This is a genomic window from Candidatus Acidulodesulfobacterium ferriphilum (assembly GCA_004195035.1).
GTDB lineage: Bacteria > SZUA-79 > SZUA-79 > Acidulodesulfobacterales > Acidulodesulfobacteraceae > Acidulodesulfobacterium > Acidulodesulfobacterium ferriphilum.
In genome coordinates, this window is record SGBD01000002.1 from 230,686 (window position 1) to 318,008 (window position 87,323).

Consider the following 87,323-nt stretch of genomic DNA (forward strand, 5'->3'; position numbering starts at 1 on the left):
GGAAGAAATATTATAGCGCGATATAATATCTATCGCGTTATACTCTCCCGCAATTTTTCCATGTTTTAGCCCTATTACGACATGGGGGGAGGATGGAATATTCCTTTCCGACAAGAATTTCAGAGAATTTTCATAATCTGAAACGGTTGCGTTGAGATGATAGACCTTGCGGATAGTATCCTCGTCGCCGATAATATCCAGCATAGCGGAATCTACGCCGGCGCTATAAAGCCCGTCCGCTATCTCTTCCGTAATTAACCCGCAATGCACTATAACCTTGAGATTAAAATCTGATTTTATCCTTTTTATAGCGCCTATATAAGGAAGAATATCTACTATCCCCCTGCTGTTAGAACCGCCGCTTAATAAAAACCCGCTGCCGTTTGACTTATAAATAGAATATGCCCTTTCGTAAAGACTGTCCTCTGTTACGACCGGAGCCATAGATTTTAAAATTTCGGCATTGCAATGCTCGCATTTTAAAGAACATGCCTCGCCCGTAATAGAAAAAGGGGGGAAGGAATCCGACTTGTTATTTTTAAAATCCTCGGTCTCGTAAGCCTTTATGCTTGGGGCATAAAAGTGCATCTCCGAATTAAAATTTGCCTTTCTTATTTTGAATCCTTCTAAGTAGTCCCGGCTAAAATCTTCGTTAAATTCATAAAAACTCATATTTATTTATTATCTCTTTTTACAAATTATATCTTCGTCTTCCAATTTTTTTATATACGATTTAACCGCCTCTTCTCCCGTGGGCAGAGAATTTATATCCGACAATGATTCGGGAAGCGGCTTTAATTTTACTATCCATCCCTTTCCATAAGGATCAATGTTGATGATATGGGAATCTTTTTCCAATTCATGGTTAATATCGACTATTTCTCCTGAAAAAGGCATCGGAAAAGGTCCGACATATTTTCCGCTTTCTATAGTGGCTGCGCTTTTGCCCTTTTTTATAATCTTTCCGACAGCCTTTACATCGGCATAAAGAATCTTGCCTGCTAAAGATTGAGCCGGGTCGGTCATACCAAATGTAAAAGTCCCGTCATCATTTTTTCTGCCCCATACCTGGTTTTCGATATCATAGTATAAATCCTCAGGGATATTGCATTCATTAAAAAGTGCCATTGATATGTCCTCCTACGACTGATATAGATTATTCGCATTTAATTCCGTCGGCTTCTATCTTTTTCTTATATGCATCCACGGCTTCTTTTCCGGTAAGGAGATTTTTTTTATCCGCTTCGGCGTCGGCAGGCTTTATTTTGCAAACCCACCCTTTTCCGTAAGGATCGGTATTAATGGCGGACACATCTTTAACTAAGTCCTCGTTGATGGCAACTATTTCGCCCGAGAATGGAGCGGGAACAGGACCGACATACTTACCGCTTTCGACTGTCGCAACAGACTTTAATTGAGCGATTTTTTGCCCGACCTTTTTTGGAGTAATGTACAGAAGTTTGCCTGCTAAGCTTTGGGCTACGCTTGTCATTCCGATTGTAACCGTGCCGTCAGATTCGATTTTTCCCCATACATGTTTTTCGACGCTGTAATACAAATGCTCGGGAATATCACATCCGTTAAGTTTTGACATAATAAATTTTCCTCCTTATATTTTTAATTTTATAAAATTTAATCTATAATACTATAATTTTTTCTTATTCTCAAGCATATTATATATAAAAAAAACTGCCTGCTTTATTAAATAAAACAGGCAGTTTAATATTTTTTATAAACCGGTGATGCGTAATTTAATTTTTACTAAACAAGCCCCTTAGCTTTCAAAACTTCCATTGGATTAGATATAGGATCGGTTAATTTAAGCTCTTTTGGCGATTTACCCATGCTTAACCCTATCAGCTGCGTGAAATATACGACGGGAAGTTTTGCCTTTTCCCCATGCGCTTTTATAATTTCAGGCTGTTTAATATCCAGCGCCGCCCCACATAAAGGGCACGGCAATGCTAAAACATCGGCGCCCGCCTCTTTGGCGGCAGATAAAATAGCGGCCGATAAAGTTGCCGATAAGGACTCATCCTGCAATGCGTGCGCCCCGCCGCAACATGAAGCGGCAGCCTGAAACTCTACTATTTCAGCCCCTGTGGCTTTCAATAAATCGTCTTGGAAGTGAGGGTTTTCGGAATCGTCTCTTTTGCTTTTATAGCCTGTTTTTGTAATAGTTTTTGGTCTTTCATACAGGCATCCGTAATAAGAAGCGACTTTAAGCCCTTTTAAAGATTTTTTAACGGAGGCTTTAATCTTTTCCGGACCCACTTCGTTATAAAATAATTCAAGAAAATGTCTTACATCTATATCTCCTTCGTAAGTCCCATATCCCACATCTTTAAGGAATTTTATTACGCTGCCCTTTGCATCCGCATTTTCATTCATAGCGGCATTGGTTCTTAGAAGACTGTGATAGCAGCCGTTGCATGGCGTAACTACGGCATCCACATGAAATCTGCCTTTTGCGGAATCCATAACTCTCGCGGGAAGCATATAAGATAATTTTTCGTTCGAACCTTTCGCTTCAAGAGCCCCGCAACAGTTAAAATCGTCCACTTCCAATAAGTCTATGCCAAAGCCTTCCGCAACAATTTTTGTCGATTCATCATATGCCCTTGCCATTCCTTTTAAAGAACAGCCGGGAAAATATCCAATTTTCATTGTAATTCCTCCTTTAACCTTTGGGAAACTTTCTTCCAGTCTTTAATCTTCCCGCCGAATAACTTAATTCTTCCGCTTGTAAGCATCTTAAACCCTAAAGAAAGCTGGTCCGCGCTCATCATATCCTTAAGCCTTCCGGTTTTGGAATAGAAATCCTTTACTATTTTAACTTCATCGATTCTTCCATCCTCGATAACTTCTCCCATAAAGACTTCATCGAAAGCCTCATCGTTTGTAAGTTTTCCAAATACCTTTCTATCCTCGAGGAATTTGGCGATAGCCCTGACGACTTCCTGTGTATTAACGCCTCTCGGACACCTATGCGTGCATCTTTGGCATGAAACGCATTTCCAGACTAAATCTTTATTTTCATTCACTAATATATCGTAATGCCCTCTTCTGACTAAATCGATAAATCTCCTTGGATTAAATTTATCGACAAAATCGGGAAGGGTGCATCCCCCGGTACATGTTCCGCATTGGTAGCATTTAACTATCGTAGAACCTCCGGGCAGCTTCTTAACCTCGTCAAGAAATTCCGTAGTAACATCCTCATATAATATTCTTGACGGCAGAAACTCTTTCCATATACCTGTGAGTTCAACACCATCTATAACCATTTTATCAGTATTTTCTGCCATTATAGACTCCTTATAAATCTTATTTTATTAACATCATCAATCATCAATCATTAATATTAATTCTAAGCATTAATTTTTTAAATTGCTTGCCACTTTTGCCGCAACTGCCGCGCCTTCGACTATACAATTTTCGATGTCCAACGGTCCCTTATCGGCACCCGCAATATATATGCCTGCCTTAGATGATTCGTTGGGACTTAAAAAATCATCCTTCGGAGCAAGAAACCCGTAATCGTTTTGCTTAATGCCCAAAACTTTTGCGGCCTCTATCGTTCCGTCTCCCGCCGCAATTCCTGCCGCAAGAATAATCATATCGACCGAATGTTGTATCGGCCTGTCCATGATGGTTTCTTCCGCCCTTAATGAAAGCTGCTGATTCTTAAGCGTAACTTCCGCGCCTCTGCCTCTGGTGAATATCACTTCGTAATCTTCCATGGCTTTACCGTAAAGTTCCTCCCAGCCCCTTCCGAACATTCTCATATCCATATAATAAACATAAACCTCGGAATCGGGATATTTTTCCTTTATTTCTATTGCCTGCTTTGTGGAAACGACACAGCCTACCCTGCAACAATAAGGGTTGCCTACCTGTTTATCGCGGGAACCGACACACTGAAAGATTGCAATCTTTTTTGGAACCTTGCCGTCTGACGGTCTTTTTAATTCCCCCTTTGTCGGGCCGTTAGGATTAAGCATCTCTTCGACCTCGGAATTTGTGACGACATCCTTAAATCTTCCATAGCCGTATTCCTGCTTTACGATAGGGTCAAAGTGTTCGAATCCTGTAGCCACAACAATCGCCCCAAAAGTCTCCTCGCTTTCGCCCTTAGAATTTTTTATCTTTGCTTTAAATTCAGGAGCGCTGCCTGAAACTGATACTACGCGCGAATGCTTATGCACTTTAATATTCGAATTGCTTTCCACGGCTTTAATAACGGGGTCTATTACATCTCCCGCAGGTCTTAAATCCGGTGCAAGCTTATAATACTTATGCTTTACCACCTGTCCGCCCAAATAATCTTCCTTTTCAACCAAAGAAACATTATAACCCATTCCTGCAAGTTCCGATGCAGCTTTAAGTCCAGTAACTCCTCCGCCGATTACCAAAACAGTTTTCACCTTAAAATACCTCCTTTAATGAATATAATTTTACTTTTTTAAATGTTGTTTTGGGGACGGACTTAAGCCTGTCCCCTTATTCAATAATTTAATATTTATATTTAATTATATGCTATACCCATCTTATCTAAAAGCGGTTCGACGGGCGTTACATGAAAGTTTAAACCTGCTTCTTTAAACGGATGAGCGCCTAAAGCAAGCGCCGCAAGCTGGGAATAGAATACAACCGGGTAATGATAATCTTCTCCGACGGCCTTCTGTATCCATTGCGTTTTATCAAAAGTCGTTCCGCAGCCTGTGCAGTTAACTAATATCATATCGGGATCTACTTCTTGTTTAATGGCTTTCAGCTTAATATTTTGCGCAGACCGTGTAAATTCCCTATTGACAAGAATATGCCTGAAGCCGAAGCCGCAGCACATAAACCATTTTGAATACTCTTCCATTTGAACGCCCAGCGTGGAAGCAAGACCTCCGACAACTATCGGCCTTTTTCCGCCGATAATATCGTCCGATACCTGCTTAAAGAAATGGCATCCGTAATGTTCGACAGCCCTTAATCCTTTAATCCCTTCAAGTCTTTTTGGATCGGCGCTCGCCAGTATCTTATCCCTCAGGGCATATGCAATTTCACTGTCATGAATAATTTCTTCAGGGATAACAAGTTCTCTGCCGAGTTTTGCAAGAACCTTCTTTACGGAATCCCTGAGTTCTTTATTGCCGACAAGAAGATGCCTCATCTCAAGATAGTTGCCGAAACTTGTAACACAGTGTATCGTGAAATTATAGCCTTCTTCATAAGCCCTGTGCCAGTTTCTGGCGGCAACGGACGCTAACTGAACAAGATTACCGAGTCCTGATGCATGATAATTCCAGGCGGTGCAGGAAGTCTGCTGCATATCGTTGTAGTATTTAATTCCAAGCTTATCCCTGTAATAAAAATTCGACCTTGGAACCCCCGGAAGATTGGCGCACTGTCCGCAGCTTTTATGCTGATAATGCATATCTAAAGGAACCCTCTTTTTTATTCCGTACATAACCTCTTCTTCTTTATAAGGACCGATTAGATGGGCAATCTTAATCTCGCCCTCTTCTTCCAATTTTTTCATCTCCGCCCTTATATCATGGACATGGTAATTCATACCTTTCCCATGGTTTATTCCCGTTTTGACATCATTTATTTCATAAGACATAATGCCCTCCAAAATTAACTTAAATTTATTAACTTATCGATTGTCATTCCCGCAAAAGCCGGGATATTTATTTAATTTAATTCAACCTTTATGTTTATTTTATTTTTTGGATGCCTCAAGTTTAGCTTTCTTTTCTTCTATTTTAGCTTCCATTTCTTCCGCCTTGTCCTCCATATCCTCTTGAACGATATCGACTAAAAAGGGGAACACCGTTCCAACCTTCTCGAGCGCTCCGCTTTCTTCCCATATCTTTTGCATTTCGTATATAGTATAATCTTCGGCTGCCCATGCTCTATCTACGACATTCATGCCCGGAAACCCTTCAAAAAGTTCCTCTCTCATCTCCATTTTTTTGGATGACAACTCTATCATTCTGGGACCCCAATCTGGAAATGCATCGGGAGAAAGCATATCGGGAGCTAACTGGTTTCCCCTTGTAAGAACCAATTTTGCAATTCTTGTATAACCTGCAAGCGCTTCCGCCGCAAGACCTTCTCTAACGGCAATCTCTCTCATAGCCATAACGATATCCGCTGCGGAGTTTTCTTTCGGACACCTGTATTTGCAACTGTAGCACTGGGCGCAATTCCAAATTTTGCCCTTCATATACTCTTCTATCGTCTCTTCGTCGCCCTCGATCATCATCTGACAGACTTCACGCGGGGAATAATCATAAAAAGCTGCGGCGGGACAATTAGCCACGCAGGTTCCGCAATTCAAACAACCGTGAAGGGACTCTTTAATACGGAAATCTTTCATAATTTCCTTATAAAAATGCCCCCCCTTGGTGCTTTCAATCTTTTCTGTGATAGGATTTTTGGTTTCTTCACTCATTTAAAATACCTCCTCATATTTATATATTTTAATCAAGTCGCCTCGCAACTTTTAGGGTAAACATATTCTTCTGCTAAAAAGCAGTGCTTTTTAATATCTGCAGAAGAATATATGTCGATCTTTTTGATATTTTATTGATTAATTTTTGACATAATTCCAACATGGTTATTTTTTGCAGAAGCAAAAAATAACCTTCTAAAAATAAAAAACACTACGCGGAAATTTGAATTTTAAACTATGGAAGCGGTACTGCTCACGGACCCGTGCTGCCATCTGTTTCAGGAAAGATATCGTCAGATATTCTTATATCCTTAAAATCCTTTGCGTCTTTGATCTCTTTTATGTCTTTTATTAATTGTCTTATTTTAGAATTTTTTAAATAATACAAAAGCTTATTGTCTTCTCTTTTGTAATCGACCATTGCGGTATTTCTTAAAACGGCTAAATGTTGGGAAATATTAGATTGGGATTTTCCGAGGGCGGAAGATATATCGTTTACGCTGACTTCTTCACCTTCAACAATGCAGAGAATTCCAAGTCTCGTTGGATTGGAAAGCAGCTTAAAAATATAAGCCAATTCCTTGCATTTTCTGTTCAGATTTGTATCGTCGACACAGAATTCTTTTTCCATTTTTCCCATTTTTTAATTACTTAGTGATATAACATATCACAATTATGCGTATATTCTAAATATAGAATATTCTAAAATTCTTGTCAAGCAAAAAAATAAAAAAATGTTCTAATATCAAAAATTATAAGGTTTTATTTTCTGAACCGGCGAGCAGCTTTTTCCAGTCCTTTCCGCTTTTAAGCAGTTCCGAAAAAATATCGTCCACGGGAAATTGGTTATTTTTAATATAATTTTTCCATAAATCTATAAAAAATCTTTTTTTAAGCCTTAAAGAATCGATCGATAACTCTTTAAACTTGTTTAAAAAATCATCGACCCTTGTATCGATTTCATCCGCGTCAAAAATATTCGTCAAAAAATTAAAATTATACAAATCCCTGCCAGAATAATCTTTGCCGCTCAATATAATTTCCTTTGCCCTTTGGACGCCGATTAAAAAACTTAATCTAAGCGCAATAGATGAAGGCGACAACAAGCCGTATTTTGACGAAACATCCGCAAAAACCGTATCTTTAAGGGCGAATCTAAAATCGGCGGACGATACGATATCAAAACCTATTCCGCTTACCGCCCCTTTAACGACGCAGATAACCGGAACGGGGGATTCCTGAATATGTTTTGTCATCCTATTTAAAATAGTTATATAATATCTCGCTCCGTCTTTATCGAGATTTTTGATCTCTTTTACCGCGGGTCCAGTTGCATAAAAATCCGCATTGGAGCTTTTTATCAAAATAGCCTTTAAATCAAGCTCTTTTTCTATATGTTCTTCGAATATTTTAATTAATTCGTTCATCTCCGATATATTAAAGGTGTTTTTATTTCCCAGATCTATATCTATGAGAGCTACACAGCTATTTTTACATTCGAATCTTATCGGCATAATCGACTCCTTTGTAATATTTGTATTAATTTACGCTTTTGTCACTTCCGCGCAGACGGAAAAGTTTCAAAGAAACTTCACGAGTGTCGTCAGACACGAGAGCGAAGCGGTAATCCAGTCCTTTTTAATTTTATAAATTATCGTGAATTTCCTCTTTGTGCCATCTTCTTCCCTCAATCATATAATAAAGAATAGGAATGACGACAAGCGTCAAAGCGGTAGATGCCAGCATTCCGAAAATAAGCGCCCAGGCAAGCCCATTCCAGACAGGGTCGGTTACCAATATTACCGAGCCGAATATAACCGCAAGAGCGGTGATAATAATTGGCCTCGCTCTCATTGCGCCCGCTTCGACCAGCGCATCTTCAATATTATATCCTTCTTTTTTCCTATCGTTAATAAATTCTATCAGCAAAAGTGAGTTTCTTATGACAATCCCCGATAAAGCAATTGCTCCTATCATAGATGTAGCGGTAAAGTATGTCCCTATAACGGCAAAACCGGGCATTATTCCAATCATTTCAAGCGGTATTGCGCCCATAAGTATAACGGGGAGCAAAAATGAACCCGTGTAGCCGACTAAAAGTATGTAAATAAGCAAAATGGCTATCCCCATAGCCGCGCCCAATTGCGCAAAAACCTTAAGCGTAAGATGCCACTCCCCGCCCCATCTTATACTATAACCAGCCGGCAAGGGATGCTTTAAAAAGTGCAGAAATAAATCCAAATTTGCATACATCGGGCTTCTTTTTATAACCTTGCCGTAAACATATACGACAGGTTTTAAGTCCCTTTCATAAATCATGTTGCGCAAATAGCCGTGTTTTATTTTAACCACGGAATTTAAAGGCACTAATCTGTTGGCGTAAGGGGCATAAATCCAGATGCTTGAAAGCGAATTTATATCTGTTTTAAAAGAATCGGGCATCCTTAAATAAATATCTTCCTGATGCAAATGCCCTTTTCTGTGAATTGTTCCAACCGTCATGCCGTTATTCAAAAGATAAACAGACCTTGCAACCTCTTCGGAACTTATGCCGAGCAACGAGGCTTTTCTTCTGCGTATAATTAACATTACCTTTCTTATAGGCTTTTTATAAGAAGAATTTACATCGGTTACGCCCCTTGTCTTTTTCATCGTTGACTCTACAGTCTTGGAAAGCCTTTCCTGTTCCTTATAATTTGATCCGTAAATTTCCGCCACTATTGTTGCTTTTACCGGCGGCCCAGGCGGGCTTTCAAGAACTTTTATAGTTGCGCCGTATTTTTTGCCGATAAGGTGAACCACGGGCAAAATATTTAAAGCAAGCTGATGCGATGATACCGTCCTTTTATCTTTGCTTATTAAATTTACCCTGATTTCCGAAAACCAGCTTGCATTTCTGAAATTAGAACCGCGAAGCAGTCCCGAAAAATCTATTACGGAAGGCGTTCCGACGGTGGCGACATAATTTTTAACCTGTTTTATTCTTTTTAAATAATTTATCACATTAAGCGTAACAAGATTAGTTTTTTCGAAGGAAGAACCGGGCTTGGTATTTATAGTTATCAAAAAGGTATTTGCATTGGCGACGGGAAGCATTTTAAATTTTACTATTTTTAAAACCGGCAGCGCCATTGCGGCAATAAAAAGAAAAATAATTGCCGAAATAAAAATTAACCTTTTCTTCCTGTTCAAAAGCAATGGAGTCAATATTTTACCGTATAAACCCTTTTTAATATCTTTGTTTTCTTTCTTTTTCTCCTTTTTATGAAGAAGCGCCATGCCTTTTTCGTTTGCCATGAGCTTTAAGTAAAACCACGGAACAATCGTAAGAGCGACAAATAACGACACTATCATGGCTATCGGAACATTAAAGGGAATCGGCCTCATGTAAGGGCCCATCATGCCGGTAACAAACAGCATAGGTATAAAAGATGCTATAACCGCTAAAGTTGCGAAGAAATTAGGATTTCCTATCTCATTAACGGCGTCCACGGCATAAGCGGGCAGTATATTCCTCTGCCTTGAAAAAACCCTTTCTATATTATCGATAACGACAATCGCATTATCGACCAAAAGTCCCAGCGAAAGTATCAATGCGAAGAGCGTTATTCTATTAAGCGTTTGATGGAAAATAAAGGCAATTCCGAGAGTTAGAAACAACATTAAAGGAATGGTAAACGCGACTATGAACGCCTCCCGCCAACCCAATATTATCAAAAGGAGGGCTATAACAATCGCTATGCTTATTATTAAATGAAACAATAGCTTATTGACGGCATTGTTTGCCTTTTTTCCGTCATTTCTCGTTATAGTATAATGAACGCCGTTCGGCATGTCGTTTTTAACTATCGAATGAAAATCCCGCAGCACATTATCAACAACGGTAACCGCATTCTTTCCCCTTCTTTTTGCGATTGCGATAGTCACGGCAGGATATATACCTTTGGCGCCGGCTATTATCTTGTCTTTAAAATTAATTTCTCCGTAATACTTGCCAAAACCGATTTCGGATAAAGAATTTAATGGTCTGTAGGAATATTTAACGGCAGCCACATCTTTTAAGTAAACAGGCCTGCCGTTAAAAACGGAAATAATAAAATTTTTAACCGAACTGACACGGTGAAAATATCCCCCCGCCGTCAAAAATGTTTTTTTGTCGTTATTTTGGAGGAAGCCGGCAGGCAAATCGATATTAGTTCCTTTAAGTTCCTGTGCAATCATTAAAGGAGAAACATTATAAGCGGCCATTTCAACCGGGTTAAGATAAACATTTAACTGCTTATATCTTGCCCCGTTTAAAAATGTAACGCCGGTTCCGTGAACGGCATCCAATCTGTCTAATATTCTGCCCGCAACGGCGGTTAAATACCCGCCGCCGTACTTTTTGCTCCACAGGGTAATGTTGAGTATAGGCACATGATTTACATCTATCGGCTTTATAAGGGGTCTCATCGCCCCCTTTGGAATTTCGTTCAGGTTGGAAAAAACCTTATTGTACAAATCGACAAGGCTTTTATCCCTGCTTGCGTTAACGTGAAACTCTACGGTAACGATGGATTGGGAATTCATTGAAATGGAATAGACATGCTTTACGCCGGGAATCTGCCACATTTTCCTTTCGAGCGGCTTAGTGACAAGGTTTTTAACCTGATCGGCGCTGGCTCCCGGAAACCTGACGATAACATTTGCGGCAGGAACTATAATCTGGGGGTTATACTGCCTCGGCGTAAAAAGTATCGCAATAATACCGAATCCGATACTGAATAAAATCAATAAAACCGTTATCTTGTTTTCTATAAAAAATTCGGTAATTTTAGCGCTAAAGTTTTTGTTCATCTTGATTATTATAGCTCCTTGCGTAAATTGTGTTTTCTATCGGCAAATTAAAATCTATCGATGCGTTGAATATTCGGGGTTAACATAGCCGAAGGCGGAGATTTTGCTTAAACCCGATGTAATTACGGTTAAATCAGGACTTAGCCCGTTTAAAGCTATAATATAATTTTTTTTATAAATCGGACCCTTTTTAATAGGCTGAAACATAACTTCCCCCTCGTTATTTGCAATATATACGCCCCAAATCCCGAGCCTTTTCAACACGGCCGCTTTCGGAATAATCATGGCTTTTCTTTTGCCTATCTTAAATCTTGCGACGCCGTACATGCCGGGAAGCATGTCATGCTTTTCCGGCCGGTTAATCTTAATCCTTACCGTAACGGAATGAGAATAAGGATTGGCGGATTTGACGACGGATATTACCGTCCCGCTGGCTGTTTTATTAACAGAATTAATGTCTAATTTAACCCTTTCGTTTGCCTTGATAATACGGTAATATTTAACATCGACATCCGTTTTGAATTCTAATCTATTTACGGCTTGTATCATCAAGAGTATCTGCCCCGGAGAGGCAAGGTCTCCCAAAAAAACCTTTTTTTGAGTTATAACCCCGTTTATCGGGGAGTAAATGTTTTTATAATTTAAGTAGCTTAAGGCGGCGTTTAAATCGGCCTTTGCAACCTTATATTGCATAAATGCGTTATCATATGCCTGCCTCGAAACGGAATTTTCTTTATAAAGCCTTTTCATTCTGCCGTAAGTCTTTTGAGCGTTTAAAAATCCCGCTTTAGCGGCATAATACTTCGACCTGATCTCGGGAGCGCTCAACTTTAAAAGTAGCTGTCCCCTTTCCACGCTTTGTCCTAAATGTATATTTTCATATACGACATATCCCATTATATGGGCGGAGATAACGGTATTATTTAAAGAAACTACATTTCCGGGGGATTTTAAATATTTGCCTATTATTTTATAAGAGGTTTTAACGGCATGGACATTCACTCTTTGAGGCATCTTTTGAATAAACGAGGGTTTCTTTGCGCATCCGGATATTAATAACGGAATGGATAATAAAATTAAAAGATAAAAAACAAGCCTGAACCTTTTTTTAAGGGCAATAAAATTCAAATTGAAAAAACCTTCCGAATTTTTAATCTTAATTGTCATCGTAAACACTCCGGTAAACGCAAATAATGTTATAATTTATTCCGAATTAATAACTGTCGTATTCTGCTTATGCAATACAAATCATTATAACTCTTCTAATTATATCCGAAAATATGCAATAAAAATATATATGATTATCAATATATTATCATTTCAATATATTTTAAGTCAACAATTTTTAAATTACTTTCACGAAAATATTTACTTTACTTTTTCAAATTAATAATATATTTATTATTTATATCGAATAACATTTTCTTTTAATTTAGTATGGCCGTTAGACCGCGAAACTCATTTTACAATAAACAAATGGAACAAGGAGAATTAATTTTATGTTTAAAACATTAAAATCCAAGCTCTATTTTCTCATGATAGCAGGGTTCATTTTTATTTTATCGATAAATGTATTTTTGATTTACTACGCAGGCGCTTTGAAGCGGGATACCTTAAATATGAATGCCGTTTCCCAGACCGAAGGAGCAATTAAAGACCTCAAGGGAAATCTTTTGCAGATAATATTTCTATCCCGTGAAAAAATGCTCAAAATAAACACGGCTAAATCTAAAAAGGCTAAATCTAAAATCAAAAAATTTTACAATGCAAAAATATTAAAAATAGCAAATGTTTCCAAAAATGAATTTACGAATTTAGGATTTGCTTTAAAAGGTTATACCTCCGGATTTAAAAATGTTAAAGCTAATTCTATTTTTGGAATTAAAAAGACCAATTTACATATGTTTGTCTCTAAAAATACCAGGCTTAACCTTTTAAGCCTGTCCCAAAAATATCATATTTTTCATCCGATAGCCGAAAGGGTTTTAAAATACCCGTTATTGCTCGGCGCCGCAATGAGCCCTGCATATTTTGAAAGCCAGCTTAATCCGATGATAAGCCAAATAGGCAATATACACCGCGCGGCAATGTCGTCGTATTACGGCAAAGTAAAATTTTTAAATATCCTTTTTACCGTCTTTCCCATCCTGTTTTTAATAATACTATTATTTGTGGCAATTTATTTTAAAAAAACCGTAGTGGATACATTAAATATCGCCGTTAATAAAATAAAGCATATCGCCGAAGGCGATTTGACTTCCAAAATAAAGCTGAATGTCCATAGGGAAAGCGAAATCGGCATTCTTGCGGAAAATATAAACAGCTTAGTTGATTCTCTATCCAATAATGTAAAAGGCATTATGAATACATCCGGCCGCCTCGGCTCTCAGTCGGAAGAACTTTCCGCATCTTCAAAAGAATTCGAAAAAACGATACAACAAATGAGAGAAAAGGCATCCATGATTATAGAATCCATTAAACAGATGTCCATAGCCATCGTAGAGGTTGCCAAAAATTCCAACTCTTCCGCCAACAAAGCCTCAGAAACCGAAAAGGTGGTTGAATACGGAACAAAATCCGTTCAGGATGTGGCGACGGAGATGAAAAATATAGAGCGTACCGTAGGAATAGTCTCTAATACCATTACGGAGCTGGGAACTTCGTCAGAAAAGATAGGGGAAATAATCGGTGTAATAAACGACATAGCCGACCAGACTAATCTGCTTGCGCTAAATGCCGCAATCGAAGCCGCTCGCGCTGGAGAACAGGGAAGAGGCTTTGCCGTTGTTGCGGACGAGGTCAGAAAGCTTGCCGAAAGGACGACAAAGGCAACAAAAGAAATTGAATCGATGATATTAAGCATACAGAAAAACACGCACGAGGCTGTTACCTCGATGCAAAAGGGCAGGGAGGAAGTGTCAAAAGGAGCCGAAATTGCTCAAAAATCCGCGGAAGCTATATCCCGTATAAATAATTTAATGAGCAAGCTTAAAGAAATGATTACGCAAATTGCAGCCGCATCGGAAGAGCAGTCTCAGGTCAGCGAAGAAATATCATTATCGTCAGGGGAAATCATTAATTCCCAGGATAGCGCATCAAGCGCTTCTAAACAGGTCATTGCGTCATCCGAAGAGCTTGCCCGCATGGCTACTAATTTATCGGATATGGTAAGCGTTTTTAAGGTTTAGAGCAGTTTCCAGTTTGGGCTTAGGCGAAAATCAGCCGGCAAGATTACCCCTGCTTTGCAAAGTTTATAACATCTATTATAGGTAAGTAAATTGCTAACGCAAGGAAAAGGACCATGCCGAAAATTATGGTTAAAAGAACAGGTTCTATGCTTGCCTGAAGCATACTGAGCTGATGGTCTAAATCTTCGTCGAAGTAATCGGAAACCTTCGCAAGCATTTCGTCTATATGCCCTGTTTCCTCCCCGACGCTCACCATTTGAATTACGATGCTCGAAAATATTTTGGAGTTTTTAAAACTGTTGGAGATGGATTCCCCCTTCGTAACATCTAATTGTATTTCATCTATTTTTTTGGTAAAAAATTTATTGTTTACGGCATTTCTAATGAGTTCGAACGACCTGTTCACCGGCAGCCCGCTCTGAAACAACAGCCCAAAAATCCTTGTAAACTGGCTCATCATAGATTTGTAAAATATACTCCCGAAAATAGGTATTTTCAGCTTGTATTCATCCCACCAAAGCCTTCCGCCTTTAGAGTTTATAAATAACTTTACGGCAATAACCGATGATGCGACCGCCCCGAAAATTATGTACCAGTAATTTACGAAAAAATTCGATATTGCAACCAAAATCCTTGTCTCCAAGGGAAGCGGAACATTAAAACTCTTGTAAAGCATAGCAAATTTCGGTATTACAAATCCGACAAGGATAACTACGGCAATAACAATGGCAGATAATACTATTTTCGGATAGAATGTGGCGCTTCTCACTTTTGATTTAACTGCCATATCCTTTTCCATTAAGAGCGCAAGCCTTACGAGTATGTCATACAAAAGCCCGCTTGTTTCCCCGACCCCTACCATATTGACATAAATTTCCGAAAAAACATTCGGATGCCTTGCCAGACTTTGAGAAAGGGTTTGACCGCTTTCGACATCCTGTTTAACCCCGTTTAAAATAGCTTTAAATTTCCTGTTTCTGGTAAATTCTATTAAGGAATCTAAACTTTTTGTAAGCGGAACTCCTGATTGGTAAAGCGTAGCTAATTGTCTTGAAAAAATAACTACATCCTTTTTGGATACCGTCTGAAGGATTGGGAATATGTCCCCCCAGGAAAAACTCGTTGCCTCTTCCACCTGTATCGGGATAAGCCGTAAATCCTCTATTTGTTTTTCGGCAGAAATAGGCGATGCGGCTTCCAGCCTTCCGACTATGAGTTTTCCCGATTTATCCCTTGCCCTGTAACTGTAAATAGTCATAATTAATTCCTTAATCCTGTGTGAGAAATTATTCAAATACTTCAATATTAAACAATACCTGATTCCCGCTTCGCTCTCGTGCTTTACGGCACTCGTGAAGTTCCAAAGGAACTTCACGAGCACGAAGGAAGGGAGCGAAGCGATAATCCAGAAAATAACATTTCTAATGCAGGACTAAGGTAATTTTATTTTATATATCCTGCGTGGCTTGAAGAACCTCTTCAAGCGTGGTACTGCCGTCTATAACCTTTTTTAATCCCGCTGTCCGCAACGGAACGAATCCTTCCCCGACAGCCTCGCTTCTAATTTGCGCCGAATCTGCCCTTTCGATTATTAACTTTTGAATATTTCTAGTTGGCATTAAAAGTTCCATAATACTAATCCTCCCGTAAAAGCCTGTATCCCTGCACAAATCGCATCCCGCTTCTTTATAAAATGTATAGGCGGCATCGGAAGACAGCCCCAACTCTTTAATAACCGCCGGTTCAGGCGTATAAGGCTTTTTGCATTTATCGCACAACTTTTTAACCAACCTTTGCCCGACTGCCCCTGCAAGCGACGATGAAATTAAAAACGGCTCTATCCTCATATCCAAGAGCCTTGAAATAGCATTAGACGCATCCTGGGTATGAAGCGTAGAAACGACAAAGTGGCCTGTCAGCGCTGCCTGAATCGAAATTCGAGCCGTCTCGTCGTCTCTTATTTCGCCCACTAATATAATATCCGGGTCCTGCCTTAAAACTGCCCTTAAAGCCCCTGTAAAGCTCACGCCGCCTCTAAGATTAGCTTCAATCTGGTTGACATGCCTTATCTTGTATTCAACGGGGTCTTCCACCGTTACTATATTCTTATTTAAGCTGTTAAGTTCCGTAATTACGGAATATGCCGTCGTCGTTTTACCGGAGCCGGTAGGACCGGTTATAAGAAACAGTCCGTATTTTTTATATATTATTTTTAAAATTTTATCCTTTATATTTTTATCTAAAGGCAAATCCGAAACCTTAGAAATGCTCAAAGACTTATCCAATAATCTAAGAACGGCCTTTTCTCCGTTTATCATCGGAACGATGGAAACCCTGACATCAAGATTTTTACCGCCCGCATTTATTTCGAATCTCGAATCCTGAGGATTCCTTTTTTCGGCGATATCCATATTAGCCATTATTTTTATTCTTGCAATAACGGGGTTTAAAAACTGGAGCGGAATCCTGTTTACATCTATAAGCTCCCCGTCAACCCGCTCTCTGACGATAATTTCATCGGTCAAAGGCTCTATATGAATATCCGAAGCCCTGTTTTTGGAGGCAGAAAATATAATGTTATCTACGAGCTTTATGATATTTATGTCCTCAGACTCCAGAACCTCTTTAACCGTTGCAGACGCCGCCCGCGGGATAGAAAAGCCTGCCGCCGCCCCGGGAGTATTCGTAGCAATATTTTGGCCGAAAGAAGCCTTTGATATATCTTTAGCCGTATAAACAAAGTCTATCGCTCTTATTATTTCATGTTCTTTTGCCAGAACTATTTCTATATTGTAATGGACATGCCTTCTTAACGCATCGGTTGCAAAGACATTCAAAGGGTCCGATAAGGCAACGGTAAAAATACCGTCTGAGAGACTTATCCCTACCATTTTAAATTGTCTTGAAAGCCCCTCGGGTATAATTTTTCCGACTGCCGGGTCTATAATAATTTTCGATAAATCGATCTTTTTTACATTGAGCTGTGACGACAAGGCATCTATCATATTGTCTTCCGACAAAATTCCGAGATTTGTTAACGCCGCGCCTAATCTTAAATTTCTTTTTTTTGCCTCGATAAGAGCGGTTTCAAGCTGTGTCTGATTTAAAAGCTTTGCATCGATTAAAATCTCGCCGAGCTTTTTTGTCTTAGATAAGTTATTAATCAATAAGCCCATAATAGTATTACCATAATTTTATCACCCTTATGCGTTGCGCGTCACGCTACCTGCTCCTCTGTTTGTTCTTCGGGGCATCCCTTACTCAGAGATGGGAGCATCCCGTTATTCTTCCCGTATGCGTTAAAATTTGTATGCACCCGATACCTTTAAATACTCGCTTCTAAATTCATCGACCCCAATCTGCCCGGGAGCCGTTATTCCTGATGGGGAAGAGCAGTACGCAAGCGACGAACCGTAAAGCAAAGATAAAACCCTTGTTATTTTCCCTTTTTCACCCATGCTAAAGACGGTAAAATCTGGAAAAGTTGACGAACCTTCCGTTTTAATCCTGGCGAGTTTTTGGTTTTTCTCAAGCGTATTTAAGGCGTCTTCGCTTGAATTTGCCGTATCGGCAATTTTAAAAAAATCGGCGCCGAAAAAACTTGAATCGATATAATATTGAATCGTATCCCGTAAATTTATGGGCTTGCTATTATCATGAACGGACAGAATAACCTTTGAGTTTTTAGAGCGGGCAAAAAGAATAAATTCTTTTATTAAATATCTTTCTAAAATATCAAGCTCGATATCGACAAAATGTATCCCAACTTCTACAAGCGATTTTAAGAATCTAAACCTGTCGGAATTTTCCGTACCTCTTTTTGTGCCGATTATATTTATACCGTTATCATTTGAATAAGAAATTAATTTAGAAATCTTTTTGACAATTAGATGGTCGTTTAGCAGGGGCAAGGCGGCGGTCTCTTTAATTAAATCGAATCTAATTTCTAAAAATTCAACGCCTTTAGCCTTAGCATAATCTATATCTGGAAATATATTATCCAATGTCGTGTTTCCGACGGACAAGCACAGTCTCGGCATAGCCAGTAAATCCTTCGATAATTTAATTAATTATGTTTATTTAGTTTTAATCTTTTCCGATGCCAGTTCCCCGCCCAATCCCCACTCATCCTTCGGAAAGTCTTCCACGACAACCCATACGGCTTTTTCGTCTATATTTAAACTTTCTGCCACACTTTTAGTAACAGATTCGATAAGATTTTTCTTTTGTTCCTTTGTTCTTCCTTCAAGCATTTTAATGGACACAAACGGCATTTTATTCCTCCGAAGGTATAAAATAATTTAATGATTATTAAGTTAAAGCGAGCTTGAAACTTTTAATTTTAATAAAACTTACTATAACAATTTTTTATAAATTATTCAATTATCCTTTTTCCTTTTTATAACGAACGATAAGACTAAATCCCTTACGGGGTCTTCATAAATCTGGGGAGTGTAAACTTCTACGGCCACAAAATAACTGGTCAGGGAAACATCGGCAACCCTGATTAACGGGGACGGGTCTTTTTCGATTAAGTTATTAACCCCGCCGTTACTATTATTGTTACTATTTATATCATCTGCGCCTGCGCCTGTTAAGTAATTAAATAATTCCGTTTTAAAACTTTCGAAATCTACTTTTTTATCCAGCTCGAACCTCACTCTGACTATCCTTCTGCGCGTATTAGAGTAATTCGTTATCAAAGCCTGCATTAAAATATTATTCGGCGCTCTCATAGTAAAGCCGCTATCTTCGACAATTGTCGTAAAAAGTATATTAATGTCTTTTATGACCCCCGTATATCCGGGCTTGACAGCCTCATGCTGATAAGTTGACATTAAAAGACCGTATTGCCATGTTACAACGGTTATCCTGTCTCCTATTCTGAAGGGTTTTCCAAAAATAATTACAAATCCGGCAAATAAATTAGACAGAAGGGACTGCGATGCGATACCCAGTATTACGCCCAAAAAAGTAGCGCCGAGAAGAATGTTGGATATGTCTATGCCTAAGGTGGTAAAAATAAATAATACCAGAGTAAAATATGCGATAAAGCTGAGTAAAAATCTAAAAAATCCGGCTCTGTCCTCGGAAATATAGCCGCCGAGTACCTTAAATAAATTCTTTTGGATAACCTTTATCGCGATTATCCCAAAAACCGCTATAAAAACAGCCTCTATAATGGAAAAGGAACCTTTCGGCAGAGAACCTTTCGGAAAATATCTCGCGTAATATGATATGACATAAAAACCGACAAAAGATAAACCGCCGAGAACGGCTATTAATATCAGCGCATTAAATAATTTACGTATATACCTATTCTTAAGATAGTCGTTTTTATAGTCGTCCTTTTTCTTTTTCATAGTTAATATTTCCTTAAATCACCGTTAGAAATTTATTTTTCTGGATTCCTGCTTTCGCAGGAATGACAGCCGTTGGGTGAAAAGTTAAATTCCAACATTGTCATTCCTGCGAAAGCAGGAATCCAGAATTTATAATATGTTGAAACAATTTTAATAGTTTCTAACGGCGATTTAAGGTATTTTTATTTAATCTGTTTTTGTCGGTTCAAATTAAATAAAGCGCCGTAAGAAAATTATATGCCCAATCGTAAATATCATTTTCCATAATAACATTTTGCATTTTAGATATCCTTCTTTCTTTTTCTTCCCTGCTCATAAAAAGCCCGTTATATATCTTTTCGGCGAAGCATTCCGTATTAAACGGATTAACCAAAAGAGCATCATACAACTCTTTCGCCGCCCCGGCAAACCGGGATAATATAAGCATTCCGTTATAATCGGTATCCGACATGATATATTCTTTAGAAACAAGGTTCATACCGTCATGCAGCGGGCTGACTATCATAACATTGCACAGCCTGTAATACGCTAAATAAACCTCTAAATCAAGCTGCTTAAAATATCTTACGATAGGATACCAGTCGGATGTTCCATACTTCCAGTTAATATTATTTATAAGTCCTGAAATGTCGTCGTTAAACTTTTTATAGGCATCGATATGTACTCTCGACAATACCCCAAATTGTACAAAAACAAACTTGCCCTGAAGTTCGGGATGGTTTTCCAACAACCTGTCGATTGCCGTTAACTTTTCGATAATCCCCTTGGTGTAATCCAACCTGTCAACCGAAACAGCCAAAAATTCATACGAAGGTTCGATAATCTCGTCATTTTTTTGAATATTGTCGATTATCTTATCTACATCTTCGGATTTGGCAAGGTGATTTAAATAATTTGCATCTACGCTAATCGGAAAAGACATAACTTTGGTTTTATGTCCTTTATATGTAACGGAGTAATCCGCCCAATTAACCTGAGCCTCAAGCTCCCACTCGCATGCCCTTAAAAAATTCTGGCAGTGGTATATTATTTGAAAACCGATCAGATCGTTTGCCAACAAACCCTCGAGCAGTTCCATCTTTTCGGGGCATATCGAAAATATTTCGGGATTCGGCCACGGAATATGCCAGAAGATAGATGTTTTAATGTTTTCGTCATAATCTTTTAAATATTTGGCGCATCTCGCAAGGTGATAATCCTGGAGCCATACAACATTTTCGAGAATACCGCCGCCATTATCGCCGTTTGCGCCGCTATTCGAACCTTCGATCTCTTCTATTATCGAATCCGCAAACTTTTTATTTACCTCGTCATAAGATAAAAACTGATTAGAATTAAAAACCGGCTTAATATATACGGTATGGCATAACGGCCATAAAACCGAGTTTGCGTAACCGTAATAATATTCATTTAAGTCGTTTTTTGTAAGAAAAACCCTTTTTAGCGTATAAGATTCTTCCCCTTCGGGCAGTTTTATTTTTCCGCCGCCATCGGAAACAGCCTTATCGGCACTTCCGCCGCCATAGGCAATCCATGTTCCGTGAAGATTTCGCATTATAGGTTCAAGCGCTATGGTAAGACCGCCGATAGATTTGACGGCCTTAATCTTTTTCCCTGCATATTCATGCGCAATAGGTTCTCTGTTGGAAACAACGATTAAATTAATATTGCCTAATTTTTCTTTTATTAAATTATTAAATCTTTCTTTTTCCATTTATTCGGGTTTTTATATAAATTTAATTAAAAGATAAATTGTTGGGTTGTTGAGGACGGTTTATTTGAATATTTTATATTATTTTTGTTATTTTTTCAATATTTTAATATTTTTCGTTATATGTTATTTTAAATTAATATGCTATACAACGGTATCGAAAGAATAGATAAAATAAAAAAAATTATCGCAGCGGCTAACCCGGATGTAATCGTTTTTTGCGTTGATTTCGACGGCACATTGGTCAAAATATGTAAAAGTCCATATGATGTCGCCGTTGCCCCCAGCCTGTATGATTTTTTAACCAAAATAAATACTATAAACAATATTTTTTTATGCATAGTAACGGGAAGGGAATTAGCCGATATAGAACAGAGAGTTAATATAAAAAGAAATATAATTTATTCGGGAAATCATGGATTTGAAATTAAAAGCTATTACAAAGATTTTAAATTAAATTTTTTAATAGAAAACGCAGTTAACTACATTCCTTTATTAACGGAGGCTCTAAGCCAGATTAAAAAGAAGGGTATAAACAATTTGATAATCGAAAACAAGAAATTTTCCATAAGCATGCATTACAGGCTTTTAAACAACAACGAGGCAAAGTTTCTCAAGCAAAGCGTCAAAGATATAATAACCAAAAATCCTGAATTTAAAAAATATTTGCATATAACAAGAGGGAAAAAGATACTGGAAATAAGGCCAAGGATTGATTGGAATAAGGGTTCCGCCTGCGATTATATTATTAAAGAGATGTCAAAAACCTGCTTAGTTTCCAGTAATAGGACTGGCTCCGCCGGATCCGCCGCCCTGCCTAACCCCGTTTCAACTAAAAAATTTAATGTTTTAAGGGTAAATATCGGCGACGATATTACCGATGAGACGATGTTTTCGCATAACTATTCCTTTAATCTGGAAGAAAATACCTTTAATGTCAGCCTTATAAACTGTGTTATAGGCAAAAAGCAATCTTTGGCAGATTTTTATCTTGCAGATTATAGCCGCACGCCTGTTTTTATAAAAAACATCATTGACATTTTTTCGGGTTGATAAACGCAAAGAAGTAAGCATCGTAATTTTTTTTTAATTTGATTTATTTGGTTTTATGTTATATAATTAAAATAAATGAGGTTTTATATTTTCACCTTAACTCCTCAATGTAATGTCCTCCTAACCTGCCGGTTAAAAACTACTTCCGGCAGGTTTTTTTATGTCATTTTCACTAAATTTTTACTACCGGTAATTTTGGAACAAGAAAGGAACAAAAAAGTTATGACATTTCTACTTTGCCTCGACAAGGAACAACCCTAAATTGCCGATAGAAAATTATTTTTCTGGATTCCCGCTTTCGCGGGAATGACACCTGTTGGGTGAAAAGTTAAATTCAGGGATTGTCATTCCTGCGTAGGCAGGAATCCAGTATTGATAATATTTTGAAGCAGTTTTAAGAGTTTCTATCGGCAATTTAGGGGAACAAGAAAGTTATTGACAGTGGATTAAATTTCACATATACTAATTAGGAATAATCGGTAATAAATCTTTAATCGCTTAGCTTTTTAGTTTATATATCTCAAATTGATGCCGGTATATATTTAATCGCCGGGTTCAATTAATTTTATATTCCCCGATAGCTCAGCCGGCAGAGCAAGTGGCTGTTAACCACTGGGTCGGCGGTTCGAATCCGTCTCGGGGAGCCACTTTAATGTTAGTAGAAAATGAATGATAGATTGGCATATCGCTTGATAAGTCGATCACGACCAAAGGGAGTCATCTGTCTCGGGGAGCCAGTTAAAACCGCGGCTTACGGCTCTCTTAAAAACCGTAAAAGTTCGTCTTCGGGAACGGGTTTCGAGAATAAATATCCTTGAACCATGTCGCACCCGAAGGAATTTAATATTTCCAACTGCTCTTCGGTTTCCACCCCTTCGGCAATAGTCTTCATGCCTAACTTGGAAGCCAGAACCACGACGGTATTAACTATCGCCAAATCCTTGGGATTTTCCATCATGCCTCTTATAAATGAAATATCTATCTTGATAAAATCCGCGGGTATATTTTTAATATAAGACAAGGAAGAATAGCCCGTGCCAAAATCGTCTAATGAAATCTTAATCCCTTTTTCTTTAAAAGCATTCAATATTTTAAGAGCATAATCAAAATTTTGTATAAACAGGCCTTCCGTTATTTCGATATTAAGCATGGACAGATTAATTCCGTATTTGTCCAACGCGGAAACAACCATGCCTATCAGGCCTTCCTTTCTAAAACTGGCAGGAGATATGTTCATTGAAACCGGCGCGATGTTAAGCCCCTTTTCTTTCCATTCCTTTAAATTTCCGCAAATCTTGTCTATCAAAAACTCTTCGAACCGCCTTATAAGCCCCGTCTTCTCAAGAAGAGGAATAAACTTAACAGGGGGTATGAAGCCGGCATCTTTATTGTTCCACCTTGCCAGAGCCTCCATGCCGCATATTTTACCTGTTTTTATGTCGAAATAAGGCTGATAATGAATTAAAAACTCTCTATTTTTAAATGCGTTTATTACGCTGTTTTTCATCAGTAAAAACTCGGATGCCATGGTGTTCATCGATGCCGTAAAAAATTCATATTCCCCTTCCCCCTGCTCTTTTGCGCTTGAAAGGGCGATGTCCGCCGATTTTAAAAGGTCTCCTGCATTTTTTCCGTCATCGGGAAAGATAGATACACCCATAGTAAAAGAAATATTGAATGACTCGGGTATGGCCTCCTTTATATTGGTAATACTGTAATAGTCTTCTGCTTCCAATTTGGGCGCTGATTCATCTTCGATATACAAAGGATTTTTAAATTCTTCTTTTATTCTATCGATTATCCGCAAAATATCTTCTTTATTTTGTAAATCGGTAAATAATATTCCAAACTTATCATCTCCCACCCTTGCAGCTATATCCCCATCCCGCATAACTTTATTTAATCTTTTTGAAAAACTTTGTAAAAGCTTATCTCCGACACTATACCCATAAGTATTATTAATATAGGATAATTTATAAAAATCAATTACCGCAAGAGAAGCGTTCAGCCCTTTATATTCTCCCCTGCCAAGATAACCATCGATACGGGAGATAAAAAAACTCCTGTTCGGAAGATTAGTTAACGGATCGTGAAGCGAGATATATCTTAATTCTTCCCCCAATGTCTTTTCCTGCGTTATATCTTTAGCTATGGACACAAAATTTATGACTTTCGAATCTTCTTTATTTTTTATAGGAACAACCGTTGCATCTAAAGTAAATAATTCGCCGTTTTTTCTTCTGTTTGTAAAAATACCTTTAAAAACTTCTCCTGAACTTATTGTATCCCAGAAGGTTTTATAGAATTCGGCTTTATATAATCCAGATTTGAAAATCCTCGGATTTTTTCCTATAAGCTCTTCTTTTTTATATCCGCTTATATTTTCTGCGCCGCTATTAGCATATTCGATATTTCCAAGCCTATCGGTTACCATCATCCAATCAGGGCCGTTTTCTATTGCCGTGTATAGAGTATGCATCCATTTTTCGTTTGCTATTTTTTCGGTTATGTCTAAAATTATCACTAATAAGCACCGTTTATCGTTTAATGTAATCACGGTTATATGAGGCTGGACTATTTTTATTTCGCCGTTTTTAAGTTTATGTTGAAAAACTGCGACCCTGCCCCCTTCCGCAGCCGCCGTTCTTCTAAAAGTTTTAAGTTCCTGAGGAGTATGGGAAACATTTATATCGTCCACATCCATATTCAGCAGCTCGTCTTTTGAATACCCGTAAAACTTCACGGCAATGTTATTGGCATCCATAAAACGGCCGCTTTCGACATCGACAATAAAAGAAGGGAGCGGCAGATTGTAAAAAAAAGATTTAAACCGCTGTTCACTTTTTAATAAAGTCTCTATTTCTATAAACTTATTTTTATTAAAGTAGCGAAAAAATAAAATTCCGAGAAGCAACACAATAATAACGCCGGCTATCGTCGTATAAATAGCTATGTTAATAAGCCTGCCTGAGTATAGCTTAGTATCTTTAATAATATTTGCGGTAGGTAAATGGGAAAGATAAAGGGCATGTTTTAAAAAAAGCTTGTATGAAATTCTGGACGATATATATTTGGGATGTTTTACAATTATTTTAAGTATAGGTCTGCTGATATTTTTCCACTTAAAGTATGATTTATTAAAATATGATATAATCGGGCGGTTATTTTTTAAAAACGCGCTGTTTTTTTTAATAAATCCGTCAAGTTCTTTATACTGCTTATCGGTTCTTTTCAAGCTCTGTTCTAAGCTGTTTAAAGCCTGTTTAAAATGTATTTTTTGGGACGGCGAGGGTTTTAAGGCGCCGTAATATATAACTTTATCCACCCCGCTTTTAATATGTCTTATGTCTTTATTCAGTTCCATTGTTTTTAATAAAAGATTTGAATTAAAAGCGGTAATATTTTTTACGGGAATCGGACCCGTGAAGAACAAAATAGCGGCAATTAGGACGGCGGCAATTAAAAATAAACCTTCTATTAAGTATATTGAGTTATTTTTAAATATCATTTTTATCGGGCGCCCTTTTCTAATTATATGTTTACCCTTAAAGTACTATTTTGCACGATTAACATTAATTATACCATAACTTTTGCTAATTGCAGGAAGGCAATGGAAAATTTTACAGTAAAATTTTTACTTGCTATTTACAAATAATAAGATATAATGGTAAAAAAATAACCTTTTTAAGAATTTACTTGCTATTTACAAATAAATTAAAATTTAACTAAAATTAACAAAACAAAGTCAAAAGGGTTAAAGGAGTCGGTTATGAAAACTACAAAATTTTTAAAATTTTTTTCGATCGGTTTTATTGCTTTAGCAATAGGTATATTCGGACTTGCATCTGTTTTTCCAGGAGCGTCTTACGGGGCGTCGACGCAAATCACGCATAAAACGGTAATTAATAGCAACGCAAAATTAATAAAGTTATACATAAAGATACTTAACAAAGTCGGCAACAATAAACAGGCAGTATTAGAAATCGAAAAAAATCTTCAGGTAAGCCCCGCGGGATTAAAGTTATATATGAATATGAAAAAAGGCATGGGAGTGGGAAACGCCGTTTTTATAAAATTAATCAAAGACAACACTAATGCTATAAACAGAGCGGACACAAAAAACTTTATCAAGGAATATCTGGCTGATAACGACACCCTATCCCAGCTTAACGGCAACGAAGTAAATGTTAAAAATGTAATTAAAGAAATGAACGGCACGGTTAACTTAAAGGTGGTAAACGAGGTTTATAAAACCGAAACCGGCGTAACCGTCGACCATACTCTGTCTCTTGCGGTCAACACCCCGAACACGACGCATAATTTACAATTAGAAAATTATACGGCTAACAAAAACGGCAGGGTTTATCAAACTCATATCTTGCAAAACCAGATGAGTCAGGTAAACAACATGCAAAACCAGATGAGTCAGGTAAACAACATGCAAAACCAGATGAGTCAGGTAAACAATACCCAAAGGCAAATAAACCAAGTAAATAACACCCAGCAGCAGATTCAACAAACTAATAATATGCAGCAGCAGATGATGGGCAGGTAATTGATTTAAAATTTTATATAAACGATATAAATGCAAGCTAAGTGCAAAAATACCCGAATATAATTGTAATTTAGCTTGCATTTTTTTTGTAAAATAAAAAGGGGGATATTCGGTAATGATAAGAAAAATAAAATTATTCTATGCCGTTTTTTTTGTTTTTGCTTTTTTAATAATTTCCGTAAATGTCAATATATCCAAATCGTTTGGCGCTCCAAATTTGCAGATAGGAACGGGCTATAACGAAACATGGGGCAAATACGGCACGAATTATACCACATCCTTAATTTATATCCCGCTTAATATAAATTATTACCCTGATAAAACCTTTAATTTTCAAGCCACGATACCGTATATGCAGGTTCATAAACAAACATCTACGGTGTTGGTCAACAATATACCAGTTCAAAAAGCGGGCGCTTCTACTTCGACCACCGAAAGCGGTTTGGGGGATATAGTTTTGACGGGAAATTATAACATTACAAATCAGGCGGTAAAACCTTCACTTCCGACTTTAACGGCAACGGTTTTTGTCGACCTGCCCACGGCCAGCGAATCTAACGGTTTGGGAACTGGAAAAGCAAATTACGGCTTTCAATTAGGTGTTACGCAGCTAATAAAATCTTATTTTTATTTTATAAACGGCGGTTATACCGTTTTAGGTAAACCATCGGGCATTACGAGCCTTACCAACCCTTTTTCCGCATACGCAGGCGCTGGTAAATTAATCACGAAGAACCTATCGGCGGCCGTCTCGGGGGCATGGTCCCAGGCAATTATATCCGGAACGCACGATACCGTAACAGGAAACCTGTCCGTAATTTATACGGTGGTAAAAAATAATACGATAGGCGTTACTTATATAAAAGGTTTTACAAACGAAAGCCCGTCTCAGGGGATAATGCTAAGCTATTCGCTTATGTTTTAAATTAATATTCATAAAATTTTAAAATAAATACGGTAACGAATAGCATTACGACTGAAAGCGCTATAAAATATAAAATAGAATATACCGCTATGCCGATAACTAAATAAAACAACAAAATTAATCTCTTAATGCGCTTGAGATCTTCATGGCGCAAAAGGAAGCCGATAAATATACTCACAATAATATATATAACGGATTCGATTATTATTATGTTAAAATTAATCATAAAATGGATTCCTGCCTACGCAGGAATAACTTAAGTTAGCGTTTCAAAACTCTCCCGAAATAAGATATAGTCTTTTTAAGTCCCTCTTCGATGTCAACCTTTGGGTTGTATCCTAAAATCTTTCTTGCAAGCGTTAAATCCGGATTTCTTTGAACAGGGTCGTCCTTTGGCAATTCCACAAACCTTATTTTCGATTTTGAACCTGTTAGGGACATAACCAATTTTGCAAAATCTATTACGGTAAATTCATAATTATTGCCCAAGTTTACGGGTCCCGTAAACTCACTTTTATTTTCCATGAAAAGCACAATGCCGTCTATTAAATCGGATATATAACAAAAAGATCTTGTCTGCCTGCCGTCTCCGTAAACGGTCAAATCATCTCCTTTTAATGCCTGTATTATAAAGTTCGAAACAACCCTGCCGTCGTTTTCGAGCATCTTCGGCCCGTAAGTGTTAAAAACCCTTACAACTTTAATATCCGCACCATACTGCCTGTGATAATCGAACATTATCGTTTCTGCCGCCCTCTTCCCCTCGTCATAACATGACCTTATGGAAACGGGATTGACATTGCCGTTATAACTTTCAGGCTGAGGATGAACGCCCGGCGAGCCGTACACCTCCGATGTCGATGTGTGTAAAACCGGAATCTTAAGCCTTCTCACATTTTCCATTACATTAAATATCCCGTAAACATTGTCTTTCATCGTTTTAAGCGGGTCTTTCTGATAGTGCGGAACGGAGGCGGGGCAGGCTAAATTTATTATGAAATCGGCTTCTATTAAAAAGGGTTCGCTAATATCCTGCCTTATAACTTCAAATTTTGAATTGCCTAAAAATTCGGCTATATTATTTTTAGAACCCGTATAAAAATTATCGAGGCATAATACTTCATGCCCCATGTTTAATAATCTTTCGCATAAGTTAGAGCCGATAAAACCCGCCCCGCCCGTGATAAGAACCTTCATGGTCTCTCCTTTTTTATTTGCCGGATTAGGCTAAATCCAGATTATATTTATTACCGTAGCCCCGTTTTGTTATCATAAAAAAATCTTTTACATAAGTATTGCTGTTTCCTATTATAATCGAGGTGTTCATGCTTACGATGTCAAACTTGTCCATATTTTCCAGCGTGGTTATAACAATTTCTTCATCCGGCCTCGTAACGGCCTTAATAATAGCGACAGGCCTGTCTTTATCCAAAGTTTCGAGTAAAATATCCTTTGCGATAGTAAGCTCGTTTTTTCTTTTCATACTCTTAGGATTGTAAAGTATTATAACAAAATCCCCCTGAGACGCCGCCCTTAGCCTTTTTTCTATATCTTCCCACGGCGTCAAAAGATTCGATAAAGAAATTACGCAAAAATCGTTCATTATAGGCGCTCCGACAGCACAGGAAGCCGCGCAAAAAGCCGGTATTCCCGGAATAAAATCAACCGGAATTTTTCCAAGCAGCGATTTTTTCTCGATAATCTCGAGCAAAAGCCCGCTCATGCCGTAAATGCCCGCGTCGCCCCCGGAAACAAGCGCGACATCCCTGCCCTCCATAGATTTTTTGACAGCCGCTTCGCACCGTTTAATTTCGTCTTTCATATTAAATGGCATCCTTTCCTGCGCCACGCTTAAAATACCGTCTATCTGTTTAAGATATGAGGAGTATCCTATTACCGTCTGAGAACTCTTTATAGCTTCAAGCGCCTTTTTACTCAAGTGGTCGGTATCGCCGGGACCAGTTCCGATAACCGTTATTTTGCCGAAGCAAGCCGTTTCGTGGTTTCCTCCTTCATTTACATTTACATTGTCGCGGCTGCCGCCATCGTTACATTGCCTTTCTTTTTCTTGCATATTAAAAGCTCCTTATTTTTAGACGATAAAAGGGCGCACGGTTCGCAAACGGAATAAGCGCCCGTATGTTTATAACACAAAGATTTCGTATTACGGATTCCTGCTTCCGCAGATATTCCTGTCTGCGCGATTGTCAAGGCATGTCCTTGACGCAGAGAGGAATGGACAAGTAAATTATTTCCACCACTTTTATTTTTATCTATAAATTCGTTAATTTCCTCTTTTGAATAAAAATCGACAAATTTTCCGTATTTTTCCCCGAATTTTAAAATTCCGCCTTCATCCTTTTTAATGTCTATAGTCGCAATATTTCTTACGCAGTTTAAAGATAAGTTATATTCATCGAATACCGATGAAACAAACTCTTCTACCTCGTTAAAGTCCGTATTTTTATTGCAGCCGATACCCACAACAAGGCTTTTCGGCCTTAAAACAGCAACATTAATGTTATGTTTATCGGAAAATTTGTTAAATTCATATAATTCTTCCAGATTAGCTCTTCTTGAAATAATAATTAAATTTAACGGAGTTATAGAATTTTTTATTAATTCCCTAAATTTTGACGCAACGGTTATAAACCTAAAATCCTGTTCATTTGAATGCCTTTCGGCATACCGCCTTAGCTCTTTTATATAACGATTAAAATCTAATCCCCCTTTTATCCATTCGCTTTCATTCAAATAAACGATAAACTTTTCGCCGTTTAAAGAAGCCTTGTTAAACTCTTTTATTTTGGTTTTAGCCTCCTCGATAAAAAACCCGAATTTTTTTGCAAACATATCCACAGAAAATCTTCCAGAAACATCCGTTGCAGTAGTTATAACAGGTACCGCCCCTAAAAAATTCGCAGCCTTTTCCGTAAATTCGTTTCCCCCTCCGATATGTCCGGACAATAAGCTTACGGCAAACCTGCCAAGTTCGTCTATTACCGTAATGCCGGGATCGTTTAATTTGTCTTTAATGTACGGGGAAATAAGCCTTACGACCGCTCCCAGCGCTAAAAAAAATACGATAAAATTAAACTCATTAAATAAATTATTTAAAAAATCATTTGATAAGTTATCATATGTTTTTACGCAAATCGAAAAATTATCGCTATTCACAGGTTTAAGTTTAAGGTCAAAGATTTTGGATAATTCTTCGTCTGCCATAAGAATTAAATCTTTTTTCGATTTTTCGATAAAAATATTTATATTTATAATATTATTTATATTAAAATCGCCTGTTTCACCGGACTTGTCCATCTTAAAAATACCTTCGGAAATCTTTAAAGCCGATAACAAGCTGTTTTTAGAAAAAGGCATAAGCGCAATGTCCGTTATTCCGCCAGCGGACCTGTCAACCGCCTTCTTTAAGCCTGAACGAGTGTGAAAAATTCTTATCATATAATTTCGACCTGTTTTTTTTGTAATATTTTCCCCTCAAAGCATCTCCAACAATTAAAACAGCCATATTTTTTACGGAGTGCTCCTCTGCCGTTTTAACCGCATCTTTTAATAAACAGTTTATTAAAAGCTCGCTTTCGAGCGAAACATCTTTGGCTATCAAACACGGCGTATCTTTGGAGTAATGTTCGAGAAGGTCTCCCACAACGGATTCTATTATCCCGAAACTTAAATATATAGCCATAGTTGCATTGTGTTTTGCAAGACTTTTTATGTCCTGTCCTTTAGGCATTTTCCCCGTTCTTCCCTCCCCCCTGCAAAATATAACCGTCTGAGATACATCCGGCAAAGTCAATGTTGACCTGTTTGCGGCGCTCGCCGCAAAGGCTGCCGTAACGCCTGGGATAATCTCGTAGTCTATCCCCATTTCTTCAAGATAAGTCATCTGCTCGTTAATAGATGAATAAATAGAAGAATCACCCGCATGAAGAACGGAAATAATCCGGCGGACTTCGTCCTTTAATAAACTTTCAAACCGCTCTTTAATTTCATCAAAATTAAGGCTTTTCATATCTATGAGCATGGCTACGTTTTTAAATATATCAAGCATTTTGGGATTTATTAAAGAACCGGCGTAAAAAACAACATCCGATTTCTTTAATACATTGTAAGCCTTTACGGTTAAAAGTTCGGGGTCTCCGGGACCCGCGCCCACAAAATATATCTTGGCCGCTCCATCTTTCTTCACAAAAATACCCCTATAAGAATAGAAAAATAATCAAAATCAAATCCGGCTTCGGAGCCGCCATTATTTATCCTTGTTTTTAGGTTTAAATCGTTATCGCAGAAGCCGTCTAAAAGTTTTGACCTTTCGATTAAATAGAGCTTAAGTTTTCCTTCTTTGAAATTATCGATATATGAATTTTTAAAGATTTCCATAATATTTTTTAAGTATGCCCCCGCCTTCATAAAAACGATAACCTGCGGTTTCGCGCTTTTTTTTGCCATAAAATTTATCTCGTCTTCCATTTCTTTTAAATCCTTTTTGATAGGAACGGTTATAAAAACCGAACTGTTTTTTATTATATAAGGTTCGCCGATTAAATTAAAAGAATAATTAAAAGACGATATCCCGCCGATAATGTTTATATTTAATTCAGCGTTATTTTTTACCGCCTCATCTTTAACGGCATTATATAAACCCCAATATGTGCTGTAAAACATCGGGTCGCCGATCGTTATATAGGAACAGACCCCTTCTCTTAATTTACCTAATATCTTAAGGGCATTTTCCCTATAAAGCTCGTCATTTCTGCCTTTCGACAGCTTCATTTCAATTTCGAGCGGAATCAGCCTTTCCGCCGCAATATCCCGTCCCCCGAACAATTCTATAAATTCTATGCCGCTTTTTACGATATTATAAGCAGCCTTATTTTTCCCGAAAGTTACATCGGGATAAAATATAAAATCGCTGCTTTTAAGAGCTTTAACGGCTTTTATCGTAATTAACTCGGGGTCTCCCGGTCCCACGCCGACCACATTTAATAAATTTAATTGATTAATGGCTGTTTACCCCCGCCGCGCTCTAACACTCCCCTAAAGGGGATGAATCTTTTTTCTGATTTTATTTTAAAATATCCATTCATTAACTTATTTCAAGGTTTTATTTTCAAATTTAAAACCCGTATTCGTATTATTATGTTTGACTATTTTAGTGATATAAATCTGGTTTAATGCATGAAAATATGAATCTGACTTAATTGTTTTTAATCTCGCTATGTTGGCGGCGATAACTTCGTATTTCATTTTAACTTTATTAGCCGCGTTAAAATTGCCTACGAACGACATTACCTTATTAAAGGAACTTAACAGTATACTGTTTACAACGATAACGCCTTCGTTTTTTAATATATGAAACGATTCCGTCAAAATATCTTCGAGATACTTGCTGCCCCCGCCTATGAATATGGCATCGGGCAAAAGAGCATTCGTGGTATTTTCTTTAAACATATTAAAAGCTTCGGGAAGTTCTCCGAGAATTGGAACAATATTCGGCCTTTGAAATCTTTTTATATTCTTTTTAAGGTTCTCAATTTTCGTTTCGTTGTTATCGATGGCATATACGACGCCGGCGGCGGCGATTGCGGAGGCTTCTATGCTGATACTGCCGCTGCCGCATCCTGCGTCGATAATAACGGAATCCTTTTTAAGATTCATTAAACTTATGCTTATTGCCCTGATTTCCTTTTTAGTCGGTTCCCCTGCTATATGTACATATTTTTCATCCTCGATACCAAAAATCTGATTCCGGTTCTGAAACAGGATTTTAGAATAAGCCTCGCCGTCTTTGCTTGCTTTAAACAGTTTTTTTCTTTCAATTATTACGATATTTTTTTTATTAGATAAACTCTCGAGGATTTCTTTCGTAAAACTCCTGTATATTTTTTCATTTTTAGAACACAAATCGGTTAAAACATAAAAATCGAATTCGGAGATAAACCCCTTTTCTTCCAGTTCCGTATATATTCTGTAAGGCGTATTGATATCGTCGGTATAAATTCCTATAACCCGTTTTTGGGAATATAAAGCTTCGTACATGTTTCTTAAATCGCGCCCGTGGACGCTCGCAATATAAGAATCGGTCATAGGTATTTTCAATTTCGAAAACCCGATTTGCATAAAATTGATGGCAGGATAAATTTCCACAAATCTTTTTTCGTTTGTTTTTAATTCCCTTAAAATACTTCCCCCGATCCCAAAAAAATTTGGATCTCCGCCTGCAAATATAAGTATATTTTTTTTGCCGAGATTTTCTCTTACATAATCCAAAATAAATTTGAATTTGCTGTCGTAAAATATCGTCGCATTATTTATATGCGTTATTTTTTCGCTGCGTTCGAGATTTATACCCTTATTCATAATAACAAACTGCTCTTTAAGCCATGCCAATATGTTTGAATCGTCTTTTCTTCTCGCGAACACGGCGTCAATCCTCTCAGCCTTATTCATAAATAAACCCTGAGCCGTCTTCTTAGCCGTTTCGGCATAACATGGAGAAATTCCCAGTATATGAACCTTTTTTGCCATTTGTTTATCCCTTCCAGATTTATAATGTAGAAGCCAGCATTTTACCTTCGTACGAAATCAGTATAATATCGATATTTACTTGCTCTTTGGACATCCTGATTAAATTTTCCTTTGCCGTTTTTAAAATATTATAAAAAATCTTATCGGGCAGCGGGTTATAAATATTACACAACGATAAAATGTAGTCATACACCTGTCTTGAGGTATTGGAATTAATTATTTTTTCATATAAATCGTTAACTTCATTCTCCGGTATAATATCTATATGTTCCTTTAAAACCGCTTTAACTAAAGCGCCCAAATATTTTAAATCCAGATTGCCGTATTTGGCATTAGTATTTCTTGCTCCCTGTGAAATTTTCACGATTTTTCCGAATTGCCCTGCAAAAATAACCCTTTTTATGCCCGCCCCGGCGGCTTTTCTTATCGAATAAGACACATAGTCACCTATTTCTATAAAACTTTCTTTCGGCATATCTTTTAAAATCTTCATAGCCGTTTTTTCGCTAAACCTTCCCGGTGTATAAACACATGCATCTATTTTATTGCAGGATAAAAAGGCAAGAGACGATTTAATCGTTCCAAGCCATGCCTTTGCGGATATCGGAATAACATAACCTGTGGTTCCCAGAATACTGATCCCGCCCTCGATGCCTAATCTCGGATTTAATGTTTTTTTTGCGACGATGCCGCCGTCAGGCACGTAAAGAATAGACAAAAGCACTCCGTTGCCTGCACAACAGTTTAACTTATTTTGATTTATGCCTGCCCTATCGTTTATCCTGCCGTTTATTTCTTCCTTTACCGCCCATTCTATCATTTTGAACGGAACGGGATTTATAGCCGGAAAACCCGGACTAACCGGCAAGCCCTGCCTCCTTACTATGCCGATGCCTGCCGAAGAAGAAAGTATAATGCTAAACCCAGAGTGTTTTATTATATTATAAATATATAATTTTCCATAATATTTTTTTACCTCGTCCGACAGACGGGTTAAAATTGTCTCGCCCGCCTTCTCGTATAAATGTAAAAGCATAAGGGTATTTTTGCTTCGGTTTATCGGACCGCCTTGATTGTCTCGATTTTGATTGCCCTTAATATCATCTGCCTCATTTAAAAGCATAGCGACTGCGCTGTCCGCATCGTCTAAAAACATAAAATCGGCACATATTTTTATGCCGTTTGTTACATCGGGATCATCCCCCGAATCCTTTATTACGGAAGCCCTCGAAACCCATCCCCCCCCTATCCTCTCCAAAGCGGGGGTGATAGGGGTGATTTTTGAAAGTTCGGCCACAGGTAGTAAGACATTTTCCCCTCCCGGCATTTTTATTTCTATCCGAAAAAACTTTTGATATTTAAAATAATACCTTATGGAAGCTTTTATAGCGGCGGCGCTTACGCTTCCGGTAGAAAATCCTTTTCTTAATCCATTATTGCAGGCATTACTGTTGACTGTTCCCATTATCTTTAACTTAATTTAATTTAAAACGATGTTCCAATCGTAAAATTAACCCCGCCCGCCGGCCAATACGGTCTCCTGTTTAAAATAAAGCCGTAAGAAAAACTGATAGGTCCTATGGGCGACAGATACATTATGCCGGCTCCGGCCGATTTATATAAAGCAAGAGGTCTTACGCTCTGAGTATTTAAAAACACATTTCCGCCGTCCTGAAAAACAAAAAAATCAAAGTTATTATAAACAGGGATGTTTAACTGGAGATTATAGTTCTCCATAATATCCCCTCCTATCGGATATTGATACGGGTTTAAATTTACAAGCCCGATTGAATCCTGCGGAAACCCTCTAACCGTCGTTCTGCCTCCCAAAAAAAATCTTTCATTTATCGGCACCTGTGTTGTGGGCGGCAGGGGTTTAATATAACCGAAACGCAAAGAATACAACAACACGGTATTGTAAATAAACGGAATAAATTGCTCAGTATGGAAAAACAATTTCATAAAATTAATCTGGGAATCGAATAGTGTTGAAGAGTATGAGAATCTTAAGGTTGTTAAATTTCCCGATGTAGGATTAAATATATTATTTTTCGTGTTATAAATGATAGACGCTGCAACGGCGCTTATTCTTGTAAAACCTATATCTCTTGGGGTGATTTGCGCTCCGGGATTTAAGCCGGACAAGAAATTATAAAACATTTCATATGATAATAATCCTTTCAGATGACTGTTGAATCTCCTTATCAAAGAAAAAACTCCGCCTTCTTTATGAAGCGTATAATTTAAAGTGATTATATCGTTATCTAATCCTCTGGCGTTAAAAGCAAGTCCTCTATAATTATAAATAGCAGGATCGTAATAATCTAAAAGCAAATTTGTATAAACGGCGCTTTTTGAAAATCGCGCAGACAGGGATTTGCCTGAACCAAAAAGGTTGCTGTCATCTATTTGCACAAACCCCTTATATCTGGTATATGTTCCGTAACCGGCCCCAAAACTTAATGAAATAGGCTTTGCATCCCTTACTTTCACGATTATATTCTTGTCCGGCTCAATATTTTGAGGATTTTCGATACTGATGCTGACATAATTAAAAATTCCGGCTCTATAAAGCCTGTTCTGGGTTTCGATTATATTTTTTTGATTATAGATTTCTCCCTTTTTAAATAAAAGCAACCCTTTAATATAAGCCGTCTTTGTAATAGTATTTCCAAATATTAATATATTTTTAATTCTTGTCAAGGGACCGCTGCTAACATCGTAATACAAATCGGCATATTTTTTATCTGCGCTATATTCGATATCGAGCCTTGTCTTAGAAAAAACATATCCGGAATCCGCAAGTTTCGTGGAAAGCAGATTTTTACCGTTCTCCGCTTTAATAATATAAAACGGTTTATTTTGCATGCCCTCAAAGTAACCGGTTAAATCCTTTGTTTTGACTTCCGGCGGCAAACCGGCAAGACTGACTTTCTTTACATAAGTTCTTATCCCCTTTTTTATGTCAACCAATATTGCCACGCTCTTTTTATCCCTGCTAAAGGTCAAGCGCTGCGAAATACGCGCGGCAAAATACCCCTCGTTATTATAATAATTTTCTATATTGGTTATGTCGCCCGTAAGCCTTTTCCTGCGAAAATATTGCCTGCTAAAGAAGGAGGCGGGAGCGGTCTTCATCAATGATAATATTACGGATTTGCTGAACGGCTCATTTCCTTTTATGGTAATACTTTTTACGGCAACTCTGAAACCCTTATTCACCGTGTAATATAAATTTATCGTTTTATTATTAGAATCTTTTTCCTCCCTAAGAGAAACTTCCGCATAATAATATCCTTCTTCTTTATAGAAATCTGTCAATACGGTTTTAAATGAAATAAATGTGGATTCGTCGAATATCAGGACATTTTTTATATTAAACACGGAATCTTCGATAAAACTTGCTTTTAACGGACTTATTCCCTTAAAATGAAAGAGAATTTTATACCCGGGATGAACTTCAACGGTTATTATGGCTTTATACTTAGAAATATATGTAATTTTAGGTTCAGGTATAATAGTATTAAGGTAGCCCTCCTCTTTATAGATGCCCCTTATTTTTCTTCTCAATTTTTTAATCAAAAGTTTATTTAAGGGTTTGCCCGTAATATCTTCGACGAGTTTTGCAACTTTTTCCTTCGGGTAGTAAACCTTAAACTTAACGAAAATATTTGAAATGATTACAGGTTTATTTGGCGTTATATTTATACCTATAACATATTTCTTTATGTTTCTCAGAACATAGGACGAAATATCTATTTTGGCATCGGGATAACCCGCATCCGACATTATATTTTTTATTTCGTCTATGCTTATTTCTTTATAATACTTTAAAAACTGTCCCGCCTTTTTTAAAGGGATGGATTTTAATATATTTTCTTCGGATACCCCCGTATCCTTAAGCCCGCGTATATCGATTCTTTCTATATAAACACGCCGGACAAAAATAAATTTTAAGTACATAAATTTCTGCTTGCGGTCTATCTTTGAAAAAACCATAATATTTGAAAAATAGCCCGTGGAATACAGTGCTTTCAGCGTCTTTTCAAGCTGATACATCGAAAACCTTTGACCGCTTTTTATAGCAAAAAAATTCTTAATATCTTTCAGGGGAATGTCGGACGGCAGCCTGTAATCTATTGACTTTATCGTATATTTTTCGGATGAAATATTATAAATATTTGTTTCGGGTAAACCCGACGCTATTGCGCGAGGCAGGCAATTAAAGGCAAAAATATAAAGCAATATAAATAAAAATAATGCCCCGGACTTTTTTAAATGCGTAAATCTAAGTATCATAATTATTAATAAAAACTATCCCCCATTTGTCCTCAAAATTGCCGATAGAAATTTATTTTTCTGGATTCCCGCTTTCGCGGGAATGACTTTGAGGGATTTTAAAAGTTCACCCGTTGGGTGTCATTCCCGCGAAAGCAGGAATCCAGTGTTCTTAATGCATTGCAATATGTTTAACAATCTCTATCGGCAATTTTTGGGTATCATAAAACAACTTAGATTTTACCACTTTTTTAATAAAATCTGAAATGAAAAGCTATGCTGCCGCCGACCTCGCTGTATATATTGGAATTATTAGGGGCGAGTTCGTTGTTTTCCCAGACGCCTATAACTGAAATATGCGGGGTGAGTTTATAGGTAAGGGTCACGGATTGAGACGATTGCGAGGCTATTATATTGCTGTACGAAATAGACATTTTTTTTGTTATGGTTTTTGTCACCGTCACCTGTGGAGCGGCGCTATGAGTTATTGCCGAATACGACGGAGCAACCGAAAGATTTTTAAATCCAAAATAACTTGAAATGGCGCCTGTAACGCTTTGCTCTACGCCGCCGCCAATCGCCGAGGCGGCTTCGGAAGCCGCAATTCCGCCGGCAGAACCTGCATAAACTGAGCTTGCGGGAGCGCCAAGCGCCAGCATGGAAACAATATCCAATTCCGAAAGCGGAGGAGTCGATGAAAGATTGACATTAAAATTTAAAAGGGAACCGTTTGCATTCATCCTGACAATATACTGGTTTATGTCGGTATCCGCCGAAACGGCAAAGGTCGGGTTTATTTTATAGGGATTGTTAAAATCTATATTTGCATAAGACAGCCTGAATTTTGTCCCTCTGAAATATATCTCTCCGGCTTCGGCATTAGCCGTTCCAATCAAAACAGGATCGTAAAGGGTTCCTATAAGATGGAGTCTGGCACTAAAATCCGTATCCATAATATTATTTCTGATAAAGATACTTTTATCGGATTTAATCAAGAGGTTTAAATCCGGATTAAAAGCCCCTTTTTTAATCACGGGCTTAATTATATTGTATTTTTTATAACTTAAAAGAAATGACGAAAGATTTATTTTTTTATCATACAAAGCCTTTTTTATGTCGATATCGCCGTATATGGTTCCATGGTCCGCACTGCCGTTATATCCGATACTTCCGTCCATATCGGCATAAAAATAGTTGGATTCCCTGTAAACCGCCGAACTAAAGTTCGTTTGCAAATTATATGAAACCGGCCTAAAATCACTTAATCTTACTAAGCCGTGCGCCGAAAAGATTCCGTTAAGAAGCCTGAACCTGCTTTTTTCAAGCACTATTAAATTATTATTAAATGTCAATCTTGCAAAAACCCTTGAAACGGTATAGCCCGGGTTTAACGAAGTTTCCATTAACCCCTTGCTTATTTCGGCAAACCCGTAAACTCGAGGATGCGCTTTAGGTCCAAAAATGACTGCCGAACCCGTTACAAAGCCGGATGAATTTATTATTTTATTTGAAAAAAGTCCCAAAATCCATAAATCGGTTTTGTCGTTTATTATAAGATTATATTTTTTTAGCGTAACATTTCCTCTAATTTGGAAGTAATTATTTCCCCCTTTTAACTCAAATCCGCTTAAATCTATCACCCTGTCCATATAAGAAATCCTTATATTTTTGGTATTTTTTAGGAAAAACGGCCCGTGTTTTAAATATACATAACCGAGTTTTGCAAATAAATAGGAATTTTTTATATTGGAGAGTTTGCCGCTTCCGTAAATGCCGCCTGACAGCCTGAATAGCGTCTTGCGGTAATCGATATCTAATAAATTTATCTCTGTAATAAAACTGTAAGGATACCCCTTTTTTAATAAAATATCCGCTTTAGTTTTTAAACTATTTTTTAAGGCGGATAAATTTAATATCATCTTGCTTTTGGAAGAGGAAATTCCTACATCGATATTTTTCAAAAAGTAATCGTTGACATATACATCCCTGATAGCCGCATTTCCCGATATATAAGGCAGAGCGAATAACCCGCCGATATGCAGATTAAGATTTGCAATTCCCCTGATATGATATTTTTTTACAGGCTCTAAATTTAAATTTGCTAAATTAACCCCGTTTGAAATTAATCGCAAATCGTAATTAAAATTCTTGTTAACCGACGGCCTAAATCTAATTAAGCCGTAAATATTAAAAATTGCGCTATTATATGCTCCGTTAAGCCTTTTTATTTTCAAATCCTTTTTTGTCAATATTACATACGAATTGATATTTGATATATCCTGCCCGTAAACGGCAGCCTTTTTGGCATATGCCCGAATGTCGGCAACAGGATTTCCTAACTCGCCGCTTATTTTGCCGTTTGAATTTAAATAAAGGGATAGGGAAAAAGACGGTTTTTCAGAATTAATCCGAATATTTTTTGTTTCAAATTTCCCGTCTATATATTCTGTTTTTAAAATTTTATTTTCATAAATACGCCCGTTAAAATCTATCGTCCCTTTGTTTGTCCTTTGCGGCTTTTCCTCCAAAGCGACCTTTTTAAACAGGACATCGCCGGACGGCTCTATATCAACATTCGCAACACCCTTATAGCTATCCGTATATCTGTTTATATAAAGCGATTTAAATTTGTTTCGAAAATCAAAGGATATTCTATTGAACTTGCCTGCTATAACGCCTTTAATAGTCCCGCTTCCCGCCGGTTCAAAATAACGGCTTCTAACCGCTTCTATAAAATTAACCTTCGGTAACTCTTTATATCCGGCATCAAATCCTATATTTAAATAACTTTTGTTATATGAGATAACCCCGTTTACAACGCCGTTCGATTGACTCGAGGAAGCATGTAAATCTTTGAGAAGAACAAGTTTATCGTTAACAACTACCGACCCTTCAACCAGAACCGGCTGCCCGTAATCTATGGAATAAATAACCCTGTTCCCTTTTCTATTCCGGAATTCAAACAACTGCTCAGGTCTTTTAACATTTATTCTTTCGATATTTGCAGCATAAAAATTTTTTCCGAGATGTAAATAGGTCTTAACGCTGCCGCCTGCTATAGCCGTAAACTGAGGGGTTTTTACGGAATTATAGAACTCTACCAATTTCCCTACATCTATATCTTTTAATGTCGAATTAAACCTGCCTTCGTTTTCGTCAAGATTAATATTCCCGGCGGATTCCACAACCCCGTTAAACATTTTCAGGTTAATCTTCGTAAATTTTAAAACATGATTTCTTACCCTTCCAAACTCCCCATTGCATTTCACAAAACCGTCCTTTATATCGCCTCCCTGGAAAACAAAATTTTTTAGATGGAACTGCGCTGAAGATTGAATCTTTTTTGAAAAGTCCCCGACTAAATGCAATCTAACATCAAGCCTGCCTTTCATTTGTATGGGAACAGCCTTAAAATTTTTGGAGATATAGGACAAATGGTTAAAATTTATTACGGTTGTGTCGTTTATTTTACTTACGATTTGGGAGATTTTACCGAAAAGAATGTTTATTTTTTGGCTTAAAGTAATCTTCTTAACCGCGTTTTCTTCATGCGGAATATTCCTTTTTACCCCTTTTTCTTTATTTAAATCTAATATGCCGCTCGACACGGAATTGAAATAATTACCCTCTGCGCGAACCTTGCTGAATTTTATAAAACCGTTAAAGTAGTGAATTTGCAAAGCGGATGAACTATAAACCTGCGAGATATCAGGCATACTTAAAAATATATGCGGCAAATCGTAATTAAAATAAATCCCGCTGCTATTATAAAATAGCTGGTTAAGAACCGGCTTTTTAAAAATATTTAAATCAAAATTTTTCAGGTTCAATAAAATATGCCTATCCATATCGTTTAATTTAAAATTACAATTATGAAAAGCAATATTTTGGAAAGAAAACGATATGAATGAAAAAGCTGGTTTTTTAATTAAAGATTTTATTGCCAGATTAATCCTTTTATAATTCGCAATTTTATTATTTTTAATTAGAATATTAAATTCGGGGCGGATTATATCTATTTTATCTATGGTTATTTTTCTCCGGAAAAAATTTAACGGACCAAAAAAAAGGTTAATATCTTTAATGTAGGCAACATCCTTAACGCCCACTCCCTTTATAACGACCTGGGGCGCAAAAATAGATATTTTTAATGTTTCGATTTTAACCTGTTTGTGCAGGGTTTCGGTTAAGTAAAAGGAGGCATAACTTTTAATCTTTGATGCAAAATAGGGCGATGTAATAAAAAATATTATCGATGCGGAAAACAGAACGATAGATAATAAAAAAAATAATACGATAAGGCTAAATCTCTTTCTAACTAACCGGCACAGAGATTTTAATTTCATATAATTAATTAAGACGGATATATTTTTAGAGTTTTAAATTAATTCAAATTTCTTCATCTATAAACTTATAACCTGCCCCCCTTATAGTTTCGATAAATTTAATCGACTCGTCTATTTCGATATTAGACCTTAGCCTTCTTATATGAACATCGACCGTTCTCGGTTCGACAAATGAATTGTTTCCCCATACATTGTCAAGGAGTTTTTCACGCGAAAATACATCCCCTGCATATGTCATCAAAAAAATAAGGATTTTAAATTCGATCGGGCTCAGTTTTATTTCTCTGCTTTTTACTATTACGCTATGTTTGGTAACATTTACGCTGATATTCTTAAACTTAAATTCTTGAGAAGCAGGGGTTAGCGTATTTACTTTTTGAGGAAGCGTTCTTTTAAAAATGGCCCTGATGCGGGCTAAAAGTTCGTTAATAGAAAACGGCTTAATCATGTAATCTTCGGCGCCTGCTTCAAAGCCCAAAACCTTATCGACCTCTTCCTGCTTTGCGGATAAAAACATGACGGGAATCAGGGATAGATATTTATTTTGCTTTATTCTTTTGCAGACCTCGTAACCATTAATGTCTGGAAGCATGAGGTCAAGAATGATGAGGTCGGGTTTAACCACTTCCGCGATTTTAATACCGTCAAACCCGTTAAAAGCAAATTCTATATTATAACCTTCTTTTGCAAGATTGTATTTTAAAAGCTCGACCAAATCGGATTCGTCATCCACGATTAAGATATTCGCTTTAATTTCCGGGATCAAATTTAATCTCCGAATTCATTATGGAGCGGGAACAGGACTTAAACCATAAAAACCCCCGCTTTTTCAAAGAATTTTAAATGTGGTAATTGTTAAGCTGTTTGAGTAAATGTTACTATCTTTTTATTACTAAGTCAAGTTTTAATTAATTTCCAAAATTGCCGATAGAAAATTTCTTTTCTGGATTAACGCTTCGCTCTCGGCTTTTCAAGCCTCGTGAAGTCCTTTTAAGGACTTTCCCGCTTTCGCGGGAATGACACCCGCCGGGTTAAAGTCTAAATTCTCTTATTGTCATTCCTGCTTAGGCAGGAATCCAGAATTTATAATATGTTGAAACAGTCTCAAGATTTCTATCGGCAATTTTGAGTAATTTCCCTTTTTTAACTTCTACCGATATAAATCCATTGCAAATTTAAATCTGAACATTTTGCTTAAGCCCCATACCGAGCGCATTATATATATCTATAATGTCTTCCTGCAAAAGCAGATTCTGATTTATCAGATTGTATTCCGCGTTTAGCAGGTTTAATTTATATGTTAAATATGTTATCCGGCCGGCAATGCCCGTCCTGTACTGCACATTGTAAATACGAAACAGTTTTGAGGAGTAGGCAAGATTATTTTCATAGCTCTTTAAAGTTTTAAAATCTCTTTTATAAGAGGCAAGAGCGCTGTCTGTTTCGCTGAACGCATTGATTATCGTGTTTCTATAATTAAGCACGGCCTGTTCGTATTGAAGTTTAGACCTTTCGTAAATGCTTATATTTTTCTTGTAATTAAACAGGGGCACCAGAATATTTAAACCGAAGCTCCATACGCTGTTTGCATCGGCAATAAAATTATTTAGGCTAAAACTTGCATAGCCGTACTCGCCCGTGAGGTTAAATACAGGAAAAAAATTGGCAAGGCTTGCTTTTTTAGCATAAGCATAAGATAATACATTATATTCCGCTTCTTTAACATCGGGTCTTTTAGTCAGTATCAGCGAAGGAATGTTCGGAGGTATCAATCTGGTATAATTTATGTTATTAAAGCCGTTAAAGTTATATTTTTTTGTTTTTTTCCCGATTTTAAATTTTTCGGGGTATTTTCCTAAATAATAAGCCAGCGTATTTTGTGTAATCTCTTTTAGTTTTATAGAATTATTTAATTCGGTTTTTATCGCCTCGAGAGCAATTTTTGCATCTAAGGCGGGTTCACCGTTTATAAGTCCGTCTTTATACTGAACTAAATTAATCTTTAAAATTTCTTTTTCGGCAAGGTATTGCTTTTTTAAATTCTTGATTCCTGAATTAAGAGCGATTATCTGGAAATAGGACTGTGCAACATTGCTAATGAGCGTTAATTTTATAACATCTGCGTCTTCTCTGGAAACCGAAACATTTGCTTTAGCCTGATTTACCGCATTGTTAATTTGATGCCATACATCTAATTCGTAAGAGGCGTTTAACCCTGCCTGATTTAAATTATAGATAATTGTGGATGCGGACGCCCGTCCGGATGATATGGAAGATTCATAACCCGGCAATTTATTTCTTGAACTAGCGTAGCTAAAATTAATATCAGGAAATAAATTAGATTCGTTTTGGGATACATAGGTTTTTGCAACCTGAATGTTTTTTACGGCAATCAGATAATTTAAATTATTCTTAAGGGCTTTGCCGACTAAGGTATTAAGTTCTTTATCTTTAAAGTTTTTCCACCAGTCGTTTTTTATGGGATAACCCCGGGTTTTAACCGAATATTTAAATTTCTCCGGTATTTTTACCGCAACTTTTTTTGGCGCGGCATATAAGGCGCACCCGCTAAAAAAAAGCGATAAACCCAGATAAATTAAAATTATAAATTTCCTTTTCATTTTTATAAAAATTTATTGACCGGAAATTAAATTTGTTATATTCTAAATTATACTGACTATAAAGTCATATTGCAATATAAAAAATTAATTACGATTGAACCGGAGCCGGATTTATGTTAAAGCGTTTTTTACTGACATTTATCGTTTTACTGATTATATTTGGCGGATTGTTTGGATATAAAGCTTATAATGACCACGAAATGAAAATTGCTATGATGAAGCGCAAATATCCGCCCGCATATGTATCTGCGGCTTTATCGAAAATCGGCGGCTGGCAGCCGTATATACGGACAATAGGCAATGTGGTATCCGTTAATTCGGTAAATGTAACCACCCAGGTCCCGGGACAGGTGGTAGGCATATATTTCGGTTCTGGCGAGTTCGTTAAAAAGAATAAAATTCTCGTCAAATTAGATGATTCCCTCCAGCTTGCCCTGCTTCAACAATATAAATCACAATTAATAGCAAACAAATTTAACTATGAGCAATACAAAAAAGCATATAAAAAACATGCCGTATCTAAAGCATCTTATATTCAGATGCTATCAGCATTAAGGCAAAATGAAGCATTAATTAAACAAACCGAAGTTACGCTGCAAAATATGACTATCAGGGCGCCTTTTACCGGTGTAGTAGGGATAAGAGATGCCGGCTTCGTAAATTTAGGACAGTATATCAATCCAGGCGCCAATATTATTTCTCTGTATTCCGTCAACCCTATGTACGTGGATTTTACAATGCCCCAAAACGATTTAAGCAGACTTAAAGTTAATCAGAAAATAGACATTAGCGTAGATTCGTATCACGGTAAAATATTTACAGGCATAATAAAAACAATAAGCGTTAATGTCAACAATGTTTCCCGCAATATAACCGTCAGGGCGGAGGTGAGCAATCCGAATATGATTTTAAGACCGGGCATGTTTGTAACGGGGAGCGTTTTACTGCCCGTAATACACAATGTAATTACGGTGCCTGCAACCGCCGTGACATATAATCCTTACGGAGATTTCGTTTATGTCGTGACGAAAAAGAACGGCGAATATATAGCAAATACAGACTATGTGACGGTTGGGGACCAGAGGAACGGCGAGGCGGTTATATCCAAAGGCTTAAAAGCCGGCGAGACGGTTGTCACGGCAGGACAGGTTAAACTAAGAAACGGCGCCGAAGTAATCATCAGTAAAAACGGACAGGGGAATTCGGAATGAACGGTTTAAGGCACAACAAAGCGGGCAATTTTACCGATATATTTATAAAAAGACCCGTTCTTGCTATAGTTTTGAGTTTAGTTATACTCATCTTGGGCGCAAGGTCATTATCGGAACTCAGTTTAAGGGAATATCCGAAAGTAGAAGACACCTTAGTTACCGTGCAGACCGCATATCCGGGCGCCACGGCAAATGTCGTTCAGGGTTTTATAACTATGCCGCTCGAAAGGGCGATTGCTTCAGCGGAAGGCATAGATTACATAACATCGTCAAGCACCGAAGGCATAAGCACGATAAGCGTATTTATGAGGCTTAATTATAATCCTAACGCCGCCCTTGCCGAGGTACTTTCGGAGACCAATTCAGTTTTAAATCAATTGCCTGCGCAATCACAGCGCCCCGTTATTACAAAAACAAGCGTAACTAATTTAGCCTATCTGTACCTGGCTTTTACATCCGGGTCTATGAGCGGTTCTCAAATAACCGATTATATAAGCCGGGCGGTGCAGTCCAAGATACAGTCGATAAACGGTGTCGGACAGGTAATGATATACGGCAATAAGTCTTTCGCAATGCGAATATGGCTTAATCCGAAAAAAATGGCAGAATTTAATGTTACGCCGGTACAGGTTTCACAGGCTCTTGCAAATAATAACTATATTTCCGCAAACGGATATACTAAAAGCAACTATATACAGGTCAATGTTTCCGCCGATACTTATTTGCACAATATAAAGCAATTTAAAAATTTAGTTGTCGCAAACGATGGCGGAACTCTGGTTAGAATCAAGGATATCGGTACCGTAGAACTGGGTTCGCAAAAATATGATGCCGGAAATATTATGAACGGAGAAAAAGCCGTCGTGATGGGTATATTTACGACCCCTACCGCCAACCCTTTGACCGTCGTAGGCAATATAAGGAAAATACTGCCGTCCCTGAGAGCGCAATTGCCTGCGCATCTCAAGCTAAGAGTGGCATTCGACAGGACGACCTTTATAAGAAGTTCTATAAGCGAAGTCGTTAAAGCAGTGGTGGAAACGATATTAATAGTTATTATCGTTATATTTTTATTTCTCGGTTCGGCCAGAAGCGTGATAATACCGATAATTGCAATACCGCTGTCCATTATCGGGGACCTTTTTATTATGTTTTATTTGCATTACTCGATAAACCTGCTAACGCTGCTTGCAATGGTTCTGGCTATAGGGCTTGTAGTCGATGACGCCATAGTAGTAGTGGAAAATGTCAGCAGGCATATAGAAGAAGGGAAAAAACCCGTAGAAGCGGCGCTTATCGGGGCAAGAGAACTGGGCATTCCTGTTATAGCTATGTCTATTACCCTTGTTGCGGTGTTTTTGCCCATAGGTTTTATGTCCGGTCTTACGGGGGCTTTGTTTACCGAATTTGCATTTACTCTGGCAGGCGCGGTGATAATATCGGGTATTATCGCTTTAACGCTATCACCCATGATGTCGTCCAAATTTCTTAAAACGGATATGGGCAAAAAAGGTTTTACGCATTTTTTGGATGTTACATTCGATAAAATTAAGTCGATATATTTAAAAATATTACATAGCGTATTGGATTATAAACCGATAGTCGCATTTGTGATAATCGTTGTGTTAGCAAGTTTATATTTTTTATTTATAACGACAAAAACGGAACTTGCTCCGACCGAGGATCAGGGGGTTGTATTCGTTATGGGAACTGCCGCTCCAACCTCTACATTTAACAATCTTAATGTTTATGCTAAACAAATCGGGGATATATATAGGACATTTCCGGAGCTCAGCCATTACTTTATGGCTTTAGGAGCTTCCGGCAATAATTCCCTTATATCGGGTTTTTTGCTTAAACCGTGGAGCCAAAGAAAAAAAACACAGATGCAGTTGACGCCGGAACTTCAGGGTAAGTTAAACACCGTGCCTGGTTTAAAATTAGTCGCCTTTCCTCTGCCGAGTCTTCCAGGTTCCCAAGGTTTACCTGTCGAGTTTGTTATAACTTCCGCCGCAAATTATAGCGAATTAAGAAGTGTTGCAGACGGCCTTGAGGAAAAAGCCATGAAGAGCGGCTTGTTTTTATATATGGACAGCGACCTTAAATACGACGAACCCCTCTTGAATGTTTCTATCGACAGGAGCAAAGCTCAAAACATGGGTATAACTATGCAGGAAATAGGCGATACGCTTTCCACGATGTTGAGCGAAAACTATGTAAACTGGTTTGAGATGCAGGGTTACAGCTATGAAGTAATACCTCAGGTTATGCAGAAATACAGATTTAACGCAGGTATGTTAAAAAATTATTATATAGCCGCTTCTAACGGAAATATGGTGCCGCTTTCGAGTTTTATAAAAATTAAGACATCCGTAGTGCCGGAATCGTTAAACCAGTTTAATCAGCTAAATTCCGTTACGATATCCGCCACGACTAAACCGGGCGTAACTATGGGGCAGGCGCTTAGCTATCTCGAAAACATATCTAAAACTATATTTCCTATAGGCTTTACATATAATTTTGCCGGGCAGTCCAGGCAGTATGTCGAAGAAGGTTCGACTATGATTATAACCTTTTTTTTCGCCCTGATAATTATTTATTTAGTTCTTGCGGCATTATTCAATAGTTTTGTGGACCCGCTTATCATACTCGTAAGCGTTCCTATGTCGTTAACCGGAGCATTGATATTTTTGAGTCTGGGCTTCGCCACTATTAACATCTATACGGAGGTTGGACTTGTTACGCTGATAGGACTTGTCAGCAAACACGGTATTCTTATTACAAGATTTGCAAACGATTTACAAAATGAGGGCATAGACAAACGCAGCGCCATCGAGCAGGCATCCGCAATCAGACTCAGGCCGATATTAATGACCACTGCAGCGATGGTTTTCGGGGTCGTACCTCTTTTAATCGCCACAGGGGCGGGGGCAGTAAGCAGATTCGATATAGGATTAGTGATAGCCGCAGGATTGGGCATCGGCACATTTTTAACTATATTTATAGTGCCTGCCGTGTATATGTTTATCGGCAAGGATATAAATAAGGATATAAATAAGAAAAACGAAGATTAGGGACTTTTATATTTTTATGCTGTCCCTGTTAAATTTTAATCAACCTTTAAAACCTTAATAGCCGCCAGGGCAAGTTTATGCAATAATTCCGGCGGCATCTCTTTGTTTCCGCTTATCGAACCTTCATAAACAATGGATTGAACCGCTTCCTCATTAAAACAATTCTCATTTTCGCTTATATAAATTAGTTTTTCGATAAGCCGGCGCTCCCAGTATTTTTTTATATGGCCGGTTATTTCATTAATTGCCGAATCTTCGGGATAAGGGGCAAAAATTAAAACAAGATTATAGAACATCCTTATAATTTCACCGCCGTAGGCCGTTTTATTCTTATCATTGCTTAAGCATTGAAGCGGTTCATCGGCATTATATCCATCGCTTGCATATAATTTATTATCGCCGTATTTTTTTACGGACACGGCTGTTACCTTATATTCCGGCGTCTCCGTTGACCAGTCGGAATAGTCGCTGGTAAGCACATTTGTTTTGTATTCCGGAAAATGAAAAGTCGTGGCGACAACCCCCTGTTTCACCCTGCCGCTTATTTTTGCCGTTAGAGTAACTTTTCCCTTTCTGCTTTCTATCAGCGCCGTATCGCCATCGTTAATATTTAAGTCTTTTGCATCTTCCCTGCTTATTTCAAGAATATCTCTATTATACCATACGCTGTTTTCGGTTCTTCTCGTGTTATTGGAACAATTATACTGAAAAAGGTTTCTTACGGTCGTGAGAATATAAGGGTATTTTTTAGACACGCTATTTTTTGAACCTATATAAGAGGTTATAATAAACCTTCCTTTCCCTCTTATAAATTTGTCTTTATGAAGAATTTCGGCGCCAAACGGGTTGTATTCGGTGCACGGCCATTGCAATGAACCGAGCCTGTTAAGTTTATCATAGTTGACTCCCGAAAAAGAAGGAGTTAATTTTGCTATTTCATCCATTATTTCGGAAGGATTGGAATAATTCATTTTATATCCAAGCGCATTTGAGAGGTCTATTAATATCTCCCAGTCGGGCTTACCCGCAACAGGCTCCAAAATCTTCCTGACTCTTTGAATCCTTCTTTCCCAATTTGTAAAAGTGCCTTCTTTTTCAAGGAATGAAGAGCCCGGCAGTATAACATGGGCATAATCCGCGGTTGCATTCATAAATATATCATGAACCGCAACAAACTCCATCGATTTTAACGACGCTATTATTCGGTTGGCATCGGGGTCGGTTTGAACTATATCTTCCCCTAAAATATATAATCCTTTAAATCTGCCTGCTAAGGCATCCCTTAACATATCGGGAAGCCTCATTCCCTGTTCGGGATCAAGCTTGCTATTCCACTCTTTTTCAAACAATAATCTGACATTATCGTCCGATACATGCCTGTAACCGGGAAAAACGGAAGGTTCGGCGCCCATGTCCGCAGCTCCCTGAACATTGTTTTGCCCCCTTAACGGACTGACTCCGACCCCTTTGCGTCCGATATTTCCCGTTAGCATCGCAAGGTCGGCTATGGCAAGCACGCCCGTTGAACCCTGTAAGTGCTCGGTTACCCCCAAACCGTAAAATATCGATGCGTTTTTGGCTTTTGCATAAAGCCTTGCCGCGCCGGCTATATCTTCCCTATAAACGCCGGTTATGGCTTCCGCGGCTTCCGGGGAGTTGTAATCATTCAAGATAAACTCTTCATAAAGATTAAAACTTTCAATGTCGCATCTTTCTTTTATAAAATCGGCATTTAACAAACCTTCCTTAATTATGGTGTAAGCTAAAGCATTTAAAAGAGAAACATTTGTCCCGGGCAAGGGTCTTAAATGGTATTTAGCCGATATGTGGGGGGATTTCGCAACTTCGGTTTCACGCGGGTCGATAACTATTAAATCAGCGCCGTTCCTTGCTGTTTTTCTTATAAATGAACCTACTACAGGGTGGGCTTCGGTAGGATTAGCCCCTATTATCATTATACAGTCCGAATCAAACATGGAACCGAGATCCTGCGTTCCCGCCCCCGCGCCGAATGCAACGCCGAGAGCATATCCTGTCGGCTGATGGCAAACCCTTGCGCATGTATCTATGTTATTGTTGCCAAAACCGGTCCTTATAAGTTTTTGCATCAGATAATTTTCTTCGTTCGTGCATCTTGAGGAGCTGATGCCGCCTACAGCTTTAACGCCGTATTTGGATTGTATTTCTTTAAATTTTTTTGCGGTAAAAAAGACGGCTTCTTCCCATGAAACTTCTTTAAACGGTTCATTTAAACTATTCCGTAAAAGAGGAGTTTTTAACCTGTCGCCGCTCTGAACATAACCCCATGCAAAGCGGCCTTTAACGCATGAATGACCATAATTTGACAGACTTTTATCGTTGGGCATCATTCTTACTATATTGTTCCCCTTATATTCAACATTAAACGAACATCCCACGCCGCAATACCCGCAAGTGGTCGTGGCGGCTGAATCTGCTTTGCCGTGATTAACAACGGTTTTTTCGATTAAAGCCCCTGTCGGACATGTTTTAACGCATGCGCCGCAGGAAACGCATTCGGAATTTAAAAAATTATCTCCAGCTTTTATAACAGAATCAAAACCTCTTTTAATAACGGTTAAGGCAAAATTTCCCTGGACTTCCCTGCATGCCCTTACGCATCTTGCGCATACGATGCACCTTGAAGGGTCAAACCTGAAGTAGGGATTTGATTCATCGACAGCGGCCAACAGATGGCTTTTACCTCTATACCTGATACTCCTTAAACCAAAATAAGCAGCCCAATTCTGTAAATCGCAGATCAGGTTTTTCGAACATGTAAGGCAATCGTTAGGGTGGTCGGAAAGATAAAGTTCCATGAGCGTTCGTTTCAATGAAAAAAGTTTATCGCTATATGTCTTTATCTTCATTCCATTACTTGCGTAAACCGAACAGGCGTAAACATATCCTTTTTTACCTATCATTTCAACTGCGCAAAGCCTGCATGCGCCGTAAGGCAGAAGTTCTTTTGATGCGCAAAGGGACGGTATTATTATGCCTGCATCTTTTGCGGCATTTAATATTGTGGTATTTTCGCAGACCGTTAAATTTTTTCCGTCTATTTCAATATTAACCGTGTTAATCATATAACAATCATGTAACCGTATAGAATATATAAAAGTTAAATTTAACTAAGTATTTCTTCCTTAAAATATTTAAGCAAGCTGTTCACGGGATAATGCATGCCGCTTCCCAATCCGCAAAGGGACAGTTCTTTCATTGTTTCAAGTATTTCAGAAATAATCTTTAAATTATTTTCAACATTTTGTTTGTTTAAAACCCTTTCAAAAAGCTCTTTAAGCCTAATTGAACCAATCCTGCAGGGGGTGCATTTTCCACATGATTCATGTACGCAAAAATCTAAAATATTCGCAAGCACGAGTTTCATATCGGTATTTTCGTCAAATACCACAACTCCGCCATGCCCTAAAAGCCCGCCTTTTTCTGCAACGGCTTCATACGATAACTTTATATCGAGGAATTCGTCCGTTGCCGGAAAATATGCCCCTAAAGGACCGCCGATTTGAACGCACTTAAGATGTCCGCCTTCGGCGGAACAGCCGCCCATATCTAAAACAAGTTTTCTTAAAGAAATACCGGCGGGAAGTTCATAAAGGCCGGGATAGGCAGCCGCACCCGACAACTGAAATGGTATCGTTCCTTTAGAGGTTTCGGTTCCCAACAGACTAAAATCATCTTCGGGGTTATCGATTCTTTGATGCCCTCCAAAACTTTCAAAATTTTTCCGCGCCGAATTCCGGCTTAAAATATAAGCAACCGAGGCAAAAGTCGTAACATTATTTAAAATAGTAGGCTTATCGTATAACCCTGAAATTGCAGGCACGGGAGGACGAACCCTTACCGTTCCCCTTTTATTTTCGATACTTTCTAAAAGAGCCGTTTCTTCGCCGCATATATAGCTGCCTGCGCCGGCTATAAGATTTATATCGAAACTCTTATCCGTTCCAAATATATTTTTGCCCAAAAGGCCTTCTTTATAACTTAATTCCAATGCCTTTTCTAATTTTTTCGCAGCCTTAAAATATTCGGACCTTAAATATATATAACCTTTTTCGGCATAAACGGTTATCCCCGCAATTGCCATGCCTTCGATAACCGCAAAAGGATCGCCCTCCAAAAGCATTCTGTCCGCAAAAGTTCCAGAATCTCCCTCGTCTGCGTTGCAGACGATATATTTAACTTCCGATTTAGCATTTAACACCGTTTCCCACTTTAAATAGGTGGGAAAACCTGCCCCGCCCCTTCCTCTTAAACCGGATTTTTTGAGGATTTCTATTACGGAATTACCGTCCATATTAATGGCATTTTTTATGCCGTTCAGCCCATAATTATTTCCGTAATCGTCTAAAGATAACGGGCCAATAAGCCCTACCCGATTAAAAACCAGCCTCGATTGTTTTTTAAGCTGCGGAATATTTTTGCTTTCGCCAAGAAAAATCTGATTAAAGCCTTTAGAGGCGGTGACATTAAGGCGTGTTGGATTATTGTCGTAACCCGAAAAATTACCCGAAAAAACATTATTTTCAAAAAGCAAACCTGCATTGTCAATAGTTACCGGGCCAAATGCGAATCTGCCGTTTTTATTTTCTATCTCGACAAGAGGTTCAAATTTAAATAATCCCCTTGAACCGTTTCTTATAAGTTGTATATTAATTCCTCTTTTTTCGGCTTCCAAAGATATAACTTTTGCAATTTCATCGGAAAATAATGAAATAGAAGTTGTATCATCGGGTATATATACTTTAACCATGCATTTTTTAATTTAATAAATTAAATTATTTGATTATTAAGTATTTAACATAGGCTGTTAATCTATTATTCCAGCGCTTTTATTATATTTTTAAGATTTTCTATATTCATTTTTCCGTAAATTTTATCGTCAATCATAACGGTCGGACCTGCCCCGCAATTTCCGAAGCAATAAATATACTCTAAAGAATATTTTCCGTCATTTGAATAATAAACGGCATCCGCATCATTTTTAACCGAATTTGCCCTTAAATCAAATCCAAGGTTTTTTTTAATGTAATCGGTAGTTTCTTTTACGCCTAAAGCATGGCAGCTTTCGGACAGGCATACCTTTATAGTATGTTTAGCGGGCAAAGAAAATTTAAAGTCTTTATAAAAGGTGATAAAGCCGTAAACTTCGGCATTGGACATGTTTAGCCTTTCGGCAATTAAAGAAATAGACTTTTGCGGAATATACCCAAATTTATCGTTAAGTCCGTGAAGTATTTTTAAAAGCAGGCCGACATCCGCACCGCCGTTGTAATCTTCTTCTATTGCCGATATAATTTGTTCAACCGTCGGTTCCATGTTTATATTTTATAATCTTTTTTTCTTTTTTTCCATAGCAGCCACAAAAAAATAGCAATAAATAAAGCCGAGATTATTATGATTAAACCGTAATAGCCAAAACTTTCTATTGACGGAATATATTTGAAAAAACGGCTGCCTAAAGCATAACTCCCGTATCCCCAGAAAAGTATCCATAAAGCGGCGCCGGCAGAATTATACAAAAGAAACCGCTTCCAGTTCATTCCCGCGCTTCCCGCAATTATTCCGTTTAACTGACGCGCTCCTTCGATAAAACGGGCGATTAAAACAAAGCCGCCTCCGTAGCGGTTAAAAAATACCATAGCTTTTGCATATCTTTTATGCGTTAATCCAACCTTGCCCCCGTAACGCGCAAGCAGTTTCTCCGCCCCAAAATAACCTATAATAAAACCTATGTTGTCTCCGATGACCGCGCCGCACCATGCCAGCAATAACACTAAAGTTATATTGAGTCCGCCTTCCGAAGCTATTAACGAAACGGAAATCAAGGTAATCTCCCCGGGCGACGGGACGCCGAAATCTTCAAGCATTATTAAGAAAAAAACGGCGAGATATCCGTAATTATGAATAAAAATATAATGAGTTTTAATAAAATCCTGAATTATTGAACTAAGAGGCATGTTTTATGATATTTCGATAACGGGTTTTGACGCAAAATTACTAAATCAGCGTTTATAACGTTTATAACAAATGGTAAATTAATAAAACCGCGCATAAAAAATTATACAATTTTATATAAAATTTATACAAGCTGTTTTTTGCGCCGTTTTTGCGGCAGCTTAGAATGACTTTTTTATAACGGTTTTTATTGGATATGGATTAAGAATAAGATATTGTTAAATCCCTGACACGGAGATTTAATGACTTTTTAAAAAAATGCGATATACTCTTATTATAAAAATAGCAAGATACCATTTAATAATAATTTATTTAAAATTAACTTCTTTATGTTTGTAGGGTATATAGGTTAATTGCGGAAGTCCGTTTCTTAAATAAAAGTTTTTATTTTATCTCGTTCTTTCAGGCGCTGACCCTGATTGTTTAGTCCGCCGCCGTGAGGGTTATTATGAAAAGTAATAATGATAAACCTGTGGAAATAGCTCAAAATATTTATTGGGTAGGCCATAAGCTAGAACATGACACATTTCAATGCCATGCTTATCTGATAGAAAACGGTAAAGATTCTATTTTAATAGACCCCGGTTCCAAAATCACTTATTTTGAAAAGCGCAATAAAATTAGCCAAAAGAATAAGATTAAAAGTGGAAGCGGTTAAACATCCTTATTTAAACGGCAAACAAGTTACGCTAAGCATAGGCGTCGACATATTAAATAAAGACGAACATTTTGAAGTCGCGCTAAAACGGGCGGATACCAAACTCTATTTTGCAAAAAAAACCAGAAAAAATAAAATTTACACAGAATTGTAAAATTCGATTAACCTTATAGAACGGGCAGAGCGCCTTTTTTATCGCTATATTCACAAGCCCTGCCGTCCAGATTTGGGCGGAAGCAAAGGAAATTTCGACCGTGCTTGATGAACGTGTGCCGCTCCGGACGAACGCCGCTGCCCTGCGAACGGCTTTTGCGACTGACCCGGCTCTGCCCGATGTTTGCCGTTGCCGCCACGCGCTTGCCTCTCACGCTGTTGCGGATTGAGCTGTTTTTGCCCTTGGTCTTCGCGGGGCGGCCGATTACGGTTGCCTGCACCTGCGGTACGCGGCACATTAGTTCTTTTTTGTCCGCGCTGTGAATGCTGCGGGCGCGGGGCCTCGGCGGGAAGATTAGCCGGCGGCACAAAGCTGTCAAATGCTACTTTCGGAATTCCACGTTTAATCAATCGCTCAATGTCTTTGAGATAACGGAATTCTTCCTTGTCCACTAATGAAATTGCCACACCGCTGCTACCCGCACGCCCGGTACGCCCGATGCGATGCACATAATCTTTCGGCGCATTCGGCAATTCAAAATTTACAACATGGGGGAGTTGATCGATGTCCAATCCGCGCGCTGCTATATCCGTCGCAACCAGCGCTAACAATGAGCCGTCCTTGAATTGTGCCAATGCCTTGGTGCGTGCGGGTTGGCTCTTGTTGCTGTGTATGGCGGCGGATGGAATGCCGTCAGCAACCAGCTTTTCAGTTAATCGATTAGCGCCATGTTTGGTGCGGGTGAACACTAACACCTGCTTCCAGTTATGATGCTTGATTAGATGCGAGAGCAGGTGGCTCTTAAGGCGTTGCGGCACCAGATGAACGCTATGCTCCACCAGTTCCGACAGGGTGTTGCTGCGTGCCGCTTCGATGAATGTCGGGTTGTGCAGCAGACCACCTGCAAGGGCCTTTATTTCATCGGATAAGGTTGCCGAGAATAATAAGCTCTGATGTTGTTTGGGCAGCAGCGCTATGATTTTTTTGATGTCGCGGATGAAGCCCATATCAAGCATGCGATCAGCTTCGTCCAGCACCAGAATTTCAATGCCTGACAGATCCAGCGTTTTTTGCCCAACATGGTCGAGCAATCTCCCCGGCGTAGCAACGAGTATATCCACATGCCCGCGCAATGCCTTAATCTGGGGATAAATGTTCACGCCGCCGAACACTGCAACGGATTTCAGCGGAAGATATTTGCCATAGGTTTGCGCCGATTCTTCTATCTGGGCGGCAAGTTCACGCGTCGGGGCAAGAACTAAGCATCGCGGACGACCGGAACGAGAATTCGCGGCTGATTTTTCGGCGAGGCGATGCAATATCGGAAGCATGAAGGCGGCAGTCTTGCCTGTGCCCGTCTGTGCGCCCGCCAGCAAATCGCCTCCGGCCAATACCAGCGGAATCGCTTGCGCTTGAACTGGGGTTGGGGTGGTGTAACCCGCGTCGGCAATGGCGCGATTTAAAGGTTGCGCCAGATTTAAGCCGGTGAAAGTAATTTCATTATTAGACAAAGGTATTTTGATATTTTCCTCTTTGTTTACTTCAAATACTGCTTTTGTTTTAAATTTTGAATCGTAATTTTTTTTGTTTTTAAACATTTTTTTCTTTTACACCTCAATTATACTTCAATAATAGTTTTTGCGGATTATTATACGCCTTAAAGCCATATCTAAATTTTTAAGGGATATTATAAATTTAGCACATATTTTTCAAAAATATTATCGCTAAATTATAAAAATCTGCCGTTAGCCTGACCGGGCAACCGGAATTTTTTGTGATCGGACGGTGAGATCCCAAAATGGACGGTGGAAAGTAGACTTATGTTATCTTATCAAAATTTCAATATTTTTTCAATTACTTATTTTTTTAATGTTGTAGATAAAATCATAAGGCCGAAAGGGCGAGCATTAAAACACCTAATAGAATTATAAATGTTCCCTGATAAATCCTCAAAATTTTCGCTTTGGAATTTTTAGAAATAAAAGCGCCGATTTTAGAACCAGTTAAAGCGCCTGCTCCTAATGGAATAATGTAAATTGCCATATGTAAAGGATTTTTAATATAGTAAAAGTGGATTAGCCCGCCTATTAAAGAAATAATTGCCATAATAGATATTATAGTCGAAAAGGCAATCCTTGGCGGGATTTGCTCAACGGCAGTTAAAAAAGTTCCCGTTATTCCCCCTATGCCGATCCCGATAAATCCGGAAACAAAGCCTGCGATTAAAGAAAAAATATTAATCGACAAAGGGCTTTTTATTTCATAATCGTAAGTCGTTCCATTCGATTCCTTAAGAGTCTTTCTTATATGCCCCCTTAAAAAGCGGCGATGCCGGTTTTTTAAGGGGGCAGCATACTTATCGCTATAATTATTTTTATATGCCGCCTGTTTTTTTGTCGCAATCAACGAAAATATTCCGATTCCGATTATAATAAAGGACAAAACCCATTTAAATTGATCTGTTAAGATGTAACGGCTTAATACGGAACCTATTATGATGCCGAAGAGCGCGGGCAGCAAAATCATTAAATAAAGATTTAAGTCGATTGTTTTATCCTTGTAAAAAATATAAGAACCTCCCATGGCGCTTAACATTATGGTAAAAAGAGACAACCCGCTCGATTCCAAAGGCGACAAATGCATATAGAAAATAAAAAACGGGACGAGCAGGATTCCGCCGCCTATCCCGATCGTATTGCCGACAATTCCGACAAAAAGCGCAGTTATAAAGAGGGTAAAATATACTATCAATAAATTTAAAAAATGCATATGCATAAATACATATATTAAACGACATAAATTTTTGAATTGCAAAGTAAATAATGCGGAAGCGTAAAATTTTACGGCGGGAACTTGATTTATATGGAGCGGGAAACGGGGCTTGAACCCGCGACCCTCACCTTGGCAAGGTGATGCTCTACCACTGAGCTATTCCCGCGAAAAGATAACTATAACAATATTTATAGTTGATAACTATTTAATTATATTTTTTATAATTTGTCAATAGCCTATCCTTACTATAAGCTAACAAACCATAAATTAATATTTTCCCAAAATTTTAATTGCGCCGTTCTTTATTTTAAAGCCGAGCAAACTATCCTTTTCACCCAAAACATTCAGCCCGTAAACAGGTATTCCTTCTATTTCGGATTTGCAAACTCCGTGATGATGACCGAAAAAAACAATCTTCGGCTTGATTTTTAAGATAAGTTCCCTGAGTCCTGCGGCTTTCGGATAATATCTCTTTTTATCGTTATCTTCTATAAGAACGCCTTCGGGGGCATCGTGCGAAATAAAGATATCTATATTCCCGTTTGCATGCTTTATTAAATTGTCTATCTCATATTTGGTGTAATATCTATCTGCCTCACGATGATTAAAATATTCGGGGTCATATTTTCCACCAATTCCTGCAACAACAAGATTTTCGGTGTTGCCGCCATTGAGACTTGCATCTTTGCCGCTTTTATATGCAGCCATTCCTGTTCCGGCTTTAATATCAGCAACCGTCCCATTCGGCACATAAAAGAGATTCTTAAGTATCTCGAAATCCCCCGACAGTTTTACGGCTTCAAGGAAGTTAAAATCCTCATTGTTGCCGTTTATAAAATATGTTTTTATGGGAACGGCTCTTTTTCCTTTATGCCACTTTGGAAAATCTCCTGTCCCGCCATGAAGTTTAGTTATTCCGTCATGATTTTTTTCGTCTATCCATATGCCAAAATCGCCAACCTGTAAAACAACATCAAAGCTAATTTTAAGCTTTAATTCAAAATCCCTTATATTTTCATAAAATTTGTCGATTCTTCCGTGAACATCGCCCGCAACGCATATATTCATTCTTTAGATTATATTATCTTACTTTTTTAATACGGAAACTTTTAAATTAACATTATCTTTTATGAAAGAGATAAAATCCCGTAATCCGTTATTTTCGATATTTTCCGCTTTCGAATTATTTTTGCACGATGTTTCGAAAATCACCAAATCCTTATTTATAGACAAAGCATTTTCCCTTATTTTAGCAATATCGGAATCCAGAACGGACAAAAGGTCAATTTTATTTATAACCATGACTTTAGACTTATAAAAAGCGGCAGGATATTTTAAGGGTTTGTCATCGCCTTCCGTTATCGAAAGAACCACAACCTTTATATCCTCGCCAAGATTAAACGCCGTGGGGCAAACAAGATTTCCTACATTTTCTATTAATATTATATCCGCATCCTTTATGTCTAAATTATTAAGCGAGCCGTTCACCATTTTTGCATCTAGATGACATGTCCCGTTTGTAATAATTTGATATGCAGGAACATTTAACTTATCTATTCGTTTTTTATCTAAATCCGTCTCGACATCCCCCTCTATAACTGCTACCTTAAAGCCGTCCGATTTTAAAATAGGAACTATAGATTCCAGCAACGATGTCTTGCCCGAACCCGGAGAGCTCAAAAAATTCATAACAAAAGCCTTTTTGAATAATGCTTTATTTTTATTTGCGATAATATCATTTGTTTCTAAAGCATTCCTCTGAATCAATAATGACCTGCCTGCGCGCCTTTGACTCGAATTTAACATGGTGATAACAAATATACTCTATTAAATTTTTTTTATTTACTTTTTTATGATTTTATAGTTTTCATTTTACATTTTAATGCCGTAACATTATCAATTATTTTATCAATCAACCAGAATTTCCTGAATGGTTATTTCATCGCCGCCGGCTGGAATAAAATCGAGCAAAACATTCTTAAATCTTTCATCGTTTAAATTTTGAAACGCAAAGACAAGGTAATTTTTATCAATCCCGGAATATTTGCCGAGATTTAATTTTACCTCGCTGACACTTTTTACGCCTTTTAAATAGCCGTTTTCTTGAAGCGTATCGACTATTTCTAAGGCTATGGAAAATTCGTGCATAAAAAAATCAATAAAAAAATTCAAAACTTAATTTGACATTTTATATTTTAATGATAATATTTTATATATTATATATCATTTAATTTCTAAATATAATAATTTTAATAAAAAATTATAAAATTACCATATATTTATAATGTAATAATTAATTAAATTTATTTAATTAATAATGTAAAATTTGTTTATAATTTAGGAGGTTATATGGGAAATGGCAAAAGAATCCGCGCCGCAAAAAATGAAAACGATAATCCTTTTTCAATGCCCGAAGAGGATAATAATTTCAATTTCAAATGGGACCCCTTAAGGAATATCGCGGACGACCCTGACGAGGTTTTAAAAAGGGTTGATGAACGGTTAGACAGCCTTGAAAAAGAGCGCTTTAGCGGCAAAAAAGATAAAGACGGCAACCTTGAAAATATCTTTAGTCTCCATGGAGTAACAAGAAGGGACTTTATCAAATGGAGTGCTTTCTTAACATCGGCCATGATGCTCCCTTATATATTCAGTCCCAGAGTAGCGAGAGCCGCCAATATACTGACAAGAACCCCTTTTATATGGCTTGATATGGCGGATTGTATGGGAAACACCGAAGCCTTTATCAGAACCGCCCACCCCACGCCCGCCGAAATAATTCTTAACTATGTCAGCGTGGATTATATGGAATCCATAATGGCTCCCGCCGGTTATCAGGCGGAAGCAAGACGAATAGAAACCGTCAAAAAGCATAAAGGAAAATATATTTTAGTAGTGGAAGGTGCAATCCCTACAGGTCTTAACGGAAAATTTCTCACTATCGGAGCAAAAGGAGATTCTGGTCTAAAAATTGCCAAAGAAACATCCAAAGATGCAGGCATTATAGTTGCGATAGGCAATTGCGCTTCTTACGGAGGCATACCCGCCGCACGCCCAAATCCTACTTCGGCCGTCGGTCTCAGCTCCGTTACAAACAGGCAGGTTATAAATATCCCCGCCTGTCCGGCAAACCCGGTAAATGTCGTAGGCACTTTAGTGGAATATATATTGGTGGGAAAAGCCCCTCAGCTTGACAGCCTTGGAAGACCGCTGTGGGCATACTCCGGAAGGCTTCACGATAACTGTTATAGAAGGGGGCATTTCGAAGCGGGCGAATATGTGAGGCAATGGGGCGACGAGGGGGCAAAAAAACAATATTGCCTATATATGATGGGATGCAAAGGGCCTTTTACATGGAATAACTGCACCGTGGTGGAATATAATCAGGATATAAGCTTTCCTATGAGAGCGGGACACGGTTGTATCGGCTGTTCTCAGCCCGCATTCTGGGATAGAATGACCCCGTTTGAGAAGCCCAATGCGGATGCAAAAATTATACTCCCCATGGTCGAAGCTACCGCCGATGAATTCGGCGTGGCTCTTCTCGGAGCGGCCGGCGCCGGAATTGCGGCTCATGCTATATACACGGGGGTTAAAAAGAAAAGAGAATCCAAAAAAACATCTGAAAAGAAAAAAAGTGATTCAGATAAAAATGATGACAATAATGACAAGTAAAGAATAAGATAATATAAAATCCCGAATCAATATGGATTCCCGCCTTCGCGGGAATGACTGTACTTAAATATTAATAAAATATTTGGAGGATATATGGCAACAAAGATTATAGTCGATCCGATAACCAGAATAGAGGGACACCTGCGAATAGAAGCGATTCTTAACGGCAATGAAATAACCGAAGCATATTCATCGGGCACTCTATTCAGGGGGATAGAACTTATACTTAACGGAAGAGCTCCCGAAGACGCAGGGCTTTTTGCCCAAAGAATTTGCGGGGTCTGTACCTATGCCCACTATGAAGCCGCCACATGGGCGGTTGAAAACGCTCTCGGCATACATCCTCCAAAAAATGCCAGAATTGCCCGCAATATATTAAAAGGCGCACAAATGGTTCAGGACCATTTAGTCCATTTTTACCAGCTTGCCGGTTTGGACTGGGTCGATATAGTGTCTGCGCTTAAAGCCGACCCGAAAAAAACGATGGATCTGGCGTATGCCTATACAAAGACGCCTTATAACGCGAGTTTAGCAAGATTCGAAGAAGTAAAGGCAAGGCTCAACAACTTTGTCAAGTCGGGCCAACTCGGGCCTTTTGCGGGCGGCTATTGGGGAAACCCGTCTTACAAACTTCCCCCCGAAGGAAACCTTTTGATAGCCTCGCACTATTTAGACAATCTTAATATTTTAAGAATACCCGCCCAAATCATAGCGATTTTAGGAGCAAAAGACCCTCATCCTCAAACCTGCGTGGTCGGCGGCATTTCATCTATCGCGGACATTATTAACCCTCAAAGAATGGATGATATTTTATTCAGGATAGGAAAAATTACCGACTTCATCAATAATGCCTACATACCGGATTTGCTGACCGCGGCTGAGTTTTATAAAGAAGAAGCTCTTCAGGGCATCGGCGGCGGACTTAAAAACTATCTTTCGTACGGCGCATTTCCTCAAACGGATGATGAAAATCCGGATGATTATTATTTAATGAGGGGTATTATATTCGATAGAGACCTCGGCAAGGTTCACGGTTTGGATGAAAAAAAGATAACGGAGTTTGTTACGCATTCATGGTATAAATACCCGAATGAAAAGGTAGGGCTTAACCCGTCCGTCGGAATCACGGACCCTGATTATACAGGCTTAAACAAAGACGGAAGCCTTAAAGAAGACGAGAAATACAGCTGGCTTAAATCTCCGAGATATGAAAATAAGGCTATGGAAGTTGGACCTCTTGCGAGAACGTTGGTTGCATATGCCAAAGGAAATAAAACTATAAAATCTTTAGTGGATTACGTCCTAAAAACATCGGGGTTGCCCGTAACCGCGCTATTTTCCACTCTTGGAAGAACGGCGGCAAGAGGAATAGAAGCGAAATACGTAGCCGACGCATTAGAATCATGGACATTAGAACTGATTAAAAATGCGGCGATTGACCAGACAAGCTGGACAAAGTATGATATGCCTTCGAAAGAAATTACGGGAATCGGACTCGACGAGGCTCCAAGGGGGGCTTTAGGCCACTGGGTAAGAATAAAAAATAAGCAGATAGCCCATTATCAAATAGTAGTGCCATCGACATGGAACGCTTCTCCGAGAGACGCATTTAACAACCCGGGGGCTTATGAAGCATCTTTAGTCGGCGTTAAGCTTGCAAACGCTTCCGAGCCTCTTGAAATTTTGCGGACGGTTCATTCGTTTGACCCCTGTTTAGCCTGTGCCGTCCATATAATAGACCCGAAAACAAATGAAATAAAAAAATTTAAAATTAGTTAATTTTCATGTTTTTATATTTAATTAACTTTTAAAATGGGGTTAATTATGGAAAATAAAGAAAAAAAATACGGCGATATACAATTAGTCCACAGAATGACGGTTATAAAAAGAATTATACACTGGTCATTTTTTTTAGCTATCATTAATAACATCATTACGGGCTTTTATATAGCCTATCCATTTCTTATATTTGGAAAAACCCCTGCGCAATCCGATTCCCTTTCAAAAGGGATTATTAATTCAGGAGAAACATATCAGGCATTCATAATGACATGGATGAGGGAATTCCATTTTATCGGCGCTGTTATTATAGATGTTATTTTTATCGTCTGGCTGTATCTGGCTTTTTTTTCGTGGAAAGAGCCTCTTTATAAAAGCTTTATACCTTTCGGGGATAAAATAGCGGAGGCGGGGAGAATGGTTAAGCACTACTTCACGCTCAAAGACAAGCCTGAAACAACCCGATATCAAGACCCTTTAAATGCCGTAATATTCACTATTTTTCATCTGCTTATTTTACTTCAAATGGTAACCGGATTTCAGATGTATGTGGCTTCGTTTACCGGAACTTCGGCCGTAGGCGGTTGGTGGCCATGGCTTATGCATTTTACGACCGATTGGACGCTTGTCGTATTCGGCGGACTGACGGGCGTTACGCTTGTTCATCTTTTTACAATGTGGCTGATTATAATATTTATAGTTTATCATATTTATATAGAGGTTTGGCGTTCGGTAATGTGGAAAGAAGGGGATATCCTGATACCGTTCGGAGGATATAAATATATCAGAAATAAAACGGAAACGGACTGAACCTGAACGGGATTTTTACTTATGACTGGAATTATAGGAATCGGAAACCTGCTCTTAAAAGACGAAGGATTCGGGATTCACTTTATCGATTATCTTAGAAAAAAATATATTTTCGACTTAAATCTGAGAATAATTGACGGAAGCACAATGGGCTACGGGCTTTTGGACGACATATTTAACCTTGACAATATTATTGTCATAGATGCCCTTAAAACAGATGAAAACCCGGGAAGCATATTTAAATTCGACAGCAAAAACATCCCGGTTGATTTAATGAAAAAAACAGCCCATGATGTTGAATTTATCGATGTAATAACTATGTGCAGCCTTCAGGGGCATAACCCGAAAATAACAATTTTTGCAATATCTCCAGAAGACATAAGTAATGTTGGAATGGATATTTCATTCCCTTTAAAAAATGCGATTCCAAGGCTTGAATCTCTCGTTCTGGAAGAGATAAAGCCGTTTGGCATAGAATGGAGCATAAATCCTGAATATCGCAAAATTGCCGAATTTAAACCTTTAATTTAAACCGGAATTAATCTATCAGTCCGCCGTAAACCGCCTGACCGAATGAAATACCGCCGTCATTGGGGGGGATTTTTTTATTAAAAAAGATATTAAATCCGCTTTCTTTTAAAATTTTACCGCTTTTATCCCTCAAAAAAGCATTTTGGAATACCCCGCCGCTCATACAGACATTTTTGCAGCCTATTCTTAAAGCAATATCCCTTATAATGAGGGCAAGGGTATTTATAAATCTTTCTGCAATATTATTATATAATTCTGCATGTAATTCTGAATTATTATTATTAATAATAATTTTTATAATCTGAAGCAACATAGGGTTATAATCGATTATAAACAGGCCGTTTATTTTATCATAATCCAAGGCATATTCAAAAAAATCGGATTTTTCTATCCCGTAATCCAATGAGCTCCGCTGATTTTCAATTTCCTCTTCCTCGCTGCCGCATAAATTTTCTAAATACACTGCCGCCTCTCCCTCATAAAAAATGTCCCCTTTAAAGCCGCATAAACACGAAACGGCATCAAAAATTCTTCCGCAAGAAGATGTATATGGAGAATTAATTCCACTCTCCCACATCTTAAAAAATATGTTTATATTTTCTAGGGAAAGACCTGTTAAATTCGAAATACCGTCAAATTTAAAATAGTCGCCCATGCCGTTAAAATTATAATTTTTGGCAGATTCATTTCTATTTTTAAAAAAGAGACCAAATAGAAGGCTCAAAAGAACCCTTTGCGGGGATTTAACGGCTTTATCTCCACCAAGAAGCCTGAATTTTTTGAAACTCCCCACCCTCTTTAAATTCATATAGTTTCCCTTAAAAAATTCCCCTCCCCAAATACTTACATCGCTTCCGTCATCCCCGTAACCTGTTCCGTCAAATGCCGCGCCAAAAACTTCATCATTCAACCCCAATCCGTTTTCGGCCATACAGGAAATAATATGAGCCCTGTGATGTTGCAAGGATAAACACTTTATACCTTCTTTTTCAGCTTTTTCTTTAACCCACCTTGTATTTTCATAACCGGGATGGCTGTCGCAAACTATCATATCAGGTTTAAAATTATAAAACCTTTCAAAATCTTCCACATTTTCGGTAAAATTGACGAAGCTGTCAATACCGTCCAAGTCCCCGTTATGCTGGCTTAATATAACCGCTCCCCCGTTATCGTCGTCTCTGCCTTTATATGCTATTGCAAATGTGTTTTTAAGAAAAGAACCCGCCGCAAAAACATTTCTTTTTAAGTTAAAAGGTAATTTAACGGGATCTGGAACATAGCCTCTCGAACGCCTGATAAAAACCGGATCTTCACCTATCATTTTTATAACGGAATCATCGCATCTTCTTAAAATATCCCTGTTATGTATTAAAAAACCGTCCGCGATACCTTTCAGTTTAAAAATAGCCTCCCCGTTATCTTTTATTATCGGTTCTCCGCCTATGTTTGCCGATGTAGCTACTAAAGGTTTCCCAAATAATTCTAAAATAATATAATGAACCGGCGCGTACGGCAAAAATACTCCTATATCCTTCAGTCCGCAGTTTACATAATAAGATAAAGCGCCTTTGTCTTTCAGCAGGCAGACAGGTCTTTCTTTTGATGTCATTAAAGCCGTAGAAATATCATCTGCATAAGCATATTTTAATATCTCGTTTATATCTTTAAACATAACGGCAAACGGTTTCTTCGGCCTATTTTTTCTCTCCCTTAACTTTTTAACCGCTTTATCGTTTGCGGCGTCAGCCATTAAATGAAAACCGCCTATACCTTTAACACAGGCAATCCCGCCATTTTTTAATAGTTCGACCAATGATTTTATGGCATCTAAGCCTTTTGCGTTATTTATATTGCCCGCCGGCAAGCAGGATAATAATTCCGGCGGCTTACAATTCGGCTTACTTAAAACAAATTCAACCCCGGGTCCGCATGAAAAACATCCGTTAGGTTCCGCATGGAACCTCCTGTTTAACGGATTTTTATATTCGCCTTCGCATGCGGGACACATTTTAAACTTATCCATGGCGGTAGATGCCCTGTCGTAAGGCATCCCCTTAATTATCGTAAATCTTGGGCCGCAATCGGTGCAGTTTATGAAAGGATAAAGGTATCTCCTGTCCGAAGGATTTAAAAGCTCCTTTAAACATTCATCGCATATTGCAATATCAGGAGAAGCTATTAAATTGAAATTGCCTTTACCGTTATTGTTCGTATAATTAAGCGGTTTATCCGATTCTTTAATATTAAAATTATTATAAAAAACGGGGGGATTAAAATTGACGGTTTTTGTATTTATAGCCGCCAGAGGGGGTTTTTCTAAATCTAAAAATTTTATAAAATTTGCTAAATCGTTTTCCTTTCCTTCGGCATCGATTGCAACCCCTTCCATATCATTTAAAACATAACCTTTAATGCAATATTTTTCTGCGAGCCTGAAAACAAAAGGCCTAAAACCCACTCCCTGAACCCTGCCTGATAATTTAATTACAGCCCTTTTAATCTTTTTATTATTTTTCATCAGCAAATTCGCGGCAAAAGTTCGCCCGACGGATAGTCCAATAATCTATTAACGCCGTAAATGCCTTTTAAAATAACCTTCCCTTTTAAATCCGGGCTATTATTAATATCATTATTGTTTTCGACAACTCCTATCACCCTTGCATTTTTACCGAGCGGGTGGGATTTAAGAATATCCAAGGCCTTCTTTGCATGCTCAGGCTTGACCGCAAAAACCGCCCTCCCCTCGCATGCAAGTTGATACGGTTCAAAACCCAAAAGCTCGCAAAAACCCCTCACGCCGTCCCTTACCGGAATCTTATCTTCTTCTATGTAAATAGAAACACCCGCGGTTAAAGCCCACTCGTTAAGAACCGCGGCAAGCCCGCCTCTCGTGGCATCTCTTATAGCGCTTACGATAACCCCCTGTTTTAAGGCCGTATCTATCATATCCCATAAAGAAGCGCAGTCGCTTTCCGTTTCCACATCCATATCTATGCCGTCTCTTTGCGACATAATAGCGGCTCCATGGTCACCTACTTCGCCGGAAACAACTATGACATCCCCATCCGCTATATTATAGACGGAAATATTTTCATATAAAACCTCGCCTATTCCGCTTGTATTTATAAAAATACCGTCCGCTTTTCCTCTTGGGACGACCTTTGTATCTCCCGTTACAATCTTGACTCCGCTTTTTTTTGCCTCTTGAGCCGCCGAATTTATAATCTTTTTTAAATCTCCTGTCAAAAATCCTTCTTCTATTATAAGTCCTAAACTTAAAAAAAGCGGTTTCGCCCCCATAACGGAAAGGTCGTTTACCGTTCCCGCAACGGACAATTTTCCTATATCGCCGCCATTAAAAAAGATTGGGCTCACCGTGAAGCTATCGGTAGTAAAGGCTATTTTTTGCGGAGAAGTTAAAATCGCGGCATCTTCCAGCAATTTTATTTGATTTTTTGCATTATCGCTATTTAAACCTGGTCCGTAAAGTTCCCTAAAAAGTATATTAACGATTAATTGGGATGTCTCTTTTCCGCCGCCGCCGTGGGAAAGCAAAATTTTATCGCTATCGTTTAATTTATATGAATTCATAAGTTTATAATTTATAAATGTTTTTTAAAAATTACGATATTTATAATATGCGGCGCACGCCCCTTCAAAAGAAACCATACACGCCCCAATTGGATTTTCGGGAGTACAAACTCCGTCAAACAGGGGGCAATCGTCCGGCTTCAGTCTTCCTTTAAGTATTTCCCCGCATTTACAAGCCGCATTTTCTTTGGCATCATGGGTCGATTTCCCTAATTTATCCGCAAAAACATATTCGGCATCAAAATCTTTAAAGTTATCTTTTAATTTCAGCCCGCTTTTCGGAATATTGCCGAACCCTCTCCATTCGAACCCGTCCCGAACCTCAAAATATTTATCGACTAAGTCCTGCGCCTTTTTATTTCCCTTTTCTTTAACCGCTCTTTTATATGCAATTTCCACCGCTGGATTATCGTTGTTAATCTGTCTGACTATCAAAAGAATTGCGCTTAAAATGTCATAAGGTTCAAATCCCGCAATAACCGCCGATTTTTTATATTTTAGCGGAATATCCGCATAAATACCGCTTCCGGTAACAACGCTTACATGTCCGGGACAGATAAAACCGTCTATTAAATTGTCGTTGGAATCTAAAATAGCATTTATAGGCGGAGGCACAAGAACATGATTAATATAAAATAATATATTTTCGATTTTTTTCGCTATCACTTCTTCGATAAGAGCTGCCGTCATCGGCGCTGTCGTTTCGAACCCTATTGCAAAAAAAATAATCTTTTTATCCTTATTGCTTTTATCCGCCGCTATTTTTATAATATCGAGCGGGGAATATATCATCCTTACATCTCTTCCTTTAGCCCTCTCTTTTATGAGGGAACTATTTGTTCCGGGAACCCGCATCATATCGCCGTAAGCCGCAAGTATAACATCGGGCAAACCCGCAATTTCTATAGCCTTATCGATTCTTTTTATCGGCATAACGCAAACGGGACAACCGGGGCCGTGAAGAAAGCTTATCTTGTCTTTAAGAAGGGTATTCAGTCCGTATTTCATAATGGAATGGGTATGCCCGCCGCATATTTCCATTATATTGATCGTTTTTTTGGCTTCGATGCTTATCAGAGAGGTTAGCCGTTCTATATCGCCTTGTTGCTTAAAAGAGGAATATATGCTCATTCTGACCCGTTCTAACCGGTTTTTAATCCATTTTATTTTCGATTTCCCTGAACAAATTAAGGCTTTCTATTGCTTCATTCTCGTCTATTTTTTGCATCGCGTAACCCACATGGATAAGCAAATAATCCCCTATTTTAGCCTGCTCCTCTAAAAGCATGGTGGATATAAGCCTTTTAGAACCCATCGTATCTACGACGGCAATGTTATCGCCTTTTATTTCTACCACTCTGGAAGGGATTGCGAGACACATCGATTATGTCCAAGTATAGATTAAATTAATATTTCGATACTGCTTTATCTATTATTTATTTTACCCCGTTTATCTATAAAATTCAATGTATAAGATAATACCCAAATTAAATTATTTAATGGACTTTATATAAAAAATAAGTTAAGATAATGTTCACTGTCTTTTACTTGTATAATTTATCATACTTCATGTTTTATATGTCGTTTTCTGTCTAAATTCCGTAAAAATCATTCAGGGCAAAGGTAATACAATAATACAAAGCTGATGTTTTACCGTTTATGAGGTTTCTATGAAAAGATTAAATAACATGGCATACAATTTGCGTCCGCTTAAACAGATGTCGCATCCAACCGACCTTATAAAGCAGTTTACCCCGAATTGGTTTACTATGAATATGGGAACAGGTATTCTGTCGCTTATGCTTGCGGCTTTTCCATATCAGGTTGCAGGATTGCATCTGATAGCGGAGGGCTTATGGATAGTTAACATCGCTTTGTTTATAATTTTTAGCATTCTTTTTATCGGACGCTTTATATTTTATTTTCAATCTGCAAAAAAGCTGCTAAAACATCCTGTGCAATCGATGTTTTTGGGAGCTATACCTATGGGTTTAGCTACTATTATAAACGGATTTTTAATATTTGCAGGAGCGCAAATGACACCCATAGCCTTAAATTTATGGTGGTTTGACGCTTTTATTTCTATAATCGTAGGTTTGTTGGTTCCTTTCTATATGTTTACGAATCAAAAACATAGCATAGAAGACATGACCGCAATATGGCTGCTGCCGATAGTCCCGGCTGAAGTTGCCGCCGCATCGGCAGGTTTCTTAGCTCCGCATGTTGCTCCCGCTATAGGCAGATATGTTATTATCCTCGGTTATGCGCTATGGGCATTTTCCGTTCCCCTTGCTTTCGGCATTCTTGTCATACTGTTCTTGCGTCTTGCATGGCACAAGCTCCCGCACAGGGATATGGCGGTATCTACATGGTTGACATTAGGACCGATAGGCACAGGCAGTTTAGGTTTGCTTCTTCTTGGAAACGATGCGCCTGCGGTATTTACAGGAACAAAACTTTATATTTATGCTAAAACCGCTTATAGCGTCGGACCTATAGGGGGACTAATTATGTGGGGATTCGGCTTTTGGTGGCTGATAATAGCTATCCTTATGACATTCAGGTATATGCAGGAAGACTTGCCTTTTAATATGGGCTGGTGGGGATTTACCTTTCCTCTGGGAGTTTATACTTCGGCAACTATTACACTGTTTAGATTAACGGGAATGGAACTTTTTAAGGTAATCGGCGCTATTTTTGTCATCATGCTTGCGTTTTTCTGGACCGTGGTTACATCGAAAACATTGCATGGAATGTGGCACGGCTACTTATTTAAAGCGCCGTGTTTGTCAATAGAAACCGGACTTCCAGATAAAGATATGAGATGTGCCGATTAATCGAATAAATCCTTTGACAAAGCCCAAAAACCCCAAAATTGCCGGCAAAATTTTTAAAATATTTTAACATTTTCTACGGCAATTTAGGGTAAAACAGGTTCATTGATTTTTTCATAGTAATTTTTATCAAAAGAATAATTATACACCTCGCCTGTTTCTATAATATAATGCCACCCATATATGTTAATTTTTTTGTCCGTTAATTTAGCTTTAATATAAGGATATGAATATAAGTGTTTGACTTGTTCTTTTACATTCTCTCTTTCGGTCAATGACTCCCTTTCTTTTTCATTGAGGTCAAGATTATTACCTGCTGCTAAATTTAACACTATTTTTTTAACATCTTTAGCCAGTTCTAACCATTTTTTTGTATGAGGAATATTCTTTAGATCCTCGTCCGTCATGTATAAAGCCCTACATCCTCCGCAATTTGAATGTCCGCATACGACGATATTTTTTACATCTAATATATTTACGGCATATTCTATCGCGGAAGTGGTTGCCAAAAACTCATTGACAGTCCTATATAACGGGACTATATTGGCAATATTCCTTACGACAAAAAGTTCTCCGGGTAATGACTTAGTGATAAGATTTGGAACAACCCTCGAATCGGAACACCCGATAAAAAGCGTATGCGGATTTTGTTTTGCTCCTATTTTTTTAAAAAGTTCACTATATCTTTTATACTCATTATTATTAAAATTAATTACGCCTTCAAATAAATTATCCATGTTAAACTTCTCCTTTGAAACTGCTTTACGCCATTATAATTTTGTAATTTAAAGGCCTTCTTCCACCCTGTTTCTTCCGTTTTCTTTTGCCCTGTATAAGGCATTATCAACCCGCTTAATAAGACTGTTAATGATGTCTTGCGTATTACCCAAATTATCTTTTTCGCCATATTCTACAGCCCCGAAACTACAGGTAAGCCCGTAAATATATTTAAAGACATTTTCCTCGATTAATTTTCTTAGGCTTTCAGCCTTTGCTTTTGCGTAAGCTAAATTGGTTTCGGGCATTAATATCATAAACTCTTCTCCGCCAAATCTGACAAAAAAATCGGTTTCCCTTAAATTGGTTTTTATAAGATTAGCAAGCTCGATCAAAATATTATCTCCTATCTGATGGCCGTAATTATCGTTTATTTCTTTAAAGTGGTCTATATCGAACATAATTAGAGACAGCGGCCTATTATATCTAAACGCCAGTTTAACATACTCGTCTAAAATATTATCTAATTTTCTCCTGTTAAAAATCCCCGTAAGAGGGTCTGTTTCGGATAACTCTTGAAAGCGTAATTTCTCTTTTTCTAATTCCCTTTCCAGCAACACCTTATCGGTTATATCGAAAAATATAGCGAGAGAGACGAACCGCCCTTGATAAACAATGGTTTGGACATGAAACAATATATATTTTTCTTTGCCCTTTTTGGTAAAAGTATGAAAAGTGTATTCAAAATAAAATTGTTCTCCCTTAAGCCTTCTTTCTATATTGGCTTTGATAACAGGTCTATCTTTTTCCCCAAATAAATCCCATGTGTGCATATCGTAGAGTTCTTTTTCCGGATAACCAAAAAACTCCACGGCTGCGGGATTGGCATAAAGTATCCTCGTGTCATTAATGTAAACCCCTTCGGCCATACCGTTAACTATAGCGCTAAAAAGTTCCTCGTTCTCCTTTAACCTCTTTTCTAATTCTTTCTCTTTAGTAATGTCCAAAAGCACGCAATCTATCATATCTTTTCCGTAGCCATCTTTTTTCAAGCGGCAGGCAATATACACATCGATAATCCTGCCTTTTAAAGTCTTTCTTTTCCCTTCAAATTCATAGACCCCTTTTTTCATTATATTTTTAATAACATTGGCTCTTTCTTCCCCTTCAACATATAAATCCACAATTTTGGTATTAATTAACTCTTCTTTGCCGCTTGCTTCAAAAATTGTTACCATATAATCGTTTACATTAATAAAACGTCCTTCTTCATCTGTTGTTGCCTGATATACTCCGATAGGCAGAAATTTTACAAGGTTATTATATTCGAGATAGGAATCCAGAAGCTTTTTTTCAAGCCCCTTCCTTGCGGAGATATCCCTTGCTATGCAAACACCCATCCTTGTTTTTCCGATATCGAAAATATTATCAACCGCTTCAACCTGTATAATTTTTCCGTCCTTTGTAAGATGATTAGCTTCATAAGTTAAATATCCTTTTGAAGCCAGCTCAATAAAATAATTTTTCATTTTGTCATAATCGGCTTTCGGTATTATATTAAGTGGAGAAAGATTAAGAAACTCGCCTTTAGTATAGCCAAGCCTTTTAAGCCCTGCCTTGTTTGCATCGATAAATCGCGCGGGAAAACCCTCCTTAGAATACTCCATTAAAAAAACCGCATCCCCTACCCCGTCAAAAAGCATTCTGTATTTCTTCTCGCTCTCCTGTATTTTTAACTCCTTGCTTGAAATATTAAATATAAACAGTATTAAAATTATAAAAAATAAAAAGAAACTGGTAATAAAAATCAGGTTTAAAATCAGATGAAAATATGAGGCATCTTTAACCCGGTGTTCGAAAGCCTGTTCCATTAAAGGAGCATAATTCGGACCGGCTTTATACATATTAATGAATAAAGGTTCCATAAACGCACTTTTTGCCATAATTTTATGGTGGATAATAAGGGTAACAAGAATGGGAACTATCAAATTTTTCCAATTGTAATAAGCTTTGTTCTCAAAAGGAAGAACGGTCTTCTCTAAAAAAGGGAATTTTTCAAGATTTTTATTGAATTCTTCAAACCTTTTATTTGTGAGGCCTATTAAGGCGCTTAATTTTAAAAGAGATGATTTTAACCTTTTTTTATCGTTTTTCTGTGAAAAATACACTACATCTTGCGCGGAATCTACGGTCAGCCTTATGCTGTCCGAAAGTTTTATAACCCCCAGCTGAATATTATTATCCGCATTCATATCGTTTTCCATTTTTAAAATAACAGAATTATAAATAATTGCGGAAATAACAATATATGCGGCCAAAATAATAATGCCGAATAAAAATGTTTTCGATTTGATTAATTCGTTGATACTCATCGTAACTCCCCTTCCCCGTCAATGGGATACAAAAGCATGCCTTTTGTGGTTAGTGGGGGGGGTAGAATTAGGTTTTTCAGACTTTTCCCGTGTTTTTATAGCGATATAGGCATCTATCAACATATTCTACCGCTGCAAGGGGGCGGGTGAATCTATACTAAACACCGGATACCCTTTGCGTTTAATCTGATTCATTAAACCGCTGACCGCTTCTTTCACTGAATTAAGCAGCGAACTCTCGCGCTCAAAAGAATCGGGATTATACCGCCTGAACCCGATATATGAATTAATAAGGTAATAACTGGTTATATTATTTTTGCCGATATTACGGTATAATCCGGCGCTGGAATAATAAACATATATTCCCGCCTTTTTGTAAAAAAAATCATTGGCCATCACATGTATCCCATATTTTTTATAAGGATATTTGACGGTAAACCATGTCGGAACATTATCCGCCAACCGCCTGTTTATGAATTTGGTCGGAACGGACGAAAGATTGGAAACCGTATAGCCAAATGTTCCAGCCGCATGGCTTGTTTGAAACATCGCTAAAAATATAAATGAACAAACCGATAAACTAATTAAAATTTTTCTCATTATTTTCTTCCTCTTAAATTAGCTGCTATTAACACATTCAAAATAACCGCGCAGGTATGCTTTTTCACACAAGCATTTAAAATACTTTAAAAAATTCGATTTAGCCTGTATATTCGGGATTTTTTAAGAAACTTTTTTAGTTATAACTTATTTTAATATTGATTAGGCTATCATAACATATCGATATTATGCAAGATATATTTTTTGGGAAATATTAATTATTGACTTAAAATAAGATAATATAGTATCATTAATCATAACGCAAAACACGAAAGAGGGGCTGTAGCTCAGTTGGCAGAGCGCTTGCATGGCATGCAAGAGGTCGTCGGTTCGACCCCGATCAGCTCCACCATTAAAAGCATCGATAAATAAGCCTTCATCAGACCTTGATAATCCATTCTATGCAGTTTATATTAAGAAAGCGGGTATTAACGAATTAATCACGGCATAAATTTAAATTTGTCAAAGCATGTCTTTGACGCAAGGCGGAATACCGGAATAAAAAATTTTAACGGTGATTTAAGGTCAGATATTGATTTCCTCGCCATAGTCCGGAATATAGGCATTAAATCCGTTTTGTTTGAGCTTGTCTTTATATATTTTCATAACATTTTCGTCGCCGTGGACTAAGCATACTTTTTGAGGCTTGGTCTTTACGGCGGTTATCCATTCTATAAGTTCATTCTGGTCCGCATGAGACGAGAACCCGTTTATCGTATGAATCTGCGCATTTACTTTAAAGCTTTCGCCTAAAATATTCACTTCTTTTTCTTTTTCGACTATAAGCCTTCCCAGAGTCCCCTTAGCTTGATAGCCGACAAATATAACGGCATTTTCTTTTTTCCAGATGTTATGCTTTAAATGATGGAGAATCCTGCCGCCGTGAAGCATTCCGCTTCCGGCAATGATAATAGCCCTTCCTGATACATTATTAATTTGCTTCGATTCTTCGATATCTCTTACGATATTTAAATACGGAAAGTCGAAGGGGTCGCCTTTTTTAAAAAGCGGAATTTTATCCTCTTTAAAATAAGAAAAATTTTGAACAAATATATCGGTTACACTTAAAGCAAGCGGGGAATCCAAAAACACCTTGCATGACGGAAGAAGACCCTGTTCGTAAAATTCCCTAAGCATATAAAGTATATCCTGCGCCCTCTCCGTAGCATAGCTTGGAATCAAAACATTGCCGTTGTTTTTGAGCGTATCCGTGATTGCCGCTAAAAATTCTTCTTTAGATTCCTGAAAACTTCTGTGATTTCTGTCTCCGTAAGTTGTTTCGGTGTACACTATATTTGCTTCATCGGGATATTCAAAGTTTTTAACTATAGGTTTTTCTTTGTTTCCCAAATCACCTGAAAAGATAACCGATTTATCACCCTTCTTTATTTTTACGAAAGATGAACCCAGAATATGTCCTGCGTCGCGAATTTCTACAACAAACCCGTTTTTTAAATCGTAAGGCTTATCGTATTCTAAAACAGGATTAAAAAAATCGAACGAGTTTAAAACATCTGATTCGTCATATAAAAGTTCCGGCTTTTTTTCGTTTTTCCTTAAAGATTTTTTTAATTCGTATTTATAATTTTCAAATATTATCTTTCCGGTATCCAAAAGCAAAATCTTTGAAAGTTGATATGTCGGTTTAGTGCATAAAATTTGCCCTTTAAATCCGTTTTTTACCAAAAAAGGGATTCTGCCGCAATGGTCTATATGGGCATGGGTAAGTATTAAATAATCAATCTTTTTAGGATCGAAATCCAGTTCATAATTTTTATCCTCAAAATCCCTTTCCTGAAACAGTCCGCAATCCACCATTATATTGATGCCGTCTTTATCGCCGGTTAACAGGTGGCAGCTTCCGGTCACATTTTTTGCGGCTCCGAAGGATTTTATAATCATTTTTACTTTATAATAATGTTAATATAACACCTAAAATGCGGTTAAAACCTCAGTTTTAAACCAATCTCCGGGCCGGCAAATGTCAGACTTCCGTCAACATTGCTGACATTGACATGCACCTTATCGTAAACATAATCGGCAAATACCGCTAACGGTTTTATCGGATAATAATTAATGCCCGCATTAACATGTTCATAGTAGCCCCTTGAACCGATTGTGAACCCCTGTATCTTTCCGATAATAGACAGAAAGTCCAGTGGCGCAATTTTTAATCTTGCGCCGATTAAGGGGATCGGGGCATCGATGGTCCTTGATTCGTAATAGCCGAGGGTAGGTGCGTCAAGCTCGGCTTTAGCGGTTATCGCGTTAACGCCGATGCCTAAACCGAGAGCCACATACCTGTCCAAAGAAAAATTATGGGTAAAGAAAAGTTTATAACTGTAAAGGTCTAATGTTGAATTTACCTGCGTATTTGCCGTGTATGTTTGGCCGTTAAAATTGATTGACTGGGAAATTATTTTTGACCCGCTGTAAGTATATGGAACATAAGTAAAAGAAACCCTGTTCGTGTACAAAAACAAAAGCACGGCTTTAAACATCGGTTCGGTTTTAGAAGTTGGAAGACCTATATCGGAAGGGGTAATGTTTGTCGGTACCAAAGAACTGCCCGAGTTTCCCACTGATACATTGCCGGATAAATGCTGAAAGTATGCCCCGCCTTTCAGTTCAAGTCCGAGTATACCTGAAGCATAAGCCTTAGGCGTATTTAAGGGTATGAAAGATATTAAAATCAAGCCGGCAAAAGCGGCAAAAATAAAAATAATAGATGAGCGGAATAATTTTAGAGATTTATTATTGTTCATAATAAATACCTCCTATTTATTAAAAGTCGTTTATTTATTATATATTTATATTGCGAATATAGATTGTCTCTTTTTAACTTTTTTATTTTTTATTTTATTATTGTTAATATTTATTTTAAAACTTGTCAAGATATTTTTCTTGCTTTCAATAATGTATAAAATATAATATAATTCTTGCATATTTAACGGGTCTTTTTTGTTTCAACAAATTTACATAACGGGGGTCCATTATTTTAATGAATTTTAAATATCTGGAAAACCTTACAAAGGTGGTCGAAGGAGTACTTTCAAATTATAACATAACCTATGCATGGATAGGTATAAAAAAAGATAATTTCCTAATCCAGCCGATTCTTTCCATAGGATTCGAAAAATCTTTTCTCGATGAAATCGAGATAAGATGGGACGACTCGAAATACGGAAACGGTCCGACGGGAAGATCGGTTAAAAGCGGCAAGCCCGTTGTATTAAACGATGTAAATAACGACCCCTCCTATAAATCTTTTTTAGTTTATGCCGAAAAATACGGCTATAAATCCTCTGCGGCAATTCCCCTTAAAATGGACGATACAATTTTAGGTTCGCTCAATGTCTATTCTAAAAGAAAAAACTATTTCTCGGACAGGCTAATGAGTGAAATCACGGCTTTTAGCGAAGCGTTATCCCCGCTCATATATAATACGATAATCAAAGAACCGCATCTCAATGAAAAACTGACGGAATACATGGAAGTGCTTTACGATATAACACTCAATATAAATAAGGGGGTAATGTCCGATTTAAATATAAATTACTTAATCTTAGACGCATTATCCATTATCGAAAAACTGCTTATGGCTGACGGTTCCGAATTTATAATTTATAATAGAACGACGCATAAGCCCGAATTAAATGTTCCTTCGAAACTATGGATAAAAAATTTTAGGAAATCGTCTTCGGATGAAGTTTTTCATGGAATAACGCCTGCCCTTGATTTTTTACTCAGCAGCTCGAAACCTTACACCTATGACTATACGAAATTTCCTCCCGCCATCCCGTTTTATTTAAAAAAGGGGCTTAAAACCATAGGCGGCGCTTCTATGAAGGCATACGTGTATGACAGGCAGTATGAAGCCGTGCTAGTTCTTGCGAGAAAATATAACAAGTTGTTTAAAGAAAGCGAACTCAGCCTGCTCCGGCTCCTATCACAGCTTTTTTTCTCGAGCTATGCCGTAAACAAGTATATGTCGAATATAACCGCTCTCAGTAAAGACCTCGATATTCTTTCCCATATCGATGTTTTAACGAATACATATAACAAAGAATCCTTTATGATGCTTCTTAACGAAGAAATAAACCGCTATAAAATAGCAAAGGAAAGTTTTGTTATCGGGATAATCGACATCGATAATTTTAGCCACATAAACGATACTTACGGCTACTCGATAGGCGACATCCTGATAAAAATGGTTGCCGAATACTTAGAAGAAAGCCTTTCAAAATTTGGAATAATAGCGAGGTTAAGCGGTGATGAATTTGGCGTGATTATGCAAAACACGACTAAAAAAATTGCAAATTCTACTTTAAATAAGCTGATTTCGGATTTATCCGATAAAAAGTTTAATTTGGACAATATCTCGTTAAATTTAGGCATCACGGCAGGCATTGCAGAATTTCCGTCCGACGCGTCTCTCACGGATGAACTTCTGTCCATTGCCGATAACGCCCTTCATTTTGCCAAAGAAGAAGGAAAAAGCATGGTGGGGTATAAGGAAATTGCAAAAAATTATATAATTAAAAGCTCCAAGACCGATTTAATTTACAAAGCTATCGAACAGGACCTCTTTCTGCCCGCATTTCAACCGATAAGAAATATCGGCGATCTTGCAATTTACGGCTATGAATCCCTTGCAAGAATTAGAATGAACGGTGCGGTGTACTCGGCCTACGAATTTATTGACACGATAGAAAAGCTTAATCTTATTAACAAACTCGATTTTATTTTAATGGAAAAGGCTTTTGATATTTTTAACAGGTTTTCAATGGATAACGCAATAGAAACAAAGCTTTTTTATAATATAAATCCCGGCATGTTTAAAAACGTAAAAAATATCGACGAATTAAAGAAAACAATTAGAAAACATAATATGGAAGGAAAATTGTTCTTCGAAATTACGGAAAGAGAAACTCTCCCAAATTTAGAAGGATTTTCAAAATTTGTTAAGATTATGGACGAAGAGGGAATATTTTTTGTGCTGGACGACTTTGGAAGCGGATATTCTTCCCTTAATTATCTTAAGTATCTTCCATCGACCCCTATTATAAAAATCGACGGCTCTTTCATTAAAAACTGCCATAAGAATAAAAGGGATGCCAGCCTTGTCGAGGGAATAGCGACACTGGCAAAAAGCATAGATATCATCCCGTTAGCCGAATTTGTCGAAAACGAAGAAATACTGACCGAATTAAAACAGAGGGGCATAGAGCTTGTTCAAGGATATTACACAGGCGAGCCTTCATTCGATATCAGCCTTTAACCTTTATACCCTAAAAACGCCGCAGGGTAAAGCCGTGCACAGTATCTTCGGAATATTCGCAACAACAACAGATGCGAAACAGCTTTAACGGCCGGCTAATAATTTAGAATGAATAGATTTTTTCATTTTATAAAGCCTTTTATCGCCCTTTAGATACAAATCGTCAATTGTTTTTCCGTCTTCAAGATATGTCGCAAAACCCATCGAAGTACTAAGATTTATTATTGCATCATCTTCCAATATAAATTTCTTGTTTTTAAGCTCGTCTTTTATCTTTTTAATTATGCTCTTAGCGCCGCCTGCGTCGGTGTCCGGAAGTATCACCATAAACTCGTCTCCCCCGAATCTCGATATGACATCACAGCTTCTTAAAGATTCCTTTAAAAAATTAACAAACATTTTTAATGTTATGTCACCGATTTTATGTCCGTACTTATCGTTAATATCTTTAAAATTATCGAGGTCGAACATTAAAATTGAAAATATAGCTTTGTTCCTGCCTGCCCTTGCTATCTCTTTTTCCAAAAAACTTTCGGCAAATCTTCTATTGAAAGCCTCTGTCAGGGGATCGACGGTTGCGTAAAAATGAGCTTCTTTATATACCTTTAGCGCCATTATGTAGGATGATATGGTGTTGGCAACATCAACTACAAAGTTTACTACTTCATCCGTAAAGTAATCTTTTTCCAGATTAAAAATATGAATTAACCCCTGAACTCTTGAATTAAAAGATATGGGGACACATATATAACCGCCACTTTTTTGGGGATATATATGGTAGCGGCAGGTATAGTCCTCATTTATATCTTTTACGGTAAAAGGCTTATTTTCTCTTATTATATAACAAAGCGAAGGGTTATGGGTAACCTCTTTAGATTCGATAAAGACATCGCCGACAGGTTTTAACGAGGTTACGATATTAACCCTTTGCGAGTCAAAATCTATATTTTTTATTAATATCTGATTAGCTTTTACATTTTGTTTTAAAAAAATAAGCGCATCATGATAAATATCCTCTTCGTTTATTTCCCCTTGAATTTTTTTGATAAAATCGTTAAATTTCCTGAGCCTTTCCTGCGTACTAAGCAATTCCTCTTTTTGTTTTTTAAGTTTATTTTCATTTTCTTTTACTTCGGTTATATCCGTTAATATGCAAAACCTGCCTGAATACTTGCCGTCATCATTGTAAATAGGAGTGGTAATCCTTCTTATGTATTTAACTTTATGGTTTAACTTGCGGGATATAATAGTTTTAAGCTGTTTTGGAGCGTTTTCGGCATCGCCGTTAATTTTTTTGGGAAAGAAAGGCACCAGAGTTTTAATAGATTTATCGACTTTTATCAATTTAAATAAATCCGAAGCTTTGGAACCCCTTAATTCAATTCCTTTTTTGTCAAGTCCGTATATTTCCATAAAAGCTTCGTTATAGTCGATTATCGTGTTATTTGTATCGTAAAATATAAAGCCGTCTGGAATATTTGAAAGCACATTTTTGCAAATATCGAGCTTTTCCATTTACAACTCCATAAATTACAATAAATTGCAATTTTTCGTTTTACCAGCTAAAGAGATAAGAATTTATAAATTTTTTTTAATGGTCGGGACGACTGGATTTGAACCAGCGACCCCTTGCTCCCGAAGCAAGCTTTATGGCTTGTAAGTTAGTAAAATTATTAATAAATTTATGCCTACTTATAATTTAGTAGTAATATAGTAGTAAGACGAATTAGAAAATGTTTTGTCATGATGAATTAAACCTGCTTCGTTTTTAATTTTTATGCAAATACTATCTTACGCCTTTTTCCTGCTTAACTCTTTCGTAAAGCCAGATTTTAACCAACGCACCCCTATCTACGCCTATTTTCATTCTTATATCGTCTATTTCTTTAACTAAAGACTCTGATACGTCGATTGTAAGGCGAACTTTTTTACCTCCGCGCGTTATAACGGCCTTAGAAATGTCAATAAGGTCGGTAATGTCCTCTCCTTCGTCGAAACGGCGGTCGAATTCTTCTGCGGTTTTAGTTAAAATATTTTTCTTCATATAATTTTACCTCTTTTTTTCTTGAACGTCTTGCCGAAATAATTCTTATGGCGTTTCCCCTTATCGTAAAAATAACCGTCCATAATTTTCTGTTAAGTTTTCCTATGGTAATAAATCTATTTTCTATCGGATATGGGGCAATAATTTCAATACGGTTTTCATCTAAAAATATATTTTTTGCGGTTTCAAAATCAATGCCGTGTTTAATTTTATTTGAATTACTTTTGGACTCGTCCCATTCGAAATTCATAATATCATTTTTACATATTTTATACAAATATGCAACAATATCTGGTTATAATTATATTATATAAATATTAAAAACAAATATAAAATTTATAGCAAGTCAAATGTTGTCGTAAAATACGCAACGCCCGTCTTCAAATAACATTTCCAACGGTATTCCTATCCTCTTTTCAACTTCAGCACTCGAACAATCGAAAGAATTTTCCAATAACACCTGAACTATATGATTGGCATCTCTTTTAGAAAAGAATTTAACCAGTCTTACAGCATTAATGATATTAGCGTTCATTTTGCTTCCTGTAATTATTTTTTTAAGAGCTTCCTCATCAGCTTTATTTTTATGTGGTTTTGTCATTGGGCGTTTAAATGTTTTTGTCATCGTCCTGAAATCCCTGCCGTTTACACCGGAGAGAGAATTATTGAAAAGCTTGGCTATATTGTAATATGATACACCGTTTTTAAGCAAAAATTCTATATCTTTTCTTGGGTCAACATAAATTTTTTTAAGGAACTTTCCATATAGGAAATATATATCGTTAGACGATAATTTAAGTTTTTCATTCCTGCAAATATCGTCAAGATAATCTTTGACCGCAAAAAAATCCGAATCCTTAGAAAAATCATAAAAACCTTTTTGAGACAAGAGGGTATGTGTTAAGCTGTTATCATTGATTCCATATTTTTTCAATAATTCGCCCCATTTGTTATAATCTATTTTTCTTGCTTTAATAATTTTAACAAATTCTTTTACCCTTTCATCGGATAAATCTATACTGGAAATAAACTTTTTATACAGGCTCGGCTCTTTTCTTAAGCTCTTTTCCTTCCTCTCTCTTTTCCTTAATTCAATGATTTTTAAATCCTTGTATCCTAAACCAAGATATTCGGCAATATAACCGACCTTTAATCCAGCCTCGTATAGTTTGTCCGCAATGTATTCGTATTTAATCATTTTTGAATTCCAAAATTGGTAAAAATACAACCTATTATGTCTTTCCAAAACATTTTATCATAAATATATGAACAATAATGAAGAAAAATTATACGGTATGCATGAAGCGGCAGAATATCTTGGAATCTGCTACCGCACTATGCAAAATATCGTCTATGCAAGGGAGATCGGTTTCGTAAGAATAAGGAAATATTACAAGTTTCGCGAATCTGACCTTAAAAAATATATAGAAAAGAATTACATAAAACCGGTTAATTAAGACGTAGGAGGTAAAACTTATAATGGAAATTAAGGAGAAAAGCAATATCACAGTGTATGTTGCAGATTTTGATGAGAATTTTTTTTATTTGGTTTCTTCTGACCCTATGACTGAAAATTACGTATCAGACAATTATATTTACATTTTACCAAAAACTAAAGCTTGTTTTAAGGAATTCCCGCATCAATTTATGGAAACAACGGTATATATTGAAAAAATTACAGGACGCGAAGTTTACCTATCACAAGTTCATTGGTTATATATGAAAAATCTAATCAAAGCCGAACTCGGTCTAGAAGTGAAAATTATTAAACGCTATCCTGGCATACTTACGGTAGGAGAACTTAGAACACCAAATCAGGGAATTGATAAAGCAGCATTAAAAAAGCTATCGGAAAAATTTTCGGAAAAAATTTATATAAAACCTTTAAATACTCATCTAAATCAAAGTAAATTAATATGATAGACACGGAAAAGTTAAAAACGATTGAGGCGGAAACGGTTTTAAATGCTCTTGGACTTCCATATAAAAAAACTGGAGACAGGCTAATGGCATTGGCAGTTTACAGAGACGAAAATACTGAAAGCATTTCAATCCAAAAACGTGACGAAAAATGGCTATGGAAAGATTTCGGAACAGGAAAGGGCGGCAGTTGGATCGACCTTGTTATGTCTGCTTTGAGTTTAAACTATATTGACGCTATAAAATTTTTAAATAATATAGAAAATGCGGAAATAAATAACGACTACTATAAGAAAAACTTTTCTTTTGGCTGCCAAAAAGAAAAAGAATTTAAGCCAACTGCCTTTGAAATAACAACTATCACCGAGATAAAAAACTTCGAATTAATTGATTATCTTCACTCACGAGCCGTATATTTTATACCGGACTGGCTCAAACAGATAAATTATTCCATTATTAAAAATAATAAGACTTATCTAAATTCCGCCTTAGGCATAAAAAATTCTGCCGGAAGGTACGCATTAAGAAACGAAAAAATAAAAATGAATATCGGGAAAAGCGCATATTCTTTATTCTCCAAAGACCCCAAAAAACAGCTAATTTTTGTAGTCGAAGGAATGTTCGACGGTTTAACCGTCGCAGAAAAGATGAAAGGTAGATTGTACGACTTAATAATTTTAAATTCCGTAAAAAATCTTAACGGACTTGTTTTAAAAATCTTATCAAATTACAAAAATATAATCCTCGCACTTGATAACGACGAAGGCGGCAAAGAAGCGCAAAATAGAATTATCCGGCATATTAAAAGCGTTCCTATAAATAAACTAACCTTTAAAGCTAAAGACTTAAACGAAGCTTTAATTTTAAAAGAAAAAATAGGAGTTGCCCTATGCCAGCTATAGCGCCAATAACATTTAAACCGGAAGAAACAAAAAAGGTGTTTTGTCCTGTTCTTATGAAAGAATCGGATTGCGAACTGTTTTTTGGAAAATACTGCGGTAAAAATCTACCTGAAAGAATGGAATGCGCAAGGCTTCTTGATACTCCAAGCATATACGGCTTAATTCCGCATGGGTCATTTTTATATCATTTCATTGAATACTGCAATAAAATAACGGACGCTCCCGATATTTTTGCGTTCGCTGCAGGGTTAACCGCAATTTCTGCTATTTTGCAAAAAAATGTTTTTATGAAATGGACTGGGGGCAAACTCTACGCTAATATGTATATCCTGATGATTATGAAATCAGGCGGAAGGAAAAGCACGGTCTTAAGGGTATTAAAACAAATAATTGAAAATTTCGATACGGAAGACGGCTCTTTGATTTATCCTTCCGACGTAACGCCCGAAGCGTTTTACATGGTTGCTCAGGGTAGGCCTTACGGAACGTTTTTTCACGGAGAGTTCGGCGGATGGCTTAAATCGCTTG

General features: G+C 37.6%; 71 protein-coding genes and 3 tRNA genes (1 of these 74 running past the window's edge). 20 read left to right on the forward strand and 54 right to left on the reverse strand.

Going from position 1 to position 87,323, the window contains the following annotated elements; translation table 11 throughout:
• The 12 genes from EVJ47_05535 to EVJ47_05590 form a co-directional block, all read right to left on the reverse strand.
• On the reverse strand, positions 1–672 hold the 5' portion of the coding sequence (locus EVJ47_05535) for a radical SAM protein (GenBank protein ID RZD14628.1). 330 nt of this gene lie to the left of the window's left edge; only the first 672 of its 1,002 coding nucleotides appear in the window; its start codon is at positions 670–672; its stop codon lies beyond the left edge, outside the window.
• A 9-nt stretch (positions 673–681) separates the two neighbouring features.
• Positions 682–1,128, reverse strand: a complete 447-nt coding sequence (locus EVJ47_05540) for a glycine cleavage system protein H (GenBank protein RZD14629.1) — start codon at positions 1,126–1,128, stop codon at positions 682–684.
• Positions 1,129–1,156: 28 nt separating this feature from the next.
• Entirely contained in the window at positions 1,157–1,594 is a 438-nt protein-coding gene (gcvH, locus tag EVJ47_05545; protein ID RZD14630.1) for a glycine cleavage system protein GcvH, read from the reverse strand.
• 167 nt (positions 1,595–1,761) lie between these two features.
• The gene (locus EVJ47_05550) at positions 1,762–2,667 is read right to left on the reverse strand and encodes a disulfide reductase (GenBank protein ID RZD14631.1); all 906 of its coding nucleotides are present in this window, start codon (positions 2,665–2,667) and stop codon (positions 1,762–1,764) included.
• Positions 2,664–3,308, reverse strand: a complete 645-nt coding sequence (locus EVJ47_05555) for a hypothetical protein (GenBank protein ID RZD14632.1) — start codon at positions 3,306–3,308, stop codon at positions 2,664–2,666. The genes EVJ47_05550 and EVJ47_05555 overlap by 4 nt, the downstream gene beginning before the upstream one ends.
• 69 nt (positions 3,309–3,377) lie before the next feature.
• Positions 3,378–4,427, reverse strand: a complete 1,050-nt coding sequence (locus EVJ47_05560) for a CoB--CoM heterodisulfide reductase iron-sulfur subunit A family protein (GenBank protein ID RZD14633.1) — start codon at positions 4,425–4,427, stop codon at positions 3,378–3,380.
• Positions 4,428–4,528: 101 nt separating this feature from the next.
• On the reverse strand, positions 4,529–5,620 hold the full coding sequence (locus EVJ47_05565) for a heterodisulfide reductase subunit B (protein RZD14634.1): 1,092 nt from the start codon (positions 5,618–5,620) through the stop codon (positions 4,529–4,531).
• A gap of 99 nt (positions 5,621–5,719) precedes the next feature.
• The gene (locus EVJ47_05570) at positions 5,720–6,454 is read right to left on the reverse strand and encodes a 4Fe-4S dicluster domain-containing protein (GenBank protein ID RZD14635.1); all 735 of its coding nucleotides are present in this window, start codon (positions 6,452–6,454) and stop codon (positions 5,720–5,722) included.
• 253 nt (positions 6,455–6,707) lie between these two features.
• A complete protein-coding gene (locus tag EVJ47_05575; GenBank protein ID RZD14636.1) occupies positions 6,708–7,094 on the reverse strand; it encodes an ArsR family transcriptional regulator in 387 nt (128 codons plus the stop codon).
• A 112-nt stretch (positions 7,095–7,206) separates the two neighbouring features.
• Positions 7,207–7,968: an enoyl-CoA hydratase/isomerase family protein gene (locus tag EVJ47_05580; protein ID RZD14637.1), complete on the reverse strand. Its 762-nt coding sequence runs from the start codon at positions 7,966–7,968 to the stop codon at positions 7,207–7,209.
• Positions 7,969–8,098: 130 nt separating this feature from the next.
• Positions 8,099–11,290, reverse strand: coding sequence for an efflux RND transporter permease subunit (locus tag EVJ47_05585; protein ID RZD14638.1), 3,192 nt, complete (start codon positions 11,288–11,290; stop codon positions 8,099–8,101).
• A 54-nt stretch (positions 11,291–11,344) separates the two neighbouring features.
• Positions 11,345–12,457, reverse strand: a complete 1,113-nt coding sequence (locus EVJ47_05590) for an efflux RND transporter periplasmic adaptor subunit (protein RZD14639.1) — start codon at positions 12,455–12,457, stop codon at positions 11,345–11,347.
• Positions 12,458–12,789: 332 nt separating this feature from the next.
• Here EVJ47_05590 and EVJ47_05595 point away from each other — a divergent pair, with 332 nt between their 5' ends.
• The gene (locus EVJ47_05595) at positions 12,790–14,478 is read left to right on the forward strand and encodes a methyl-accepting chemotaxis protein (protein RZD14640.1); all 1,689 of its coding nucleotides are present in this window, start codon (positions 12,790–12,792) and stop codon (positions 14,476–14,478) included.
• Between the two features lie 43 nt (positions 14,479–14,521).
• Here EVJ47_05595 and EVJ47_05600 read toward each other — a convergent pair whose 3' ends face one another.
• The 6 genes from EVJ47_05600 to EVJ47_05625 all read right to left on the reverse strand — a co-directional run bounded on the left by EVJ47_05600 (position 14,522) and on the right by EVJ47_05625 (position 21,555).
• A complete protein-coding gene (locus EVJ47_05600) occupies positions 14,522–15,736 on the reverse strand; it encodes a type II secretion system F family protein (GenBank protein RZD14641.1) in 1,215 nt (404 codons plus the stop codon).
• A 190-nt stretch (positions 15,737–15,926) separates the two neighbouring features.
• Positions 15,927–17,654, reverse strand: coding sequence for a GspE/PulE family protein (locus EVJ47_05605; protein ID RZD14642.1), 1,728 nt, complete (start codon positions 17,652–17,654; stop codon positions 15,927–15,929).
• Positions 17,655–17,777: 123 nt separating this feature from the next.
• Positions 17,778–18,518: a type I 3-dehydroquinate dehydratase gene (locus EVJ47_05610; protein RZD14643.1), complete on the reverse strand. Its 741-nt coding sequence runs from the start codon at positions 18,516–18,518 to the stop codon at positions 17,778–17,780.
• 36 nt (positions 18,519–18,554) lie between these two features.
• On the reverse strand, positions 18,555–18,752 hold the full coding sequence (locus EVJ47_05615) for a 4-oxalocrotonate tautomerase family protein (protein ID RZD14644.1): 198 nt from the start codon (positions 18,750–18,752) through the stop codon (positions 18,555–18,557).
• Positions 18,753–18,857: 105 nt separating this feature from the next.
• A complete protein-coding gene (locus tag EVJ47_05620; GenBank protein ID RZD14645.1) occupies positions 18,858–19,841 on the reverse strand; it encodes a mechanosensitive ion channel family protein in 984 nt (327 codons plus the stop codon).
• 205 nt (positions 19,842–20,046) lie between these two features.
• The gene (locus EVJ47_05625; protein ID RZD14646.1) at positions 20,047–21,555 is read right to left on the reverse strand and encodes a trehalose-6-phosphate synthase; all 1,509 of its coding nucleotides are present in this window, start codon (positions 21,553–21,555) and stop codon (positions 20,047–20,049) included.
• A 138-nt stretch (positions 21,556–21,693) separates the two neighbouring features.
• Here EVJ47_05625 and otsB point away from each other — a divergent pair, with 138 nt between their 5' ends.
• Both otsB and EVJ47_05635 read left to right on the forward strand, forming a co-directional pair.
• Complete coding sequence (otsB, locus tag EVJ47_05630) at positions 21,694–22,605, forward strand: trehalose-phosphatase (GenBank protein RZD14647.1); 912 nt, start codon at positions 21,694–21,696, stop codon at positions 22,603–22,605.
• Positions 22,606–23,176: 571 nt separating this feature from the next.
• Positions 23,177–23,252: transfer RNA gene (locus tag EVJ47_05635), tRNA-Asn, on the forward strand.
• 104 nt (positions 23,253–23,356) lie between these two features.
• On the opposite strand, the gene EVJ47_05640 is transcribed toward EVJ47_05635, so the two are convergent.
• The gene (locus EVJ47_05640; protein ID RZD14648.1) at positions 23,357–26,113 is read right to left on the reverse strand and encodes a bifunctional diguanylate cyclase/phosphodiesterase; all 2,757 of its coding nucleotides are present in this window, start codon (positions 26,111–26,113) and stop codon (positions 23,357–23,359) included.
• A 261-nt stretch (positions 26,114–26,374) separates the two neighbouring features.
• Here EVJ47_05640 and EVJ47_05645 point away from each other — a divergent pair, with 261 nt between their 5' ends.
• Together EVJ47_05645 and EVJ47_05650 are read left to right on the forward strand one after the other, a co-directional pair.
• A complete protein-coding gene (locus EVJ47_05645; protein ID RZD14649.1) occupies positions 26,375–27,160 on the forward strand; it encodes a hypothetical protein in 786 nt (261 codons plus the stop codon).
• Between the two features lie 115 nt (positions 27,161–27,275).
• On the forward strand, positions 27,276–28,085 hold the full coding sequence (locus tag EVJ47_05650; GenBank protein RZD14650.1) for a hypothetical protein: 810 nt from the start codon (positions 27,276–27,278) through the stop codon (positions 28,083–28,085).
• A gap of 1 nt (position 28,086) precedes the next feature.
• On the opposite strand, the gene EVJ47_05655 is transcribed toward EVJ47_05650, so the two are convergent.
• From EVJ47_05655 to EVJ47_05710, 12 genes are all read right to left on the reverse strand, one after another.
• A complete protein-coding gene (locus EVJ47_05655) occupies positions 28,087–28,311 on the reverse strand; it encodes a hypothetical protein (protein ID RZD14651.1) in 225 nt (74 codons plus the stop codon).
• A 35-nt stretch (positions 28,312–28,346) separates the two neighbouring features.
• Positions 28,347–29,282, reverse strand: coding sequence for an SDR family oxidoreductase (locus tag EVJ47_05660; protein RZD14652.1), 936 nt, complete (start codon positions 29,280–29,282; stop codon positions 28,347–28,349).
• 25 nt (positions 29,283–29,307) lie between these two features.
• Positions 29,308–30,159, reverse strand: a complete 852-nt coding sequence (gene cobJ, locus EVJ47_05665; protein ID RZD14653.1) for a precorrin-3B C(17)-methyltransferase — start codon at positions 30,157–30,159, stop codon at positions 29,308–29,310.
• Complete coding sequence (locus EVJ47_05670) at positions 30,108–31,544, reverse strand: hypothetical protein (GenBank protein RZD14654.1); 1,437 nt, start codon at positions 31,542–31,544, stop codon at positions 30,108–30,110. Before EVJ47_05670 ends, cobJ begins: the two co-directional genes overlap by 52 nt.
• Entirely contained in the window at positions 31,498–32,298 is an 801-nt protein-coding gene (cobM, locus tag EVJ47_05675) for a precorrin-4 C(11)-methyltransferase (protein ID RZD14655.1), read from the reverse strand. The genes EVJ47_05670 and cobM overlap by 47 nt, the downstream gene beginning before the upstream one ends.
• Entirely contained in the window at positions 32,289–33,107 is an 819-nt protein-coding gene (locus EVJ47_05680; GenBank protein ID RZD14656.1) for a hypothetical protein, read from the reverse strand. Before EVJ47_05680 ends, cobM begins: the two co-directional genes overlap by 10 nt.
• A gap of 87 nt (positions 33,108–33,194) precedes the next feature.
• Positions 33,195–34,631, reverse strand: coding sequence for a precorrin-6y C5,15-methyltransferase (decarboxylating) subunit CbiE (gene cbiE / locus EVJ47_05685; GenBank protein ID RZD14657.1), 1,437 nt, complete (start codon positions 34,629–34,631; stop codon positions 33,195–33,197).
• Between the two features lie 19 nt (positions 34,632–34,650).
• Complete coding sequence (locus EVJ47_05690; GenBank protein RZD14658.1) at positions 34,651–36,096, reverse strand: cobalt-precorrin-5B (C(1))-methyltransferase; 1,446 nt, start codon at positions 36,094–36,096, stop codon at positions 34,651–34,653.
• Between the two features lie 20 nt (positions 36,097–36,116).
• Entirely contained in the window at positions 36,117–38,930 is a 2,814-nt protein-coding gene (gene bamA / locus EVJ47_05695) for an outer membrane protein assembly factor BamA (protein RZD14659.1), read from the reverse strand.
• Positions 38,931–39,160: 230 nt separating this feature from the next.
• Positions 39,161–43,255: a hypothetical protein gene (locus EVJ47_05700; protein ID RZD14660.1), complete on the reverse strand. Its 4,095-nt coding sequence runs from the start codon at positions 43,253–43,255 to the stop codon at positions 39,161–39,163.
• 43 nt (positions 43,256–43,298) lie between these two features.
• Positions 43,299–44,009, reverse strand: a complete 711-nt coding sequence (locus tag EVJ47_05705) for a response regulator (GenBank protein ID RZD14705.1) — start codon at positions 44,007–44,009, stop codon at positions 43,299–43,301.
• 421 nt (positions 44,010–44,430) lie between these two features.
• Positions 44,431–45,876, reverse strand: coding sequence for a TolC family protein (locus tag EVJ47_05710; GenBank protein ID RZD14661.1), 1,446 nt, complete (start codon positions 45,874–45,876; stop codon positions 44,431–44,433).
• Between the two features lie 113 nt (positions 45,877–45,989).
• Between EVJ47_05710 and EVJ47_05715 the strand changes: the two genes are divergently transcribed.
• Both EVJ47_05715 and EVJ47_05720 read left to right on the forward strand, forming a co-directional pair.
• A complete protein-coding gene (locus tag EVJ47_05715) occupies positions 45,990–47,087 on the forward strand; it encodes an efflux RND transporter periplasmic adaptor subunit (GenBank protein RZD14662.1) in 1,098 nt (365 codons plus the stop codon).
• Positions 47,084–50,161: a multidrug efflux protein gene (locus EVJ47_05720; protein ID RZD14663.1), complete on the forward strand. Its 3,078-nt coding sequence runs from the start codon at positions 47,084–47,086 to the stop codon at positions 50,159–50,161. The genes EVJ47_05715 and EVJ47_05720 overlap by 4 nt, the downstream gene beginning before the upstream one ends.
• A gap of 35 nt (positions 50,162–50,196) precedes the next feature.
• Here the strand turns inward: EVJ47_05720 and EVJ47_05725 are convergent, their stop codons facing one another.
• From EVJ47_05725 to EVJ47_05740, 4 genes are all read right to left on the reverse strand, one after another.
• Positions 50,197–53,265, reverse strand: coding sequence for a formate dehydrogenase subunit alpha (locus tag EVJ47_05725; protein ID RZD14664.1), 3,069 nt, complete (start codon positions 53,263–53,265; stop codon positions 50,197–50,199).
• 41 nt (positions 53,266–53,306) lie between these two features.
• Positions 53,307–54,950 (reverse strand): formate dehydrogenase, encoded by a 1,644-nt coding sequence (locus tag EVJ47_05730; GenBank protein ID RZD14665.1) that lies wholly within the window; start codon positions 54,948–54,950, stop codon positions 53,307–53,309.
• Positions 54,951–55,015: 65 nt separating this feature from the next.
• Positions 55,016–55,516, reverse strand: a complete 501-nt coding sequence (locus EVJ47_05735) for a formate dehydrogenase (GenBank protein RZD14666.1) — start codon at positions 55,514–55,516, stop codon at positions 55,016–55,018.
• A gap of 2 nt (positions 55,517–55,518) precedes the next feature.
• Positions 55,519–56,157, reverse strand: coding sequence for a DedA family protein (locus tag EVJ47_05740; protein ID RZD14667.1), 639 nt, complete (start codon positions 56,155–56,157; stop codon positions 55,519–55,521).
• Positions 56,158–56,603: 446 nt separating this feature from the next.
• Between EVJ47_05740 and EVJ47_05745 the strand changes: the two genes are divergently transcribed.
• Together EVJ47_05745 and EVJ47_05750 are read left to right on the forward strand one after the other, a co-directional pair.
• Positions 56,604–56,813 (forward strand): hypothetical protein, encoded by a 210-nt coding sequence (locus EVJ47_05745; protein RZD14668.1) that lies wholly within the window; start codon positions 56,604–56,606, stop codon positions 56,811–56,813.
• Positions 56,755–56,967, forward strand: coding sequence for a diguanylate cyclase (locus tag EVJ47_05750; GenBank protein ID RZD14669.1), 213 nt, complete (start codon positions 56,755–56,757; stop codon positions 56,965–56,967). The genes EVJ47_05745 and EVJ47_05750 overlap by 59 nt, the downstream gene beginning before the upstream one ends.
• A gap of 50 nt (positions 56,968–57,017) precedes the next feature.
• On the opposite strand, the gene EVJ47_05755 is transcribed toward EVJ47_05750, so the two are convergent.
• The 6 genes from EVJ47_05755 to EVJ47_05780 form a co-directional block, all read right to left on the reverse strand.
• The gene (locus EVJ47_05755; protein RZD14670.1) at positions 57,018–58,565 is read right to left on the reverse strand and encodes a DEAD/DEAH box helicase; all 1,548 of its coding nucleotides are present in this window, start codon (positions 58,563–58,565) and stop codon (positions 57,018–57,020) included.
• A 286-nt stretch (positions 58,566–58,851) separates the two neighbouring features.
• Positions 58,852–59,742 carry a sulfite exporter TauE/SafE family protein gene (locus tag EVJ47_05760; GenBank protein ID RZD14671.1) on the reverse strand — a complete coding sequence of 297 codons (891 nt, stop codon included), beginning with the start codon at positions 59,740–59,742 and terminating at the stop codon, positions 58,852–58,854.
• A gap of 88 nt (positions 59,743–59,830) precedes the next feature.
• Positions 59,831–59,905 (reverse strand) — tRNA-Gly (locus EVJ47_05765).
• A gap of 101 nt (positions 59,906–60,006) precedes the next feature.
• A complete protein-coding gene (locus tag EVJ47_05770) occupies positions 60,007–60,807 on the reverse strand; it encodes a hypothetical protein (protein ID RZD14672.1) in 801 nt (266 codons plus the stop codon).
• 18 nt (positions 60,808–60,825) lie between these two features.
• The gene (gene hypB, locus EVJ47_05775; GenBank protein ID RZD14673.1) at positions 60,826–61,545 is read right to left on the reverse strand and encodes a hydrogenase accessory protein HypB; all 720 of its coding nucleotides are present in this window, start codon (positions 61,543–61,545) and stop codon (positions 60,826–60,828) included.
• Positions 61,546–61,647: 102 nt separating this feature from the next.
• A complete protein-coding gene (locus tag EVJ47_05780) occupies positions 61,648–61,887 on the reverse strand; it encodes a hydrogenase maturation nickel metallochaperone HypA (GenBank protein RZD14674.1) in 240 nt (79 codons plus the stop codon).
• Positions 61,888–62,145: 258 nt separating this feature from the next.
• Between EVJ47_05780 and EVJ47_05785 the strand changes: the two genes are divergently transcribed.
• From EVJ47_05785 to EVJ47_05800, 4 genes are all read left to right on the forward strand, one after another.
• Complete coding sequence (locus EVJ47_05785) at positions 62,146–63,414, forward strand: hydrogenase (GenBank protein ID RZD14706.1); 1,269 nt, start codon at positions 62,146–62,148, stop codon at positions 63,412–63,414.
• A gap of 93 nt (positions 63,415–63,507) precedes the next feature.
• Entirely contained in the window at positions 63,508–65,193 is a 1,686-nt protein-coding gene (locus EVJ47_05790; GenBank protein RZD14675.1) for a nickel-dependent hydrogenase large subunit, read from the forward strand.
• A gap of 33 nt (positions 65,194–65,226) precedes the next feature.
• Positions 65,227–66,003: a Ni/Fe hydrogenase gene (locus tag EVJ47_05795; protein RZD14676.1), complete on the forward strand. Its 777-nt coding sequence runs from the start codon at positions 65,227–65,229 to the stop codon at positions 66,001–66,003.
• 21 nt (positions 66,004–66,024) lie between these two features.
• Positions 66,025–66,534, forward strand: a complete 510-nt coding sequence (locus EVJ47_05800) for a hydrogenase maturation protease (GenBank protein RZD14677.1) — start codon at positions 66,025–66,027, stop codon at positions 66,532–66,534.
• A gap of 7 nt (positions 66,535–66,541) precedes the next feature.
• On the opposite strand, the gene hypF is transcribed toward EVJ47_05800, so the two are convergent.
• From hypF to EVJ47_05820, 4 genes are read right to left on the reverse strand one after another with little or no spacing between them, the layout of a single operon-like run.
• On the reverse strand, positions 66,542–69,052 hold the full coding sequence (gene hypF, locus EVJ47_05805) for a carbamoyltransferase HypF (protein ID RZD14678.1): 2,511 nt from the start codon (positions 69,050–69,052) through the stop codon (positions 66,542–66,544).
• A complete protein-coding gene (hypE, locus tag EVJ47_05810; GenBank protein ID RZD14679.1) occupies positions 69,052–70,125 on the reverse strand; it encodes a hydrogenase expression/formation protein HypE in 1,074 nt (357 codons plus the stop codon). Before hypE ends, hypF begins: the two co-directional genes overlap by 1 nt.
• 24 nt (positions 70,126–70,149) lie before the next feature.
• Positions 70,150–71,256: a hydrogenase formation protein HypD gene (gene hypD, locus EVJ47_05815; protein RZD14680.1), complete on the reverse strand. Its 1,107-nt coding sequence runs from the start codon at positions 71,254–71,256 to the stop codon at positions 70,150–70,152.
• 22 nt (positions 71,257–71,278) lie between these two features.
• Positions 71,279–71,506, reverse strand: a complete 228-nt coding sequence (locus EVJ47_05820) for a HypC/HybG/HupF family hydrogenase formation chaperone (GenBank protein RZD14681.1) — start codon at positions 71,504–71,506, stop codon at positions 71,279–71,281.
• A gap of 307 nt (positions 71,507–71,813) precedes the next feature.
• Here EVJ47_05820 and EVJ47_05825 point away from each other — a divergent pair, with 307 nt between their 5' ends.
• On the forward strand, positions 71,814–72,962 hold the full coding sequence (locus EVJ47_05825) for a C4-dicarboxylate ABC transporter (GenBank protein RZD14707.1): 1,149 nt from the start codon (positions 71,814–71,816) through the stop codon (positions 72,960–72,962).
• 83 nt (positions 72,963–73,045) lie between these two features.
• Here the strand turns inward: EVJ47_05825 and EVJ47_05830 are convergent, their stop codons facing one another.
• From EVJ47_05830 to EVJ47_05840, 3 genes are all read right to left on the reverse strand, one after another.
• Entirely contained in the window at positions 73,046–73,696 is a 651-nt protein-coding gene (locus tag EVJ47_05830; protein RZD14682.1) for a carbonic anhydrase, read from the reverse strand.
• 48 nt (positions 73,697–73,744) lie between these two features.
• Entirely contained in the window at positions 73,745–76,048 is a 2,304-nt protein-coding gene (locus EVJ47_05835) for a diguanylate cyclase (GenBank protein ID RZD14683.1), read from the reverse strand.
• A gap of 126 nt (positions 76,049–76,174) precedes the next feature.
• A complete protein-coding gene (locus EVJ47_05840) occupies positions 76,175–76,648 on the reverse strand; it encodes a hypothetical protein (GenBank protein RZD14684.1) in 474 nt (157 codons plus the stop codon).
• A gap of 276 nt (positions 76,649–76,924) precedes the next feature.
• Between EVJ47_05840 and EVJ47_05845 the strand changes: the two genes are divergently transcribed.
• A tRNA-Ala gene (locus tag EVJ47_05845) sits at positions 76,925–77,000 on the forward strand.
• Positions 77,001–77,173: 173 nt separating this feature from the next.
• On the opposite strand, the gene EVJ47_05850 is transcribed toward EVJ47_05845, so the two are convergent.
• Both EVJ47_05850 and EVJ47_05855 read right to left on the reverse strand, forming a co-directional pair.
• Positions 77,174–78,550, reverse strand: coding sequence for an MBL fold metallo-hydrolase (locus EVJ47_05850; protein ID RZD14685.1), 1,377 nt, complete (start codon positions 78,548–78,550; stop codon positions 77,174–77,176).
• Between the two features lie 41 nt (positions 78,551–78,591).
• Complete coding sequence (locus tag EVJ47_05855; GenBank protein ID RZD14686.1) at positions 78,592–79,413, reverse strand: hypothetical protein; 822 nt, start codon at positions 79,411–79,413, stop codon at positions 78,592–78,594.
• Positions 79,414–79,649: 236 nt separating this feature from the next.
• On the opposite strand from EVJ47_05855, the gene EVJ47_05860 reads away from it, so the two are divergent.
• Entirely contained in the window at positions 79,650–81,929 is a 2,280-nt protein-coding gene (locus EVJ47_05860; GenBank protein ID RZD14687.1) for an EAL domain-containing protein, read from the forward strand.
• Between the two features lie 84 nt (positions 81,930–82,013).
• Here EVJ47_05860 and EVJ47_05865 read toward each other — a convergent pair whose 3' ends face one another.
• The 4 genes from EVJ47_05865 to EVJ47_05880 all read right to left on the reverse strand — a co-directional run bounded on the left by EVJ47_05865 (position 82,014) and on the right by EVJ47_05880 (position 85,171).
• Positions 82,014–83,444, reverse strand: a complete 1,431-nt coding sequence (locus EVJ47_05865) for a diguanylate cyclase (GenBank protein RZD14688.1) — start codon at positions 83,442–83,444, stop codon at positions 82,014–82,016.
• A 271-nt stretch (positions 83,445–83,715) separates the two neighbouring features.
• Positions 83,716–83,973 (reverse strand): CopG family transcriptional regulator, encoded by a 258-nt coding sequence (locus EVJ47_05870; protein RZD14689.1) that lies wholly within the window; start codon positions 83,971–83,973, stop codon positions 83,716–83,718.
• Positions 83,951–84,223, reverse strand: coding sequence for a BrnT family toxin (locus EVJ47_05875; GenBank protein ID RZD14690.1), 273 nt, complete (start codon positions 84,221–84,223; stop codon positions 83,951–83,953). The genes EVJ47_05870 and EVJ47_05875 overlap by 23 nt, the downstream gene beginning before the upstream one ends.
• A 96-nt stretch (positions 84,224–84,319) precedes the next feature.
• A complete protein-coding gene (locus EVJ47_05880) occupies positions 84,320–85,171 on the reverse strand; it encodes a hypothetical protein (GenBank protein RZD14691.1) in 852 nt (283 codons plus the stop codon).
• 67 nt (positions 85,172–85,238) lie between these two features.
• On the opposite strand from EVJ47_05880, the gene EVJ47_05885 reads away from it, so the two are divergent.
• The 4 genes from EVJ47_05885 to EVJ47_05900 all read left to right on the forward strand — a co-directional run.
• Complete coding sequence (locus tag EVJ47_05885) at positions 85,239–85,430, forward strand: DNA-binding protein (protein ID RZD14692.1); 192 nt, start codon at positions 85,239–85,241, stop codon at positions 85,428–85,430.
• Between the two features lie 22 nt (positions 85,431–85,452).
• Complete coding sequence (locus EVJ47_05890; protein RZD14693.1) at positions 85,453–85,893, forward strand: hypothetical protein; 441 nt, start codon at positions 85,453–85,455, stop codon at positions 85,891–85,893.
• Positions 85,890–86,795, forward strand: a complete 906-nt coding sequence (locus EVJ47_05895; GenBank protein RZD14694.1) for a hypothetical protein — start codon at positions 85,890–85,892, stop codon at positions 86,793–86,795. The genes EVJ47_05890 and EVJ47_05895 overlap by 4 nt, the downstream gene beginning before the upstream one ends.
• Positions 86,783–87,323 (forward strand): DUF3987 domain-containing protein (locus EVJ47_05900; protein ID RZD14695.1); only part of this gene is annotated, 541 nt, incomplete at its 3' end. The genes EVJ47_05895 and EVJ47_05900, both read left to right, overlap by 13 nt.

Coding starts and splice junctions, on each gene's coding strand:
- EVJ47_05645 (RZD14649.1), top strand. CDS start 26,375: ATGAAAACTACAAAATTTTTAAAATTTTTTTCGATCGGTTTTATTGCT.
- EVJ47_05620 (RZD14645.1), bottom strand. CDS start 19,841: ATGAAAAAGAAAAAGGACGACTATAAAAACGACTATCTTAAGAATAGG.
- EVJ47_05780 (RZD14674.1), bottom strand. CDS start 61,887: ATGCACGAATTTTCCATAGCCTTAGAAATAGTCGATACGCTTCAAGAA.
- EVJ47_05570 (RZD14635.1), bottom strand. CDS start 6,454: ATGAGTGAAGAAACCAAAAATCCTATCACAGAAAAGATTGAAAGCACC.
- EVJ47_05720 (RZD14663.1), top strand. CDS start 47,084: ATGAACGGTTTAAGGCACAACAAAGCGGGCAATTTTACCGATATATTT.
- EVJ47_05710 (RZD14661.1), bottom strand. CDS start 45,876: ATGAAAAGGAAATTTATAATTTTAATTTATCTGGGTTTATCGCTTTTT.
- EVJ47_05745 (RZD14668.1), top strand. CDS start 56,604: ATGAAAAGTAATAATGATAAACCTGTGGAAATAGCTCAAAATATTTAT.
- EVJ47_05600 (RZD14641.1), bottom strand. CDS start 15,736: ATGACTATTTACAGTTACAGGGCAAGGGATAAATCGGGAAAACTCATA.
- EVJ47_05555 (RZD14632.1), bottom strand. CDS start 3,308: ATGGCAGAAAATACTGATAAAATGGTTATAGATGGTGTTGAACTCACA.
- EVJ47_05640 (RZD14648.1), bottom strand. CDS start 26,113: ATGATATTTAAAAATAACTCAATATACTTAATAGAAGGTTTATTTTTA.
- EVJ47_05770 (RZD14672.1), bottom strand. CDS start 60,807: ATGAATATATGCGTTGCGGGCGATGTTCACGGAAGAATCGACAAATTT.
- EVJ47_05895 (RZD14694.1), top strand. CDS start 85,890: ATGATAGACACGGAAAAGTTAAAAACGATTGAGGCGGAAACGGTTTTA.
- EVJ47_05785 (RZD14706.1), top strand. CDS start 62,146: ATGCCCGAAGAGGATAATAATTTCAATTTCAAATGGGACCCCTTAAGG.
- EVJ47_05840 (RZD14684.1), bottom strand. CDS start 76,648: ATGAGAAAAATTTTAATTAGTTTATCGGTTTGTTCATTTATATTTTTA.
- EVJ47_05700 (RZD14660.1), bottom strand. CDS start 43,255: ATGAAATTAAAATCTCTGTGCCGGTTAGTTAGAAAGAGATTTAGCCTT.
- hypF (RZD14678.1), bottom strand. CDS start 69,052: ATGAAAAATAATAAAAAGATTAAAAGGGCTGTAATTAAATTATCAGGC.
- EVJ47_05755 (RZD14670.1), bottom strand. CDS start 58,565: ATGTTTAAAAACAAAAAAAATTACGATTCAAAATTTAAAACAAAAGCA.
- EVJ47_05625 (RZD14646.1), bottom strand. CDS start 21,555: ATGGAAAAAGAAAGATTTAATAATTTAATAAAAGAAAAATTAGGCAAT.
- EVJ47_05730 (RZD14665.1), bottom strand. CDS start 54,950: ATGGTTAAAGTATATATACCCGATGATACAACTTCTATTTCATTATTT.
- EVJ47_05735 (RZD14666.1), bottom strand. CDS start 55,516: ATGGAACCGACGGTTGAACAAATTATATCGGCAATAGAAGAAGATTAC.
- EVJ47_05760 (RZD14671.1), bottom strand. CDS start 59,742: ATGCATATGCATTTTTTAAATTTATTGATAGTATATTTTACCCTCTTT.
- EVJ47_05605 (RZD14642.1), bottom strand. CDS start 17,654: ATGGGCTTATTGATTAATAACTTATCTAAGACAAAAAAGCTCGGCGAG.
- gcvH (RZD14630.1), bottom strand. CDS start 1,594: ATGTCAAAACTTAACGGATGTGATATTCCCGAGCATTTGTATTACAGC.
- EVJ47_05875 (RZD14690.1), bottom strand. CDS start 84,223: ATGAATTTCGAATGGGACGAGTCCAAAAGTAATTCAAATAAAATTAAA.
- EVJ47_05725 (RZD14664.1), bottom strand. CDS start 53,265: ATGATTAACACGGTTAATATTGAAATAGACGGAAAAAATTTAACGGTC.
- EVJ47_05835 (RZD14683.1), bottom strand. CDS start 76,048: ATGAGTATCAACGAATTAATCAAATCGAAAACATTTTTATTCGGCATT.
- EVJ47_05595 (RZD14640.1), top strand. CDS start 12,790: ATGTTTAAAACATTAAAATCCAAGCTCTATTTTCTCATGATAGCAGGG.
- EVJ47_05590 (RZD14639.1), bottom strand. CDS start 12,457: ATGACAATTAAGATTAAAAATTCGGAAGGTTTTTTCAATTTGAATTTT.
- EVJ47_05610 (RZD14643.1), bottom strand. CDS start 18,518: ATGCCGAGACTGTGCTTGTCCGTCGGAAACACGACATTGGATAATATA.
- EVJ47_05660 (RZD14652.1), bottom strand. CDS start 29,282: ATGAAGGTTCTTATCACGGGCGGGGCGGGTTTTATCGGCTCTAACTTA.
- EVJ47_05540 (RZD14629.1), bottom strand. CDS start 1,128: ATGGCACTTTTTAATGAATGCAATATCCCTGAGGATTTATACTATGAT.
- hypB (RZD14673.1), bottom strand. CDS start 61,545: ATGTTAAATTCGAGTCAAAGGCGCGCAGGCAGGTCATTATTGATTCAG.
- EVJ47_05655 (RZD14651.1), bottom strand. CDS start 28,311: ATGATTAATTTTAACATAATAATAATCGAATCCGTTATATATATTATT.
- cobJ (RZD14653.1), bottom strand. CDS start 30,159: ATGCAAGAAAAAGAAAGGCAATGTAACGATGGCGGCAGCCGCGACAAT.
- EVJ47_05585 (RZD14638.1), bottom strand. CDS start 11,290: ATGAACAAAAACTTTAGCGCTAAAATTACCGAATTTTTTATAGAAAAC.
- EVJ47_05790 (RZD14675.1), top strand. CDS start 63,508: ATGGCAACAAAGATTATAGTCGATCCGATAACCAGAATAGAGGGACAC.
- EVJ47_05830 (RZD14682.1), bottom strand. CDS start 73,696: ATGGATAATTTATTTGAAGGCGTAATTAATTTTAATAATAATGAGTAT.
- EVJ47_05795 (RZD14676.1), top strand. CDS start 65,227: ATGGGGTTAATTATGGAAAATAAAGAAAAAAAATACGGCGATATACAA.
- EVJ47_05865 (RZD14688.1), bottom strand. CDS start 83,444: ATGGAAAAGCTCGATATTTGCAAAAATGTGCTTTCAAATATTCCAGAC.
- EVJ47_05670 (RZD14654.1), bottom strand. CDS start 31,544: ATGATAAGAATTTTTCACACTCGTTCAGGCTTAAAGAAGGCGGTTGAC.
- EVJ47_05575 (RZD14636.1), bottom strand. CDS start 7,094: ATGGGAAAAATGGAAAAAGAATTCTGTGTCGACGATACAAATCTGAAC.
- EVJ47_05740 (RZD14667.1), bottom strand. CDS start 56,157: ATGCCTCTTAGTTCAATAATTCAGGATTTTATTAAAACTCATTATATT.
- EVJ47_05550 (RZD14631.1), bottom strand. CDS start 2,667: ATGAAAATTGGATATTTTCCCGGCTGTTCTTTAAAAGGAATGGCAAGG.
- EVJ47_05565 (RZD14634.1), bottom strand. CDS start 5,620: ATGTCTTATGAAATAAATGATGTCAAAACGGGAATAAACCATGGGAAA.
- cbiE (RZD14657.1), bottom strand. CDS start 34,631: ATGGCAAAAAAGGTTCATATACTGGGAATTTCTCCATGTTATGCCGAA.
- EVJ47_05880 (RZD14691.1), bottom strand. CDS start 85,171: ATGATTAAATACGAATACATTGCGGACAAACTATACGAGGCTGGATTA.
- EVJ47_05650 (RZD14650.1), top strand. CDS start 27,276: ATGATAAGAAAAATAAAATTATTCTATGCCGTTTTTTTTGTTTTTGCT.
- EVJ47_05825 (RZD14707.1), top strand. CDS start 71,814: ATGGCATACAATTTGCGTCCGCTTAAACAGATGTCGCATCCAACCGAC.
- bamA (RZD14659.1), bottom strand. CDS start 38,930: ATGATACTTAGATTTACGCATTTAAAAAAGTCCGGGGCATTATTTTTA.
- EVJ47_05850 (RZD14685.1), bottom strand. CDS start 78,550: ATGATTATAAAATCCTTCGGAGCCGCAAAAAATGTGACCGGAAGCTGC.
- EVJ47_05690 (RZD14658.1), bottom strand. CDS start 36,096: ATGGGAACAGTCAACAGTAATGCCTGCAATAATGGATTAAGAAAAGGA.
- EVJ47_05885 (RZD14692.1), top strand. CDS start 85,239: ATGAACAATAATGAAGAAAAATTATACGGTATGCATGAAGCGGCAGAA.
- otsB (RZD14647.1), top strand. CDS start 21,694: ATGCTATACAACGGTATCGAAAGAATAGATAAAATAAAAAAAATTATC.
- EVJ47_05615 (RZD14644.1), bottom strand. CDS start 18,752: ATGCCGTTTGTGTCCATTAAAATGCTTGAAGGAAGAACAAAGGAACAA.
- EVJ47_05800 (RZD14677.1), top strand. CDS start 66,025: ATGACTGGAATTATAGGAATCGGAAACCTGCTCTTAAAAGACGAAGGA.
- hypD (RZD14680.1), bottom strand. CDS start 71,256: ATGAGCATATATTCCTCTTTTAAGCAACAAGGCGATATAGAACGGCTA.
- EVJ47_05580 (RZD14637.1), bottom strand. CDS start 7,968: ATGCCGATAAGATTCGAATGTAAAAATAGCTGTGTAGCTCTCATAGAT.
- EVJ47_05715 (RZD14662.1), top strand. CDS start 45,990: ATGTTAAAGCGTTTTTTACTGACATTTATCGTTTTACTGATTATATTT.
- hypE (RZD14679.1), bottom strand. CDS start 70,125: ATGAATTCATATAAATTAAACGATAGCGATAAAATTTTGCTTTCCCAC.
- EVJ47_05860 (RZD14687.1), top strand. CDS start 79,650: ATGAATTTTAAATATCTGGAAAACCTTACAAAGGTGGTCGAAGGAGTA.
- EVJ47_05820 (RZD14681.1), bottom strand. CDS start 71,506: ATGTGTCTCGCAATCCCTTCCAGAGTGGTAGAAATAAAAGGCGATAAC.
- EVJ47_05890 (RZD14693.1), top strand. CDS start 85,453: ATGGAAATTAAGGAGAAAAGCAATATCACAGTGTATGTTGCAGATTTT.
- EVJ47_05870 (RZD14689.1), bottom strand. CDS start 83,973: ATGAAGAAAAATATTTTAACTAAAACCGCAGAAGAATTCGACCGCCGT.
- EVJ47_05855 (RZD14686.1), bottom strand. CDS start 79,413: ATGAACAATAATAAATCTCTAAAATTATTCCGCTCATCTATTATTTTT.